General features: G+C 65.0%; 90 protein-coding genes, 1 tRNA gene and 1 pseudogene (2 of these 92 only partly in view). 41 read left to right on the top strand and 51 right to left on the bottom strand.

Annotated elements, in window-relative coordinates:
• Both AC1RRJ_RS13605 and AC1RRJ_RS13600 read left to right on the top strand, forming a co-directional pair.
• On the top strand, window positions 1–147 hold the end of the coding sequence (locus AC1RRJ_RS13605) for a DUF2306 domain-containing protein (RefSeq protein ID WP_493123558.1). 675 nt of this gene lie to the left of the window's left edge; only the last 147 of its 822 coding nucleotides appear in the window; its start codon lies beyond the left edge, outside the window; its stop codon occupies window positions 145–147.
• A 41-nt stretch (window positions 148–188) separates the two neighbouring features.
• The gene (locus tag AC1RRJ_RS13600; RefSeq protein ID WP_493123556.1) at window positions 189–1,733 is read left to right on the top strand and encodes a S1C family serine protease; all 1,545 of its coding nucleotides are present in this window, start codon (window positions 189–191) and stop codon (window positions 1,731–1,733) included.
• On the opposite strand, the gene AC1RRJ_RS13595 is transcribed toward AC1RRJ_RS13600, so the two are convergent.
• A complete protein-coding gene (locus tag AC1RRJ_RS13595; protein ID WP_493123554.1) occupies window positions 1,708–2,235 on the bottom strand; it encodes a P-loop nucleotide/nucleoside kinase family protein in 528 nt (175 codons plus the stop codon). The genes AC1RRJ_RS13600 and AC1RRJ_RS13595 overlap by 26 nt on opposite strands.
• Complete coding sequence (locus AC1RRJ_RS13590; RefSeq protein ID WP_493123552.1) at window positions 2,232–2,909, bottom strand: dienelactone hydrolase family protein; 678 nt, start codon at window positions 2,907–2,909, stop codon at window positions 2,232–2,234. Before AC1RRJ_RS13590 ends, AC1RRJ_RS13595 begins: the two co-directional genes overlap by 4 nt.
• 207 nt (window positions 2,910–3,116) lie before the next feature.
• Here AC1RRJ_RS13590 and AC1RRJ_RS13585 point away from each other — a divergent pair, with 207 nt between their 5' ends.
• The 6 genes from AC1RRJ_RS13585 to AC1RRJ_RS13560 all read left to right on the top strand — a co-directional run bounded on the left by AC1RRJ_RS13585 (window position 3,117) and on the right by AC1RRJ_RS13560 (window position 9,689).
• Window positions 3,117–3,683, top strand: a complete 567-nt coding sequence (locus AC1RRJ_RS13585; RefSeq protein WP_493123550.1) for a F0F1 ATP synthase subunit delta — start codon at window positions 3,117–3,119, stop codon at window positions 3,681–3,683.
• Window positions 3,684–3,686: 3 nt separating this feature from the next.
• Entirely contained in the window at window positions 3,687–5,216 is a 1,530-nt protein-coding gene (atpA, locus tag AC1RRJ_RS13580; protein ID WP_493123548.1) for a F0F1 ATP synthase subunit alpha, read from the top strand.
• Window positions 5,217–5,287: 71 nt separating this feature from the next.
• Window positions 5,288–6,163 (top strand): F0F1 ATP synthase subunit gamma, encoded by an 876-nt coding sequence (locus AC1RRJ_RS13575; RefSeq protein WP_493123546.1) that lies wholly within the window; start codon window positions 5,288–5,290, stop codon window positions 6,161–6,163.
• A 24-nt stretch (window positions 6,164–6,187) separates the two neighbouring features.
• Window positions 6,188–7,711, top strand: a complete 1,524-nt coding sequence (atpD, locus tag AC1RRJ_RS13570) for a F0F1 ATP synthase subunit beta (protein WP_493123544.1) — start codon at window positions 6,188–6,190, stop codon at window positions 7,709–7,711.
• A gap of 47 nt (window positions 7,712–7,758) precedes the next feature.
• Window positions 7,759–8,016: an ATP synthase F1 subunit epsilon gene (locus AC1RRJ_RS13565; protein ID WP_493123542.1), complete on the top strand. Its 258-nt coding sequence runs from the start codon at window positions 7,759–7,761 to the stop codon at window positions 8,014–8,016.
• Between the two features lie 182 nt (window positions 8,017–8,198).
• Window positions 8,199–9,689 carry a TadA family conjugal transfer-associated ATPase gene (locus AC1RRJ_RS13560; protein ID WP_493123540.1) on the top strand — a complete coding sequence of 497 codons (1,491 nt, stop codon included), beginning with the start codon at window positions 8,199–8,201 and terminating at the stop codon, window positions 9,687–9,689.
• Between the two features lie 12 nt (window positions 9,690–9,701).
• Here AC1RRJ_RS13560 and AC1RRJ_RS13555 read toward each other — a convergent pair whose 3' ends face one another.
• Entirely contained in the window at window positions 9,702–9,890 is a 189-nt protein-coding gene (locus AC1RRJ_RS13555; RefSeq protein ID WP_493123538.1) for a hypothetical protein, read from the bottom strand.
• Between the two features lie 61 nt (window positions 9,891–9,951).
• On the opposite strand from AC1RRJ_RS13555, the gene AC1RRJ_RS13550 reads away from it, so the two are divergent.
• Both AC1RRJ_RS13550 and aat read left to right on the top strand, forming a co-directional pair.
• Window positions 9,952–10,782, top strand: a complete 831-nt coding sequence (locus AC1RRJ_RS13550) for a class I SAM-dependent methyltransferase (protein WP_493123537.1) — start codon at window positions 9,952–9,954, stop codon at window positions 10,780–10,782.
• Window positions 10,779–11,561: a leucyl/phenylalanyl-tRNA--protein transferase gene (aat, locus tag AC1RRJ_RS13545; RefSeq protein WP_493124137.1), complete on the top strand. Its 783-nt coding sequence runs from the start codon at window positions 10,779–10,781 to the stop codon at window positions 11,559–11,561. Before AC1RRJ_RS13550 ends, aat begins: the two co-directional genes overlap by 4 nt.
• 35 nt (window positions 11,562–11,596) lie before the next feature.
• Here the strand turns inward: aat and AC1RRJ_RS13540 are convergent.
• From AC1RRJ_RS13540 to AC1RRJ_RS13525, 4 genes and pseudogenes are all read right to left on the bottom strand, one after another.
• Window positions 11,597–11,767: pseudogene (locus AC1RRJ_RS13540) on the bottom strand (DUF2155 domain-containing protein); the annotation flags it as partial.
• Between the two features lie 239 nt (window positions 11,768–12,006).
• Window positions 12,007–12,393 (bottom strand): NADH:ubiquinone oxidoreductase subunit NDUFA12, encoded by a 387-nt coding sequence (locus AC1RRJ_RS13535; RefSeq protein ID WP_493123535.1) that lies wholly within the window; start codon window positions 12,391–12,393, stop codon window positions 12,007–12,009.
• Window positions 12,394–12,468: 75 nt separating this feature from the next.
• Window positions 12,469–12,912 carry a DUF192 domain-containing protein gene (locus tag AC1RRJ_RS13530; protein WP_493123533.1) on the bottom strand — a complete coding sequence of 148 codons (444 nt, stop codon included), beginning with the start codon at window positions 12,910–12,912 and terminating at the stop codon, window positions 12,469–12,471.
• Window positions 12,913–12,945: 33 nt separating this feature from the next.
• Window positions 12,946–13,518, bottom strand: a complete 573-nt coding sequence (locus AC1RRJ_RS13525; RefSeq protein WP_493123531.1) for a regulatory protein RecX — start codon at window positions 13,516–13,518, stop codon at window positions 12,946–12,948.
• Window positions 13,519–13,699: 181 nt separating this feature from the next.
• On the opposite strand from AC1RRJ_RS13525, the gene AC1RRJ_RS13520 reads away from it, so the two are divergent.
• From AC1RRJ_RS13520 to AC1RRJ_RS13510, 3 genes are all read left to right on the top strand, one after another.
• Window positions 13,700–15,448 (top strand): fatty acyl-AMP ligase, encoded by a 1,749-nt coding sequence (locus AC1RRJ_RS13520; RefSeq protein WP_493123529.1) that lies wholly within the window; start codon window positions 13,700–13,702, stop codon window positions 15,446–15,448.
• A 94-nt stretch (window positions 15,449–15,542) separates the two neighbouring features.
• A complete protein-coding gene (locus AC1RRJ_RS13515; RefSeq protein WP_493123527.1) occupies window positions 15,543–17,894 on the top strand; it encodes a putative bifunctional diguanylate cyclase/phosphodiesterase in 2,352 nt (783 codons plus the stop codon).
• A 175-nt stretch (window positions 17,895–18,069) separates the two neighbouring features.
• Window positions 18,070–18,657 (top strand): CHAP domain-containing protein, encoded by a 588-nt coding sequence (locus AC1RRJ_RS13510; protein WP_493123525.1) that lies wholly within the window; start codon window positions 18,070–18,072, stop codon window positions 18,655–18,657.
• Window positions 18,658–18,919: 262 nt separating this feature from the next.
• Here the strand turns inward: AC1RRJ_RS13510 and AC1RRJ_RS13505 are convergent, their stop codons facing one another.
• Window positions 18,920–19,198 carry a DUF3297 family protein gene (locus AC1RRJ_RS13505; protein WP_493123523.1) on the bottom strand — a complete coding sequence of 93 codons (279 nt, stop codon included), beginning with the start codon at window positions 19,196–19,198 and terminating at the stop codon, window positions 18,920–18,922.
• Between the two features lie 378 nt (window positions 19,199–19,576).
• On the opposite strand from AC1RRJ_RS13505, the gene AC1RRJ_RS13500 reads away from it, so the two are divergent.
• Together AC1RRJ_RS13500 and AC1RRJ_RS13495 are read left to right on the top strand one after the other, a co-directional pair.
• Window positions 19,577–20,662 (top strand): hypothetical protein, encoded by a 1,086-nt coding sequence (locus tag AC1RRJ_RS13500; protein WP_493123521.1) that lies wholly within the window; start codon window positions 19,577–19,579, stop codon window positions 20,660–20,662.
• Between the two features lie 53 nt (window positions 20,663–20,715).
• Complete coding sequence (locus AC1RRJ_RS13495; RefSeq protein ID WP_493123519.1) at window positions 20,716–22,308, top strand: ShlB/FhaC/HecB family hemolysin secretion/activation protein; 1,593 nt, start codon at window positions 20,716–20,718, stop codon at window positions 22,306–22,308.
• On the opposite strand, the gene AC1RRJ_RS13490 is transcribed toward AC1RRJ_RS13495, so the two are convergent.
• Genes AC1RRJ_RS13490 through AC1RRJ_RS13480 form a run of 3 tightly spaced genes read right to left on the bottom strand, consistent with a single transcriptional unit; the run spans window position 22,260 to window position 24,915 of the window.
• Entirely contained in the window at window positions 22,260–22,742 is a 483-nt protein-coding gene (locus tag AC1RRJ_RS13490) for a hemerythrin domain-containing protein (RefSeq protein ID WP_493123517.1), read from the bottom strand. The two genes, AC1RRJ_RS13495 and AC1RRJ_RS13490, sit on opposite strands and share 49 nt — an antisense overlap.
• 50 nt (window positions 22,743–22,792) lie before the next feature.
• The gene (locus AC1RRJ_RS13485) at window positions 22,793–24,169 is read right to left on the bottom strand and encodes an ATP-binding protein (RefSeq protein WP_493123515.1); all 1,377 of its coding nucleotides are present in this window, start codon (window positions 24,167–24,169) and stop codon (window positions 22,793–22,795) included.
• A 2-nt stretch (window positions 24,170–24,171) separates the two neighbouring features.
• Window positions 24,172–24,915, bottom strand: a complete 744-nt coding sequence (locus AC1RRJ_RS13480; protein ID WP_493124136.1) for a response regulator — start codon at window positions 24,913–24,915, stop codon at window positions 24,172–24,174.
• Window positions 24,916–25,057: 142 nt separating this feature from the next.
• Between AC1RRJ_RS13480 and AC1RRJ_RS13475 the strand changes: the two genes are divergently transcribed.
• Window positions 25,058–27,418 carry a TonB-dependent receptor domain-containing protein gene (locus AC1RRJ_RS13475; protein WP_493123513.1) on the top strand — a complete coding sequence of 787 codons (2,361 nt, stop codon included), beginning with the start codon at window positions 25,058–25,060 and terminating at the stop codon, window positions 27,416–27,418.
• Between the two features lie 20 nt (window positions 27,419–27,438).
• On the opposite strand, the gene AC1RRJ_RS13470 is transcribed toward AC1RRJ_RS13475, so the two are convergent.
• From AC1RRJ_RS13470 to AC1RRJ_RS13460, 3 genes are all read right to left on the bottom strand, one after another.
• A complete protein-coding gene (locus tag AC1RRJ_RS13470; RefSeq protein ID WP_493123511.1) occupies window positions 27,439–28,500 on the bottom strand; it encodes a hypothetical protein in 1,062 nt (353 codons plus the stop codon).
• Window positions 28,501–28,632: 132 nt separating this feature from the next.
• Complete coding sequence (locus AC1RRJ_RS13465; protein WP_493123509.1) at window positions 28,633–28,998, bottom strand: hypothetical protein; 366 nt, start codon at window positions 28,996–28,998, stop codon at window positions 28,633–28,635.
• Window positions 28,999–29,022: 24 nt separating this feature from the next.
• Complete coding sequence (locus tag AC1RRJ_RS13460; protein ID WP_493123507.1) at window positions 29,023–29,967, bottom strand: HNH endonuclease; 945 nt, start codon at window positions 29,965–29,967, stop codon at window positions 29,023–29,025.
• A gap of 170 nt (window positions 29,968–30,137) precedes the next feature.
• On the opposite strand from AC1RRJ_RS13460, the gene AC1RRJ_RS13455 reads away from it, so the two are divergent.
• On the top strand, window positions 30,138–31,064 hold the full coding sequence (locus tag AC1RRJ_RS13455) for a type II restriction endonuclease (protein WP_493123506.1): 927 nt from the start codon (window positions 30,138–30,140) through the stop codon (window positions 31,062–31,064).
• A 71-nt stretch (window positions 31,065–31,135) separates the two neighbouring features.
• On the opposite strand, the gene AC1RRJ_RS13450 is transcribed toward AC1RRJ_RS13455, so the two are convergent.
• From AC1RRJ_RS13450 to typA, 3 genes are all read right to left on the bottom strand, one after another.
• Complete coding sequence (locus AC1RRJ_RS13450) at window positions 31,136–31,558, bottom strand: MaoC family dehydratase (RefSeq protein ID WP_493123504.1); 423 nt, start codon at window positions 31,556–31,558, stop codon at window positions 31,136–31,138.
• Window positions 31,555–32,049: a hemerythrin domain-containing protein gene (locus AC1RRJ_RS13445; protein WP_493123502.1), complete on the bottom strand. Its 495-nt coding sequence runs from the start codon at window positions 32,047–32,049 to the stop codon at window positions 31,555–31,557. The genes AC1RRJ_RS13450 and AC1RRJ_RS13445 overlap by 4 nt, the downstream gene beginning before the upstream one ends.
• A gap of 125 nt (window positions 32,050–32,174) precedes the next feature.
• A complete protein-coding gene (typA, locus tag AC1RRJ_RS13440) occupies window positions 32,175–34,004 on the bottom strand; it encodes a translational GTPase TypA (RefSeq protein ID WP_493123500.1) in 1,830 nt (609 codons plus the stop codon).
• A 195-nt stretch (window positions 34,005–34,199) separates the two neighbouring features.
• On the opposite strand from typA, the gene AC1RRJ_RS13435 reads away from it, so the two are divergent.
• From AC1RRJ_RS13435 to AC1RRJ_RS13425, 3 genes are read left to right on the top strand one after another with little or no spacing between them, the layout of a single operon-like run.
• Window positions 34,200–34,832 carry a GbsR/MarR family transcriptional regulator gene (locus AC1RRJ_RS13435; protein ID WP_493123498.1) on the top strand — a complete coding sequence of 211 codons (633 nt, stop codon included), beginning with the start codon at window positions 34,200–34,202 and terminating at the stop codon, window positions 34,830–34,832.
• Between the two features lie 2 nt (window positions 34,833–34,834).
• A complete protein-coding gene (locus AC1RRJ_RS13430) occupies window positions 34,835–36,220 on the top strand; it encodes a cytochrome ubiquinol oxidase subunit I (protein WP_493123496.1) in 1,386 nt (461 codons plus the stop codon).
• Window positions 36,217–37,224 carry a cytochrome d ubiquinol oxidase subunit II gene (locus AC1RRJ_RS13425; protein ID WP_493123494.1) on the top strand — a complete coding sequence of 336 codons (1,008 nt, stop codon included), beginning with the start codon at window positions 36,217–36,219 and terminating at the stop codon, window positions 37,222–37,224. The genes AC1RRJ_RS13430 and AC1RRJ_RS13425 overlap by 4 nt, the downstream gene beginning before the upstream one ends.
• A 124-nt stretch (window positions 37,225–37,348) precedes the next feature.
• Here AC1RRJ_RS13425 and AC1RRJ_RS13420 read toward each other — a convergent pair whose 3' ends face one another.
• Entirely contained in the window at window positions 37,349–38,002 is a 654-nt protein-coding gene (locus AC1RRJ_RS13420; protein ID WP_493123492.1) for a 5'-methylthioadenosine/S-adenosylhomocysteine nucleosidase family protein, read from the bottom strand.
• A 108-nt stretch (window positions 38,003–38,110) separates the two neighbouring features.
• Here AC1RRJ_RS13420 and AC1RRJ_RS13415 point away from each other — a divergent pair, with 108 nt between their 5' ends.
• From AC1RRJ_RS13415 to AC1RRJ_RS13405, 3 genes are all read left to right on the top strand, one after another.
• A complete protein-coding gene (locus AC1RRJ_RS13415) occupies window positions 38,111–39,070 on the top strand; it encodes a bile acid:sodium symporter family protein (RefSeq protein ID WP_493123490.1) in 960 nt (319 codons plus the stop codon).
• 62 nt (window positions 39,071–39,132) lie between these two features.
• Window positions 39,133–40,344, top strand: a complete 1,212-nt coding sequence (locus AC1RRJ_RS13410; RefSeq protein WP_493123488.1) for a toxic anion resistance protein — start codon at window positions 39,133–39,135, stop codon at window positions 40,342–40,344.
• A 13-nt stretch (window positions 40,345–40,357) separates the two neighbouring features.
• Window positions 40,358–41,080, top strand: a complete 723-nt coding sequence (locus AC1RRJ_RS13405; RefSeq protein WP_493123486.1) for a hypothetical protein — start codon at window positions 40,358–40,360, stop codon at window positions 41,078–41,080.
• Here the strand turns inward: AC1RRJ_RS13405 and AC1RRJ_RS13400 are convergent.
• Both AC1RRJ_RS13400 and AC1RRJ_RS13395 read right to left on the bottom strand, forming a co-directional pair.
• A complete protein-coding gene (locus AC1RRJ_RS13400; RefSeq protein ID WP_493123484.1) occupies window positions 41,077–42,438 on the bottom strand; it encodes an FAD/NAD(P)-binding protein in 1,362 nt (453 codons plus the stop codon). The genes AC1RRJ_RS13405 and AC1RRJ_RS13400 overlap by 4 nt on opposite strands.
• A 38-nt stretch (window positions 42,439–42,476) precedes the next feature.
• Window positions 42,477–43,370 carry a TauD/TfdA dioxygenase family protein gene (locus AC1RRJ_RS13395; protein WP_493123482.1) on the bottom strand — a complete coding sequence of 298 codons (894 nt, stop codon included), beginning with the start codon at window positions 43,368–43,370 and terminating at the stop codon, window positions 42,477–42,479.
• Window positions 43,371–43,649: 279 nt separating this feature from the next.
• Here AC1RRJ_RS13395 and AC1RRJ_RS13390 point away from each other — a divergent pair, with 279 nt between their 5' ends.
• Entirely contained in the window at window positions 43,650–45,224 is a 1,575-nt protein-coding gene (locus AC1RRJ_RS13390; RefSeq protein ID WP_493123480.1) for an EAL domain-containing protein, read from the top strand.
• 36 nt (window positions 45,225–45,260) lie between these two features.
• Here AC1RRJ_RS13390 and AC1RRJ_RS13385 read toward each other — a convergent pair whose 3' ends face one another.
• The 17 genes from AC1RRJ_RS13385 to AC1RRJ_RS13305 form a co-directional block, all read right to left on the bottom strand.
• Window positions 45,261–60,743 (bottom strand): autotransporter-associated beta strand repeat-containing protein, encoded by a 15,483-nt coding sequence (locus AC1RRJ_RS13385; RefSeq protein WP_493123478.1) that lies wholly within the window; start codon window positions 60,741–60,743, stop codon window positions 45,261–45,263.
• A gap of 436 nt (window positions 60,744–61,179) precedes the next feature.
• A complete protein-coding gene (locus AC1RRJ_RS13380) occupies window positions 61,180–61,692 on the bottom strand; it encodes an Mpo1 family 2-hydroxy fatty acid dioxygenase (protein WP_493123476.1) in 513 nt (170 codons plus the stop codon).
• A gap of 620 nt (window positions 61,693–62,312) precedes the next feature.
• Window positions 62,313–62,921: an OmpH family outer membrane protein gene (locus AC1RRJ_RS13375; protein ID WP_493123474.1), complete on the bottom strand. Its 609-nt coding sequence runs from the start codon at window positions 62,919–62,921 to the stop codon at window positions 62,313–62,315.
• Window position 62,922: 1 nt separating this feature from the next.
• Window positions 62,923–63,681: a SapC family protein gene (locus AC1RRJ_RS13370; protein WP_493123472.1), complete on the bottom strand. Its 759-nt coding sequence runs from the start codon at window positions 63,679–63,681 to the stop codon at window positions 62,923–62,925.
• Between the two features lie 112 nt (window positions 63,682–63,793).
• The gene (locus AC1RRJ_RS13365; RefSeq protein WP_493123470.1) at window positions 63,794–75,985 is read right to left on the bottom strand and encodes a filamentous hemagglutinin family protein; all 12,192 of its coding nucleotides are present in this window, start codon (window positions 75,983–75,985) and stop codon (window positions 63,794–63,796) included.
• A 49-nt stretch (window positions 75,986–76,034) separates the two neighbouring features.
• Window positions 76,035–76,511, bottom strand: coding sequence for a hypothetical protein (locus AC1RRJ_RS13360; protein WP_493123468.1), 477 nt, complete (start codon window positions 76,509–76,511; stop codon window positions 76,035–76,037).
• A gap of 11 nt (window positions 76,512–76,522) precedes the next feature.
• Complete coding sequence (locus AC1RRJ_RS13355; RefSeq protein ID WP_493123466.1) at window positions 76,523–78,112, bottom strand: putative porin; 1,590 nt, start codon at window positions 78,110–78,112, stop codon at window positions 76,523–76,525.
• Between the two features lie 32 nt (window positions 78,113–78,144).
• Window positions 78,145–78,840, bottom strand: coding sequence for a hypothetical protein (locus AC1RRJ_RS13350; RefSeq protein WP_493123464.1), 696 nt, complete (start codon window positions 78,838–78,840; stop codon window positions 78,145–78,147).
• A gap of 19 nt (window positions 78,841–78,859) precedes the next feature.
• Window positions 78,860–79,267 carry an ExbD/TolR family protein gene (locus tag AC1RRJ_RS13345; protein ID WP_493123462.1) on the bottom strand — a complete coding sequence of 136 codons (408 nt, stop codon included), beginning with the start codon at window positions 79,265–79,267 and terminating at the stop codon, window positions 78,860–78,862.
• Window positions 79,268–79,279: 12 nt separating this feature from the next.
• The gene (locus tag AC1RRJ_RS13340) at window positions 79,280–80,977 is read right to left on the bottom strand and encodes a DUF2341 domain-containing protein (RefSeq protein ID WP_493123460.1); all 1,698 of its coding nucleotides are present in this window, start codon (window positions 80,975–80,977) and stop codon (window positions 79,280–79,282) included.
• 10 nt (window positions 80,978–80,987) lie between these two features.
• Window positions 80,988–82,652, bottom strand: coding sequence for a ShlB/FhaC/HecB family hemolysin secretion/activation protein (locus tag AC1RRJ_RS13335; protein WP_493123458.1), 1,665 nt, complete (start codon window positions 82,650–82,652; stop codon window positions 80,988–80,990).
• 255 nt (window positions 82,653–82,907) lie between these two features.
• Window positions 82,908–83,708: a helix-turn-helix transcriptional regulator gene (locus AC1RRJ_RS13330; protein WP_493123456.1), complete on the bottom strand. Its 801-nt coding sequence runs from the start codon at window positions 83,706–83,708 to the stop codon at window positions 82,908–82,910.
• Window positions 83,709–83,784: 76 nt separating this feature from the next.
• The gene (locus tag AC1RRJ_RS13325; protein ID WP_493123454.1) at window positions 83,785–84,684 is read right to left on the bottom strand and encodes a FecR family protein; all 900 of its coding nucleotides are present in this window, start codon (window positions 84,682–84,684) and stop codon (window positions 83,785–83,787) included.
• A gap of 65 nt (window positions 84,685–84,749) precedes the next feature.
• Window positions 84,750–85,292, bottom strand: coding sequence for an RNA polymerase sigma factor (locus AC1RRJ_RS13320; protein WP_493123452.1), 543 nt, complete (start codon window positions 85,290–85,292; stop codon window positions 84,750–84,752).
• A gap of 36 nt (window positions 85,293–85,328) precedes the next feature.
• Entirely contained in the window at window positions 85,329–85,904 is a 576-nt protein-coding gene (locus AC1RRJ_RS13315) for an energy transducer TonB family protein (RefSeq protein WP_493123450.1), read from the bottom strand.
• Between the two features lie 92 nt (window positions 85,905–85,996).
• A complete protein-coding gene (locus AC1RRJ_RS13310) occupies window positions 85,997–86,674 on the bottom strand; it encodes an STN domain-containing protein (protein WP_493123448.1) in 678 nt (225 codons plus the stop codon).
• Window positions 86,675–87,012: 338 nt separating this feature from the next.
• Window positions 87,013–87,086 (bottom strand) — tRNA-Gln (locus AC1RRJ_RS13305).
• A 171-nt stretch (window positions 87,087–87,257) separates the two neighbouring features.
• Here AC1RRJ_RS13305 and AC1RRJ_RS13300 point away from each other — a divergent pair.
• Together AC1RRJ_RS13300 and AC1RRJ_RS13295 are read left to right on the top strand one after the other, a co-directional pair.
• Window positions 87,258–88,556, top strand: a complete 1,299-nt coding sequence (locus tag AC1RRJ_RS13300) for an FAD-dependent oxidoreductase (protein ID WP_493123446.1) — start codon at window positions 87,258–87,260, stop codon at window positions 88,554–88,556.
• Window positions 88,553–88,978 carry a DoxX family protein gene (locus tag AC1RRJ_RS13295; RefSeq protein WP_493123444.1) on the top strand — a complete coding sequence of 142 codons (426 nt, stop codon included), beginning with the start codon at window positions 88,553–88,555 and terminating at the stop codon, window positions 88,976–88,978. The genes AC1RRJ_RS13300 and AC1RRJ_RS13295 overlap by 4 nt, the downstream gene beginning before the upstream one ends.
• 85 nt (window positions 88,979–89,063) lie before the next feature.
• Here AC1RRJ_RS13295 and AC1RRJ_RS13290 read toward each other — a convergent pair whose 3' ends face one another.
• Window positions 89,064–90,335 carry a dipeptidase gene (locus tag AC1RRJ_RS13290; protein WP_493123442.1) on the bottom strand — a complete coding sequence of 424 codons (1,272 nt, stop codon included), beginning with the start codon at window positions 90,333–90,335 and terminating at the stop codon, window positions 89,064–89,066.
• 79 nt (window positions 90,336–90,414) lie between these two features.
• Between AC1RRJ_RS13290 and AC1RRJ_RS13285 the strand changes: the two genes are divergently transcribed.
• From AC1RRJ_RS13285 to AC1RRJ_RS13275, 3 genes are read left to right on the top strand one after another with little or no spacing between them, the layout of a single operon-like run.
• Entirely contained in the window at window positions 90,415–91,593 is a 1,179-nt protein-coding gene (locus AC1RRJ_RS13285) for an acyl-CoA dehydrogenase family protein (RefSeq protein ID WP_493123440.1), read from the top strand.
• Window positions 91,590–92,795, top strand: a complete 1,206-nt coding sequence (locus AC1RRJ_RS13280; protein ID WP_493123438.1) for a M20 metallopeptidase family protein — start codon at window positions 91,590–91,592, stop codon at window positions 92,793–92,795. Before AC1RRJ_RS13285 ends, AC1RRJ_RS13280 begins: the two co-directional genes overlap by 4 nt.
• Complete coding sequence (locus AC1RRJ_RS13275; RefSeq protein WP_493123436.1) at window positions 92,792–93,037, top strand: GlsB/YeaQ/YmgE family stress response membrane protein; 246 nt, start codon at window positions 92,792–92,794, stop codon at window positions 93,035–93,037. Before AC1RRJ_RS13280 ends, AC1RRJ_RS13275 begins: the two co-directional genes overlap by 4 nt.
• A gap of 3 nt (window positions 93,038–93,040) precedes the next feature.
• Here the strand turns inward: AC1RRJ_RS13275 and AC1RRJ_RS13270 are convergent, their stop codons facing one another.
• The 3 genes from AC1RRJ_RS13270 to AC1RRJ_RS13260 all read right to left on the bottom strand — a co-directional run bounded on the left by AC1RRJ_RS13270 (window position 93,041) and on the right by AC1RRJ_RS13260 (window position 96,465).
• On the bottom strand, window positions 93,041–93,766 hold the full coding sequence (locus AC1RRJ_RS13270; RefSeq protein WP_493123434.1) for an AAA family ATPase: 726 nt from the start codon (window positions 93,764–93,766) through the stop codon (window positions 93,041–93,043).
• A 60-nt stretch (window positions 93,767–93,826) separates the two neighbouring features.
• On the bottom strand, window positions 93,827–95,416 hold the full coding sequence (gene nadB / locus AC1RRJ_RS13265; RefSeq protein ID WP_493123432.1) for an L-aspartate oxidase: 1,590 nt from the start codon (window positions 95,414–95,416) through the stop codon (window positions 93,827–93,829).
• A gap of 125 nt (window positions 95,417–95,541) precedes the next feature.
• Window positions 95,542–96,465: an ABC transporter ATP-binding protein gene (locus AC1RRJ_RS13260; RefSeq protein WP_493123430.1), complete on the bottom strand. Its 924-nt coding sequence runs from the start codon at window positions 96,463–96,465 to the stop codon at window positions 95,542–95,544.
• Between the two features lie 112 nt (window positions 96,466–96,577).
• Between AC1RRJ_RS13260 and AC1RRJ_RS13255 the strand changes: the two genes are divergently transcribed.
• The 11 genes from AC1RRJ_RS13255 (at window position 96,578) to AC1RRJ_RS13205 (ending at window position 104,998) form a co-directional block, all read left to right on the top strand.
• Complete coding sequence (locus tag AC1RRJ_RS13255) at window positions 96,578–97,138, top strand: DUF4402 domain-containing protein (RefSeq protein WP_493123428.1); 561 nt, start codon at window positions 96,578–96,580, stop codon at window positions 97,136–97,138.
• Window positions 97,139–97,284: 146 nt separating this feature from the next.
• Window positions 97,285–97,482, top strand: a complete 198-nt coding sequence (locus AC1RRJ_RS13250) for a zinc-finger domain-containing protein (RefSeq protein ID WP_493123426.1) — start codon at window positions 97,285–97,287, stop codon at window positions 97,480–97,482.
• A 94-nt stretch (window positions 97,483–97,576) separates the two neighbouring features.
• Window positions 97,577–99,019 (top strand): metalloprotease TldD, encoded by a 1,443-nt coding sequence (tldD, locus tag AC1RRJ_RS13245; RefSeq protein WP_493123424.1) that lies wholly within the window; start codon window positions 97,577–97,579, stop codon window positions 99,017–99,019.
• Window positions 99,020–99,227: 208 nt separating this feature from the next.
• Window positions 99,228–100,442: a hypothetical protein gene (locus tag AC1RRJ_RS13240; RefSeq protein WP_493123422.1), complete on the top strand. Its 1,215-nt coding sequence runs from the start codon at window positions 99,228–99,230 to the stop codon at window positions 100,440–100,442.
• A gap of 89 nt (window positions 100,443–100,531) precedes the next feature.
• Window positions 100,532–100,936, top strand: a complete 405-nt coding sequence (locus tag AC1RRJ_RS13235; RefSeq protein WP_493123420.1) for a hypothetical protein — start codon at window positions 100,532–100,534, stop codon at window positions 100,934–100,936.
• Between the two features lie 3 nt (window positions 100,937–100,939).
• A complete protein-coding gene (locus AC1RRJ_RS13230; RefSeq protein WP_493123418.1) occupies window positions 100,940–101,518 on the top strand; it encodes a DUF924 family protein in 579 nt (192 codons plus the stop codon).
• A gap of 35 nt (window positions 101,519–101,553) precedes the next feature.
• On the top strand, window positions 101,554–102,117 hold the full coding sequence (locus AC1RRJ_RS13225) for a pyridoxamine 5'-phosphate oxidase family protein (protein ID WP_493123416.1): 564 nt from the start codon (window positions 101,554–101,556) through the stop codon (window positions 102,115–102,117).
• Window positions 102,117–102,362: a putative signal transducing protein gene (locus AC1RRJ_RS13220; protein ID WP_493123414.1), complete on the top strand. Its 246-nt coding sequence runs from the start codon at window positions 102,117–102,119 to the stop codon at window positions 102,360–102,362. The genes AC1RRJ_RS13225 and AC1RRJ_RS13220 overlap by 1 nt, the downstream gene beginning before the upstream one ends.
• Window positions 102,363–102,366: 4 nt before the next feature.
• Window positions 102,367–103,068 carry an endonuclease/exonuclease/phosphatase family protein gene (locus AC1RRJ_RS13215; protein ID WP_493124134.1) on the top strand — a complete coding sequence of 234 codons (702 nt, stop codon included), beginning with the start codon at window positions 102,367–102,369 and terminating at the stop codon, window positions 103,066–103,068.
• A 200-nt stretch (window positions 103,069–103,268) separates the two neighbouring features.
• Complete coding sequence (locus AC1RRJ_RS13210; protein ID WP_088472450.1) at window positions 103,269–103,607, top strand: P-II family nitrogen regulator; 339 nt, start codon at window positions 103,269–103,271, stop codon at window positions 103,605–103,607.
• 17 nt (window positions 103,608–103,624) lie between these two features.
• Window positions 103,625–104,998 (top strand): ammonium transporter, encoded by a 1,374-nt coding sequence (locus AC1RRJ_RS13205; protein WP_493123412.1) that lies wholly within the window; start codon window positions 103,625–103,627, stop codon window positions 104,996–104,998.
• A 322-nt stretch (window positions 104,999–105,320) separates the two neighbouring features.
• On the opposite strand, the gene AC1RRJ_RS13200 is transcribed toward AC1RRJ_RS13205, so the two are convergent.
• Window positions 105,321–105,827 carry a hypothetical protein gene (locus AC1RRJ_RS13200; protein WP_493123410.1) on the bottom strand — a complete coding sequence of 169 codons (507 nt, stop codon included), beginning with the start codon at window positions 105,825–105,827 and terminating at the stop codon, window positions 105,321–105,323.
• The gene (locus tag AC1RRJ_RS13195; protein ID WP_493123408.1) at window positions 105,827–106,201 is read right to left on the bottom strand and encodes a VOC family protein; all 375 of its coding nucleotides are present in this window, start codon (window positions 106,199–106,201) and stop codon (window positions 105,827–105,829) included. The genes AC1RRJ_RS13200 and AC1RRJ_RS13195 overlap by 1 nt, the downstream gene beginning before the upstream one ends.
• A gap of 77 nt (window positions 106,202–106,278) precedes the next feature.
• Here AC1RRJ_RS13195 and AC1RRJ_RS13190 point away from each other — a divergent pair, with 77 nt between their 5' ends.
• Window positions 106,279–106,818, top strand: coding sequence for a winged helix-turn-helix transcriptional regulator (locus AC1RRJ_RS13190; protein WP_493123406.1), 540 nt, complete (start codon window positions 106,279–106,281; stop codon window positions 106,816–106,818).
• A gap of 28 nt (window positions 106,819–106,846) precedes the next feature.
• On the opposite strand, the gene AC1RRJ_RS13185 is transcribed toward AC1RRJ_RS13190, so the two are convergent.
• The 8 genes from AC1RRJ_RS13185 to AC1RRJ_RS13150 all read right to left on the bottom strand — a co-directional run.
• Window positions 106,847–108,433 (bottom strand): GMC family oxidoreductase, encoded by a 1,587-nt coding sequence (locus AC1RRJ_RS13185; protein ID WP_493123404.1) that lies wholly within the window; start codon window positions 108,431–108,433, stop codon window positions 106,847–106,849.
• Window positions 108,434–108,842: 409 nt separating this feature from the next.
• On the bottom strand, window positions 108,843–109,757 hold the full coding sequence (locus AC1RRJ_RS13180; protein WP_493123402.1) for a sterol desaturase family protein: 915 nt from the start codon (window positions 109,755–109,757) through the stop codon (window positions 108,843–108,845).
• Window positions 109,750–110,157, bottom strand: coding sequence for a hypothetical protein (locus AC1RRJ_RS13175; RefSeq protein WP_493123400.1), 408 nt, complete (start codon window positions 110,155–110,157; stop codon window positions 109,750–109,752). Before AC1RRJ_RS13175 ends, AC1RRJ_RS13180 begins: the two co-directional genes overlap by 8 nt.
• Entirely contained in the window at window positions 110,154–110,588 is a 435-nt protein-coding gene (locus AC1RRJ_RS13170; protein WP_493123398.1) for a protein tyrosine phosphatase family protein, read from the bottom strand. Before AC1RRJ_RS13170 ends, AC1RRJ_RS13175 begins: the two co-directional genes overlap by 4 nt.
• Window positions 110,589–110,632: 44 nt before the next feature.
• Window positions 110,633–111,469, bottom strand: a complete 837-nt coding sequence (locus tag AC1RRJ_RS13165) for a sterol desaturase family protein (RefSeq protein WP_493123396.1) — start codon at window positions 111,467–111,469, stop codon at window positions 110,633–110,635.
• Window positions 111,470–111,565: 96 nt separating this feature from the next.
• The gene (locus tag AC1RRJ_RS13160; protein WP_493123394.1) at window positions 111,566–112,627 is read right to left on the bottom strand and encodes an AraC family transcriptional regulator; all 1,062 of its coding nucleotides are present in this window, start codon (window positions 112,625–112,627) and stop codon (window positions 111,566–111,568) included.
• An 89-nt stretch (window positions 112,628–112,716) separates the two neighbouring features.
• A complete protein-coding gene (gene recQ, locus AC1RRJ_RS13155) occupies window positions 112,717–114,492 on the bottom strand; it encodes a DNA helicase RecQ (protein ID WP_493123392.1) in 1,776 nt (591 codons plus the stop codon).
• An 82-nt stretch (window positions 114,493–114,574) separates the two neighbouring features.
• Window positions 114,575–115,343, bottom strand: partial view of a cation:proton antiporter domain-containing protein gene (locus tag AC1RRJ_RS13150; RefSeq protein WP_493123390.1) — the 3' end only. Its footprint extends 878 nt past the window's final position; only the last 769 of its 1,647 coding nucleotides appear in the window; the start codon falls outside the window, past its right edge — the gene reads right to left on this strand; it ends in the stop codon at window positions 114,575–114,577.

Raw genomic sequence — 115,343 nt, 5'->3', positions numbered from 1 at the left:
GCGGTCGCCGAAATCTATCTGCGCACGGGAGCGCGGGGAACACCCGCGGCGAGGAACGGCGTCGCAGCGCTTCTCGTCCTCAGCGGCCTCGTCATCCTCGCCGGCAGCGCCGGGGCGTGGATGGTGATGTGGGGCCCCTATATCTAGCGCGGCTTGCCTTCGCGCGGCGCGAGTCTAGGGTGCCCCCCATGACCCGCATCCTCCTCTTCCTCGCCGCCCTCTTCACCCTCGCCCAGCCGGCACGCGCTGCCGACGATATCAGCGCGGTGTCGCGCAGCGTCGTTCGCGTCGTCACCGTCGCGATGGTCGATGGCGAGGTGGTAGGCTTCGGCCATGGCAGCGGGATCGCGATTTCGCCGACGCGGATCGTCACCAACGCGCATGTCGTCGAATCGGCGGTCAAATATCCCGGCAATGTCGCGCTGGGAGTCGTCCCGTCGGAAGGTCAGAAAAGCTTTGCGGCCAAGCTGATCGCGATTGACGTCGCGCGCGACCTCGCGCTGATCGAGATCAGCGGCGCGCGGCTTCCCGCAGCGACCGTCTATACCGGCCCGCTCGAATCGGGCACTGACGTCGTCGCGCTCGGATATCCGGGCAATGTCGATCTTGCGACCGCGCGCAGCGCCAACGACTATATCACCCCGCGCAGCCCGGTGCGCAGCGAGGGCAATTTGTCGAACACGCAAGCCGTCGACGGCGTCGCAATGCTCGTCCACACCGCGAAAATCTCGCGCGGCAATTCGGGCGGCCCGCTCGTCGACCAATGCGGCCGCATCGTCGGCATCAACTCGGCGATCACCCGCGCCGACGACGGCGATTCGCCCTTCGCCTTCGCCATTTCGACGCGCGAGCTCGCGCGCTTCCTCGCCGACGCCGGGCAGGAATATGCCAGCATCGGCACCGCATGCCTGTCGCTGGCGGAAGCCGACGCGCGCGACCGCGCCGTGCTCGACGCCGCCGCGCGCGCCGAGGCCGAGGCCAATAATGCCAAGGCGGCGGCGACCAGGCTCGACCATGAACTCAAGCAGGCGCGCGCCGCGAAAGAAGCGCTCGCCGCGCGCGAAAATCGCATCGCCCTCGCCGGCGTGCTGTTCGTCATCGGCGCGCTCGCTGCAGGCGCGGGCCTGCTCTTCTACAGCCAGAAGAATATCCGCAATGCGAAGATCGCGGGCGGCGCGGGGACGGTGCTGATGCTCGCCGCCGCGATCCTCTTCATCACCCGCCCCGATGTCCTCGCCGCGACGACCGACGAGCCCGCGGCGCCCGGCACCGCCACGGCGCCGAAACTCGCCGAGGGCCGCTTCCTCTGCACCATCCGCCCCGACCGCAGCCGGATCACCGTGTCGGCGACCACCGACGTTCCGGTGACGATCAGCGGCGGCGGCTGCGTCAACGACCGCACCCAATATGCGCAGGGGTCCGACGGCCGCTGGCAACGCATCCTCGTGCCCAATGACGAAGCCACCGTCACCATCGCCTCGATCGACCAGGCGGCCGAGGAATATCGCGTCGACCGCTATCTGCTCGACGCCGACACGATGACGAAGGCGCGCGAAATTCGCGCCGGCGTGACGCTGAAAAGCTGCACCGCCAATGCGGACGAACTCGCCGGGCTGGCAACCCAGCAGGACGCGATCCGCAGCGCGCTTCCCGCGGCGCCGAACGAGCGGCTGGTCTATCGCTGCCAGCCGATAGCGAAGGGCGCGGCTAGCGCAGGCCCAGCGACTCGCTGATGCGCGCAGCCGCTTCGCCGGGGTTCATCGCCCCGGTATCAATGGTGATCGCGGCCGGCAGCGGGGGATAGGCAAAGGCCCCCCGCGCTTCGAGCTCGCGAAGCAACGCCACCGAGGATAATTTGCCGCTCGCCTGCCGCGCCGCCGCCTCGATTCGCGCCTCGACCAGTCCGGGCGCACAGGCCAGCGCGACGAAATCGACTCGCCCGCCCGCTTCCTCGACAGCGGCGACAGCACGGTCGGGAAAATCGGGGGCGACACTCGCCTCGGGGTGAAAGGTGAAGACCAGCGAGCGACCCTCGGACGCCGCCGCCCGAAACACGTCGAGCCACATCGCCTCGCGCAGCGCGACGAACGCCGGGCTACCGAACGGGAACACCGCCAGCAGCGCATCGACGACCAGATGATTGTGGAACAGCGACAGGCCGGTCAGGCCGGTGAGTTCGCGCGCGACGGTCAGCTTCCCGCTCGCCGCGGGGCCGTGAATGAAGACCAGCCTCATCCCCCGCACGCCTTGAACAGCATCAGCGTGCGTTCGCGGGCGAGCGATTCGCTCGGTTCGTGATAATCCTTGCGCCGGTCGCTGTTGAAACCATGCCCCGCTTCATAGACGAAAATCTGCGCCGTCGGGTGGTCGCGGGCAATCAGCGCCTCGACGCCCTCCATCGGGATGCCGCCGTCGAATCGCCCGAAATGGGCGATCGCCGCGCATTGCGGCGCCTGATCGGCGAACTGCGTCGGCACCAGACTGCCATAATAGGATGACGCCGCCGCCAGATCGGGGCTGATCTGCGCCATCCGCCACGCGACCGATCCACCATAGCAATAGCCGGTGATGAACACCGGCCCTTTCGCCTTCAGCGCGTCGATGCACGTCTGCGCATCCTTCAGACTCTGCTCGAACGGATGCAGCTCGCGCGCCAGCTGCACCGCGCGCTCGAACTGCGGCCCCGAATAATCGCTTTCGAATCCGGGATGCTCGCGGTCGAACAATGCGGGCGACAGCACTTCATAACCGTCAGCGGCATATTCGTCGCACAGCTCGCGAATGTGGCCGGTGACCCCGAAAATCTCCTGCACCAGCACCAGCCCGCCACGGCGCTCGCCGTCGGGTCGGGCGTGATAGACCGCGACCTCGGCGCCGTCGTTCATCATCATCCGGATCATCTCGCCCATCGCTCACCCTCTGTCGTTTGCGTTCACATTTTTTGCCCGGACCGTCCCTATCGTACGAAGACCCAAAAGCAATCGCCGCCCCGCCTTGCATTGCAGCAAAATCGTTGCTAGGCGCGCCGCGACTTCGCTGCGGGGGATATTTCCGAATATCCGCATAAACCCGCGCGGCCCATCCCCCTCGGGATCGTAGCAAAAGGACTTTCACGCGTGGAGAATTCCGGCGGCATTCAGGGCAACATCACGGCGGGCCTCGCGGGCCGTTATGCGGTCGCTTTGTTCGATCTGGCTCGCGAATCGAACGCGATCGACGCGGCGGCCAAAAGCCTCGCGACGCTCCGTGCCGGTCTCGCCGAATCGGCTGATCTTTCGGCGCTGGTCGCCAGCCCGGTCGTCAGCCGCGGCGACGCCGCAAACGCCATCGGCGCCGTCGCCAAGGCGATGAAGCTCGATTCGCTGACCGCGAAATTCCTCGGCGTCCTCGCCGAGAATCGCCGCCTCGCCGATCTGCCCAGGATGATCGACGCATTCGATGCGATCGTGGCAGACCATCGCGGCGAAGTGACCGCCAAGGTCACCAGCGCGCATCCGCTTTCGGCCGCCCAGCTCAAAGAGCTGACGGCCAACCTCAAGACCCGTGTCGGCCGCGATGTCAGCATCGCCACGACCGTCGACCCCGCCATCCTCGGCGGCCTCGTCGTCCAGCTGGGCAGCCAGCTGATCGACGGCAGCATCCGTACCCGTCTCAATAGCTTCGCACAGGCGATGAAAGGCTAAACCATGGAAATCCGCGCCGCTGAAATCAGCAAGGTCATTAAGGACCAGATCGCCAATTTCGGGACCGATGCAACGGTCAGCGAAATCGGTCAGGTTCTGTCGGTCGGCGACGGCATCGCCCGCGTCCACGGCCTCGACAATGTTCAGGCCGGTGAAATGGTCGAATTCGCCAACGGCGTACAGGGCATGGCCCTGAACCTCGAAGCCGACAACGTCGGCGTCGTGATCTTCGGCTCGGACGCCGAGATCAAGGAAGGCGACACCGTCAAGCGCACCGGCACGATCGTTGACGTTCCCGTCGGCAAGGGCCTGCTCGGCCGCGTCGTCGACGGCCTCGGCAACCCGATCGATGGCAAGGGCCCGATCAAGGCCGACAAGCGCATGCGCGTCGAAGTCAAGGCGCCGGGCATCATCCCGCGCACCTCGGTTCACGAACCCGTCCAGACCGGCCTCAAGGCACTCGACGCGCTCGTCCCCGTCGGCCGCGGCCAGCGCGAACTGATCATCGGCGATCGCCAGACCGGCAAGACCGCCGTCGCGATCGACACCTTCATCAACCAGAAGGCCGCCAACGCAGGCGACGACGAATCGAAGAAGCTGTATTGCATCTACGTCGCCGTCGGCCAGAAGCGCTCGACCGTCGCGCAGATCGTCCGCCAGCTCGAAGAAAATGGCGCGATGGAATATTCGATCGTCGTCGCCGCGACCGCGTCGGAGCCCGCTCCGCTGCAGTTCCTTGCACCCTACACCGGCTGCACGATGGGCGAATTCTTCCGCGACAACGGCATGCACGCCGTGATCGTGTATGACGATCTCTCGAAACAGGCCGTCGCTTACCGTCAGATGTCGCTGCTGTTGCGCCGTCCGCCGGGCCGCGAAGCCTATCCGGGCGACGTTTTCTATCTCCACAGCCGCCTGCTCGAGCGTTCGGCCAAGATGAACGCCGACAATGGTTCGGGCTCGCTCACCGCGCTGCCGATCATCGAAACCCAGGCCGGCGACGTTTCGGCGTACATCCCGACCAACGTGATTTCGATCACCGACGGCCAGATCTTCCTTGAAACCAACCTGTTCAACGCGGGCATCCGTCCGGCGATCAACGTCGGCCTGTCGGTGAGCCGCGTTGGCTCGGCCGCGCAGACCAAGGCGATGAAGAAGGTGTCGGGCTCGATCAAGCTCGAGCTCGCGCAGTATCGCGAAATGGAAGCCTTCGCGCAGTTCGGTTCGGATCTTGATGCGTCGACGCAGAAGCTGCTCAACCGTGGTGCGCGCCTGACCCAGCTGCTGAAGCAGGCGCAGTTCCAGCCGATGCCGTTCGAAGAGCAGACTGCGTCGATCTTCGCTGGTACCAACGGCTATCTCGACAATGTCGCAACGACCGACGTGAACCGCTACGAACAGGCGATGCTCGCCTATCTGCGCAGCGATCATGCCGATGTGCTGAAGGCGATCCGCGACACCAAGGATCTTGGCGACGACGCCAAGAAGGGCCTTGTTGCCGCGCTCACCGCTTTCGCCAAGATTTTCGCGTAAAACTGGCCCCCGGCGCAAGCCGGGGTCCACCAAGATCCCGGCCTCGCGCCGGGATACAAGGATAGGGCTTCATGGCCAATCTGAAGGAACTTAAAGGCCGGATCGGCTCGGTCAAATCGACCCAGAAGATCACCAAGGCCAAGAAAATGGTTGCGGCGGCGAAACTGCGCAAGGCGCAGGCGGCTGCCGAAGCCGCGCGCCCTTATGCGACGCGTCTCGAAGGCGTGGTCGCCAGCCTGGCGTCGAAGGTCGGCGGGTCGGACAGCGCGCCGAAGCTGCTCGCCGGCACCGGCAAGAGCGACACGCATCTGCTCGTCGTGCTCAACAGCGACCGCGGCCTCGCCGGCGCGTTCAACTCGAACATCGTCAAGGCGGCGCGCGACAAGGCGCTCGAACTGCAGGCACAGGGCAAGAAGGTTCTCTTCTTCCTCGTCGGCCGCAAGGGTCGCCCGGTCATCGCGCGCCTGTTCGCTGGCCAGATCACCGAGCATTATGAAACCACCGGCATCCGCGACATCGGCTTCGACCAGGCGCACGATATCTCGACGCAGGTGATGGACCTGTATGAAGCCGGCGCGTTCGATGTCGCGCATCTCTTCTATTCGAAGTTCCGCTCGGCGCTGCTTCAGGAAGCGACCGGCCAGCAGCTGATCCCGGTTCCCGCACCCGTCGATGTTCCGGCATCGAGCGGCGCGGCGGTCGAATATGAACCCGACGAGGAAGCGATCCTTGCCGATCTGCTTCCGCGCAACATCACCATCCAGATCTTCAAGGGCATCCTTGAAAACGCCGCGTCCGAACAGGGCGCGTCGATGACTGCGATGGACAATGCGACGCGCAACGCGGGCGATCTGATCAACAAGCTGACCATCATCTACAACCGCACCCGTCAGGCGGCGATCACCACCGAACTCATCGAAATCATCGCGGGCGCCGAAGCGCTCTAACTGATCAACCCAAGGAAGAAGCTCATGGCAACCGCACCCGCCCCTGAAAAGAAGGCTCCCGCCAAGAAAGCAGCTGCGCCCAAGAAGGACGCAGCGCCCAAGGCCGCCAGCACCGGCACCGCAACGGGCCGCATCGCGCAGGTCATCGGCGCCGTCGTCGACGTCCAGTTCACCGGCACCCTGCCCGCGATTCTGAACGCGCTGGAAACCAGCAACAACGGCAACCGCCTCGTTCTCGAAGTCGCGCAGCACCTCGGCGAAAACACCGTCCGCACGATCGCTATGGACGCGACCGACGGCCTGACCCGTGGCCAGCCCGTGACCGACACCGGCGCGCAGATTTCGGTGCCCGTCGGCCCGCAGACGCTCGGCCGCATTCTCAACGTCATCGGCGAGCCGATCGACGAACGTGGTCCGGTCAATGCTGCCAGCCGCGCACCGATTCACGCCAAGGCTCCTGAATTCGTCGACCAGTCGACCGAAAGCAGCATCCTCGTCACCGGCATCAAGGTCATCGATCTGATCGCGCCTTACGCAAAGGGCGGCAAGATTGGCCTGTTCGGCGGCGCCGGCGTTGGCAAGACGGTTCTTATTCAGGAACTGATCAACAACATCGCGAAGGGCCATGGCGGCACCTCGGTTTTCGCAGGCGTCGGTGAACGCACCCGCGAAGGCAACGATCTCTACCACGAGTTCCTCGACGCCGGCGTTATCGCCAAGGACGCCGACGGCAACCCGACCCCCGAAGGTTCGAAGGTTGCGCTCGTATTCGGCCAGATGAACGAACCCCCGGGCGCGCGCGCTCGCGTCGCCCTCTCGGGTCTGACGATCGCCGAATATTTCCGCGATGTCGAAGGCCAGGACGTGCTCTTCTTCGTCGACAACATCTTCCGCTTCACCCAGGCGGGTTCGGAAGTGTCGGCACTGCTCGGCCGTATTCCGTCGGCCGTGGGCTATCAGCCGACCCTGTCGACCGACATGGGCGCGCTGCAGGAACGCATCACCTCGACCAACAAGGGTTCGATTACGTCGGTTCAGGCCATCTACGTTCCCGCAGATGACCTTACCGATCCGGCGCCTGCTACGTCGTTCGCCCACCTTGATGCGACCACCACGCTCAACCGTGCGATTTCGGAACTCGGCATCTATCCGGCGGTCGATCCGCTCGATTCGACCAGCCGCGTTCTGACCGCCGCGATCGTCGGCCAGGAGCATTATGAAACGGCTCGCCGCGTTCAGGAAACGCTGCAGAAGTACAAGTCGCTTCAGGACATCATCGCCATTCTCGGCATGGACGAGCTTTCGGAAGAAGATAAGCTGGTCGTGGCCCGCGCGCGCAAGATCCAGAAGTTCCTGTCGCAGCCGTTCCACGTCGCCGAAGTCTTCACCAACATCCCCGGCAAGTTCGTCGCGGTCGAAGACACGGTGAAGTCGTTCAAGGCCGTGGTCGATGGCGAATATGACCATCTTCCCGAAGCGGCCTTCTACATGGTCGGCGGCATCGACGAAGCGATCGCCAAGGCTGCGAAGCTCGCCGAAGACGCATAAACCTACCGAACCCCTCCCTTTCGGGGGAGGGGGTTGAGGACAAGAAAATGGCTCTGAAGTTCGAACTCGTCACCCCTGCCCGCCTCGAGCGGACCGCCGACGTCCATATGGTCACCGTGCCGGGGGCCGAAGGCGACTTCTCGGTGCTCGAAGGCCATGCGCCCTTCATGGCGACGCTGCGCAACGGCCCGCTGACGATTTACGCCACCGCGGGCGCCGCGCCCGAGGTGATCGAAGTCGAAGGCGGCTTTGCCGAAGTCAACGAGAGCGGCCTGACCGTTCTCGCCGAGCATATCGCCGGCTGACGGCTTTCCGTCCCGGAACTCAAAAAAGCCCGCGTCCAGCCGGACGCGGGCTTTTTTGTGTGCGCCGCAATTGCCGCCCGCCATTAGGACAATATCAAAGTTTCCCATTTATTCACCCTGTCGGATGGGGGTGCGGCAGCCGTGGTTGCCGGATGCCCCCGAGTCGAAAGCAGGATGAGATAATGAGCGCATTCGGACGTCGCCCCGGCACCGCTGGCCGCCCCGCCTTTGGCGTCGCGAAGCCTATGCAGTCGGGGCCCGGCGTGCCCGGCGGCACCCAGTTTCCCGCGATCGACACACCGCCCGCGCCCGAAGCCTATTCGGGGCCTATGACCCCCGAAATGGAGGCGATGGAGCGGCTGAACCAGCGCTCGACCGCCGAGGCGATGGAACCCGAAAAGGCGCAAGGTTTCGAAGCGAGCGTCCACAAGATCAAGGAACAGGTGCTGCCGCGCCTGCTCGAACGCGTCGATCCGGAGGCCGCAGCGACGCTGAGCAAGGACGAATTGACCGAGGAATTTCGCCCGATCATCCTCGAAGTGCTCGCCGAACTGCGCATCACGCTCAACCGCCGCGAGCAGTTCGCGCTCGAAAAGGTGCTCGTCGACGAATTGCTCGGCTTCGGTCCGCTCGAGGAACTGCTCCAGGACCCCGACATCACCGACATCATGGTCAACGGCCCGTACCAGACCTATGTCGAGCGCAAGGGCCAGCTGGTCATCGCGCCGATCCAGTTCCGCGACGAACAGCATCTGTTCCAGATCGCCCAGCGCATCTGCAACATGGTCGGCCGCCGCGTCGATCAGACCACCCCGCTCGCCGACGCCCGCCTCAAGGACGGCAGCCGCGTCAACGTCATCGTCCCGCCGCTGAGCCTGCGCGGCACCGCCATCTCGATTCGAAAATTCTCCGCCAAGCCGATCACACTCGACATGCTGTTCCAGTGGGGCGCGATGAGCCAGAAAATGTGCACCGCGCTGAAGATCGCGGGCGCCAGCCGCTTCAACATCGTCATCTCGGGCGGTACGGGTTCGGGCAAGACGACGATGCTCAACGCCTTGTCGAAGATGATCGACCCCGGCGAGCGCGTGCTGACCATCGAAGACGCCGCCGAACTGCGTCTGCAACAGCCACACTGGCTGCCGCTCGAAACGCGCCCCGCAAACCTCGAGGGAAATGGCGCGATCCACATGGGCGATCTCGTCAAGAACGCGCTGCGTATGCGCCCCGACCGCATCATCATGGGCGAGGTCCGCGGCAGCGAGTGTTTCGACCTTCTCGCCGCGATGAACACCGGTCACGACGGGTCGATGTGCACGCTTCACAGCAACTCGCCCCGCGAATGCCTCGGCCGTATGGAAAATATGGTCCTGATGGGCGACATCAAGATTCCGAAGGAAGCGATCTCCAAGCAGATCGCCGATTCGGTCGACATGATCATCCAGATCAAACGCCTGCGCGATGGTTCGCGCCGCGTCACCAACGTGACCGAAGTGATCGGGATGGAAGGCGACGTCATCGTCACCCAGGAACTCTTCAAGTTCGAATATCTGGACGAGGACAAGGACGGCAAGATCGTCGGCGAATATCGCGCGATGGGCCTGCGCCCCTATACGCTCGAAAAGGCGCGCCAGTACGGCTTCGACCAACCCTATCTCGAGGCGTGCCTCTAAGCCTTTCGCGCGTCAGCGACCACTCAGCCAGAACGCTGCCGCGAACAGCGCGATGGCGGCCGATGCCAGTGCCACCTCGCGCCACGGCATGAAACCGACCTTGTCGACATCGCGGCGATGGCGGCGGCGCCAGTCCGCAAACTCGGCAACCCCGAACAGCACGGCAGCGCCGATACTCACCGACAGCATGGATACTTGCATTGACGCGCATCCCTACGCAAACAGGGGCTCTTCCGAGATCAGAAAAGAGAGAGGTGCCCATATGCGTCCCCTGTTGCTAGTTGCAAGTGCCGCCATCGCCATCGCGGCACCCGCCGCCGCGATGGGCGATGACAGCCACGCCGGCCATCATGCCCCCAAAGAACATGATGCGATCGCCGCCGCGGTCGCCGCACCGACCCGCACCCCCGCCAATCTCGCCCGCGACACCTGGCGACACCCTGCCCAGACCCTCGCCTTTTTCGGCGTAAAGCCCGGCAACACCGTCGTCGAACTCTGGCCCGGCGGCGGCTGGTACACCGAAATCCTTGCCCCGCTGACAAAGGCCGGCGGCGGCACCCTCTATGCCGCGGCACCATGGGAACGCGGCCTGAATCGCGTCAAGGAATGGCAGGGCGCCAAACCCGACGTCTATGGCGCGGTCAAGCTCGCCGAATTTCCGAATGCCGGCGCCAATCTCAAAGTCCCCGACGGCAGCGCCGATGTCGTGCTGACCTTCCGCAACGTCCACAACTGGCGTTTCGGCGGCAGCGACAACACCGCCAACGCCTTCAAGCAGATCTTTGCGATGCTGAAACCCGGCGGTACGCTCGGCGTCGTCGAACATCGGCTGAACGAAGGTGACGATGCGGCCAAGGAAGAAAAATCGGGCTATATGAAGGAAAGCTCGATCATCGCCTTTGCCGAGGCGGCGGGTTTCAAGCTCGCCGGGCGCAGTGAAATCAACGCCAACCCCCGCGACACCAAGGATTATGAAAAGGGCGTGTGGACGCTACCCCCCTCGCTGACCGAAGGCGACAAGGACCGTGCAAAATATGTGGCCATCGGCGAATCGGACCGCATGACGCTGAAATTCGTAAAGCCCGCCAGCTGAAACCGTTTGAAGCCATAGACCCTGCGCTGCTGCTCAGCGCCTATGCGCAGGGGCTGTTTCCGATGGCCGACGGGGCGGATGACCCGTCGGTCCATTGGGTCGAACCGCGGCTGCGCGCGATCCTGCCGCTCGACGGCTTTCGCCTGTCGCGCAGCCTGAAGAAAGTCATCGTCTCGGATCGCTTTCGCGTCACCACCGACACCGTCTTTGCCGAGATGGTCGCGCTCTGCGCCGAACCCGCCGATGACCGGCCGACGACGTGGATCAACCCCGTCATCAAGGCGAGCTACGACCGGCTGTTCCGCCTCGGCCACGCGCACAGCATCGAATGCTGGCACGGCGACGATCTGGTCGGCGGGCTCTACGGCGTGTCACTCGGGCGCGCCTTTTTCGGTGAATCGATGGTCAGCCGGGCACGCGATGCGTCGAAGGTTGCGCTCGCGCATCTTGTCGCACGGTTGCGCGCAGGCGGGTGGCAGCTGCTCGATTGCCAGTTCATCACGCCGCATCTCGCCAGCCTGGGGGCGATCGAAATCCCCCAGCGCGACTATCTGAAACGGCTTTATTCGGTGCTGTCGGGCACCGATGGCGCGGGTGCGGCGCTCGGCGCGGGCACCGGCGGCGGCGCAGCGGCCGGGGTCCCTTCGCCGCCGTTCGTCGCGGGCGACTGGGGTGCACTTGACGTCTTGGGCGCCGACGATGCCGCCTTGGGCGTGGAGCGCGCAACGGGATCGCCGCCCGGATATGTCATCGCACAGCTTTTGACGAACACGTCATAGATCGGGTGCTCGATCACATTGCGTTCGGGGCGCTCCTTGAACAGCCAGCCCGAAAAGACGCGATACCATTTGTCGTCGCGCTGATCCTGGACGGTCAACTGAATGAAGGCGCCGGTTTCGGGCGGATCTTCCCACGGTGCGGTCTGTTCGCACGCGCGCAGCCGGACGATCACGCGATCGACGCGCGCCGATTCGCCGGGCTTCATCTCGAGGTCGCGGACCAGTCCGTTGCGCTTGTTCAGCAGGCCCAGCACCGCGACGCGCTCGGTCATCGGGGTCGCCCCCTCGATCCCGCCGACTTCCTGCGGGACATTTCGGGATTTCGCGATCTGCGGCGTCTTGTCGCTGCCACCCGATTTCGCTGCAGGCGAACGGTCGCAGGCTGCCAGCGTCGCGGCCGCCAGAACGGCCAATCCGACGGTCGCGGTCAGCCTCGACACGGCGCTCACTCGGCGCCGGGCCGCCAGGCCTCATAATCGCCGGTCGCCGCGGCGCGGCGGCCGCCACGCTCGAGCGCGCCCGCGGGACGATAGGCGCCCGTGCTGCCGGTCAGATTCGGGGTCGGTGCCTGCTCCCACGCGCGCGGCGCGGGCAGCATGTCGGACGGCAGTTCGTCGAACGTGCGATGCAGCCAGCCGTGCCATTCGGGGGGAACGCGGCTCGCGTCGTTCGCTCCGTTGTAGATCACCCAGCGGCGGTCGCCCTTGCGCGCGCGAAAATAGCGGTTGCCGAGGCCATCCTCGCCCACTTTTTCGCCGGTGCGCCAGCTGTTCAACAATGTGCCGACGGTCGCGCCGTCCCACCAGGTGAAAATCTTGCCCAAAATGCTCATGGCCGTGGCGTTTACAGGCAAGCCACCACGCTTCGCAAGCGCCAAACCACGTGCGCGCGCTGTTTCACGCGCGCTTCAACGCGCTTTCCACGTCACGACAGCATCCTCATCAATGCCAAGCCGCGCGGCAGTGCCTCCAGCGAGCTCCAGCACCGCCCCCACCTCGCCGCCGCTGGCGACCGGTTCGAGCGATTCGGGGATGGTATTTTCTGCGATACGATCGATGCTGCCATCGGCGCGGACGAAGATCATATCGAGGGGAATCAGCGTGTTCTTCATCCAGAAGCTCGCGAATCGCGGCTTGGCGAAAGGAAAGATCATGCCGCCGTCGGCGGGCAGGGTGGTGCGGAACATCAATCCCCGCTGCTGCTCGGCTTCGGTGCGCGCGACCTCGACGTTGAATATATGAACGGCATCGCCGTCACGGATCGTCAGCGCGACCGTCGAGGGCCCTTCGGCCTCCTGGCTGCACGCCGCCAGCGTAATCACTGCGGCCAGCGCCACCATCATCGCACGCATCGGCACTCCTTCCGCCCGACTGGAAAAGCCCGCCTAATCGAACGCCCCGCCATCGTCCAGCGCCGCCAGCGCGTCATCATCTCCCGGCGCAATCGCGAGGATACGCCGCGCAAGGGCCAGCGAATGGCCGGCGCGGGCAAATGCCGCGACCTGCCGCTCATGCTGCGCCGGATCGTCGATTGCGCGGACGCCAAAAGGACCGAATCGCCGCCGCCGGGCAAAGCCGATCGCGGCGCCCGTCGCGGCGCCTTCCGCCGTTTCGACGGCCTCACCCGAATCCTCGGCCGCGATGCCGTCGACCCACAGTTGCGCCTTCACCCGCCGTACCCCCAAACCGCGCCGCGTCATCGCGGCGCCGCGCATGGCGGCATATTGGCGGTCATTCAGGAACCCCAGCCCCTCCATCCGCAGCGTCACCGCCTCGGCCACGATAAACGGATCATTTTCGCCAACCCATTCCGATTCGCGGATTTTCCGGGTCAGATAGCGCGCCAATTTGGCTTTCGACGTCGCGAATCGCGCGACATAGGCAAGCGCCAGTTCGTCGAGCCGCGCTGCGTCGAGTGACCTCCTGGACCGGTCGGATGGAGCGTGGCGGTTGGCCATATGCCATGTTTATGCCATAGTCAGGCCCGATTGAGAACGATCAGCGCCGCCATATCGGGTCATTAGAGCCCGAAAAAAGGCGATTTTGTTCCAACAACCGGGGATCGCGCAAACAAACATGACGCAGAAAGATGACATGCTTGTTGCTGTGCGCCCCGCTTTCCGGGACCGAGCACCCAATATGACCGATAACATCACCATGGCCGAGGAGCTTGCCCCGACGCCGACCCTTTGCGCACAGCCGCGCCGCTTTTCCGATTTCGCCACCGTGGGCGAAGCACTCGACTACGCCGCCAATGGTACGCGCGGGCTCAATTTCCACGACCCGCGCGGGAAACTGGTACGCCCCTATCCGTACAGCGAACTCAAGGCCGATGCGCTCGAAGCCGCATGGCGCCTGATCGCCGCCGGGGTGAAGCCCGGCGACCGCATCGCGCTGATCGCCGAAACCGGCGCCGAATTCGCCGCGCTCTTTTTCGGCACCATCTATGCCGGCGCGTGGCCGGTGCCGCTGCCGCTGCCGACCAGCTTTGGCGGGCGCGACTCCTATGTCGGGCAATTGGTCGTCCAGCTGTCCAGCTGCGATCCCACGATGCTCTTCTTCCCGCCCGAAATCGCCGCGATGGCAGTCGAGGCGGCAGAGAAGGAAGGCGTCGCTCCAATGGACTGGAGCGAATTTTCCGCCCGTCCCGCGCCGGTCGCAGAGCTTCCCGCGCAGCAGTCGAATGAGACCTGCTATCTTCAGTACAGCAGCGGCTCGACCCGCTTCCCGCACGGTGTCGCCGTCACCCACGCCGCACTGCTCAACAATCTCGCCGCGCACAGCCATGGGATGGAAGTGCGCGACAGCGACCGCTGCATTTCATGGCTGCCATGGTATCACGACATGGGCCTCGTCGGCTGCCTGCTCTCGCCGGTCGCCAACCAGGTGTCGGTCGATTATCTGAAGACCGAGGATTTCGCCCGTCGCCCGCTCGCCTGGCTCGACCTCATCAGCCGCAATCAGGGCACGACGCTCAGCTATTCGCCGACCTTCGGCTATGATATTTGCGCGCGCCGCGTGTCGAGCCAGACGCATGTCGCCGACCGTTTCGACCTGTCGCGCTGGCGCGTCGCCGGCAATGGCGCCGACATGATCCGCCCCGACGTGATGCAAAGCTTCGTCGACGCCTTCGCCGACGCCGGCTTCTGTGCCAGCGCCTTCCTGCCGAGCTATGGCCTTGCCGAAGCGACCCTCGCGGTCAGCATCATGCCCCCGGGCGAAGGCATTGTCGTCGAACTGGTCGAGGAAACCGAGCTGTCGGGCGCCGCCAACGACGCCGATCGCCCCACCCGCTATCGCGCCATCGTCAATTGCGGCCGCGCCGCGCGCGACATGGTGATCGAAGTGCGCGACGAAGCCGGCAATGCGCTGCCCGACCAGACCGTCGGCAAAGTGTGGTGCACCGGCCCGTCGCTGATGACCGGCTATTTTCGTGACCCCGAATCGACCGCCGCCTGCCTGATCGACGGCTGGCTGGATACCGGCGATATGGGGTATTTGTCGGATGGTTACATCTATATCGTCGGCCGCGCCAAAGACATGATCATCATCAACGGCAAGAATCACTGGCCGCAGGATATCGAATGGGCGGTCGAACAATTGCCCGGCTTCAAGTCGGGCGACATCGCGGCCTTTGCGATCACCGCGCCGGGGGGTGAGGAAACCCCCGCGGTGCTCGTCCAGTGCCGGACCAGCGACGATGCCGAACGCGCCGCGCTGCGCGAGACGATTCGCGATCGCGTCCGCGCGATCACGGGCATGAACTGCCTGATCGAACTGATTCCGCCGCGCACCCTGCCGCGTACCAGTTCCGGCAAGCTCAGCCGGTCGAAAGCGCGCGCGCAATATCTCGCCGGGGAAATCCAGCCCTTCGCCATCGCAGCCTGAAAGGGCGGATTTTGTCCCGTTGAGGGACAAAGAAACTGCACCGGGCCCATGCCGTGGTTACTTTCAGGTAACCCACCCCCGCTAAGCTGGCGTGGTGAAAAGCCTGACTGACCAATTGGCTGCCGACGAGATTCCCGCGCGGACCCTGCTGGGGCTGGGCCCACGCGGCGAGGATCTCGGCAAACTCCGCCAGCTTCAACTCGCGCCGCTTCGCGACAAGGGAAAGTTGCGCGTGTCTATGGGCATCGCGCTGGCGCTGGTCGCCGGCTGCACGATGGCGGTTCGCCTGCCCCTGACCATCGCCGGCGGCTGGGCCGCGATGGCGATGCTCTTCGCGCTTTGGTCGCATATCCGCTTCCGTACGCTGCCGTTCGGCGATCCCAAGCTGGCGGGCGTCGCCGAACTTCGGCAGTGCAATCGCCACGCGCTTTATGGCGCGGCCCTGTGGAGCGTGACCTTCTGGCTGCCCGGGCTCGCGCCGCCGCTCGACCATGTCCTGTCGATGTGGACGATCGCGCTGCTCGTGATGCTGATGCTCGCCATGGTGGCGCACAGCATCCCGCTGACCTGCAGCCTGTTCATCGCGCCGGTCAGCCTGTCGGCCGCCATCGCACTGGTGCGCGCAGGCGCACCGCAGCTGGCGGGGATCGCGCTGATCGCCGGACTGCTGCTCTGCGCCTTTTGCGTCCGCTTTGCCCAGACCCATATCCGGTTCCGCCGCGCCGAGGAAACGCTGCACGAAAAGACCGAAACGGTCAGCCTGCTGCTCCGCGAGTTCGAAGAAACCTCGGCCGACTGGCTGTGGCAGACCGACAACGCCCGCCGCCTCGTCCATGTGTCACCGCGCCTCGCTTTTGCGCTGGGCGCGAGCGCCGAAGCGCTGGAGGGCACCCCGCTGCTTCAGGCATTGTCGGGGGACGCATGGGAAAGCGGCAATTTCCCCAAGGCGCTGCACGCGATGGCCGAGCGGATGAAGCGCCGCGAAAGCTTCTCCAACCTGACCGTCCCGGTGACGATCGGCGGCAAGCCCCGCTGGTGGGAATTGTCGGCCTCGCCGCGCCTCGACGAAGACGGCAAGTTCCTCGGCTTTCGCGGCGTCGGCTCGGACGTCACCGAACAACATGCGACCGCCGAACAAATCGCCCGCATGGCGCGCTTCGACAATCTCACCGGCCTGCCCAATCGCCTCAGCCTGAACGAGGATCTCGCCCGCGCGCTGACCCATGCGCTCGAGGCCAAATCGCGCTGCGCGATGCTGATGATCGATCTCGACCGGTTCAAGGCGGTCAATGATACACTGGGGCACCCCGTCGGCGACAAATTGCTCGCGCAGGTCGCGGCGCGGCTCAAGGGCATACTGGACCGCGGCATGACCTGCGGCCGGCTCGGCGGCGACGAATTCGCAGTCATCCTCCACAATGTTCCGTCGGCCACTGCCGCCGAGGATCTCGCCAAACGGATCATCGCCACGATCAGCCGGCCCTATGTCGTCGACAATCACCAATTGTTCGTCGGCGCCAGCATCGGATATGCGATCGGTCCGCAGGACGGCGCGACGGTCGAAACACTGACCCGCAATGCCGACCTCGCGCTCTACAAATCCAAGGATCGCGGCGGCAATGTCGCCGCCGGCTATGTCGCGTCGCTGCACGCCCAGGCCGAGGAACGGCGGGTGATGGAACAGGAATTGCGCGGCGCGCTCGAACGCGGCGAATTCGAACTTCATTATCAGCCGGTCGTCACCGCCGCCGACGGGACGCTCAACGGCTTCGAGGCGCTGATCCGCTGGCGCAACCAGAAGCTCGGTAATGTGTCGCCGGGCCGCTTCATCCCGCTGGCCGAGGATGCGCGCCTGATCTCGCCGATCGGCGAATGGGTGCTGCGCACCGCCTGTCACGAAGCGATGCGCTGGCCGTCGAACCTCAAGGTCGCGATCAACGTGTCGGCCGACCAGCTCACCGATCCCAATTTCGCCTCGGTCGTCGTGTCGGCGCTGGCGCAAAGCGGACTTCCCCCTCAAAGGCTGGAGATTGAAGTCACCGAAAGCGTCTTCCTTCGCGACGGCGGCGGCGCAGCGCAATTGCTTGACCAGCTGATCGGGCTCGGCATCCGCCTCAGCCTCGACGATTTCGGCACCGGCTATTCGTCGCTCGGCTATCTTCGGAAAACGCAATTTTCGACAATCAAGGTCGATCGCAGCTTCGTCGTCGGCGCGGCAAAGGGCAGCATCGAATCGATCGCGATCATCCGCGCCGTCGTCGCGCTGGCCGACAGCCTCGGCATGTCGACCACGGCGGAGGGTGCCGAAACCGAACTTGAGGTCGACACGATCCGCGCGATGGGGTGCAGCAATATCCAGGGCTATTATTATGGCCGCCCGATGCCCGCCGCCGATGTGCTGACGCTATTCAACCGGCCCGCCTCGCTGGCGATTGCCGCAGCCTGAGGCGACAAGTCGAGCGGCGGACTGAGCGACGGGCGCGACGAACTGAAAAGATTAACAAAAGCTTCCGCCGTCCACCGCAGGATGGATGCAACTCACCGCTAGACGGGTGGTGGAATGGAACCACCGTGGCAAAGACGCTCCAACGCTTGAAGACAAGCCAAAGGGGTCGCAATCCATGTCCAATCGTCGTTTTCTGGGTGCCGCTGTCGCGTCCGTGATGATGCTCGCCGGCATGTTGACCAGCGCCCCTGCCATCGCCCGCGACTATCTGCAGTGCGTTCCCTTTGCCCGCGCCGAATCGGGTGTCGAAATTCAGGGCAATGCAAAGACCTGGTGGCCGCAGGCCGCGGGTACCTACGAACGCGGCGAAGAGCCCCGCCAGGGCGCCGTCATGGCCTTTGCCGGCACGCGCGGCATGCCGTACGGCCATGTCGCCGTGGTCAAGAAAATCGTCAGCGACCGCGAAATCCTGATCGACCATGCCAACTGGTCGCCGATCAACGGCCGCCGCGGCCAGATCGAACGCAATGTCCGCGTCGTCGATGTCAGCGACAATGGCGACTGGAGCATGGTCCGCGTATGGTACGCGCCGATCGGCGACCTTGGCCTGCGCGCCAACCCGGTGCAGGGCTTCATCTACGCTGACGGCGGCCAGCGCGAAACAGCCCCCCAGCGCCGCGCGTTCGAAGAGCCTAATTGGGCGAAGAACAACTGGAAGCCCGGCAACGGCCTCGAAATCGTCGTCGCATCGCTCGGCGGCTAAGCCGAACCCGAGACCCCGTCATTGCAGAAGCTGCGCGCCGCTTGCGGCGTGCCGTTGCCTCTTGTGGAGCAAGGCGCCGCCCGGGAAACAGGGCGCGACAAAGACAGGCCGGGACCATCCCCGCCACCCGATCACCGGCAAGAACGAGACGGCGCCCCCTGCCCGGCATGGCCACGGCAAGCGACGCGAAATCGACTTCAACGCGGCAGAATGACAGGAATGTGGCCCACCCCTCCCGCATGCAGGAGGGGCAGGAAGAAGGTCAGACCTCGCCGGTGCCTTCGCTGCCTTCGCCCTCGGCGGCGGCATCTTCGAACCAGGCTTCGACCGGGCCCGACAGCTTGATCGTCATCGGCTGGCCAAAGCGGTCTTTCGACTTGCCCGCAGCGACGCGGATCCAGCCTTCCGAGATCGAATATTCCTCGACGTCGGTGCGTTCCTGACCCTTGAAACGGATGCCGATGCCACGCTGCAGCACATCCATGTTGAAATGGGGCGAACGCGGGTTGGTCGACAGATGGTCGGGAGGGGTGTCGGTCATCTCAAAAAATCTCCAATGGCTGCCGCGCGGCTAGGCGAGCGCCCCCCCGAAATCAAGCGTCACGCGGTCGCGCCCAACCGCTGCGCCGCACCGGAAGATGCCAAAGCCCCGCAAGTGTACCAAATAGAACCAATTTGGCAGTATTTTCACTGTGCCAAAATGGATCAGCAGAGGAGCCTCCAAGTCCAATAAGAAGCACTTCAGAGACAAAATATATCAAATATCGAAATTTTTACTTAGCAAAAATACTAGAGATAATAATGATTTGATGGTTAAATTGCGCGGACTCCGACTGTTAACCACCTAATTAGCGGGAACTTTCATTCGTTTCCGCTATTCTGCGACTCAGGGACCAATTCCCTGCGAAGGAGATGCCTCATGCGTTCGTCACGTCTCGAGTTTCGTCCTGCCCACCTCATCCTCATCCCGGCATGCCTCGCGCTCGCCGCCTGCGAATCGTCAGGCAGCTATCGCGTCGGCAGCGTCGGCACTGGCGGAGCCACTGGCGCTGCCGGCCCGCAGGGCGCGGCTGGCCCGACCGGTCCAGCGGGCCCTGCCGGCGCCACCGGTGCGACCGGCGCCACTGGTGCAACCGGCGCGACCGGGGGTAGCCTGGCCCTCGGCAATGCTGGCGCGCTCGCCGTCGGCGGGCTAGTCGGCCCCGGCGGTGTCGCCGGCACCGGACTGCTCGCCAACACCGGCGACCGGGCTAGCGTCAATCCGGTGATCGGCGGGGTGCTCGTCAAGACGGGCGGCCTCGTCAATGTCGTCGCCGACAAGGGCCTGTTGCTGGCCAACGCCATCGACAGCAAATTGCCCGGCAGCACCAACCTTGTCGGCACCGTCGTCGGCGTTGTCAAAAGCACCGGTGTCGCGCTTGTCCAGACCGGCAATGGCCAGCAATATCTGGTCGATGGCCTTGCCGCTGCACCCGGCCAGCTGATCACCGCAACGATCGGCAAGGCAACCGCGATTGGGTCGCCCGGCGCGTCGCCGTTGATCGGCGCGAGCCTGCTGTCGCCCACACAGACCGGCGGATCGCTACTCACCGTCGGCGTCGGTTCCGGCGGCCAGCTGGTAACCGTGCAACCCGGAAGTGGCGGAAATCTGCTCGGCGCAATCGCGACGCCTGCCGGCGGCGCGACGGGCAATCCGGTCGCGCTGGTCGGATCGACCGTTACTGCGGTGACGGGAACGCTCGCTCAGGTCGCGGGCGGCGCCACCGGCGGCGGAACCGGCGGTAACGCCGTGACCGGCCTCGTCGGGGGTGTCCTCGGAGGCGGCGGCACCGGCGGAACGGGCGGCAATGCCGTCACGGGCCTCGTCACAGGCGTTACCGGCACTGTCGGCGGCGTGCTGGGCGGCGGCGGAACTGACGGCAATGCCCTCACCGGCACCGTTGCAGGCGTTACCGGCACCGTCGGCGGCCTGCTCGGCGGCCTGAAGCCAAAGGGCGGCAACTGAGCCGCTCGCTGCGCAGTCTGCGCAGCGCCTGGACCGCGGCGGCGACAGGAGCCTTGCTCCTTCCCGCCGCGGCCTCGGCAGCGCAGCCGGCCGCCACCCCGCTCGACGGACGGCCGCCGCTTTCACCTTCCGACAACCGCCGCGATCCGCTGCCCGATCCCGAAACCGCGAATCTCTCGCTCGGCAAGGTCGAACTCGGCGCGCGCAGCGATATCATCATCCGCGAGATTCGCTTCGTCGGCGCCGGCGTTCCCGCCAATGTCGCGCGCGCCGCGCAGCGCTTTGTCGGCAAGCCCGCATCATCGGACAATCTGGCCCGCCTCGCCGGCGTAATGACGCGCGCCTACAGCCGGTCGAGCGTCGCGCTCTTCACCCTCGTCATCCCCGAACAGGATTTGTCGGAGGGTGTCGTCACCGTCGCCTCGGCCGAAGGTCATGTCGGCGCGGTCACGCTGAGCGGCGAACGCGACAGCGGCCCGGCGGCGCTGATCGCAAAAATGGCCGGAACATTACCCGGGCAGCGCCCGCTGCCGCGCGCACGCTTCGAACGCGTGCTCGGCAATATCGGCGATATTCCCGGGGTCACCGTCACCCCGACCCTCGCCCTCTCCGGCGAACCCGGCGCGGTCGCGCTCGACCTCGCGGTCGACGCCAAAAAGCCGACCGTGGGCCTGGGTTTCACCACCCGAACCAGCCGTTTCGTCAATGACGGAATTGTCGAGGCGAACGCCCGCGGTTCCAGCTTGCTGCGCAGCGGCGACGAAACGCGGCTGACCGGCGCCGCGGCGCTCAACTTCAAATCCCTGCTCTATCTCGCAGCCAGTCATTCGACCCCGATAGGGATCGGCGGGACCCGTGCGGAAATTTCCGGCGCGGCACTGCGGACCCGCCCGGCGGGGCTCGCCGTCAACGGCGAGGCATGGAGCGGAGGCGTCGGCATCACCCATCCGGTCATCCGCGCGACGCGTCGCAACCTGACCTTCGCGGCGCGGCTCGATTATCTCGATTCGCGCAACGCGCTGTTCGGATCGACGATCGCCGCCGAAAAAACCTGGACCGCCAGCAGCAGCCTCGCCTTCCGGTTCAGCGAGGACCGCACCGTGCTGGGCGCGCGCATCAGCGCGTCCCAGGGCCTCGGTTTCGCGGGGGCGCGGGTCGATCCCGACGTCGGCGAGGAAGATTTTCTCTATGCCGATGGAGGGCTCGAGGCGAACCAGGCCGTCGGCAAGGTCGCGGTCATCCGCGTCGCCGCGACCGGGCGATGGACGCGCGATCGCGTTCCGGCAGCGCAGCGTTTCAGCGTCGGCGGCGCCACCTTCGGTCGCGCCTTCGACGACGGGCTCGTCAACGGCGACCGCGGCGTCGCAGGCTTCACCGAACTCGCACTGCGCCCCTTGCGCAACGGCAAGCTCGCAAAAAGCGAAATCTATGGCTTCGCCGACTATGCCGATGTGACGCTGCTCGCGCGTCCGGGGGCGCCGCAAACCGGCTTTCAGCTCGGCAGCTGGGGTGGCGGCGTACGCCTCGCCTATGCCGAATATGCCAATATCGGGGTCGAGGTCGCCGACGCGTGGAAACAGCCGGTGCCGGGTTTCGATCAGGGCTGGCGGGTGGCGCTCAGCTGGAAATTGTCGCTCCGGCCCTGACCGTTCGCGGCGACCAGCGCGGCTTCGGCGACCCCGAGGCGCTCGACCGCGGGATAAAGATCCTCATTCTCGCGCTCGATCCGTATCGCAAGCAGGTCGAGCACGAGGCGGGTCTCGCGGCAAAAGCCTGGCCAATCGGCAGCGACCATATCCTCGGTCCATTTGCCGTCATAAACCTCGAAATCCCCGGCAATATCACCCACTTCCGCGACGAATTCGCATGCCATCCGGATCAGCGCCGCGTCGCCGCTCGCCTTCAGCCGCGGATAGAGCACCCAATCCTCGCATTTCAGGTGGCGCACCAGCGTATCGCGCAGCATCCCGCGTACCGAACAAAGCTCGGTCGGTCGCGGCGGGAGCGGCTGATCGATCAGGTCCATCAATATGCGGGACAAGGTGGCCAGTGCATCATGTTCGGCACGCAGCCGACGCATTTCATGTCCGATAGACATAGAGGTCCCCCGCTTCGAGTGGCCCCCGGATATTAGGTTAGTGGCGGATGATGAAAAGAGGGTAAAATCGCGGTCGTCGCCGGATTGGCAGCAATCGTGCGCGGCAGGATCAGCCGGACCGCGAGGCCGCCCAGACGGCTATCCGCCAGCACCAGATCGCCGCCCATCGCACGGGCTGTCTTGTGCGCTGTCGCCAGCCCCAATCCCGCGCCACCTGCGCAGCTTCCCCGCGCGCTATCAAGGCGGCGGAACGGCAACAGGGCCTCGATCCGCCGGCCGGGGGCAATACCGGGCCCGTCATCCTCGACCGTCACGACAATATGATCCGCCCCAGCGTCGCCGAGCGTCAGTTCGATATGTCCGGCATGGCGGCGCGCATTGTCGATCAGATTGCCAAGGATCCGCTTGATCGCCAGCGGCCGCGCGGTAACGAGACACGCGTCGGGACCATGGCAGACGATGTCGTCGCCCATATCGGCGGCGCTGTCGGCGAGGGTCGCGACGAGCGCGGCGATGTCGATCAACCGCGCCTGTTCATCCTCGCCGCTGCGCACATAGTCGAGCGTCGCCTCGATGAAATGCTCCATCTCGCTCAGGTCGGCGGCGATCGCATCCTGCGTTTCGCGGTCCGCGATCATCGAGGCACGCAGGCGCAGGCGCTGGATCGGCGTGCGCAAATCATGCGAGACTGCGACCAGCGCCTGCGTCTGATCCTCCAGCGCCTGGAATAGCCGCGCCTGCATCGCGGCAAAGGCGGTGGCGACGCGTTGCACTTCGGGCGGACCTTCGGCCTTGAATGCCCCGACCACGCGCATCCCCGTGGCGTCGGCCGCCGCGGCGAGCGTGCGCAGCGGGCGCACCAGCCGGTGGATCATCCACAAGGCGACGCCGAGCACCCCTGCCATCAACAGCATATGGAGAAGCGCAACCATCGCCGGACGCGGCGGCGCGCCCAGATAGGGGCTGACACGAAAGCTGATATACGACCCGTCGGCCAGCCGCAGCGCGCCGACAAGATCGCGCGCACCCGCCTCCGCCGACGGCATCAGCGTCAGCCGCAATTCGCGCGTCGCCAGCGCCGGTTTCGCATCGACCAGTCGCGCGCGCATCGCCGCGAGCTGGTCGAACGCCCGGCTGAAATCGGTAATCACCGTCCGCGGCACCCAGTTGAGCGCGACGCCGTCACCCGCCAGATCGTGCATCAGCCGTTCGCGGTCCCTGGGCGGGTTCGCGAGCGCCACGCGCTCCCCCTCGACCAGCCGCGCGGCGATCCGCTCGACCTGCCCGGCCGGGACCAGCTCGCGCTCCTGCCAGCGGTGCAGCGCGACATTGCCCAGAAATTCCAGCGCAACGGCGCAGACCAGCACCAGCGCGATCCGCCCGACCATACCCAGCCGAAGCATTTTCATGCTCAGGCGACGGTCACATCGGCAGCGAACATATAGCCGACCCCGCGCACGGTGCGGATCAGCGGGCGCGACTTGCGGCCGTCGCCCAGCTTGCGGCGCAGGCGGCTGATCAGCACGTCGACGCTGCGGTCGGTCGCCGACCCGACGCGGCTGCGCGCCAGTTCGAGCAGGCGGTCGCGCCCGATCATCCGCTGTGGATAGCGCAGCAAGGCGAGCAGCAATTCATGCTCGGCGGCGGTCAGATCGACCTCGGCTCCCGACGGCGCGATCAGTTCGCGACGCCGCGCATGATAATTCCAGCCCGCGAAATCGAAACGTTCGGGCGCCGGAATGTCGAGCGGGACATGGACGTCATGCGCCCGCCGCAGCACCGCGCGCACCCGCGCCAGCACTTCGGACCGCCCGAACGGCTTGGCGATATAGTCGTCCGCCCCCAGATCGAGCCCCGCGACCCGGTCGCTTTCCTGCCCGCGCGCGCTGATCATGATGATCGGCACGCGGCTGCGCGCCCGGATCGTCCGGCACAGGTCGAGCCCGTTCTCGCCAGGCAGCATGATGTCGAGCAGGATCAGGTCGATCTTTCGCTCGCCCAGCGTGGCGGCGAGTTCGGCGCCGTCGGCCGCCCCCGTCACGTCATAACCGCATTCGCGCAGGATGCGCGCGAGCAAGGTCCGCACCCCGGCATCGTCGTCGACCACGACGATATGATGCGGGATCGCCGGCGCGCGCAGCACCTCCCCCGACATCGTCCGATCGATAACCGCCGTTTGTAACAAAGCATTGCTCCTCGCGGCGCACGCCGCATTCGCCGTTGACCCGGCCCGCCATAGCCAGCAGGCGCGCTTCCGAAACTGAGCTGCTAATTATTCTCAATATCGGAGAAATTCAATGGTCCCCTCATTCGCCCGCCCGGCGCGCTTCGGATACGCCGTCTGCGCCCTCGCGATCGCCACCGCGCTCGCCGCGCCCGCATCGGCCGACGAAGCCGCTGCACCCGGCAGCGACATCGTGGTCACCGCCGCGGGCTATGAGCAGAAGATTACCGACGCGCCCGCCAGCATCACCGTGGTCACCGCCGAGGAGTTGCGCCAGCGCCCCTATATCACGCTGATCGACGCGGTTCGCGACATCGAGGGTGTCGACGTCGGCGAGACCTCCGACAAGACGGGACAGCGGACGATCAGCATCCGCGGCATGGGGTCCGACTATACGCTCATCATGATCGACGGCCGGCGCCAGAACAACCATGGCGACATCTATCCGAACAGCTTCGGCGGCAACCAGTTCAACCACATTCCGCCGCTCGACACGATCGAGCGTATCGAGGTCATTCGCGGCCCCGCCTCGACCCTCTATGGCGCCGACGCGCTGGGCGGCGTGATCAACATCATCACCAAAAAGATACTCGATCGCTGGACCGGGTCGGCAACCTTCGGCCGCAGCATCCAGGAAGATTCCGACTTCGGCGACGACATGACCTTCGACGCCGCCGTCAGCGGCCCCGTGGTGCCGGGACTCATCGGCGTCAAACTGCGTGGGTCCTATTACAAGCGCTACCCGTCGGAACCCGATTTCGCGCCGGTCGTCGATCCCGCCGGCGTCTCGCACGTCCGCGGCCTCGGCTTTGGCGGCGGCGGCAAGACCGTGCAGAATACCAACCGCAGCTATGGCGGCTCGATCATTTTCACGCCCTCGCCCGACCACAGCTTCACCTTCGACATCGATTATTCGAAGCAGGTTTATGACAACACCCCGATCGTCGATCCCGCCACCGGCGTGATCACCTATCCGCTCGGCACGCTCGACGGCATCGAAAGCATCTGGCGCGCGAGCGGCGGCGTGGTGCAGCCGCGCGTCGGCTATACCGAAAATCAGGTCTTCGACCGGCTGAGCTGGGCCGCGACCCACCACGGCGACTGGGGCTTTGCGCGCAGCTTCCTGTCGTTTGCCTATATCGAGACGAACAACAAGGGCCGCACCATGCCCTTCTCGGTCGCCGAACGACAGCTCCTGCAACAGATGTTCAGCGGAACGGGCGCCTATGCCGGCATGCCGGCCGCCGCACGCCGCGCGCTCGCCGCACAGACTTTCCTGCCGCGCCCGCTCCGCAAACTCGAAAGCGCGCAATATACGCTCGACGGCCGCATCGACATTCCGGTCGAAGATCTCGCCGGCCGCCACAATTTCGTGATCGGCGGCCAGTATATCGATGGCACGCTCGACGACGGCGTGTTCGGGCTCGAAGCCGCGGTCGGCGGCATCAAGGCGGTGCAGGACCACAAGATCTGGTCGCTGTTCGCCGAGGACAACTGGACGCCGTTCGAGGGCTTTTCGATCACCGGCGGCGTCCGTTACGACGATCACAACCTGTTCGGCGGCCACTTCAGCCCGCGCCTTTACGCCAATTACAGCATCACCCCGACCCTGACGGTCAAGGGCGGCGTCAGCACGGGATACAAGACCCCCAAGACCACCGATCTTTACGACGGCATTCGCGGCTTCGGCGGGCAGGGCACCAGCCCCTTCATCGGCAACCCCGACCTGAAGCCCGAGACCAGCGTCAACAGCGAGGTCGCGCTCTACTGGAACCCGACCGCCGCCAGCGGCATCAACGTCACCCTGTTCCACAACAAGTTCAAGGACAAGATCGACACGACGCTCGTCCGGCCGTGCGCCGTCACCAACTTCGTGCGGCCCTGCGCCAATCTTGGCGATTACTGGACGGTCCTCGGGCTCGGCAGCTCGATCAGCATCCCGTTCAACATCGACAAGGCGCGGATCAAGGGCGCCGAAGTCGCCGGCCGCTACGAATTTTTCGACGGCCTCTCGATCCGCGCCAACTATACCTACACCGACAGCAAGCAGTTGACCGGCACGTCGAAGGGCCAGCCGCTTACCCAGTCGGCAAAGCATATGGCCAATGCGACCATCGACTGGGAACCGCTCGACGGCCTGACGGCGCAGCTTTCGGCCGAGCATCGCTCGCGGCGCTATCGCGGCGTCGCGACCGGCGGCGACCATCTCTATTACAAGAGCTACACCGTGGTGAACTTCGGCGCGCAATATCGCCTCAACGACCATCTGACGCTCAGCGGCCGGGTCAACAATCTGCTCGATCAGGATTTCCGCGCCTATGACGTCGACTTCGGCGATCCGGTGAACGGCGCCTACACCCCGACCTACATCGATCATTACAACAACAAGGACAAGGCGCGCAGCTATTGGGTCAGCGTCAACGCACGCTTCTGATCCGGTCAGGGGCCGGGGCTTTACGCTCCGGCCCCCTGGTCGTCCTTCGCGGCGCGCCGGCGCGGCGGCCGCTTCTTCACTTCCGCTATGGCATCGGGCGCCCCGCCACGGGACGCCATAACGCCCGCCGGCACCGCCGGCACCGCCTCGCCGCGCGCCTCGGCCGCCTCGATCCATTCGCGCCAGACTTCGGGAATCTCGGCCCCCGCCTGCAACCAGCCCGCCTCGCCCGCGATCCGAAGCCCCGGCACGTCATCGGCCGGCCCCTCGCCGAGTTGCAGCGGCCCAAGATAGGGCGAATCCGTCTCGCCTAGCCGCACCAGCGGCGCCGCGACGTCGTCGACCTGCGCCGCGATGCCCGCACCCCCGCCCGCCTCGACCGCCGCGTCGATCTCGCGCTGCCGCGCCGCGAGCGCCAGCAGAGCCGCGTCGATCTCTGCCGTCGCTTGTGCGTCGAGCGCCACCCCGTTGAACCCCTCCAGCACCCCCGCCGCGCCGTCCTGCCGCGCGCCCGGACCCGCGCCGCCCGTTCCGCCGTCGCCCATGCCGCCATCGCCATGGATCACCGTCCGCACCGTCGTCGTCGATGCCTCGGCCGCCGCCGCCGCGCCACCCTCTCCGCCGCCGCTCACCGCCCCCGCGCGGGTCGAGAAATAGTTGATCGTCGTGCGTTTGCCGCTCGCATCCTGCCCGTAGTGGCGCAGGCAGAACATCAGCAGCGCATCATTGTGCCGCCGCCGGAACCCCATCAGCTTGCCCGCGACGAACACCGGCTCCAGATAGCCGTCGATCGCGCGTTCGAACGCCACATCCTTCAACCGCGCCAGCCCGAAATCGAGCGCCGCCTCCCACGCCCGCCGGAAGCTCTCCGCGCCGGGCGCGCGCCGCAGCGTATAGCAGTTCGTCTGCGCCATATTGACCATCGCGGCGGCGCGGCTGACCGACCCCGTATCGGCGAGCGCAGCGATAAACGCCCGCTGCCGCTCGGGCGTCCACCCGTCGTGCCGGAACTTGCGCGGCACCGGCTCGAATTCGGGAAGCGGCGCCCGCCCCTCCGGCGCCACGGGTATCCGGTTCTGCATATCCTGCCTTCCTGCCAGTCTCGAGCGAAGTCGAGAGCCCAAACCGGGCAGGATATGTCAGACGGGAATTTTGTAGGAAAGCACTTTGTTCATGCTTTGTTTCAAATACAGCACCCGCCTAGCTGCAGGTCATCACGCGACATTTGGCGAAAGCCCAATGTTCCACGTTTCCACCGCCAAAAGACGTTGCATAAATGCCTCGGCGGTTCCCAATTTCAAAATGCTGCGCGGAAGATCACTTTCGCCCACGACCGCATGCGAAACATACTCGTGCCAGCAATGGTCGGCATCGGTTGGAACGCCTGCACTCCACCGATACAGTTTATCGTAGAGTGGCGGCAGTCCGATCTGCTCAGCAATAAAATACGTGCCCTCTTCCAGCTTCCTAAGCGCCGGAACCCAACGCTCCGCGCCTGCTGAACCTTCGAGAGCAACGCTTCCAAATGATTTGTAGTTGTCAGCATCTCGATAGAGATACTCGAACACCGTCCAAGCCATCGACCGCCCCAATTCTCGGCCAGTTCAGCCTTTAAAACAGGTTCGCCGATGATAGTCTAAAAACTGAGGGTGCGGCCAAAGATCAGTCCGTTTCGGAAGCAGTATTTTCCGATCAGCAGGGAACAGACGCAAAGCGGATTCTGGAACCCGCCCCTTCGCGATCAGGAGTCCATAGTTATCATCGATGGCCAAAAGCCCTTTGTCGAACATCCAATGGACCGTGCCCGACAAAGCAATGCCGTTCCGTACACTATCTGAACCATTGTCAGTGACAGGGCGTATGTGCGCGGCCTGCACCTCGGAACGACCACCATCGATAATAATCTTAATCCCCGTCGCGGCGCAGGTATCGGCATATGCGGATTTGACAGCCGCAGAAAACGCTCGATCCCGAAACGGACGGGAGACTAGCTGCTCCACGATCCGGCGCTCGACTTCCATCGGCTCATCATCAAAGGCCGGCAGAGAGTTAGCATCTGCTCCTATCAGCATCGGCTCCTCTTCGATGTCAGGTGCGGAGCGAACACGTGGTTCAAGCCCAATCACATGACCAAAGGCAGATCGCCAGATCAGGTCATACTCGGAATCCGGAAGTACTCGGACAGCTCGGCCGAATGCCCCCTTGTTGGTCGATCCATCCTCTTTGCGCAGTGCCGCTTCATAGTATTGACCGTTTTCACGAAAGGGAACCGGACGGGCAAATGGCAGATACCCTGAGACTTCGGCGTAAAAATGGTCGGCCAGTTCGGGATCAGGAATAATGCGGTCAACACGGGCTGTTGCAAAATACGCCTGTCGTCCGCCACGGCTAGACTCATCACCCGTCGATCGACGCGGCTCATAATACACAATCCAATCACCGACAGCTTGCTCGGCTTGAGCGAGATATGTCCGGGGGAAGTGATAACGCACCTCCGGGCTGTCTTTATAGGTCGGTGAAACCTTGGTGATGAAAATCGCTTTGCCCATACTATTGAGGCGAGCCTAATTCGCTCCGAGTTGAGGAACAAGCCGCAAATATTTTTATAGCGCAAGCGGTCGAAGCCGAAGGCTTCATAAGCTGGTATGATGCCCGCCGAAAGCATCCGACGCGGTCGGAGTATCGGCTCTATTACCCGGGCAATGACGTCACGGCCAAAATGGAAGAAGGCGACGCCCTTTTCCTTGCCCGACGCGAGGGCGGGGATTGCCTGGTCATCGCCACGCCCGGCGACAGCACGATGTACAACCAGCTGCTCTGGCTGTTCGGGATCGACATCCAGTCCGGGTTCCGGTTCAGCTTTCAGCCCGTCGGCGGCGCTGCCGATGCCGAACTGGACCTTGCCGCGCGCTTCATTCTGGAAACGCTCGACATCGACCCCGGCGATCCCGACAGGGCGACGATCGATGATCTGATCGAGCCGTTCGGCCTGACGATGCCCAAGACCAGAATCCTTTCCGAACTTGCCCGCCACTCGCTGGGCCTCGTCGACGTGCGGGACGCGCCCGATGCCGCCTTGATGGCGTGGATGGAACGCGAGGATCAGCTGTTCCGGCGGCTGGAGCGAAAGATTGTGGCCGAACGTCTTCGCGCCGGTTTTCAGACGCCCGATGGCGAACAGGATGTCGACGGCTTCATCGGTTTTTCGCTGGGCGTCCAGAACCGGCGCAAATCGCGCGCGGGGCTGGCGCTCGAAAGCCATATCGAGGCGCTGCTGATCGCGTTCGGGATCGCATATGATCGCGGCGCGGTGACCGAGAACGGAAACAAGCCCGACTTCCTGTTTCCCGGCGCCGCCGCCTATCGCGACCCCGATTTTCCCGCTTCGGGGCTTACGATGCTCGGGGCCAAATCGACTTTGAAAGAACGCTGGCGGCAGGTTCTGTCGGAAGCCGAACGCATCGGGACCAAGCATCTGCTGACGCTGGAGCCCGGCATTTCCGAAAAGCAGACCGCCGAAATGCAGGCAAAACATCTGCAACTGGTCATTCCGGCCGGACTGCACGCGACCTACAGGCCACAGCAACGCGCGTGGCTCATGGACGTGTCGGGTCTGATCGGGCTGGTTCAGGCGCGGCGGCGCTAGGCCTTACGCCGCTTCCAGTCGCAACAGATAGACATGCTCGCCGTCGAGCACCGTATCGCCATGCTGGTTGGTCACGCTCGCACGCATCGTGACGAGGCCGGTCGTGCGCTGCGGCTGAGCCCGGTGATTTCGAGGAGCGGGTAAAGCGTATCGCCGGGAAAGACGCTTTTCAGGATACGCGCACGGACCTCGATCATGCCGATCAGCGCGGTGCCGATCTCGTGCGGAAAGGTACCCGCACCGGCGGCGGTGAAGCAGAGGGTCTGCAAGCCATGCGCCAGCGGCCCCGGAAGCCCGAGCGTGCGGCAATATTCGGCGTCGTAATGGATCGGATGATTGTCGAGGCTCACCGCCTGAAAGGCCGCGAAATTCGCGTCGCCGATCGTCCGCGACGGAAGCGGATACAGGTCGCCGACGCACAGGTCGGCGAAGCCCTTGGCAGGCACCAGCCGGTGCCGCGCGTAAATATCCGGCAGCTTGGGCGTAGCGGTCACGGCGGCGGCGCGGCGGCGGAAACGGGCGCCGGCACCATGCCAAGCGCGGCGGAATCGATCGCCTCGACGGTCGAGGCCAGCGGATAAAGCTCGCCATCCTCGCGCTCGATCCGCTCGGCCAGCGCGCCCAAAATGCCCCTGGTCGCGGCGCAATAGCCCGGCCAGTCGGCGGCGATCGCATCGGGCAGCCATTGGCGGCTATAGGCGCTGAACGCTTCGGAAATATGGCCCATTTCGTCGGCGAAATTCTGCGCCGTGGCGGCCAGTTGCCGATCGTCGCTGGCGAGCATCGAGGGGTATAAAACCCAATCCTCGCGCTTCAGATGGGCGATCAGCTGGTTGCGCAACCGGGTGCGTGCGCCGTGAAAATCGTCGAGCGCCGCGCGATCGGTCGGAAAAGCGCCGTTCAGATAGCCTCCAAGCGTCGTTGCCAGGGCCAGCAGCCGGCTATGCTCGGTCGTCAGTCGTTCGATTTCCGCACGCATCGTCATCGCCGCACCCTCCATCGCTGATGAGTATCGGCGTATCGCAGTCATGTGAAGAAAAGTTGAATTTCGCGGGCAGACAGAACCGCGCATTAAAAAGGCGCCAGGGTCGAAACCCTGGCGCCTTTTGTTTAGGCCGCTTTCTTCCGCGACGCTTTCTTGCGCTCGTTCGGGTCGAGGATCGCCTTACGAATGCGGATATTCTTCGGGGTCACTTCGACCATTTCATCATCGTCGATATAGGCGATCGCCTGTTCCAGCGTCATGCGGCGCGGCGGGGTGAGGCGGATCGCGTCATCCTTGCCGGTCGAGCGGAAGTTGGTGAGCTGCTTCGACTTCATCGGGTTGACTTCGAGGTCGTCGGGCTTCGCATTCTCGCCAATGATCATCCCTTCGTACAGCGCCTCACCGGGCGAGACGAACAGGATACCGCGCTCTTCGAGCGGGCCGAGGGCATAAGCGACGGCTTCGCCATTGCCGTTCGAGATCAGGACGCCGTTCTTGCGGCCTTCGATCGGACCTTTGTGCGGGCCGTACTTCTCGAACAGGCGGTTCATGATCCCGGTGCCGCGCGTGTCGGACAGGAATTCGCCATGATAGCCGATCAGGCCGCGCGACGGACCGCTGAAGGTGATGCGGGTCTTGCCGCCGCCCGACGGACGCATGTCGGTCAGGTCGGCCTTGCGGATCTGCATCTTCTCGACAACCGTGCCGCTATGTTCGTCGTCGACGTCGATGACGACGGTTTCATACGGCTCGGTGCGCTTGCCATTTTCGTCTTCGCCGAACAGCACGCGCGGGCGGCTGATCCCGAGTTCAAAGCCTTCGCGGCGCATCGTTTCGATGAGCACGCCGAGCTGAAGCTCGCCGCGGCCCGCGACATCGAAGCTGTCCTTGTCGGCGCTTTCGGTGATGCGGATCGCAACATTGGTTTCGGCTTCGCGCATCAGGCGGTCGCGGATCATGCGGCTCGTGACCTTGCTGCCCTCGCGGCCCGCCATCGGCGAATCGTTCACGGCAAAACGCATCGACAGCGTCGGCGGATCGATCGGCTGCGCGGCGATCGGTTCGCTGACGGTCGTGTCAGCGATGGTGTTCGCAACGGTCGCCTGCGCGAGGCCCGCGATCGCGACGATGTCGCCCGCGCGGGCTTCTTCGACGGGAACGCGCTCGAGCCCACGGAATGCCAGCAGCTTCGACGCGCGGCCGGTTTCGATAATCTTGCCATCCATGTCGATCGCATGGATCGGCTGGTTGACCTTGATCGAACCCGACTGGACACGGCCGGTCAGGATACGCCCGATGAAATTGTCGCGGTCGAGCAACGTCGCAAGGAAGGTGAAGGGACCATCTACATCGAGGCCCGGCGTCGGGACGTGGCTGACGATCGTCTTGAACAGCGGCTCAAGCGTGCCTTCGCGCGCGTCGGGGCTGTCCGAGGCGTAGCCGCCGCGACCCGAGGCATAAAGGATCGGGAAGTCGAGTTGTTCGTCATTAGCTTCGAGCGCAAGGAAAAGCTCAAACACTTCGTCGAGCACTTCAGCGGCGCGCGCGTCGCTGCGATCGATCTTGTTGACGACGACGATCGGCTTGAGGCCAAGCGCCAGCGCCTTGCCGGTCACGAACTTGGTCTGCGGCATCGGGCCTTCGGCCGAATCGACGAGCAGGATAACGCCGTCGACCATCGACAGGATGCGTTCGACTTCGCCGCCGAAATCGGCGTGACCCGGGGTGTCGACGATGTTGATGCGGGTGGTGTTTTCACCCTCGCCCCATTCGACGCTGGTGCATTTCGCGAGGATGGTGATCCCGCGTTCTTTTTCCAGATCGCCCGAATCCATCGAGCGTTCTTCGACGCGCTGGTTGTCGCGGAAGGTGCCCGACTGGCGGAAAAGCTGATCGACGAGGGTGGTCTTGCCATGATCGACGTGCGCGATGATGGCGATATTGCGCAAAGACATGCGGATGTGGCCTTGATGAAGGGGGCAGCACGCAGGGCGCCGCGAAACGCCGCGCCCCTAACAGAAGCGGTGCTGCGCCGCAACAAAATTGCCGGGCTCGCACAATTTGTCAACTTTGCGCACATCGCTTAAGGCAACCCATCACAAATTTCAATAATTATTGAAACTTTAGAAATGAAGGCGTATCCATGCGCCATGGATATTTCCCCTGATTCCCCAGCGCCCTCCCTATCTGCGCCGTTCCGGCTCTCCCCGCTTGCGCAGGCGTTTGTCCTGCATTTCGGCGAGATGGGGAGCCGCTGGGGGATCAACCGCACCGTCGGACAGATTTACGCGATGCTCTTCCTCGCCGAAGCGCCGCGCCACGCCGAGGAAATCAGCGAGGCCCTCACCCTCTCGCGCGGCAGCGTGTCGATGGGGCTGAAGGAACTCGCCAGCTGGAACCTCGTCCAGCTGCGCCACCTGCCCGGCGACCGGCGCGACTATTATGAGACCCCGCGCGACGTGTGGGCGATCTTCCGTACGCTGGTCGAAGAACGCAAGAAGCGCGAAATCGACCCGACGTTGTCGATGCTGCGCGGGCTGCTGATCGAACCCGCGCACGACGCCGCCGACCAACATGCGCAAGAACGCATCGCGGCGATGCACGAACAGATCGAATTGCTGACCGACTGGTACGCCGAAATGCGGCGGCTCGACAATGAACGGCTGCTCCAGCTTTTGCGTTTGGGATCGCATGTGGTAAAGGCATTGGAGTTCAAGGACCGCATACTTGGGCGTGGCGGTGCCCAGGGAGACAGCGACTTGCTGTCGGACAGGGGACGGTAGAAATGGACGCGATTGATCCGTTGATGCTCGCGCGCATTCAGTTTGCGGCCAATATCAGTTTTCATATTTTGTTTCCGACGATCACCATCGCGCTCGGCTGGGCGTTGCTGGGGTTCAAGCTCGCCTATAATCGCACTGGCAACGACGCCTGGATGGACGCCTATCGCCTGTGGGTGAAGATTTTCGCGCTCAGCTTTGCAATGGGCGTCGTCTCGGGCATCACGATGAGCTTCCAGTTCGGCACCAATTGGCCGGGCTATATGGAACGCGTGGGCAATGTTGCGGGGCCGCTGCTTGCCTATGAGGTACTGACCGCCTTCTTCCTCGAAGCCGTCTTCCTCGGCATCATGCTCTTCGGTTTTCGCCGCGTCCCCAATTGGGTCCACACCATGGCGACCTGCCTCGTCGCGGGCGGCACGACCTTGTCGGCCTTCTGGATCATCGCGCTCAACAGCTGGATGCAGACCCCCGCGGGTTTCGAGCTGCGCGACGGTATCGTCCATGCGACCGACTGGTGGGCAATCATCTTCAACCCGTCGATGCCGTACCGGCTGATGCACATGCTTCTCGCCTCGGCGCTCACCGTCTCCTTCCTGATCGCCGGGATGAGTGCCTGGCGCTGGCTCAAGGACGGCGGCGGCGAAGGCGTGCGCCGCACCTTGAAGGCCGCCGTCTATGCCGCGGCGCTGCTGATCCCGGTGCAGATTTTCGTCGGCGACATGCACGGGCTGAACACCCTCGAGCATCAGCCGCAGAAGGTTGCGGCGATGGAGGCGAACTGGGAAACGCGCAGCCATGTCCCGCTCGTCCTCTTCGCAATCCCCGACGAAAAAGCGCGCACCAACCATCTGGAAATCGCCGTCCCCTCGGGCGCCAGCCTGATCCTGAAGCATGAGGCGGCGGGGGTCGTCCCCGGACTCAATGACTATGTCGGCAATCATCCGCCGGTCGGGCCGCTGTTCTGGGGTTTCCGCATTATGGTCGGGATCGGGATGCTGATGCTGCTGACATCATGGGCCGCAAGCTGGACGATCGGGCGACGCGGGGTCGACGCGCTGCCGCGCTGGCTCGCCCGCGCGCTGGTCGCGATGACCTTCTCGGGCTGGCTCGCAACGCTCGCGGGCTGGTATGTCACTGAAATCGGCCGCCAGCCGTGGCTCGTCACCGGCGTCCTCAAGACCGCCGATGCGGTCGGGCCGATCGGCGCGGGAATGGTCGCCAGCTCGCTCGCGCTCTACCTCACCGTCTACGCCATACTGCTCGCCGCCTATATCGCGGTGCTGTACCGCCTCGCCAGGCTCGGCAAGGCGGCCCCTGAGGTCAAGCCGATGTTCCCGCTGCCCGGCGGCGGCGAAGGCCCGGCCGAAGCGCTGGAGGTAAAGTCATGACCCCCTTCTTCGACGCCTGGTGGCTGCCCGTGATCTTTGCCGGGCTGATGGGCCTGTCGATCCTGCTCTATGTCATCCTCGACGGCTATGATCTGGGCGTCGGGATGCTGACGCGGCTGGAGAAGGACGAGAATCGCGACCTGATGGTCGCCTCGATCGGTCCCTTTTGGGATGCCAATGAAACCTGGCTGGTACTCGGCATCGGCTTGCTGCTCGTCGCCTTTCCGGTCGCGCACGGGCTGATCCTGACCCAGCTTTACCTGCCCGTCGTGCTGATGCTCGTCGCGCTGATCCTGCGCGGCGTATCCTTCGAATTCCGTGCCAAGGCGCCCCCCGAGCAGAAGCATCGCTGGGACAGCGCCTTTTTCTATGGCTCGCTGATCACCGCGCTCTGTCAGGGCTATATGCTCGGTGCCTATGTTCTGGGGTTCGACCAGAGCCTCGCCTCGGTGCTCTTCTGCCTGCTCGCCGCACTTGGCCTTGTCGCGGGCTATCTCTTCGTCGGCGCGTGCTGGCTGATCTACAAGGTCGAGGGCGAGCTGCAAAAGCGCGCGGTGCGCTGGGCCGAGGTCACGCTCTGGCTGACCGCGCTCGCGATGGCGATCATCTCGATCGCGACCCCGCTCTTGTCGGAGCGCATCTTCGAGCGCTGGTTCCGCCTGCCCGAGATTATCGCGCTGCTGCCGATCCCGATCGCCGCCGCGACCCTGTTCATCGGCCTCGCCATCTTCCTGCGCCGCCCGCTGCGCGCGAAGGACGAGCTATCATGGGTCCCGCTCGCGACCGCGGGCGTGCTGTTCGCGCTGGGTTTCGTGGGCATCGCATACAGCTTTTACCCCTATCTGATCGCTGATCGGCTCGACATCTGGCAGGCGGCGGCGAGCCCGGAATCGCTGATGATCATTTTGGCGGGCGCGGTGTTCGTGTTGCCCGTGATTCTGGGTTATTCGATCCTCGCGCACTGGATCTTCCGGGGGAAGGCGACGCATCTCAGCTATGATTGACGTGGATTACGGGTGATGGCCCGTATGTCCGTTCCCCGGCGAAAGCCGGGGCCCATGATGTCACAAAACGGACGTCGCTTGGTGGCGCTTTTGCCTCCTGCCCCTCGTCAGCAAGCGAACTGGGTCACAGCATCGCGACCAGCCGCTCGACCTCCGCCGCCGCCAGCCGCGCCGCGCGTACCAGATTGGCGTGGAAATCATCGCCGCTGTCGCCGTTTGCTTCGTCGGTCACCGCCTTGATCGCGGCCCAGGGCTTGCCCAGCCGCGCCGCGACCTGCGCGACCGCGCCGACCTCCATGTCGACCAGCGTCGCGCCGAGATGATTCGCGAGATCGGCGGCGGCATCGGGGCAGGCGACGAAGCTGTCGCCGCTCGCGATGCGCGCGTGCGATAGGCCAAGGCCGGGGTCGGGCATGGCGGTGAAATGCGCCTCGCCCGGCTCACCGATCGGCCATTCGCCAGCGCGATAGCGGCGGAACAGGCCGGGTTGAACTGCGCCATAGTCATGCTGCACCGCCTCGGCGATCCAGTATGCTCCCGGCGCGGCGCCAAGTGCGCCGCAGGTACCGGTCATCAGCAACATGTCGGCGTCGGCGCCCAGCATGCCTGCGCATAAGGCGGCGTTGACCTTGCCGAGGCCGCAGGTGGCGATGGTGAGATTGTGGCTGTGGATGGCGATACGGCGGGCCGCGCAGCGGTCGGCGTCGGACACGCCGGTGCCGGGGAACAGGGCGCCGGATTCTTCGGGGAGCGCGGCGAGGATAAGGATATTGGCCATGGTGGCGGTTTACCCGACTTGGCGGATTAGCCAATCCTCCCCATCGCTGCGCGACAGGGAGGATCGATGCGCTTGCCAACCGCCCCGCATCCCGTCATCGCTCTCCCAATGCTGTCCCGTATCTTCCCCGACCGTTTCGTCCCCGTGCTGCTCGCGACGATCCTGCTCGCAAGCTTGCTCCCGGTGCGCGGCGCCGCGGTACCGATCGCGCAGGGGCTGTCGACCGCGGCGATCGTCTTTCTCTTTTTTCTCAATGGTGTGCGCCTGCCGCGCGACGAAGTACTGCATGGCATTCGCAACTGGAAATTGCAGGGCGGCGCGCTGACCTTTTGCTTCGGCGCGATGGCGCTGCTTGGGCTGGCGGCACAGGCGGCGACCGCTCCGCTGCTCCCCGCGACGCTCGCGCTCGGCTTTCTCTTTCTCGGTATTCTTCCCTCGACCGTCCAGTCGGCGACCGCCGCGAGCAGCCTTGCCGGCGGCAATGTGGCGGCCAGCGTCGTCGCGGCGGCGCTGCTCAATCTCAGCGGGGTGATCGTCTCCCCGCTGCTCTTCGCCGCGCTCGCGGGCAGCGCGGGCGAGATCAGCGGCGCGGGCGCGCTGCGCATCGTCGCGATCCTGCTGCTACCCTTCATCGTCGGCCAGCTGGTGCAGCGCTGGCTGCGGCCGTGGGTGCTCGCGCATCGCGGGCTCGCGACCTTCATGGATCGCAGCGCGATCGCGATCGCGGTCTATGTCGCCTTTTCGGCGGCAGTGGTCGCGGGAATATGGGATTTGCTCGACGGGCGCGAGATTGGCATCGTCATTGGCGTCGTCGCGATTTTGCTCGCGCTGTCCTTTGGTGGAGCATGGCTTTTCGGGGCGCTGCTGCGCCTCCAGCGCCCCGACCGCATCACCCTGCTATTTTCGGGCGCGCAGAAAAGCATCGCGGTCGGCGCTCCGCTCGCCGCGACGCTGTTTCCGCCCGCGGTTGCCGGCATGGTGCTGGTCCCGATCCTCGTCTATCATATGGCGCAATTGATCCTGTCGGCATGGATCGCACCAGTGTTGAATCGTACAACGCGGGTGTAGTGGTTGAATAACACAGGGCCGCATGCCATATAGGGTGCGGCATCGGGGTGGAAGGAAGACGAATGAGCGAAGCAACTGCAACCGCAACGGTGACCGACGAGCTGAAGCTGACCCCGCCCGATCCGGTGCCGGCGGTCTCGCCCGAAAAGGCCGCCGGGCTTGTCCCGCTGTCGGGCGAGCAGAAATCGAAGCTCGAAGAACGCGTCGACGGCTTCATCGACGATCTGGTCGCGCAGGACGTCAACTCCCCCGCCTTCGGCCAGAAGGTCGACCAGATCACCAATATGGGCCGCAAGGAAATGCTGGAGGCGGCGAACCAGTCGAACCGTTTCCTCGACCGTCCGATCAAGGCGATGGACCGCGACACCGACATTGGCCAGAATCTGATTGAACTGCGCAACACCGTCGAGCGGCTCGATCCGTCGGCGAATGGCAAATTCCTCACCAAGCGCGGCTTTTTCGACAAGATCCTCGGCAACAAGGTCGGCAATTATTTCGCGCAGTACCGCAGCGCGCAGACGCATATCGGCGGCATCCTGACCGCGCTTGCCAATGGCAAGGACGAGCTGTTGATGGACAATGCCGCCATCGACGTCGAACGCCGCAAGCTGTGGGAAGCGATGGGCAAGCTGGAGCAGATGGTCCACATCGCGGGCACGCTCGACGCGAAACTCGAAGCCAAGGCGAACGAACTCGACGGTGTCGACCCGGCGAAGGCGAAAGTGCTGCGCGAAAATGCGCTCTTCTATGCGCGCCAGCGGACGCAGGATCTGCTCACGCAAATGGCGGTGACGGTGCAGGGCTATCTCGCGCTCGACCTCGTCAAAAAGAATAATGTCGAGCTGGTGAAGGGGGTCGAACGCGCCTCGACCACCACCGTCGGCGCGCTGAAGACCGCGATCACCGTCGCGCAGGCAATGACCAATCAAAAGCTGGTGCTCGAACAGATCACGGCGCTCAACACGACGACCGCGAACATCATCGACGGCACGTCGAAGATGCTCAAGGACAACACCGCGCGCATCCACGAGCAGGCCGCATCGAGCACTATCCCGATGGAAACGCTGCAGCGCGCCTTCCAGAATATCTATGACACGATGGACGCGATCGACACCTTCAAGCTGAAGGCGCTCGACAGCATGAAGACCACCGTCAACACGCTCGAGGGCGAAGTCGCGAAGTCGAAGGGCTATATCGCGCGCGCCGAGGGCGCATCACAGGCGCAGGCGAGCGTCGGCGGCGCCGACAGTCCGCTCGCGTCGCTCGAGGGCTAAGGCACACATGACAATGAGCGAAGTCGACAAGATCCGGCTTTCGGCGGCATCGGCGATCGAACGGTCGCGCGAGCGCCGGCGCCCGATCGGGACGAAGAGCGTCGCGCTGCGCCGCCAGCATGTCTTCAGGAAGCTCGGGCGGATGCTTGTCGCGGGGGGCGTGGTGCTCGTCGGGGCCGCGCTGTTCGGGACGCTGATCCAGCCGCTCGGTTTCCTCGGCCTGCTCGCACTGATCGTGCTCTTGATCGGGGTTGGAGTGTTGTTCGGCAAATGGCCGCCCTTCCCCGAGCCGCGCCAGGCAGATCTGCCGAAGGCCGATCTGAAACAGCTCGCGGGGCGCACCGAAATCTGGCTCGAGGCGCAGCGCCCGATGCTTCCTGCACCCGCCAAAACGCTGGTCGACGGCATCGGGGTCCAGCTCGACCTGCTCGCGCCGCAGCTCCAGACGCTCGACGCATCAAGCCCGGCGGCGGCAAATATCCGCAAGCTGGTGGGCGAGGATCTCCCCGAACTGGTTGCGGGCTATCAGCGCATTCCGGCGGGGCTGCGCAAGGAAGCGCATGCCGGGCGCACCCCCGACGAAACGCTCGTCGGCGGGCTGAAGATGCTCGAAAGCGAGATCGGCAATGCCGCGCGCAGCCTCGCCGCGGGCGACCTCGACAAGCTCGCGACGCGCGAACGCTATCTCCAGCTCAAATATCAGGGCATCGACGGCGAGGACACGCCGGGCGCCTAAAGCCCCTCGCCGCCCATCCAGTGGGCATTGACCAGCCGCCGCGCAAGCGCGCTCACCTGGATACGGATGTCGGGGACTGCGACCACTTCCCACAGGTCGCCGCGCGTCATCGGGCCGATGGCAAGGATATGCTCGGACACGCGGCCCTTTGCATCGATGACGTGGCTGTCGCGGTCAATGTCGAGCCCCAGCCGCAACGCGTCGGGGCGAATCCGGCCTGCCGATAGCATGTGGCGAACAAGCGGGTCGGACGAGCGAAGCAAATCGCCCTGCGGCCCGGTGCAATTGATCATCCGCGCCGCGCGCGTCGTTTCCATCCCCTCCTCCCCGCGCGGACGCCATGATATGGCGAGTCCGTCGCGCTCGACGGCCACATCCGCGATCTTGCCCGCGCGAAAGCTCAACTGCCCCGATGCGACAAGCGCGTCGATCCGGTCGGCAACGTCGGGCGCCAACCGGTGGCGATGGACGTCCCAGAAAGGGCGGAGGTGACGCAGGAAGCGGGCGCGCTTTCCGGCATCGGCCGACGCCCACATCATCTGGGTGATCGGGCGGATCGAATCGACGACGAGCCGCCAGTCGCGGTCCCGCGCTTCGCCGCGCGCCCAGCCCACGAGTTCGGACAGTTCGGGCGCGGGCTTCGCGAGCACCGGGCGCGGCGCGGGCAATCCGTCGAGATGGCGATGCGGACGGAGGCCCCGGCGCGACAGCGCGGTGATCGGGCCAGTGAAGCCGCGCGACGCCAGACGCAGGATGACATCGATCGCCGTGAGCCCGGTGCCGACGACCAGCAACGGCGCATCGCGCGGCAGCCCCTCGTCGAAGTCCGCGGCCCACGGATCACCGATATAGCGGTGCGCAGGCAGCCCCGCGCCCGCGATGGCGGGCGGATCGTGCGGCGGCAGATTGCCGATCGCGAGCACCGCGCGGTCGGCCTCGATCAGCCCGCCATTGACGAGCCCCAGCGTGACCTGCCCACGCTTTTCCTCGATATCGAGCACTTCGTCATCGACCAGCTTCAGCCGGCGGCCGTGGCGCTCCATCGCGGCGGCCAGCGTTTCGCGCAAATAGCGGCCATAGGTCGCGCGGGTGACGAAGGCGTTGCCGCACCCCAGCCCGCGCGCCTCCAGCCATTGGCAGAAATGGTCGGGACGGTCAGCAAAGGCGCTCATATTCGCTGCGCGCACATTCAGAAAATGCGCCGAATCCGAGCTGCTATAGGCGACCCCGCCGCCCATGCGATGCCGGTCGCGCTCGATCAGCAGCACTTCGACATCGGCCTGCTCGACAAGGTTGATCGCGAGCAATGTTCCCGAAAAACCCGCGCCGACGATCGCAACGCGGGTCGCGGTGCGCAAGCGTGGGCGGGGGTGGTGCAGTTCGGTCCCGACGAAATTCACCGGCGCACCACATCGCCCGCGACGGTGACGCGTTCGAGCAGGCGGTGCGCGGGCCAATAGTCGCCGACGGCATAATGCTGGGTCGAGCGATTGTCCCAGATGCCGATCGCATTGGGCGTCCAGCGAAAGCGCACTTGATATTCGGGCACCTTGATGCGGTCGAACAGCAGCTTTAGCAGGCTATCGCTTTCATCCTCCTCCAGCCCGATAATGCGGCTGGTGAAGGTGTAATTGACGTAGAGGATCTTTTCGCCCGTTTCGGGATGGGTGCGGACGACCGGATGGCGCACCGGCGGGAAGTCGCGCGCGAGCTGCGCGCGCTTTTCCTCGGTCACGCGGCCGCCGAAGCTGCGCACGATATCATGTTCGGCTTCCAGCCCCTCGATCCGGTCCTTCACCGCTTGCGGCAGGCCGGCATAAGCGGCGGCAGTGTCAGCCCATAATGTGTCGCCGCCCAGCGGCGGCAGCGCGCGCGCGCGCAGGATCGACGCGACCGACGGCCGCTCGCGGAAGGTCACATCGGTGTGCCATTTATTATAGGCTTGGAAGGGCGCGAGCGTTTCGGCGGAAAGCTGGACGCCCTCGACGCCTTCGATCCGCAGCACTTCGGGATAGCCCGGAACATGCGGGATCACCGGATGGCCTTCGATCTCGCCAAAGAATTGCCCGAGCCGGACATGGCTTTCATAGCTGATGTCCTGGTCACGAAAAAAGAGCACCTTGAACTCGAGCCACGCGGCGCGGAGCAGGTCGCCTTCTTCGGACGACAGCGGCCGGTCGAGGTCGAGCCCACCAATTTCGGCGCCAAGCGTCGGGGTCGAAGGCAGAATCGCAATGCCGAGCGAACGGGCGGCGTCGAACAGGTCGGGGATATGGGCCTGGCTGGCCATGGGCACTCTCCTCTTGTCGAAAATGGGACATCGGCCCGGTCGACTCGTGTACGTCCCGATCGCTCGAACAATAACTCAATCAATTTAATTGACAAGAGTGCCGCGCCCAGATGAGCGAAAGCCGCGACTGACCGCACCTGCGCAACGCGGAAAAACCGCAAGGGCGGGACCATTCCCTTGCCCATAGTGATCGGTTAAGCCCTTGCCGATATTCTTGAAACAGCTCCCGCCGCGACGATGCCGCAGGCGGCATCTCGAACAGGTCGGGCGGTGATCGGCATGCAGCGGCGAACCATATTGATCCTGGCCGCATGCCTCGCAATCTGCGCAGGCATCGCGCCGCTCCTTGCCATCGCCTATCTGTCCCAGACGCGCGCAACACAGGCCGAGCAGCAGCACCTGGCCGAATATGCGCAATGGACATTGAGGCGCGCCAACATCACGCTGGCCGAGGCAGAGGATGCCTTGCGGCAGCTGAAGGGCGCGCACGGTTGTACGCCCGCGCATATCGCCCGGATGCGACGGCTGACGATCGATGCCCGTTCGGTCGACGAGATCGGTCATTATCAGGACGGACGATTGGTGTGCACCAGTTGGGGCCCGGTTCAGGGTGTGATTCCCCAGAGCACACCCCATGAGCGGCTGGCCAACGGGCTGGGCCTCTATTTGCACGTCAAGCCCCGGATCACCCGGGGCGGCGAAATGCTGGTGCTGAGCGATGGGACGCATAACACGCTGATCCAGCCGCAGCGCATGGTCGACGTGCTGCTCGACAGCCATATGACCGTCGGTGTCGCGACCGGGCAGGGACGGCTGATCGCGTTGTCGGGCAAGGCCGATCCGCGCCTCGTCGAACAACTGACCCGAACTGCGGAGAGCGGGATGGACGAGCGGCACCTGTTCGCTGCGGCGAAGACGCCTGATTTTATCGCTTTTGCGATCAGCGACCGGGCGGCGATTCAGGACCATCTCGGTCACGAACTGCGGCTGCTCATTCCCATCGGGCTGTTCGTGTCAGCCATTCTGGTTGGGGTGGTTGCCTGGGTTTCGCGTGACCGGCTTTCGCCGCAAAAAGAGCTGGCACGCGCGATCCGGCGGCGCGAGTTCGTGGTGCATTATCAGCCGATCATCGAACTTTCGACCGGGCTATGCGTCGGCGCCGAGGCGCTCATCCGGTGGCGCGGACCCGACGGCAAGTGGATCGCCCCCGAAGATTTTCTGTCGCTCGCCGAAGAAACCGGCCTCATCGCCGGCATCACCGACCTGTTGATCGAACGTGTCGTCGAGGATCTAACGCAAATGCTGACCGCAGAACGATCGGTTCATATCGCGATCAATATTGCAGCCAGCGACATGGAAAGCGGACGCTTCCTGCCGGTTCTGAAAGCCGCGCTGGCGCGATCCGGAGTCGCGCCGCCGCAAATCTGGCTGGAGGCGACCGAGCGGGGTTTCATGGACACCGAAGCGGCGCGCCGGACGATCGAGGCGGCGCGCGCGGAGGGGCATATGGTCGCAGTCGATGATTTCGGGACGGGCTATTCCAGCCTTTCACTGCTCGAAACCCTGCCGCTCGACGCGCTCAAGATCGACCGTAGCTTCGTCGCCGCGATCGGCAAGGATACCGCGACCAGCATCGTGACGCCGCACATCATCGACATGGCGCACAGCCTGCAATTCAACATCGTCGCCGAGGGGGTCGAGACTGCCGAGCAGGAAGAATATCTGCGCAAGGCCGGGGTCGAATTCGTCCAGGGCTGGCTCTACGCCAAGGCGCTGCCAGCGGATGCCTTCGTCGCCTATTATCGCAAGCGCAACGGCGGGAGAGTCTCGCCCTTTCTGAAGTTCCAGCAATAGTGCGAGCGGGGCATGGCCCCGCTCGCACCGTGCCGGTCAGAAGCGCATGCGGAGGCCTGCGGTGCCCTTGAGGTTATAGCCCGCGCCAAAGTCGGCGAGCGCGGTGTCGCCGGCGACCTCGGTGTAGAGGGTGAAACGACCGCCGCCCCAGCTGTAGCTACCGCCGAGGCCGAGTTCGCCCGACAGGCGCTGAACGCGGTTGTCGATGGCGGTGTCCGACACAAGGACGCGAGCGCCGTCCAGCCATTCATAGGCGAGGTTGATCGTCGCATAGACATGGGTGCTCCGCCCCTCACCAGTCGCGCCCCAGCTTTGCTGATGGTCGAGCGACAGGCCCCAGCGCGTCTTCAGGCTGTCACCCTTGTCCGCCGACACCGCCGCAGCAGCCGGATCGGCGAAGCTGTCGAAGCCGACATGTGCGTAGGTCATCTGGACCTGCGGCGTGACGGTCAGGTTGCCGCCGATTTGCGAGCGCTTGCCCAGTTCGACGCTGAACGCGTGGCCCTTGCCCTTGTTGCCTTCGACCAGCGCGCCGAGGATGTCGGATTGGAGGTCGCTGTCGAACCAGCTGAGCTTCGCCTGACCATCGACGTAGAAGCCCTGCGGCCCGTACCAGCTCAGCGTCGCGCCGATGCCATAGCCCTTGGTGTCGATCGACCCCTTGCCGAAGATCGAGGCGACCGCAGTGTCGGCGGTGCCATAATGGGCATTGATCCCGCCGACGAGTGCCGCGCCGTCGCCGCGCTCGGCGAGGGTCATATCGGCGCCCATCTGCGCCTGCCAGCCGTCGGTCTTCCGATCGGCGCCGCTGGTCGAGAAGGCAGCTTCGGGACGCAAGCGCTGCGATTCGAAGCGGCCCCAGATGCCCGAGCCATCCGTGCCCGGCGACCCCGCCCATGAGCGATTGCCGACACGCTGTTGCAGCGTCGGCAGGCCGTTCAGCGCCTGCAGGGCGCCGACATAGGCTTCATAGACCGGAACGCCGGGCTGATAGAGCGGCACCTCGGGATCGATCGGGTTGAGCAACGCCGAACGCAGATACCAGTCGCCGTCCTGCGGGGTGGCGACGCCGTTCTTGTAGAGGCGATAGCCATAGGCGCCAACGACCACCGCCTGTTCGCCGTCGAACAGATAGTCGCCGTCGAGCGCGAAGCTGCCGTTCGACGCGCCCGCGACATCGACGATCTTGATGCCCTCGACGGTCTGTGCACCCGCGCCGCCGCGGTTGGTCACACGAACGATGGTGCTGCCCGAGGTCGCACCGCCGACGACGAGGCGGTCGGACGCCGAGCGATCGCCGCCGAGCTCGACCTCGATCTCCAGCACCCCGCCGCGGCCTTCATAATCGCCGGTGACGGTGAGCGTACCGATGCTGCTGCCCGGCGCGACGACGCCGCTGTTGACGAGGCTGCCGACCCGGCCGCCGCCCTCGAGCCGCGCACCCGAGGCGACGCTTACCGCGCCGCCGAGGCTGCCCTGCACCGCGAGTGTCCCCGCCGCGACATGGGTCGCACCGCCGAAGCCGTCGTTGTTGCCGGTGACGAGCAGGCTGCCCGCCCCCGCCTTGGTGAGCGTCCCCGCGCCGGCGAACTGGCCACCGAAAGTGAAGCGCGTGTCGGCCGCGACCGCGATCGTGCCGGGGCCCGCGACCGCGATCTCGCGGTTGCTCGTCAGGTCGGCGCTCGTCCCCAGCGTGCCGCCGTCGAGCGTCACCTTGCCCGCCGCGGCGCCAAGACCCGCATCGCTGGCGATCTGGACCGTGCCGCCGGTGATCCGCGTACCGCCGGTGTAGCTGTTTGTGCCACCGAGGATCAGCGTCCCTGCGTCAGTCTTCCCCAGCTCGGCCGAACCACCGAGCGCCGCGTTGATCGTCGCCTTGAAGCCCGCGCCGAGGGCGCTGCCGTCGCCGACACGGATCACCGCCTGCGGCACACCCAGCGCGATGGCGTCGCCGGTGATGACATAGCCGTCCGCCGCGAACTGCATCCCCGCGACCGACACCGCGCCGAGCGCGTTGTCGACGGTGACCGTCCCCGCCGTGCCGCCGAACACCGCAAAGGCGCCGTCCGAATAGGCCGCGTTCACCGCCCCCGAAGCTTCGGTCCAATGGTCGTTGCCGGCGCTGTTCTGCCAGACGCCGTCGCCACCATTCACCGCGCCATTGTTCTTCGGACCCGCCGCGCCGTCCCAGAAGCTCAGCGTCAGCCCCGCCGAATTGACGAGATTGACCTGGCCGCCGATCGACGTCTGGACATCGACATTGGCGCCCGCAGGCAGCGTGCCGAGTTCGAGACCATTGTTGGTCAGCGCGCCGCCATAGTTGAACAGGCGATAGACACCGACGTCGAACGCGCCGCCCGCCGGCACCGCAACATCGATCGTGCCGTCGAGGACGAGGTTGCCGCCGACATGGATCAGATCGTTGAGCGCGCCGCCCGCGACCCCGGCTTCGCCGAGCTCGAAGGCGAGACGCGAGCCGCCCGCGAGCGACAGATGGCCGCCGATCGTCAGCGTGCCCACGCTGCCAGCGCCGGGCGCCAGCGTCGCGCCACTGCCAATCGTGACATTGCCGCCGATGATACCCGTCCCGCCCAGCGTCGCGCCCGAGGCGACGTTCGTCGCGCCCGTCGCGCCGGCATAGTCGCCATTGACGAAGAGCGTCCCCGCCGCGACCGTCGTGCCGCCGGAATGGCTTCCCGTCCCGCCGAGGATCAGCGTCCCCGCCCCGGCCTTGGTGAGAGCGCCGGCACCACCAAGCGATCCGGTGAGGCTCAGCGTCGCACCCGCATCGGTGATGAAGCTGCCGCCGCCGGTCAGGTCGACCTGACGCGCCGAAACGAAGCTCGCCGTCGTGTGGAGCGTGCCGCCGTCAAAGCCGAGCCCACCGTTCGCATCGCCGAGATTGGCGTCGCTCGCGATGCGCAAGGTGCCGCCGTCAATCCGCGTGCCGCCGGTATAGCTGTTGGTGCCGGTGAGGACGAGCGTTCCGGCGTCGCTCTTCACCAGCTTCGCCGAACCCGCAATCCCGGCGCCGATCGTCGCGATATAGGCTGCGCCGCCCGCGGTACCGTCGCCGACGCGCACCACCGCCTCCGGACCGCTGAGGCTCAGTGCTCCGCCTATAATCCGGTAGCCGTCGGCCGCGAACTGGAGCCCCGAAGCGCCGATCGTGCCAAGGCTGTTGTCGATCGTGACGGTTCCTGCGGTGCCCGAGAAGATGGCGAAGCTGCCATCGTCATAGCCCGCGTTCACCGCGCCGGTCGCATCGGCCCAATTGTCGTTGCCGCTGCTGTTCTGCCAGACGCCGTCGCCACCGTTGACCGCGCCGTTATGCTTGGGTCCGGCAGCCCCGTCCCAATAGCTCAGCACCGCACCGCCGGTGTTGATCAGATTGACCTGGCCTGCGACCGAGGTCTGCACGAACGCATCGGCGCTCGACGGCTGACCACCGATGGTGAGCCCGTTGTCGGTGAGTGTCCCGCCATAATTGGCGACGCGATAGAGGCCGATGCCGAAGCTGCCGCCCGGGGTAACCGCAATGTCGATCGTGCCGTCGAGCACAAGGTCGCCGCCGACATTGACCAGATCGTTGAGCGGGCTGCCGACATTGTTCGCTGCGCCGAAATCATAGGCAAGCTTCGCGGTCGATCCGAGCGCGAGGTTGCCGTTGATCGTCAGCACGCCTGCACCGCCCGCACCCGCAGCCAGCGTCGCACCGTTGGCGACGACAACACTGCCGCCGATGGTACCGGTTCCGCCGAGCGTCGCGCCCGACGCAACGCTGGTGAGCCCTGTCGCGCCCAACTGGTCGCCGTTGACCAGCAAACTGCCCGCCGCAACGTTGGTCGCGCCGGTATAGCTGTTGCCGCCGGTGAGAATCAGGGTACCCGTGCCGGTCTGATTAACCGCGCCGCTGCCGCTGATCGTCCCCGCGAAGGTCAGATCATTTGAGCGGTTGAACGTCAGCGTTCCGTTATTGACGACATTGCCAGTGATTCCGCCGGTCGTACCGCCATCGCCCAACTGCAACGTGCCGCCGGCAATCGTCGTGCCGCCGCCATAGCTGTTGTTCGCGGTCAATATGGTCGTGCCGGTGCCGATCTGCTGAACCGCACCGCTGCCGCTGATCATGCCCGCGAAGCTCACTCCATTCGAGCGGTTGAACGCCAGCGTCCCGTTATTGACGACGTCGCCGGTGCTCTCGCCGGTGGAGCCGCCATTGCCGAGCTGAAGCAGGCCGGCATCGATGATGGTGCCGCCCGCATAGAGATTGTCGCCCGTCAGGATGAGCGAACCCGCACCATTTTTGGTCAGCGGGCCGGTGCCGGAGATGACCCCGCCGAGGGTCAGCGTCGTACCGCCATCGGTGCGGAAAGCGCTCGCCACGGCGATGGTGATCGCGCGGTTCGAGGCCATATCCGCCGTCGTGTGGAGCGTGCCTCCGTCGAGGCTCAGGCGGCCCGCCACGGCACCCAGATTGGCGTCGCGCGCGATGCGCAGCGTGCCGCCATTGACCGCCGTGCCGCCGGCATAGCTGTTGGTCCCGGTAAGGATCAGCGTCCCGCTGTCGGTCTTCACCAGCCCTGCCGAGCCCGCAAGCACCGCATCGATCGTCGCATTATAGCCCACGCCCGCTGCGCTGCTGTCACCGACCTGCACGATCGCGCTGGTTCCGGTCAGCGTCAGCATGTCGCCGGCGATGACATAGCCGTCGCTCGCGAATTGCATGCCCGAAGCAAGGACATTGCCCGCGCTATTGTCGACCGTGACCGTCCCGGCAGCCGCCGAGAAAATCGCGAAGCTGTCCTGCGCATAATCGGCGTTGATCGTGCCGCCGGCGTCGGTCCAGTTGTTCGCACCGCCCGCAATGCGCCACACGCCGTCGCCGCCATTGACCGCACCATTGTTCTTGGGACCGGTCGTACCGTCCCAGAAGCTGAGCGCGAAACCAAGGCTGTTGACCAGATTGACCTGTCCCGCGATCGCCGTCTGCACCGCTACCTGGCTACCCGCCGGCATCGTCCCGAGGGCGAGCCCGTTGTCGGTGAGCGACCCGCCATAGTTGAATATGCGGTAGATGCCGGGACCGAAGCTGCCCCCCGCCGGGACGGTCACATTGATCGTCCCGTCGAGCACGAGGTCGCCGCCGACATTGACGAGGTCGTTGAGCGCCCCGCCCGCGACATGGGCCTGCCCGAACGCGTAATCGAGGATCGTGCCGCCCGCGAGCGACAGATTGCCATTGATCGTCAGCGTGCCGACGCTCTCGCCGGGCGCAAGGATGGCGCCGCCCTGCATCGCGACGCTGCCGCCGATGATTCCGGTGCCGCCGAGTGTGGCGCCCGAAAACACCGTCGTCAGGCCCGTCGCGGCCGACTGGTCACCGTTGACGATCAGAGTGCCGGCATTCACCAGCGTCGCGCCGGCGTAGCTGTTCGCACCCGTCAGCTTCAGCGTGCCCTGCCCCGTCTTGGTCAAGCCGCCCAGCCCGGCGAAACGCGGCGCGATGCCGATATCATGGCCGTCGGTGTCGATGACGCCGCCGTTCAAAGCCAGCGTCAGGTCACGCGCGCCGAAACCGACGAAGAAATTGTCGTTGTCGGCGGTGGCCCGCAGCAGGCCGCCGTCCATCAAGAAGTTCACCGTTCCGTCGCCCGCGCCGATCTGGCTCGTTTCGAGGATACCGCGGCTGCCCGGCGTGCCAAGCAGGGTCACGCTTGCACTCGACCCTGCGGCAGCGCCAAGCGAGAAACCGTCCCCGGCTCGCACGCGCCCGCCGTCGTCGATCGTCAGCGACCCCGAACCGACGTTGCCGACGGTCATGGTGAAATCCGTCACCAGCCAGTTGGAACCGGTGCCGGTCACGGTGACACTACCGGTGCCGTTGGCGCCAATATAGCCCTGATTGCTGGTGACGCTGGCGCCATTTTCGATTCGCATCGTCCCGGTGCCGAAGCTGCCGACAGTCAGTTGCTGGGTGTTGACCCATGACGAGCCCGGGCCCGTGACGACGACGTCGCCCAGCGCAGAACCACCGACGAGCCCGTCGTTGCTCGCGACCATCGCGCCATCTTCGATCCGCAGCGTCCCGCTGCCGGACCCGCCGATGTTGATCCGCCCGCTGTTTTCCCACGAGGAGCCCGCGCCAGTCACCAGCACCTGACCCACGCCAGCGGCATCGAGACCGACAGTGCCCGAGCCGCTGACAACCTTGCCGCCATCGGCGATGTTCAGCGTGCCCGATCCGTTGTAAGCGACGATCAGATCGGCGTTGTTCGTCCAGGTTGAAGCGGCGCCATTGGCGCCACGGCCAGACACGGTGACGATACCCTGCGCACCGATATTCGAGCCGATATAGCCTGATTCATTGCGAACCTGCCCGCCGGCCGTGATGTTCAGCGCGCCGGTACCGAATTCGCCGACCGAAATGTCTCGCGCACCGGTCAAGGTCGAGCCATTGCCATTGGCATCCTGTCCCGAGACCGTAACAGTGCCCTGGCTGTCCACGTCGTCACCAACATAGATGAAGTCGTCGGCGCGTACCTTGCCGCCATCGAGGATGTTCAGCCTGCCGGCCCCGCGTTCGCCGACACGAAGGTTGCCGGTGCTGGTCCAGGTCGAGGCATTGCCGCCGCCATCGGTGCCGATGACGGTGACAATGGCCTGTTCGTCGCTCTCGCGGCCGATCACCCCTTCGGCATTGCTCAGCGTGCCGCCGTCGGCTAGCCGCAGCTCCCCGCCCCGGACATAGGTTTCGCCAACGAAACTGCTCGCCCCGGTCAGCACCAGCGTGCCGAGATCGGATTTGATCAGGCTGCCGACGCCGGTCAGGTTCGAGGCGATCGTCGCGGTATAGGCCGCGCCGCCCGCGGTCCCGTCGCCGACGCGGATGATCGATTCCGGCGCGACAAGCGCCAGGTCGGCACCCGAAATGATATAGCCGTCGCTCGCGAACTGCATGCCCGAAGCGGTGACCGCACCGAGCGAGTTGTCGACCGTGACCGTGCCCCCGAGACCGGAGAAGACCGCGAAGGCATCGTCGGTAAACGGCGCGTTGGCGGAACCGTCATATTCGGTCCAGTTGTCGTTGCCGACGATGTTCTGCCACAGGCCGTCGCCGCCGGTGATCGCCCCGTCGTTCTTCGCCCCGTTGACGCCATCCCAGAAGCGCATGGTGAGCCCGGTCGTGTTGACCAGATTGACCTGGTTCGCGACCGAGGTCTGGACATAATAGGCGGGGTCGACGTTGAGCCCGTTGTTGGTCAGCGACCCCGCATAGTTGATGACGCGATAGACACCCGGATCGAAGCTGCCCCCCGGGCTCACCGTCACGTTGAGCGTGCCGTCGAGGGTCAGATTGCCGCCGACATTGATCAGATCATTATACGCGCCGCCGACGACATTGGCCTGCCCGAAGCTATAATCGAGATTGGCGTTGAAAGAGGTGAAGAGATCTCCGTTGATCGTCAGCGTTCCCGGCGCCTCGCCGAGATCGCCGGGCGCGATACGCCCGAAGACCTCCACGGCGCCGCCGATCACACCGCGACCGCCCAGCGCGCCGCCCGCCATGACGCTGATCCGCCCGGTCGCCGCCGACTGGTTGCCGTTGACGATAATCATGCCGCCATTGATATGGGTCTGGCCCGAATGGGCATTGTCGGCGGTCAGGATCGTCGTGCCTCGGCTGGAATAGACCTCGCCCGCGCCCGACATCCGCGTCGAAAAGACATAATCACTGTCGATATGATTGAAATTGACCGCATTGGTGGCCGCCGCGAAGCTGAGTTCCGCTGCGTCCAGAACACCTGCGCGCTTACCGACCGGAAGCGATTGGAAGTCACCGATATAGAGCACGGCATTGCCGGGCCCCATCGCCAGCGTCCCGCCGCCGACCCGGACCACGCCGCCATCGCCGATGGTGATCGTGCCCCGGCTGTTTCCTGCAGTGGAGTTTGTGATGGCGAGCGCCCCGCTCGTTTCAAAACGCGATCCCGCGCCCGTGACGAGCAGGTCCATCGAGGGATTGGTCAAGCCGATACCGGCGTCAAAACCGATCACCCCCGAAGCCGCGGTCACGACCCCGCCATCGGCGATCGTGACCATGCCCCGGCGGGCGTTGAATGCGCCGGTGACATTCCATTCGGATCCGGGACCCGAAACCGTGACAATCGCCCGGCTGTTCGTCGCCAACTGGCCGCCGACCAGCGCGCTGGCGGACGTTGTCATCTTGCCACCGCCCAAGATGTTGACCATCGCGGTGCCGATCCGCCCGAGCGTCCCGTTTCCGCCCACGGTTACCGTCGAGCCCGCACCGAGGATATTGAGCGTTCCGGTGCCATTATTCCCGCTCGCCATGTCCAGATTGGCGAAGGATGCCGACCCGCCGTTGCGTACGGTCAGCATGCCGCTGCTGTTCGCGGTAGACCCGATGACGGAAGCAAGCGGTCCGGTGACCAGCCGCGAGTCCGTCCCGTCGATGATCATCTCGCCGCCGCCGCCAACGCTCAGGTTCGACGTCGCGTTGATCTGACCGCCCGATTGCAACAACAACCTGCCAGCATTGACGTTGGTCGCGCCCGTGTAGCTGCTGATGCCGGTCATCGCCAGCGTCCCCGCGCCGACCTGCGTCAGCTGTCCGCTACCCGAAATCGCCCCGCCATATGCGATATCGTTCGAACGGTAGAAGACCAGCGCAGCATTGTTCACGATATCGCCGACGATGCTGCCGGTCGTGGTCGACGCCCCGATCTGGAGCGTGCCCGCGCTGATCGTTGTGCCGCCGGTATAGCTGTTGTCGCCGGTCAATATGACCAGCCCGCCCGCCTTGGTCAGGCTTCCGGCGCCGTCGATGACGCCGCTCATGACCAGTCCGAAGCCGGGCTGGACCGATAGCGTCGCCGCACCGGTCAGCGTGACCGCGCGGTTGCTGTTGACCCCCGCCGCGGCGTGCAGCGTGCCGTTCTTGATTATGATCCCGCCCGCCGCATCGCCCAGATTGAGGTCGCTCGAGATGCTGAGCGTGCCTTCGTCGATCAGCGTACCGCCGGTATAGCTGTTGATGCCGTTCAGCACGAGCGTGCCGCGATCGGTTTTGGCGAGTTGGCTCGCACCCGTGAGGCTGCTGTCGATCGTCGCGGTGAATCCTGCGCCCAGCGCGGTGCCGTCGCCGACGCGGATCACCGACTGCGGGCCAACGAAGGTCAGCGGATCGCCGTTGATCCGATAGCCATTGCTCGCGAACTGCATCCCCAGCGCGCTGACTGCGCCCAGGCTGTTATCGACCGTGACAGTGCCCATGGCACCCGAGAAGATCGCATAGGTGCCGTTGGCATAGGCCGCATTGACCCCGCCCGCCGCGTCGGTCCAGTTGTTGTCGACGCCGCCAACGTGCCAGCTGCCGCTGCCGCCATCGACCTGGCCGTTGAGCTTTGGCCCGGCGCTGCCGTCCCAGAAGCTGAGCGCGAGACCGGTGGAATTGACGAGATTGACCTGTCCCGCGACCGACGTCTGGACCGCGACGTCGCTTCCCGCCGGCATCGCGCCGAGCGTCAGGCCATTGTCGATCAGGCTGCCGCCATAGCTGAACACGCGATAGACGCCGGCATCAAAGGCACCCGCCGTCGGCACGGTCACGTTGATCGTCCCGTCGAGGACCAGATTGCCGCCGACTTCGATCAAATCGTTCAACGGCCCGCCGACGACATTGGCCTGGCCGAATTCATAATTGAGGATCGAACCACCCGACAGCGCGAGATTGCCCGCGATCGTCAGCGTGCCGGGGCTGTTGCCCGGATTGAGGTTGCCGCCATTGGCGACGAAGACATCGCCGCCGATCGTCCCGCTGCCGCCCAGCGTCGCGCCATTGTTGACGGTCGTCAGGCCGGTGGCCGCCGATTGATTCCCGTTGATCAGCAGCGTCCCCGCCTCGACCGTCGTCGCGCCGCCATAGCTGTTGTCAGCGGTCAGCGTCAGCGTCCCCGCGCCCAGCTTGCGCAGCGCGCCGGTGCCCGAAATCATGCCGTCGAAGCCCAGCGCGTTCGACCGGTTGAACGCGAGCGTGCCATTGTTGGCGACGTCGCCGAGGATGCTGCCCACCGCGCCGCTATTGCCGATCTGCAGCGTCCCCGCGCTGATCCTCGTGCCGCCGGTATAGCTGTGGTCGGCGGTCAGGGTGGTCGTCCCGCCGCCGATCTGCCGCACTTCGCCGGTGCCCGAGATCTGCCCGGCGAAGACATAGGCGTTGTTGCGGTTGAAGGTGAAGATACCGTCGTTGGCGACATCGCCGACGAGGCTGCCCGTCGCCCCGCCATTGCCCAGTTGCAACGTCCCCGCCGAAACCGTCGTGCCGCCGGTATAGAGGTTGGTGCCGGTCAGGATCGTCGTGCCGCTGCCCGCCTGACGGACCGATCCGGTGCCGACGATCGCGCCGGCATAGGCCCAGCTGTCGCTGCGGTTGAAACCGAGCGCGCCGAAATTGTTGATCGTCGCGCTGGCGACCGAACCCGTCGTGCCGCCGTTGCCGATGAACAGCGTACCGGCGTTGATGTTGGTCGCCCCGCTATAGCTGTTGTTGCCGGTGAGCACCCAGGTGCCGCTGTCATTCTTGGCCAAAATGGTGACGCCGGTCCCGGCGTTACCGATCGATCCCGCCAGCGTGTTGTTGTCGGCGTTGGTGCCGCCGAGTGCGATCGTGCGCGCGAGGTTGTTGCCCTGCAGCGTCACCGCCCCGGTGTCGGTGAAGACGGCCGCGCCGGTCCCCGACGATTCGATGAAGGTCACCCCCGACGACAGGGTGAACAGGCGGTTGGTGGTGTCGCCGGCGCCGGTATAGCGCAGCGTCGATCCGTTGCCGATGATCAGGTTGGACGCCGCGGCCGACGATGCGCCGATGCTGCTGGCGAGTCCGCCATTGGCGAGCTTGTCGACGCCCAGCACGCCGCCACTGATTGTGGTCGCCCCGGTATAATTGCTGTTCGGATTGGTCAATATCCACGTACCGACGCCGGTCTTGACGAGCGAAGTCAGCCCGCTGCCATTGTTGGTGAGTCCGGCCGCGAGAATATTGTTGCCGATGTTCGTCCCGGTCAGCGTCAGCGTCTGTGCGGTATTGGGGCTGGTAAAGGTCAGCGGACCACTGGCGGTGAAATTGATCGCGCCGGTGCCCGAGGCGTCGAGACCGTTACCGCCCGACGCCCCCAGCATGAACTGCCGGTTCGTGCTGTCACCCGTGCCCGCATAGCGCAGCGTGCCTCCGTTCAGAACGAGATTGCTGGCGGCCGCACTCGATGTTCCCATCGAGCTGGCCAGCCCGCCATCGACAAGGCAGCTGACAGCAAGAATACCGCCGTTGATCGTGGTGGTGCCGCTATAGTCGCTGTCGCAACCCGTCAGCTTCTGCGTCCCGGTGCCATTTTTGATCAGGTTGCCCGCGCCGCTGATGAAGCCGCCGAAATAGGAGGTCGCCGAATTGTTGCCGGCCGTGATCGTCAGCGTGGCGCCGTTCAGATTGACGGTGCCGCCGACAGGACCACCCAGTTCCAGATAGCTGACGCTGGTATTATAACCGGCAAGATCGAGGACCGCACCCGCGACATTGCTCAGGAGCATCGGCCCCGCAGCCCCGAAGGCCTGCGCGGAGCCCGCCCTCAACGTGCCGCTGCCGACCCGCGTCGGACCGGTATAGGTGTTGGTACCGGAAAGGACCAGCGTGCCCGCGCCATCCTTGAGCAGCGCCCCGCCGCCGCCGATCGCGCCCTGAAACTCGAGCGTGGTCGCTGCACTGGAGACATTGAGGGTACCATTGCCGGTCAGCGTGAAACCGCGGTTGGTTGTTGCGCTTGCCCCCGAATAGGTAAGGGAGCCGCCGCCAAAAACCAGATTGGCCGAAGCCGCGCCCGATGCACCAATGCTGCTCGCGACCCCGCCATTGGCGATACAATCGATAGCCAGCGGCCCCAGGATCGTCGTTACACCGGTGTAATCGCTGGTGCAGCCGAGCAATGACTGCGTGGGGCCACCTCCACCCGAGACGGCGCCGCGCGTGAACCCGCCCGTGCCGGTGATCCGTCCGGAGAAGACGCCCGAGCCGCCCGTGGTGGTCAGCGTGTTCGATCCCAGCCTGACGACGCCCGCGCTGACGAGCATCCCGGCGGTGATGTTGAACCCGCCCAGCTCGACCGTTCCGGCCGAATTGACCGCCAATTGGCTGGATGCCGCGCCAAAGGCGGTGGCGGATCCCGCGCGCAGTGTGCCGCGACTGACGGTGGTGCCGCCGGAATAGGTGTTGGCACCGCTCAGCACCAATATGCCGTCGCCTTCCTTGCCGAAGATTCCCGCGCCTATGACGTTGCCGCCGATGGTCAGCGTTGTGCCGGCCTGCGAGACATCAATCGAGCCGGACGAGTTCGCGAGCGTGAAGCCGCGATCGATGGCGACCGTGCCGCCCGTATATTGCAGGCGGCCGCCATTGCGCAGGATCAGATTGGCCGAATCGGCGCTCGCTGCGCCGATTCCGCTCGCGACGCCACCATTGGCCAATGCGCTGACCGACAGCCTGCCGTTCGCCACGTCGGTCACCCCGACATAATTGTTCGCAGCGTTCGCGAGGGTCAGCGTGCCGATCCCGGTCTTGATGAAGCCCGCCTGATCGGAACTCGTCACCAGACCGGTGAAGGTCAGGTTCGCCGCGCCCTGCGTGACGTCGATCGTCCGCGACGCGCCGCCGTCAACGAGCGTAAGGCCACGATCGGTGGTGCCGGTGGTGCCGGTATATTGCAGAGTGCCCGCCTCGATCACGAGGTTCGACGCATTGGCCGTCGAGGCGCCGATGCCGCTCGCGATGCCGCCATTGGCGATGCTGTTAAAGCGCAGCGTCCCCCCGGCGAGGGTCGTCGCGCCGGTGTAGCTGTTCGCCCCGCTCAGCGCCAAAATGCCCGCGCCGCCCTTTGAGAGCGCGGTGCCCACGCCATTGTCGACGATCGACGATGCGATGGTGAAAACCCCGCCGCCATTGTGCTGAACACCGAGAGTTCCGCCATTGGCGCCGCCGGTCAGCGAACCGCCGGTGATGGTCTGGTTGCTGGTCCCCGTGCTCGGCGCGATGATGATCGTGCCATCGACGCCCAATATATTCCCCGCACCGACGTTCACCGTCGAACCGGCGTTGGCGGAATAGCGAAGCCCACCGAGCTGGACGTCACCGCCAAGCGTGCCGAAAAAGGGCGTGTTCGCCGCATTCCCGCTGTCGCTGATGATATCGTTGTTCGCCCAGGTGCCGGCGTCGTCCTTGTTGCTGTAATCGGTATCGTCGAACGCCATGATCACGCCGCCGGTGACCTTGGCATAGTCGGACCCGTTGATCGTGGCCCATCCACCGAGCAGGCCGTCGGCATTGGCCGTGGTGATCGCGCCGCCGCCCGGCAGGATGAAATTGACGAGTCCGCCGCTGCGGCTGATCGCGCCGAGGTTGAGGTTGACGGTGCCGCCCACGCCATTGGTCGCGCGGATGATGTTGCTGCCCGCGCCCACCGTCACGCCGCTGAAGCTCTGGCTGTTCGTCTCGCCCGCTGCGCCGATCACATCGAGCGTGCCGCCCGTCAGGATCAGCGGCGACGATGCCGCGATGATATCATTGATCGGGCCGCCGGCGCCCGAGAAGTCGAGCGCGAGCTTGCCGCCGCCGATTGTCGTAGCGCCCGCATAGACGCTTGCCCCGGTCAGCGTCAGCGTCCCGGCGCCCGCCTTGCGCAGCCCGCCGTTGCCGGTGATGCTGCCGGCATAGCTTTGGCTGCCCACCCCGTCGACCGTCAGCGTCGCGCCGCCCAGGGCTACCGCGCCGCCGGTTCCAGTGAGCGACGGCGCGGTCAGATCATATCCCGCGAGGTCGAGCGTGCCGCCGTTGACGATCAGGCCCTTGGTGGCACCGAAGGCCGAGGCATGGCCGGCACGCAGCACGCCCGCATCGACGATGACATTGCCCGTGAAGCTGTTGGCGCCGCTGAGCACCCAGGTGCCGCTGCCGTTTCCGGCCACATTGCCCGCGCCGGCGATCACACCGGAGAAGATATTCGTGCCCACAAAAAAGCTGCCGCCGAGTGTCAGCGTATCGATCGCACCGCCGGGAGCAAAGACAACTGCGCCACTCAGATCGAGCGCGCCGACACCATCGTTGCGGATGTTCGCAATGCCGTTGATCGCCCAGTCGCGGTTGGTCCCGCCGCCGCTGCCGCGATAGCTGAGGACACCGCCAGCGGCCATCGAGATGGCTCCCGTCCCCGCGCCCAGCGAGCTGACCATGCCCTTGTCGGCGAGAACCATGGCAACGACCGTGACCTCGCTGATCCCGGCAGCGCCGGTGAAGCTGTTGGCGTGGCCAAGCATGATCGTCCGGGCAGCATCGCCGCTGAATCCATAATAACCACCGCTGAGCGTGCCCAGCAATTCGATGTCGGCCGTTTCCGCAAAGAAAGTGGCGCCACCCGACACATCGCCGGTGATCGAAAGCGTTCCCGTGCCGCGGTTGCGGATATTCGCGGTCGTTCCGATGATCCGCCAATTGCGGTTGGAACTGTCGCCGTCGCCCAGATAGATGACATTGTCCGAATATTGGCTGCTCTGGTCGAAGATGATCGTGCCATCGAGGACCGTGACGGGAGCGCCGAGCGAACTCGCCTCGCCGAGATTGCCGATCGAGGTGAAATAGCTGTTGGCGATACCGTTGATGCCGTTGAAGGTCGTGCTGCCGGTATAGGTGCTGTCGTCATTGCTCATCACGACGCCGTTACCCACCGACACCCGGCCGTTGCCCGTGACAAGCGCCGAGCCGGCCCCGCTGCCCTCGAGGATCAATCTGCCGCCGTCGCCAATCTGCACCGCGCGGCTTGTGCTCGCGCCCGCGATTGACAACCGGGCCGTTGAGCCCGCCGCCGTGAAGATATTGTTGCCGGCGCCCCCCAGAGCGGCATCACTGCTGGCGTAAATGCTGCCGCCGGTGATGTTGATATCGCCGGTGAAGACGTTCGCTGCGGTGAGCACCAGATGCCCGGCGCCGGTCTTGGTCAGCCCGGACGAACCGGCGATCACCGAATGGATCGTGTTATTTCCGCTGTGGTTCGTCGCAATGGTCGATGCCGCCCCGCCAAGCGTCAGCTGCTGCCCCGAGAGGATATAACCCGCGCTGCTGAAAGTGATATTGCCGACCGTGATCGGTACCCCCAATGTCACGGTGCCGGCGGTGCCGCCGAAGATCGCATTGTCGAGCGCGCCATTGTCCCAGGGACGATCATAGGGTCCGCTGACCCCGTCGGTGCCGGGGCTCCAGGTGAGACTTTCGAGGTTCCAGGTCCCGGTACCGCCCGATCCGACCGCTGTGACATTGGCATCCCAGTTGCGATCTTCGGCATGGGCCGCCGACGAAAAGCCGCAGACCAGAACCGCCGCAAGAGATGCCCCCGAAAGCAGGCGGCTCGAAAGCCCCTGCGTGCCGCGATTGCCTTGGGCGAGCTTCATCGAATTGGTCATGATATGTCTTTCAGGCGCAAGGGGGCGCAAATCCGCGCGCGCGGATGAGGCAGATCGAGGGAATTTCGTTAAGGTCGCGGCGGCGCGATTTTAATCGCGACGGCGATCGGGAAGCCGGACCCGGTTCGCATGGCCGCCATGGTGCCATCGTCGATACCAGCTCATTCGACCTCCCCTAGGCTGCCCCGCAAAGCCTCCGGCAGGAAGCTGGAGACCTTGATCCGGTCGCCGCCGACGACGACTACCCCGGAAATATGCAGCGGCTCCGCCAACGCGGCTGCGCGTGCGGACGGAATATGTCCTATGTATTATCAATTAGTTACGCGGGGGAAGTGAAATCATCGCATGTCACGGTGTCAACCGCACGCAACCTTGGGGTAACAAGCCCCGAAGCCTTGGACAGGGAAACGCGTGGAGCGCGGCGCCCCACGCCATTTCAGCGCGCGGTCACGCGCACCGGGCCCGAACGCTCTTCGACGACGCGGCGCACATCGTCGCGCAACCCCAGCCAAAAGGCAACTTCCGCGACGATGAACAGCGGCCCGACTGCAAGCCCCATCACATCATCGACGAACGCCGGTTTGCGCCCCTCATAATAATGGCCGACGAACTGAATGATCCATCCAGCCAGGAACAACCCGAGCCCCCATCCCAGCCACACGGTCGTCGATTCTGCCGCAAGCGCCTGCCCAACAAGCGCGCTGAGCGCGAGCAGCGCAGTCATCACGGCGCCGAAACGCAAGTCGAGCCGCAAATAGAAAAGAGCACCTGCAATCGCGACCAGAACTGCCGGCGATAATGGCCAGTCGAACAGGATCAAAGACGGACGCGACAATAATATCGCGACCGCGACGACGATCATGGGAATCCCGATCACATGGGTAACAATATTGCGCGAATCGCGGTGATAAGCGGCATATTGGGCAAGATGGTCCACGAGCGATTTCATCGATACTCTCCTCATCCTGCCGTTCATATCATCGCCATCGTATCTGAACAGATTGTTTTTCAATCGGCGTCGAGGCGATCATTTCGGCGAGGCGGAAGATTACTTATGCTGTCACACGAAGCAACATTGCACGGGATGCGCGCGGGACACGAATGACTGAAATTCGCGAGCAGCGCATGATCGATCATCGGTTGGGGATGGCTGGATGCCCCCGATCGACATTTCACGATTAGGCGCCGGACAGCGACCGGATATTCCCCGGCCCGGTCGCTGAAGCGGCACTCTCACACACAGTGCCCGATGCGGTTGCCAAAGCCTGTAAACAGACCAAGCTCCTCGATATGCGGCGAGTGCTGCCTGATCATTGGAGTGATTTCCTATTGGAGCCTCCACGACCTCCGGCTGGTCAATATTTGGAAGTCGGCCCATCTGCGATGGCCGCATCTGTGGCCGGACCTGGCCGATTGCGGTCAGGCCGCTTTTGGTTGACGGCGGCTAAAAGCCGTCGCTGTTTGCTTCAGAAAGAGGCAACAGGTCAGTGCCCCCAACGCGGAATGCGTTCCCCTCAAGCATGCGTTCGGGGCTGACCGGCATCAGCTACCTGGCTATTCCCGAGTGCCTCAGGAGGGCGTGCCTTTCGGGACCTCTGGAAGTTGTTCACGCTCCAGTTTCATGGTCCTGGTCTTCGCATCGAGGGCAGCGACCACGTCGGCGGTCAGGTCGTTCGCAAAATTCCCGCCGAGGACAGCCCCGCGATCGAACAGCAGCCCGCATTTATGCTCGGCATAGACTTTTGCGATCAGCGGCTGTGCTTCGTCGGCGACGCGCACCAGCGCCTTGGCGCGGGTCGCCTCGATCTCGCGACTGCCATGCGCCGCCTGACGCTGAAGCTCCTGCCAGCGTGTCGCCAGAGCATCGCGCCGTTGCTGCGTCTTCGCATCCTGAGCCAGCCCTGCGAGCGCCTTGGCTTCGGCTTCGATCGGCACGCGCTGCTGATCCACATCGGCTTGGGCGGCGCGCGTCATTTCCGCAATTTGCGCCGACACGGACTTGCCCACCGCCGCATTGGCGAACACCGCCTCTCGCGACAGCAGGCAGACGCCTGCAATCGCCGGGCCGCCAAACGCCGGCGCAGGAACGGCCTGCTGCGCAGCCACGGGCGCGGACGCGGAGGAGGACAACGCCATCAGGGCGATCATCGCAGCATGCATCATATTTTTCCGGGCCATTTCAAGCATCCTCTGTTTCGGCGATGGCTTCCGCCAGGTCCATATTTTCCTCGGCGCGAGCCAGAAGATTTGCGAAGCGATCGAGCGACAGGAAATGGAAATGGATCAGCGCGAGCCAGCCTTTGCGATGCCACTCGAGCACCAGTTCGTCAGAAAGCGCATCGAACTTCGCCCGATCGACGATCCTGAATCCGCGAAGCAACAATGCCCGCCCCGAATTCAGCCGCGCGTCGGCGTGTTGATCGACGAGCAGATCTTGCGCAAGGAGCGCCTCGACGAAGGCGTCGGTCTGAATATGCGCGCCGTGGAAATCGCGGCAGAAGGTCAGGACATTATTGACGAGCCCGGTCGGTTTTCCGTCCAGAAAAAGCGCCTCGCCTTCGTCATTCGAGGCAAAATGCGGCGCGGCCCTGTCGATCGCAAGGACGAAACTGTCCTGCGACCGGTCGACGAAAACAAACGGATAGCGGCGAGCATAGGCCGGCACATAACAGCCCGGCGCCCAGGTATCGCCGTCGACGAAGCTGTTGCTGCGGTCGAGGCCGAGGATCGCAACGGGAAAGCCGTCACCGGCCGCGAAGACGATCGGATAGTGGCACATCGCGGCGCCGAATTCGATGATCGTCAGCGGGACGGCGTTGCTGCTTTGCGCAAAGCCATAGCCTCCGGGGCGAAGCCGCAGGTCGGCATGCTGCGCAGCCGTGAGCAACTCGGGCTGCCGGTAAAAGAGCGGAAATCGGGTTTCATTATTCTCGGTCATGTCGAAGCTGTCCGTCAGGAAAGGAGAGAGGAGGAGAAGAGAAGCAGACTTGGCAGGCTTGTGTCCGCTATCGGCCGGGAAGGGCGCCCCCTCCCTCCCGGCCCGCCGCCGATCAGTTGCGGTCGACCGGGCAGCGATTGGTTGCGGTTTCGACGCAGTCGTCGGTGCCGAAGCTGACAACCGATCCCGTCAGGATCGTCTGGCGAACCGTGCGCAGCTTTTCGACTTCGGCCGCCATGTCGAAGGCCTTGTCGAGCGCCTCATCCTCCGCCGACTGGGCAAAGTTTTCGAGATTGAGCGGGCCGACCGCGCCTTCCTCGGTCGTCAGGTCGACGTTGGTCTCCCCGCCCACGGTGATGTTGTCGAGCCCGCGGATTTCAACCGCCCCGACGAACAGGTCACGCGACGCCCGGATGCCCGCATCGCCGGCGTTGACGATGCCGTTGAAAGCATAGAGATCGACGTCGCCGCCCTGCTTGCCGTCGACCTGGTCGAGCGTGGCGATACCCGCGCCGTTGGGCAGGCCCGAAAGCTGGACCTTGGTCTGCCCCCATGCGTCGATCGGGAAGGCGACCGGCGGAACCGAAAGCGACGTCTTGCGGCCGCGCCCGGCGTCGATATTGCCGTAAGACGACCAGATCAGGATATCGCCATCGTCGGCGGTCATCGTCCGGCTCTGGTTCACGATATAGTCGCCATAGGTGACCACATTGACCCCGCCGCCGCGCTGGGTGACGATCCCCGCCGCACCCGGATTGGTGTTCGAGATCGCAAGGCTCGCGAGCTGGATCGAACCGCCCGGAGTCAGAAGATCGACGTCCCCACCGCCCTCACCGCGGATCTGGCTGACCATCATCTCGATATTGCCGGTCCAGCGATGTTCGCCTGCGGCCAGCGCCTCGCCCGGCTTGCGCTGCGCGCCCGGGAAGAGGCGGCCGACAGCATCATAACCGCGCGTCGGGTCGCCCTGACGGGCATAGCGGCCGTCGGTTTCGGGCGAGCGGCCCACAGCCTCACGCCCGGCGGTTTTGAGCTCCGCGTTGAGGATGCGAACCGCGAGCGGCTTCTGGAGGACGGGGTCAAGCGCCTTGAAGGCCGCAAGCGCCTTGGCATATTCGGCCGGGTCGATCGCTGCGACCAGCTTGCCGCGCGTGATCGGCCGGCTACCGCTGACCTTGTCGAACGCTTCGACCGGGATCAATTCTTTCCCCGCCAGCTGGCGCATATAGTTGACAAGTTCGATCGCATAGACGGTCGTCCGCGTCTTGCCGTCGGCGAGGACGACGTCGGTCGAGACCGTCAGCCCCGCGCGGTCGCCCTCGACGAAATATTGGCGAAGCCAGACAGGCGCGTCGCCCACATTCTTCGGGTCGAGATAATAGTCGAAGAAGGCCTGATATTCGGGTTCCTGGTCGATCCCGGCCAGTACGCTGATGCTGCCTCCGCTGAGCGGCGCTGCGGTCGGGATGCTGCTATACGCCTCCCGCGCGCGAATGCCCGCCCCTTCGGTGCGTCCCATCCAGATTTCGTCGCCGGCCTGTACCCACAGGCGCCCCGGACCATAAAGCACGGCATCGGGCAGATAGATGGAACCGCCCGCCTCGATCACCGGAACGTCGCTGCCGTCGTGTGTGATGAAGGTGATATCGCCCATGCGGATGTCACCGCCCGCCTTCAGTCGCGTTTCATGCCCGAAGGTGAAGGTGCCGCCATGCATGCCATTGCCCGGCTCATAGTCGTAATTGCCCTCGTTCCAGCCGATCATGTCGCCCTGCGCGGCATAGATGCGGCTGTAGCTGGAGGAGCCGCTATGGACATTCGGGCCATCGATGCCAAAGCCCGGCCCGGCCTGGTTGAACACCCAGTTCCCCGTCAGCGGATCGCGCGTGATGCCCGATTGGAACAGTCCGGCATCGAAGTAGCCGCCGCCCGCGTTGATTGCGCGCGGGACCCAAAGCGGATCGGCATAGCCGATGGTGAAGCCGGCGCCGTCATAGCTGCCCGCAAGGCGGAACTGGACATTTTTCTGGGCAAGGATATCGAGCCGGGTGTCCGGCCACATATCGACCATGACGCGGCTGCCGCCCTTTTCCTTCATCCCGAAGTTGATCGAGCCTGCGGTTGCCACGAACGCCGCCTGACTGGGCAGCACATTCACTCCGCCGTGGGCGCCCGATTGGGTACGATAGTTGATATCGCCGCCCAGCGATGTCACGCGGAGGCTGGTGTCACGGGTATAGCCGAGCCAGCCCGGTTGGGGGCTGCCGCTACCATAGCGTCCTCCCAGCCACATCGGCAGGCGTGTCACGCCGAGCATCGAGGAGACGCCGCGCAGGTTGACGTCGCCGCCCGCCTGCAAGCTGAGCTGCGCATCATCGATGGCGAGTTGCAGATAGGCGGCATTGTCGAATGACAGGCCGATGCCGGTCGTTTGATCGGTGGCGATCACGCTGCCCGCGACGTCGATGGCAGCGCGCCCCTTGCCGACCTGAACAAGGCCGCCCTTCATATTCTGCCCCACGTTCATAACCAGATCACCGCCGCCCGACAGATGGACCGTCTTGGTCGGCATATCCACCGTGCCGCCGGAGACACGCAACCAGGCGGGCAACGCGACGACCAGATTGTCGACATCGCCGCCGCTAGTGATACTGACGTCGCCGCCGCCCAGCGCGCCGATCCCCTGGGTGAAGCGATCCGCGAGAAGCGAAAGCGCCGTCTGCCCGGTCCGATCGGCCTGAAATTGCGCATATTCGGCGTTGAAGAGCGCGTCGGGGTCCTTCCCCGCATATCCGGAACCGAACAGCGAGGTCGCCGGTGTCGCGCCGCTCGCCGCCATCCAGCGGTAATTTTCAAGGATCGTGCCCGCGCCGGTAATTGCGCCGCCAACGTTCACACGGACATCGCCGCCCTTGGTCATATAGGAACGGTGCGCGACGATCCCGGGTGTGTTGTTGCCTTCAAAACCGATATGCGTCTTGTCGGTGAAGTTGGCGAGCGGCGCGTCCTCGATACCAACGGTGTAGATCGCGCCATTCACCATCTCGACCTGCTTCGTGTCGCCGAAGTCGAACGTGCTTTCGTCAGCGATATAGCGCCCGTCGGCAAGGAAAAGAGCGACGTCGCCGGTGCCGCCGACCACAACGCGGACCTCCAGATCGCCGAGGCCGGCGATCGAAACGGGCAGGCGCTGTTGAACCGGCGCGCTCGGGTCGTTCGACTGGTTGGAGGCGACCTCCCAAACAAGGTCGCTGCCGAGATAGGTCTTGCCGGCAATGACGACTTCACCGGGGAAGCTGGTGTCGGCGGTCAGCGTCACGTCGGCGGTCAGCACGGTGTTCGCGGTCAGCACGCTGCCGTCGGGCATTTCGGTTCCCGCGGGCAGTTTCGTCCCCTTGCGCAGCACCGTTCCCGCCGGAAGTTCCGGATAGATGGTACGCTGGGTGCCGTCGCGCGAGGCATAGCGGGTGGGTTTCAGGATCGTGCCGTCGGCGACCGGTGTGCCCGCCGGAACGGTGATCCGGGTCGCGGGATCGGAGTTGTTCCAGCTGCCCTGATATCCGATCAGCGAGGCCTTTTCATAAGTCAGGTCACCGCTGGCCGCGACATTGATGTCGCCCGTGCCGGTGCGCACCAGTCCGCCCACCTCGATCGCGCCGCCGCTGCCGGTCTGCGTCGACAGCACGTTGGTCTGAGCGAAATCGGCGCCTGCGACGAGATTATAGCTCCAACTGTCGTCGTTGGTGAAATCGGACGCCGGGGTAGCGGGCAGCGGCGCCGAACCCGGCGTCCAGCCATAGGGGAGATCGGGCGTGATCGTGTCGGGCGTCGCCCGGCTATCGACGAAACCGTCGGACAGGTTTGCGTTGATCGTCAGATCACCGCCGGCACGCAGGGTCAGCACCCCGCCCTTTCCGTCGAAGCGCGCATTCTTGAAGTTCCAGTTGTGAACGAGGTCCATATCGCCTTCGGAGCGCAGTTCGATACCCGGGACGAGCTGGAACGCCGCATTGCCGGTCTGGCCAAGCCGCGTGCGGATTCCGGTGCCATTGCCATCCATGAAGGCCGTTGCATCGGCGATGACCTGTTGCTGCAGCGCGGTGTCGATCTCGGCCTTGTGGCCGTTCGTCGCATTGCCGTCGGCGTCGCCCAGATCATAGACGCGGAAAGCCTCGAGCTGCGTGTCGCCGCCCGAAACATTGGCCTGCCAGCGCGCGACCGCGACGTCGTTGCCGGTCTGCGCCGCGCGCAGCCGGACCTTGCCGCCCTGCCCGCCGCCCTTGCCAGCCACATTGATCGTGGCGTTGCCCACGTCGATATTGCCGCCGACGGCGACCTGCAGATCGACCGAACCGCCACGCTGGCCAGCGCCCTTGGCGCCGACATCGAGGCGAGCGCCATCGGCGATCGTCAGATCGCCGCCCGAGGCGAGCAGGATCGTCCCGCCCTTTGCGCTGTCGCTGCCTATGATCGCGTCGCCCGCGACCCTGATGTCGCCGTTACCGGTGACGATGCGCAACGCATCGACCCGCGTTGTGCCGTTGAGAAGGACGTCGCCATCGAGAATGGCAAAATCGCGGCTGCGCGAGAAGCCCCAGCCGTTGAGTCGGCCGTTGAGACCCCCGAAATCATCAAGCGTCGACGTGGTCAGCGCAAAGCGGCCGGCGCGATAGCCGCCCGCGACATCGGCCTTCAGCGCACCGCCGAGCACGACGACACCGCGCCCTGCCGACAGCGCGACCGCGCCGGCATCGCCGCCCGCCGAACCGCCCGACACGTTCAGGAGCGAGCCCGCTTCCACCAGCGTATCGCCCTTAACCGATGTCAGCTGGATGCTGCCGCCGGGCAGGAAACCCTGGACTTCGAAGAAGGAGACGTCGGCCCCGCCGACGTCGATCCGGGCGCCCGATGCCAGCCGGACATCGCCCTCGCTCGCGGTCGCCCGCACCGTGCCCGAGCCTGCCCGGATCGCGGCATCGACCAATATGTCGGTCCCGCGGAAATCGAGGAGCGCGCCCGCCGAGGCGAAAGCGGGAAGCGCTGCCGTGCTGCCGTTTCCGCGCAACTCGACCGCTTTCGCTGCGGTGACCACATGCCCCGCGCCGCTCTCGCCCGTAATCTCGGCGGCGCGGACTGTGAGTGCACCGTCGAAACGGCTTTCGCCGAGGCCGGCGAAGATCATCCGCTGTTTGGCATCCATCGTGACGGCGTCGAACGCGAAGTCGATCTTGCCTTCGCCCATCACGATGTTGGTGCCGCCAAGCGCCAGCGTACCGCCGTTGCCAGTGGCATCGATGGCCGCGGCGTCGCTGTTGCGAAGTTCGAGCATACCGGCGGTGATGTTCACCTTGCCCGGGGTTTCGCCGCGAGCGACGAAGGCCGCACCGTCGAGCACTGCGGAACCCTTCAGATTGAGCGCGACATCGCCATAGAAATCGATGCTCGAATAGCTTTTGAGCGTCAGCTTGTCAGCCATGGTGAGCCCCGCCAGCGTCGCGCCCGTAAAGACCAGACCGTCGGTACCCTGCGGCACCGCACCGAGACTGACGAGCCCCGCCGCGGCGGTGATCGCGTTCGCCTTGATGACCGCGCCGTTGCCGACAATCGTATTTTCGGTCGAATCGAGCAGGACCGAATCCGTCGCCTCCAGCACCGCCCCGGCTTCGACGATCATGTCGCCTGCCACGCTCTGCACATTCTGGCGCGAAACGGTGATGTCGCCGAGGTTCGAGACGCGCAGGAAGGCGCCGCCGCGATCTTCCGCCCCAGCAACCAGTTTGCCCTGTTGATCGAACATCGCCGGCATGCTCGGCGCGATCGCGATATTCGCTGCATCGGCACCGTCGCCCTGCGCGCGGACCACTGCACCGCCTTCGACGCGCACGCTCTGGTTCGCGGCGAACAGCAGTTCGGTGCCAGTCAAGGCGTTGGCCGCGTTCGTGCGGATCACGACATTTTCAGCGCCAACGCTCTTTTCCGCCGATCGAACCTCATCGGCAGATTCGCGTATGGTCTGGCCGGTGACGATTTCGAGGCCGCCCTGTCCCTGACGGCGGATGCCGCCGATCAGGAGGCTTTCGGCGATATTCGAAATCTTGTTCGGATCGAGCACCAGATAGCCGGCGAGGTCGCTGACGTCGGTGCCCGGTGCGGCGATAACGATATTGTCCGAGGTAATGTCGACGACCCCGCCGCGCGCACCCTTCACGCCCTTGGCGCCGCCCGCGAGGATGGTGCCGTCGAGTTCAAGCTTGCTGTTGGCGGCGAGCGTCAGGAAGCCGCCATCGACCGGCAGGCGCGGATCGGCGTTATAGGGATTGCCCGACCGCAGCAGCCCTTCGAGGAAGCGCTCGCTGGAGAAGAAGCTGTTGCCATAGGTTTCGAAAAATTCGGACCGTTTGCGAACATCGCTGCCGCTGGTCAGACGCCAGGTCGACAGTGTCTGGTCGGTGATGCCCGTCCCCGCCACGCCGCGGCGCCCGAGCACGAGGAAACTGTCGTCGGCCGCCTTGCGCGCTCCGGTCGTCGCCGGCGAAGCGCCCGCGACCGAGATCAGATAGCCGCCGGGGGTCAGCGCATATTCGGCCGGCAGCAGCGTGTACCAACCCGCCGGATTGCCGTCGAAGGCGGCGAGCCATACCGACGAACCGAGCGGCAGATTGCCCGGCGTACCGCCAGCATCGACGATGTCGCTCGACATGCCCGGATTGTAGAGCGGATCGATCGGCGCGATGATGTCGTTCCCGTAAGCCGGGACGATCGCATAATTGCCCGGCGCGTCGAGGATATTCGTCTGGCCCATTGGCCCCGCCACGAATTCGAGGCCCAGCACGTCGCCGCTGCCCGACACGTCGATCGTCGCGCCTTCCTGCACGTCGATGACGTCGCCGCTCAGCGACACGCGCTTTTCGGGCGGCGTCGACAATTCGGTGGGGCCATTGGCCTCTGCCGACGTCGGGGCATACCAGCTCTGGCCGTCATAGGTGTAGCCGTAGAGGATGGTGCGGCCATCTGCGGCGGTCGAGGTGACGCTGCCCGGAAGCAGCGCGACGCTGCCCGGGACGAAGCTTTCGGCGCCCGTCTCGTCGGTCACCTTATAGCCCGCTGCCGTCAGGCGGATTTCGCCAAACGGCGCGCGCAATGTGCCCGCCTGCTCGATCTTTGGCGCTTCGAGCACCAGCAAACCGCCGGCCGACAGCGGCGCCGCGCGCCGGCCAGCCTGCTCGACGCGAATGCTCTGGCCGGCCTCGAAGCGGAGGACGCCGTCGGTGGTCGGATAGATCTGCGCCGCGCGCAGGACGAGGTCGCCCGTCGTATAGACGCCCGGCGTCGTCGCGCCATCCTCCGGGACCGGCTGTCCGGCCAAGAGCCCGTAGCCGCCGCGCATGTCGCCCTTGGCTGCGATGACGACCTTATCGAACCCGCCGACTTCGAACTTGCCGGCGATCTCCACCGTCTCGCCCGAGATGGTCAGCGTCCCGGCGCCGGCCTCCTTCGGCGTAAAGCCCAAGGCGCCGCCAGCCGTCAGATAGACGTTGCGGCTGCTGAACGACATGTTCTGCGCGCCGTTGAACCCGCCCGCGACCGTCAGCACGCGCTGGCTCGAAATATCGACCGCCTGGTTCGATTCCAGCTTGCCGGCGATCGACAGTGTATCGAAGCGCTTCATGTCGCGCATGATGTTCGCGCCGACCGTAGCGCGCGAGCCGCGGACGAGTTCGGCCGGACGCTGGACGTTGCCGATCGCGGTGAGCAGGAAGGTCATCGCGCGGTCGAACCCGGCCATGTCGGCCGGCTCGTATCCCGCGGGAAATTCGTAGCGGCTGGGAGGTGGAACATTGGGGGCGACGGTCAGGTCGGGATCGAGCACGAGCGCTCCGTCGATGTCCGACGGATCATTCATGACAAGCGGGCTGAGAACCGTACGCACGAATTCGGTGAATTCGGCGACGCTGGTAATCTGGACATCCTCGATGTCGCCGGGCCCGAAGCCGAGCTGGGTTTCAAGCCAGCTGTAGTTGTTCGCGAAAAGGTCGCGCAGGCTGACCGGATTCTCCGGCGTCGGTTGGAGAGAAATGGACCATTGCAGGTTGTCGAGGATCGTTTGCAGACCCGTCTTTCCGGTCGACCAGTCGGTTTGTCCGGGCAGCAGCAAATTGCCATCGCGGCCTCCGCCGATGCTGAGCTTGCCGCCATAATTATACGCACTGCCCGCTTCGCCGCGCAGGTTGCCGAGCAGATAGCCACCATCAGCGACCAGATCGATCGCGCCGGCATCGCTGCCGATCACCTCGTTCACCTTGACCACGGCATAGCGGCCCGGCTGAAGGATCGAGAGCATCCCGTTGCTGCCCGACACGTCGATCGTCGCACCGGCGTCCATGACCACATGGGCGCCGCGCACCGAGACCGCACCGCCATCGACGATCCGCCCGTCGTACCAGAAGCCGCGGCCGTCGGCGCCGCCCGGCACCTTCACCGTCTGCGCGATGCCGGTGGCATCGAGCAGCGAGCCGTTGCCCAGGTGGATCTTCGATGCGGCTGTACCGCCAACCGAGATCGAACCGCCGTGGGCGCGAAGCGTGCCGTCGATCCGGATCTGTGCTGAATCGATCAAAATCTTGCCGAGCGGGTCGACTTCAACCAGTGCGCCCGCCTTGATCGTCACGGCATTGCCCAGCAGCTGCAATGTCCCGCCCTGACGAAGGTGCGGCGGCAGGAGCGCAAGGTCGGTCACATCACGAAGGTCGGTGCCGGTCGCAACATCATAGGCCCGGCCGCGGAATTGCATGTTGCGCGTCTGGAACAACAGGTTGGCGCCCGACGCGATCGTCAGCGTATCGGCGCCAAGCATCAGGCTGCCGACCCCCATGTCGCGGAACAGCGTCTCGTCAATATATTCGGCGTCGCCGGCTGAACCGCCGACAGGCCCGACGACCACGTCGCCCGAGGCGAGCAGCGCCAGCTTGCCGCCGCCGCCAAGCCCGCCGAGGTCGATGTCGGCAAAATCGAGGGTCTGGCCGACGGTCTGACCACCGCCGCCAAGCTCGATCGTGCCGCCCTTGCCTTCGACAAGGCGGAAATCGCCTTCCTTGAAGCGGGTAACATTCCCCTGACCCTGGCCATATTGTCCGGGCGCCACACGCTGATACCAACCGCCGCCGCCCGCATCGAGCGTGATGTCACCGGTCAGCTTCGCGCCAAGCAGGCTGATCGTCCCACCGTTGACATAACCCCGAACCGCATTGGCGGGCGCGTCGACATCGTTGATCCACGGCGCCGCGACCGAGAGCAGGACATCACTGCCGATCGTCATTCCATTGCCCGCGCCAAGCGCAATCTTGCCCGACGGCGTGATGATCGAGACATTGTCGCCAACGCGGCCGACGCCGTTTTCGCTGCTGGTCGAGAAACTGCCGCCAGGAGCGAGACGGATCGAGACCCCCGGGTTGATCGTCTGTGTCTGATGGCCGCTGCCATAGCCAAACACGACATCGCCCATGCCCGAGAAGAAATCATCCTCGACATAAGAAACCCAGCGCGGCTGGCCATTTTCATAGATGCCCTTGGACATCCAGAGCGGCTGGCTTTCGTCATAGCTTTGATCGCCATAGCGGGTACCGACCGCGAACGGATCGAGCAGCATCGGATCGCTCTCGAGGAACGGGCCGTTGGTCTCGGTCTCCGTCCACAGCGTGCCGGTGAACGCCTTTTCGTCCGCGACGATGAAGCTGTAGGTCGATGACCAGGGCCCATATTCGGGCCCGCCGCGGTGGAGGGCCGCCGAACCCGCCTTGGGCATGCCAATTGTGCGAATGAGGTTTGCACCGACGGCACCGGCGGGAACGCGCGGTGCGCGGATCTGGCCCAGTGCCGCCATCAACTGGCGGTCGCCCGCGACGACGTCGCCGCGCAGCTTGCCGAACAGGCGCGAACTGCCCGACAGCAACTCGACCGAGCCCGCATCGGCGCCCTCGACATAGCCCTTCTCGAGCCGCGTCGCCTTGCTCAGCCCGACGTAACGAAGATTGGGGTCGGCATCGGCGATATTGTGAAAGCGGCCGAAACTGTCCTGCAGGCGCGTGACCGTCACTTCGGCATCGGTATATTTGGTACTGCCGCCCGACATGTCGATTACTGCGCCATTTTCGACGATGGCGAATTCGGATGCGCGGATGCGCACGCTTCCGCCCCCGACAGACATTTGTTCGGCGGTACGCTGTTCACCGGCCAGGGCGCCGGTCCAGTCGACGATCGCCGCGCCGGTGCGGCGATCGACATAGACGGTCTCACCGACCAAAATGCCGTCGCGCTGCTTGGGCGATGCCGACACTTCGTTCGACCGGACATCAACCGCGAAGATATTGTCGGCGACGCTGCGCTCGACATCGCGAAGCCCGGACACGTCGATGCGCGCGCCCGATTTCATGACGAAGCTGCCTTTGTCCCCGCGGCCCTCCATCATAGAGCCGTCGGTGGATCCGGGGCTGCTGCCGCCGCGTTCGCCAACACCGCTGGGGCTGGCGTGGATCACGACCTCGCCGCTGCGCGAGATCACGCTGGAATTTTCCTCCAGCACGATATCCTGGCCCGCGATCAGGACGCGCCCCTTGGCGAAGCTGTCGGCGGCAAGCCCTGTGATGCTGGAGCGATCGGGGGTGATGCTGGTGATGCTGTCTTTGCCCAGCGTTACCTTGCCCGCAAAATAGTTGCCGCCGACAGAATAGTCGCTGAGCATGAAGCCGTGGCTGGCCTGCAGCACGATCGTGCCGTTGCGCTGGCGGACGCCGTTGGTGACGCGGATCGCGCCCGATTGATCGACGTTGGCGCCGACCATCGTCACCGCGCCGCGATCGGCCAGGATTTCACCCCTGTTCGCGGCGGTCATGCCGACCTCGCCCGCGCGTTGCAGATAGTCCGCCTCCCACAGCAGCCGCGCTTCGGGGCGGCAGCAAGGGATGCCGGGATAGCTGCCGTAGGAATCGATGATCGGCGTCGCCATCACGTTGACGGCAAGGCCACCGCGCGCCGAGTTGGTGAATCCCTGTCCGGCGCTGAGCTTGACCTGCTCGCCCGCGGCCATCAGCACCTGCCCGTCATGCGCCGTCAGCTTGCCGGCATTGGAAACATTGGGGCCGAACAGCATGATCTTGCCAGGGCTGGCGCTATCGGATGAGCTTGCCGTCAGCGTTGCGCCGCGTTCAACCGTGATGCGCGAATTGGCGATATAATTGGTGTAGTTCTGCTGCGTCGTCGCGAGGCGCGCGCTGTACTGATCGACGAACTGCGTCTTGATCTGCGCAGCGACCTCGTCGCGCAGACTCTGCGGGATCGTTTTCGAGCCGGCGGGAATCCCCTGCCAGCTTACCCCGTTCCAGAACTGGTTGATGTTGGTGAATTTCGAATAATCATATTCGCCCATCTTCGACACATCGATGGTGGCGATGATGCTTTCCAGTACCGCACCCAACCCGACTTTCGCAAAGTCAGGATCGATGAAAAAGACATTCTTGCCCTTCGCAGCGTCGTAATAGACCAGCGTTTCGAGGCCGTAGCCTGTATTATACTGATCGACGCCCTCCATGCCGTTCTTGCGCAAGATCGCGATGCGGATCGCGGCGCGCGCCAGGAAATCCATGATGTTCGTCCGCTCTCCCGCGACCGGCGCCGGAGCCTGTCCGAGCAGACTGTTCGGGTCCAGCCCGACCGGCGGACGCGGCACCATGCCGATATTCTGAGAGGGAAAAAGCGGATTGGCGGTCTCGCCGCGGATGACGCCATTGCCCGAAAGCAGCCCGTTATAGAGCTGGTTCTCGGTGATCGGCAGCGCGGTCGCGAGAATGCTGTGCGCGTTGATCTGCGCCCCGTCCTTGAAGATGATGCCGTTGCTGTTCTGCAACCACACCTGGCCCCGGGCGGTGATCTTGCCGGCGATCTCGCTGGGCTTGCTGTCGAAAATGCGGTTGAGTGCGATCCAGTCGGTGCCCTGCTGCTGGAAGCGTACCTCTTCATTCTTGCCCACGTCGAAGCGCGACCAGTCGAGCAGCGCGCGTTTCTGCTCCTGCTCGATCGTCATGATGAGGCCCGTATTTCCCTGCGCCACCGTCGGCAGCTTTGCGCCCGTCCAGCGGCCGCCCTGCAGGATTTGCGTCCCCGGCAGGGTGCCGGCTTCCTGCGCCGCGGCAGGCTGCGACGCCATGACCAGCAGCGAAGTGATGCTGACCGACGCCGCCAGCGCGGCGCGGCTCAGGGGATTGAAACGCTTGCGGGCAATATGGGCGGTGGTGCGATTAGGGGTCAGCATGACGATTCCTCGGGATCAATATGGATAGAGAGAGCGCGGGCGTGTGCGGTCAGGGGTTCGCCGGCGCCGGTGCGGCGTCGGGCACCGCATCGCGTTCGGGATAGAAGCCGAGCGCAGCGACCTGATCGCTGAACTCCTGCAGCTTGTTCTCCAGCCGCACGCGATAGAGTCCGGTCAGCGGTTCGGTCGCGGCCATCCTTTTGCCGAGGCCCATTTTTTCATAATCGGCGATGATCGCGTCGCCGAGTTCGCGCAGTTCGCGGTTCTTTTCCGCCGCGATCGAGATCGCCCTGCGGCTCGCCTCGATCTGGCCGGTGGAGCTGCGCGCGGCGGCAACCTCGGCCTCCATCGCGCGCATCTTTTCGGACATCTCGCGCAGCTGCTCGTTGCGCTGCTTGAGCGTCGTGATCAGCTGTTCGGCCTGCGCGGGCGCGATGCAACCGGCAGGAACCGAACTTTCCTGCGCGTGCGTGGCGGGTGCGATAGCGAGCGCCAGAAGCGGCAGGGCCATGAAGTGATTTTTCATCACGATATTCCTCAAAATTTCGCGTTCAGGTCGAGCATGAAGACATCGGTATCGATCGGCGGGGCCGCGATGCCGGTGGCGGGATCGACAAGGTCAATGGTGCGCGCCGAGAGCCACGAACCGGTGAGCCAGAAATTCTTGGCGAGGCCCCAGCTTCCGCGCACGACGAAGCCCTTCTGGTCGGTGCCGCCGAGGCCAAAATCGGAGTCGGTGAACAGGTCGAGCGTCGCATCGGCCTCGATCCGCCGGTAGCCGGCGCTGAGGCTCCACGCATTGGCCTCGGCGATCTCGCGGTGGCCGATCGACAGCTGCGCATTCCACGCCATGTCGCCGCTCGACGCGGGGACGCGCCGGTCGTCGAGATCGTCGCGGTCGAAGGCGAAGTTCTTGAGCACTTCGAAATCAAGCGTCCCCATCAGGGTGGGATTGATATCGAACTCGGCGCGCGCGGTGGCCGCGCCGACGCGGTATTTCGATGCGAGGCCGAATTTGACGGTGTTCACGACGCCGCCGTCCTGGCGCAGGTTGAAGACCGAGTTGCCGAACTGGACGCGGTCGGGCGCCGTATAGTCGTTGTCGCGCAGGCCCTGCGTATTATACTGGCCCTGGACGTTCGCGAATTCGTAGAGCGAGACCCCCGCCTTGAAGCGCAGCCCTTTGGCCGGCGTGGTCTTCACGCCAAGCTGGCCTGCGAAGAGGAATTTGTCGTTGCCGGTGAAATCCCATTCCTCGAGCGGGAAGGCGCCGCCGGTCAGGAAGACGCTGGGCGCCGCGTCGTCGTCGCCGAGGCGGGTTTCGAGCGTGGCCGCCGCACCTTCGAATTGCAGGTCGCGATCGAACATCAGCTCGGTCGAGAAGAAGGGGTTGTCGAACTTGCCGAGGATGAGGTTGCTGCCAGCGAGGCGACCGTCCTTGTCGAACGGGCGCACGCGGATATAGGCGCGATCGAGCCCGACCATGAACTTGTCGAAATTGCCGGTCAGCGACTCGTTCGTCGAGACAGGGTCGCTCGGGTTGCCGGTGACGAAGCGCAGACCCACATCGACCTTGTCGGACACCTTCGCATCGATACCGAAGCGGGCGCGGACACGAGCGCGCTGGCGATTTTCGGTCGTTGCGCGCAGCGGCAGCACATCATCGACGAAATAGCCGCCGTCGGCGTTGATCGTATTGATGTCATAGATCAGCGGCGTGTTGCTCTGACCGAAGCCGACATGCTCGCCACGCACCCGCACATCGCCCGAGAAGCGGAAGCGGTCGAGCCACTCGGGAAGCGCGCCGGGCTGGGCCCAGCCTTCCTGCTTGGCGGTCGCGACGACCTCCTTCTTCACTTCATCGCGGATCTGGTTGCGCACCGCCTCGGGCACATAGGGGACGCGGACGACACCGCTGTTCGCCTCGGCGCGCTTGCGGGCTTCCGAAAGCACCGAATTGGCATCATCGCGCGACAGGACGCCCTTTTCGACGAGCACGTCGAGAATATCGAGTGTCGACGGATCGGTGGGGCGGTCCTGTGCGGCGGCGCCTTGCGGAATCGCGGCCAGCGCGGCCAGCGCAGCGGTTGCGGCCAGGAGAGTCGATTTATGGTTATGGCTACGCATCGTTGATGTTCCCTGTTCGTTGGTCATGGGTTTCATGCCTGATTGAGTTGAAGAGTGATCTGGTTGGGGACGCCCGCCGGCGGCGGGGTTTCGATCCGGTTCAGGCCACGCAGCGCCTGCATCAGTTCGGCCTCGAGATCGGCCGGACGGACGCCCGAGAGCCCCAGGATTTCGAGCTGCCCCGACCCCGACACACGAACGCGGACGCGGAACTGGAAGCTCGCTTGGGCGAGGTTCGGCCGCTTGCGCAATTGCCGCATCAACGCGCGCTGGACGAGTTCGGCATAGGCGCGCGACGCGCCGGCGCCGCCCTTGCCGGTGCCGCCGATCATCGGGCCCGTGCCAGTGCCGCCCTGCCCGCGCGCGCCGCCGGTGAAGGCGCCGCTGTCGCTGGTCGGATCCTGCAGCAGACTCGACAGATCGCCGGCCGGCGGGTTGGTGCTCGCCGGTTGCGGCTGCGAGGGCGGGTCGGGCTGGACCGCCTGCGCGGTCTCGGCGACCTTCTCCACCTCCTCGGGCGGCTGTTCGGCAAGCTCGGGCGGCGACGGAGGTGGTGGCGGCGGGACGGCGAGATCGAACATCTCGACCTCTTCGTCACGGACGCGTTCCTCGACCTTGTCGAGACCGGCGAGCCACCAGGCGGCGAGGAGCAGCGCCAGTATCAGCGCGGCCGGTCCGGCCGCCTGTCGCATGTCGGGCATCTTTCGGAGCGATGGGAGAGCGGTCATGGCCGGTCCGATACCCCGCTCAGCCCGCGGGCTTTTCGGCGGGCAAGCCGATCTTGGTGATACCGACGCCCTTCAGTACGTCGAGAACCTCGACCACCTTGCCGTAAGCCGCCTGCGTGTCGCCGCGAATGACCACCGGAACCTCGGGGTCCTCGGCGAAGCGCTGTTGCATCTCCGCCTCCAGCTCCGCCGTCGTCGTCGGCGCGCCGTTGAGATAGAGGTCGCCGGTCGATGCCACGCTGATCGCCTGCGTCTGCGAGGCTTCCAGCGTCTGGCGGTTCGACGCCTGCGGCAGGTCAAGTTCGATGCCTGCCACTTGAGCGGTCGCCATCAGGATGAAGATGACGATCAGCACATAGGCCAGGTCGAGCATCGGAACGACGTTGATCTCGTCGTAAATGGCGTCTTCGTCTTGAACTTTAGCCATGAGCCCGGCTCCTTAAGCGCCATATTCTTCGGCAATCCGCGCGACGAGAGCGTCGGCGAACGAGCGATTGGCGGCGTTGATGCGCTTGATCCGGGTGACGATCAGATTGTATCCGAACAGCGCCGGGATCGCGACGGCGAGGCCGGCGGCGGTGGCGAGCAGCGCCGCGGCGACGCCCGGTGCGATCGCGTTCACATTGACGTTCCCCTGCGCCGCTATTGCCGCGAAGGTGATCATCACGCCGACCACGGTGCCGAGCAGGCCGAGGAACGGGCCGCCCGCGATCGACAGCGTCAGGATGACGAGCTTGTCGGAGAGGCTGTAAGCCTGGTTCGACGACACGGCGTCGATGCGGGCCTTCAGCGCCTCGATCGCCGGACCGGTGAAGCGTGCACGTCCGGCCTGCGAGCGGTTGGCGACTTCCAGCAGACCCGCCTGATAGAGCTGCGACAGCGTTGAACTGGGGGTCTTTTCGGCATGCTGGCCAAGCGCGGCGCCGTCGATTTGCGCTTCCGTGGCATAGGCCTTTTCGAACTGGCCGTTTTCGGTTTCGATCCGCTTCAGCAGGCGGAATTTCTGGATCATGACGCGGATCGCGAGCACCAGCAGGATGCCGCACAGCGCGATGACGAGCCAGCCTTCGATCGTCACACTCTTAACGACGGTGACGAAATAGCCGACCTCGAAATGCCCGCTGCGTTCCTGTTCGGCGCCGAAGGTGACGAGGCCGCGGCCGTTATCCGAGCGGGCGACCGCCTGAACATAGCCCACGCTGCGGTCGGCGGCGGCGAAGCGCAGATTGTCGATCTGGCCGGCGAAGCCCTGGCCAACGACGATGTCGCCCTGCTGCGCGGGAAGCGCGGCGCTGCCGGCACCCGCCGGAGTCCCGTTGACGAAAAGTTCGGCGCGGCCATCGCTGCGCACGACGAGTGCGACATGGTTCCAGGCGCCCGGCTTCAAGGCGGCCGTCGACGGGATTTGCGCGCCGCCGACGGTCGCGACAGGCGTCAGTCCGGCGAGCGCGATCGAGAAGGAGCCGGCGCGGTCGACAAGGCTGCCATTGCCCGCGGCGCCCGGCTTGACCCACAGCATGAAGGTGAACGGACGGCCGCCGATGTTCAGACTGCTCGACCCCGCAACACGCAGCACCTCCTTGCCGCTGAACGCCGCCGACTGACCGGCGAAGCCCGCCGCGGTCGGGACGGTCGAGACGCTGTTATTGTTGCGCGTGCGATCCTTGACCGGCGAGCCCGAGAAATCGAGCGCGAGGATTTCCGACGCGTCAAACACGCCCGCCGGATTGGCAGTCGAGGCGACGTCGCCGCCATAATAGAGGTGATAGGTCTGGCTCGATGCGGGATCGAGGCCGACGCCCTTCACCCACACCGTCGCGAGCCCCGCCTTGGGGTCGAAATTCTCGACATAATGGTCGACGCGTTCGCCCTTGGGGCCTGCGACACGCAGGTCTGAGCCGTCGGGCTTCACGTCATCGAACGCAAAGGTCTGGGTCGAGAGCCGGAGAACGAAAGGAAAGGTCGCGGTCTTGGCGTCGAGGCCGGCGCCATCGGCGCCCGGCTTGACGACAATCTCCTTGCGCACCGACAGATTGTCGTCGAGCCACGCGGCCTCTTGTGTCTGCGCCGATGCCGTTCCCGACATGGAAAACAGGCCGATCGCAGCCGCGACCGCACCGAAAATCAGTTTCTTCATGGGTATTTCCTCAGTATTTCAGGCCGACTTTGAAGTGCGCGCGCAGGCCGCCAAGATCGTCTTGGACAGGCTGCCCCGACTTCGTCGGATCCGATCGAAATTGATAAGCAAGGTCGAGTTGACCGTAGAAAATCTTGTAGACATCGAACCGGGTCGTCAGGCCGGCGCTGCCAAGCCAGAAGGACGATTTTTCTTCGGGAAGCGGGCTTTCGATCCAGGCGTGGCCGCCCTCCAGAAAGGCCGCGACGCGCAAGTCGACCTTGCCGTCCGAATTGGTCGGGACCTTGTATCCCAGCTCGAGCGAGAGGCGCGCGCCGCTGTCGCCCAGCACTTCGGCTTCGCGATAGCCGCGGATGCTGCCGACCCCGCCGAGCACGAACTGCTCGTTCGAAATCAGCGGCGCGGGAGCCAGTTGCCAGTCGAGCGCCGCGCGCAGGTCGACATCCTTGGCCAGCTGGCGATTATAAACACCGCTACCATAGAAATAGATGAAGCTGGCCTCCGCGCCCGCGCGCTTGCCGACCGATTCCTCGTTGACGTTCGGGGTCAGAGGATTGTCGGGAACATAGCCGAATTCGCGCTGGCGGCCGACCAGCCCGTCGAAGCCGAAGGTCGCGCCGATGCTGAATTCGCCGTTCGATTTCGTGTTGCCACCCAGCCAGCGATATTGCGCAGTGAAGGGCAAGTAAGCGACCGGCGTGTCGAAGGTCAGCGTTTTGCCGGTCTCCGGGTCAACGAGCCCGATCTGGTCGAGATAATCCTTGTAATCGACGCCGAACAAAAGCGACTGGACCGTGCCCTGCGGCGAATTGCCAAGGGTCCGCATGAAGCGCGCGCCGACGGTCAAGCCGTTACCGAGCACAGTCAGCCCGCCGACAGTCGCGACATCGGTGTTCGAATTAACGATATAGCCGAGCAGGCTCGACCGGCTGTAGCCGAGCGGCGCGTAATAGGAGGCCGACACGACCTGGACCTGATTGAAATCCTCGGGCGCCGTCTGGAAGAAGATGTTGGCGCTGTGCCCCGCCTGCCAGAGATTGTCGTAGTTGGCCGACAGGTTGAGGCGAAAGCGCTCGGTTGACCGGTTATACTGGTCGTTGACCTCGACCGACGCGCCCCACGGCTTTTTGTCCTCGATCGCCAGATCGACGTCGACCGTGCCCGGAGCAGCCCCCGCCTTGAACTCGGGCGTGATCGTCCGCGTCGTGCGCGCGTTCGCGGACGAAAGCTCTTCCTGCAGCGCCGGTACATTGGGAACGGTTCCGGGTTTGAGGCTGGGCACCGCGCCGCGAACCTCGCTCGGCAGCACGAAATCGGCGCCCGTCACACGAACGCGCCCAACCTTCCCCTCGGTCACTGTCAGCTCAAGGATACCCGAGCTGACGTCCTGCTGCGGGATTTCGACAACCACGGTCGCATAGCCGCGGTCGCGATAGACTTTTTCCAGCGCCACCCGGGCGACCTCGACGTCAGGAACGCTTTTGCCATAGCCCGCGTGCGGCATCAGCACGGTCTGGATGTCGGCAGCCGTCAGCACCGAATTGCCGCGCACGACATATTCCATGACATCGAAACGGAATTCCTCCGCCCCCGGCTGCGCGGCGTCGCCGGCAACCTCGTCCTGCGCCGCCGCCGAATTGGCGGCACAGAGCGCCAGGATACTCGCCGCCGCCATCCATCCGCGTGAGCGACGAAAAACGCCCCGCTCTTCCGTAAACATTTTTCTAGCCATCGCAGTGCAGCGCCCCCGGGTAAGCCGAATCAGTCAGCCCGATTCTCTCTCGATGAACGCTCCGCTAAGGAGTGACTGTTACACTGAAAATACTAACCTTTTTAAGTAGATAGTTGTGGAAACACACAGCACAAAAGGCCCGGATCAATATTGATCCGAGCCAGTTTGTGGACGCATATTATTCAGTGTATCTGTTTTCTATATTCTATCGGGTCGACGCGAGCGGCTTTCTGAAGCCTGGTCACGGCCACCCGACCAAGACGCATCCAGAACCGCGAAACGCATGATCGCGTCCGCCCGGCTGCGGACGTTCAGCTTCTCTCTTATCCCCCGGAAGTGGAATTTCACCGTCTCCTCGACGATGTCCAGCAGCGCACCGATGGCACTGTTCGTCAGCCCCTGTGCGGCAAGCTCGAGGATTTCAATCTCCCGCCGCGTCAACGGCGTGCTGCCGCGAATGAGCGAAAGCCGTTCGATCGTGCGCACGGTCAGCACGGTGGCCGCGAAAAACAGATCGAGAAAAGACGGTGGCAAGCTTTCGAATACCGACGGTGGCGCAATGACATCCGCGATGGCAACGCGTCCGCCGCGCCCCCATACGGCCACACTCGCCCCCGCTTCGATCCCCGCCTTGCGCAAATGAGCCATCATGTCCCTTGCGACCGACGATCTTTCGCCGCGCCATTCGGAACTGTCCCAGACAAAGGGTTCGATCGATCGCCGCGCGAACCGCCGGATCGGATCGCGCCCGTCAAAGCCGATGTCGCGCAGACGATCGGACGTTTCGCTCGCCAGCGTCGACCATTGAACCGCCTGATTGGCAAGGTCGCCCGGCGGAATGAACGTCAGGATCAGATCGGACAGGCCATGTTCCCGAAGGAAGCCGGCGAGCAGGTCGAACGCTTCCTTGCGCGTACACACCTGCCCCAGCCGCCCCGACAGCGCGGGAAGCCCGGCGTCGAGCCTTTTCAGCGGTTCCAAGGCAAGACATGCACTCATTTCGTCCCCTTCGTTCCAATGACGTTCGGGAATGGGGAAATGCGAAATCTTTTTTTTGCGCGCTCGAACGGCCGCATCAATTTCGCAGGATCGCGATCCCTCCGGGAAGCCGCGTCACTTTCATGCCAAGCGACCGGGCAATATGATCGACGGCAAAATCCGCACGCTCCAAATGGATGACCCCGCTGATCCGGACGTCGTTCCGGCTTCCCAGAAGATAGACCCGGCCCGGCCGATAGCGATTGAGCTCGGCGACCACTTCGCCCGCCGGACGATCCTTGAACAGGAACAGGTCGCGTTGCCAGGCGGCGGCGCTCTCGGCGACATCCCGCGGCGTCGGCTGCACAGCGCCCCCCCGGAAATCGAAGCTGGCCCCGGCGTCGATCGTCGCACGGCCTTCGGAAGAGACCACCTCAATCTGCCCCTCAAGGCATGCGACGCGCATCAGGCCGTCATCCATCCGCATCGAAAAGCGCGCAACCTGCGCCCGGACTTCAACATCCTTCGCCGTCGCGATCAGCTGTCGGCCAGGGTCGCACATCGCCGCAATCAGCGCCTCGCCGCGCGAAAGCTCGACCCGCGGCGCGGCTACGTCTGCCCAAAAAAGCAGCCGCGAATCGGTGTTCAGCTCGGCGCTGACTTCGGGCTCGAGCCGAAGGAGCCGGCGCTCGCCCTTGCCCGTTCGATATTCCCGTGCACCCGCCGGAACGGGAGTCGCCAAAGGCACGAGCCCCACCGCCACGACCGCAGCCATGGCGACTCCGCCGCCAAGGAACCAGCGGCGCGACAGGCCTTGATGCGCCACCGGCAAAGCGGTGCCGCCCGCCAGCGCCGGCCCCAGCTGTTCCCACATGCGGACCGCCTGACGGAACGCGCCTTCATTTTCTTCATTCTTTGCACGCCACGACCGCAGCATATCGACGTCGCTCTGCGTCGCCTCACCCGACTTCAGGCGCACGACCCAGCTACGCGCCATCGCGTCCCGGTCAGGCCATCTCCCCAGTTCATTGTCATCAGGCGTCGTCAAAGCGAATTGGTCCTTCAATGACGAGACGGTTTCTGCTGGCCATAAGCGAAATCCTCTCGTTCACTCTTCTTCAGATATTCGGCGCAATGGTCGAGCGCACATCGCAGTTCCATCTCGATGGTGCGCGTCGTCACGCCCATCTCCGCAGCGATTTCGCGGCACGACCGCTCGTGCATGCGGACCGCGATCAGCACCATGCGCCGTCGTTCGGTCAGGGCGGCGATCGCGGCTTCGAGCTGCCCGATCGCTTCACGATCTTCCGCCGTACGCGCAGCCGACGGCGCCGGATCGGGAATGTCGAGCGCCGCTTCGACCTGCTCCGCCAGCGAATGCCGGCTTGCCGAGCGCCGAAGGTCCGAAGCGGCGTTCAGCGTGAGGCGGAATAAATAAGCGGGCGCGTTGCGGACCAGATAGCTTTTTTCGGTTGTGCGCAGTTTGACATAAACTTCATTGAGCGCCTCGTCGGCAAGATCGGCAGAGCCGAGACGGCGCCGCAACCGCTCCCGGAAATCGGGATAGAGTTGCATGAAGCGCTGCAAAAGAGCGGGCGTATCCATGGGCTAGCGGGGCGGCGGGGATGGGCGCACCGGCACTCAGCCCTGAACCTGGAAGTCGATCGGCACATCGACCTCGATCGGCGCGACCAGTTCACCCGGCACCTGCGGCAAGGGCTCCGACCGCCACAGCGCCGCGAGCGCCTTTTCACCGATCAGGCTGTTCGGCGAGCGCAGCACGCGCGCATCGACGACGCGCCCATCGCGCGCAACCCTGAACCGCAGCACGACCAGCCCGGCGTCGTTCCGGCCTATGCGATCGCCGCGGCGCCGGCTGTGCGCCGCAATATGCTTGCGCAAAATGGTGCCATAGGCGGACTTGCCTGCCCCGGTAAGCGGATCATCCGCAAGCAAACTCGCCAGTTCGGCGTCGAATTCCGCATTCCCTGCGGCAGGAGCGTTGCCGGCCCCCTTCGTCCGGATCGCCAGATCGCTTTCCTCCTGCGTGAAGGGCAGTTCGCGGACCTCGGGAACCCCGCCACCCGCGCGCGAAGTGCCCGCCGCGGTTTCGGGTGCCAGAAGTTCGACCGTCAGCGGCTCTCCGTTCTCCACTTCCCGCGATCCGGCCGCGCCATTACCGATATGGGCGAGACTGAAGAAAATAATCCCCGCCACGTGAAGACATATGGAAAGCGCAATTGCGGGGCCATACCCGCGGCCGTCCGACACGCTCCGCCCACCACATGCATCGATCTCGAACACCCCGATCATTGCGCGACGATCCGCAGCCCGACTGGCTGGGGCATATTCGCGGGCGGCGGCGAGCCAACCACCATACCGTCGAGGAGCCTGCGCGCCGTGCCGAGCGCCTCCTCGTTGCTCCCTGCGCCAAAGCCGTCGAGACCGACGATGCGCCCGTCCGCCGACAGCCAGACATAGAGCGTGAAATCATAGGATCGCGCACCCAATTCACTGGATCGGCGCAACAGCGCGAGGCTCGCTCCCAACAGCTTTTCGCCATACCAGCGATATTCGTCGCTATTGGCACGAAAAGCGGAGGTCAGGACGTCAATCTCGTCGAGCGACATGTCAGGGGGCGCCTGGTGCGCAACCGACTCGAGGATAAGAGCATCGGGACGCGTGAACCGCGGCACCAGCCCACTCCCCTCCAGCATCTGCATCAACGCCTCATACGCCGTCCGCGCCTCGTGGACGGCGCCCGTCCGCTTCCCTTCGACCAGCTCTTCGGCAACGATGACATCATAGCCGTTGCGCTTGCCGAACTGGCGCAGCGCATCGGCCAAGGGCTGCCCGGCGGCGACGCCCCAGTCATCCTGTTTCCCGCGCGCGGCCGCAGGCTCCACCGCCAGCGCCTGCGACAGCAAGGCCAGTGACAGAATGAAGGCGCGCAGCACCCCGTCGCCGAAATATCTCGTCTGCCCCATTTGGCTTGATCGACCCCGCGCAGTGACCGTCGCGATTTGGGGGCAGTTGGCCCGCCAGCATTGCAGTTTGGTGACGATCGCGCATGCTCACGCCAAAACGACCGCTATTGTGCAGAAGCCGTCGTGGCGAAAAGGATGGTGAAAAGGTCGAAATTTCCACCTCAAGAGCGCCCATGCCCCCGGTTGGGGCAAGCCGATGCCGCACGGCACTGGCCACCATCAATGCCGCGCGCGCGGACACACGACCGCTCGAGAGATGGAACTTCTGACAAATGTGGGAGCAGGAGGAGGCGGTTCTTCTAGAAAAGCATTTATTTCAATGTTTTAGAAGAAAATTCTGGATGCCCCGCGAGGATTCGAACCTCGATAGGCGGTATCAGAAACCGCAGTCTTACCATTAGACGACAGGGCACCAGAGGCGGGCCCAATATGATTGCACGGGTCCGCTGTCAAGGCCGCTGAGACGAGATCCGGCTCTGGCCGCATCAGCGGCCTTGCCCTCGCCCATTTCGCCGCTAGCATCGCGGACAATGACAAAGGGGGACTGCGCGCCGCGCAGGACACCCCGCAAGGAGGTGGGTTGATGCGTCATGTCGCCATCGTCGGGTCCGGCCCGGCGGGATATTATACCGCCGAAACATTGCAAAAGGCGGATGATATCGCCGTCGACGTCATCGACCGCCTGCCCGTTCCCTATGGCCTGATTCGCACCGGGGTCGCCCCCGATCACCAATCGATCAAGGCGGTGTCGCGCCGCTACGAGGGTGTCGCGCTGACCGACAATGTCCGCTTCGTCGGCCATGTCTCGGTCGGCACCGACGTGACGATCGACGAGCTGGTCGATCTTTACGACGCAGTGATTCTCGCGACCGGCGCGCCGAACGACCGGCCTCTGGACATCCCCGGCGCCACCCTTCCGGGCGTGATCGGGAGCGCCGCCTTCGTCGGCTGGTATAATGGCCACCCCGATTTCGCCGACCTCAACCCGCCACTCGATGCTGCGGGGGTCGCAGTGATTGGCAATGGCAATGTCGCCCTCGATGTCGCGCGCATCCTCGCCAAAACCCCCGCCGAATTCGCCGGCAGCGACATCGTCGCCCACGCCCGCGATGCCTTGTCGCAAAGCGCGGTGCGCCATATCCACATCCTCGGCCGCCGCGGCCCGCACCAGATTGCGATGACACCGAAGGAGCTGGGCGAGTTGGGTCATCTCGAACGCGCGAGCCCCCGCGTCGACCCCGCCGACCTGCCCCCCGAGGGCGACGACGCGCTGCTCGAACCCGGGATGCGCAAGTCGGTCAGCCATTTACGCAGCTTTTCGGCGAATCCCGTCGCCAGACCGGTAACGATCGATTTCGACTTCTTCGCCATGCCGATCTCGATCGAAGGCGCCGAAGAAGGCCGTGTCCAGCGCATCATCGTCGAGAAGACCGCACTCGACGCCGAGCTGCGCTCGATCCCGACCGGTGAGACCTATGCGATCGAGGCCGGGCTGGTGATCAGCTGCATCGGCTATCAGACCCCGCCGATCCCCGGCGTACCGTATGAGCATGGCCGCGGGCGGTTCGCCAACACCGACGGGCGCATCCTGCCCGGACTCTATTGCGTCGGCTGGGCACGACGCGGACCTTCGGGAACGATCGGGACGAACAAGCCCGACGGCGCGCGGGTCGGCGAAATGGTCATCGAAGACATCGGCCGCGGCGCGGGCAAGGCGGGACGTCCGGGGCTCGACGCGCTGCTCGCGAGCCGCAACATCACCCCGGTGACCTTCCGCGACTGGCGCCGGATCGAAGAAGCCGAAATCGCCGCCGCGGTCGACGGCAATCCGCGCGAGAAATTCGTGACCATCGAGGCGATGCTCGAAGCCATCGGACGGTGAATCCCGGCATCTGGCGCACCGGCCTGCGCTGGTTGCTCGCCGTCGCCTATGGCTATGCCGGCTACCGCCATCTCGCGACGCCCGCGCCCTTCGTCGCGATCACTCCGCCGTGGGTTCCGATGCCCGCAAGCGTCGTCGCGGCAACCGGCATCGCCGAGATCGCCGGCGCGATCGGGCTGACAGTCCCGCATACGCGCAAGGCGGCAGGCTGGGGCCTCGCGCTCTATGCGCTCTGCGTCTGGCCTGCCAATTTCCACCATGCGTTCGCAGGGGTCGCGATTGGCGGTCAGACGCTCGGCTGGTGGTATCATGGCCCGCGCCTTGCCGCGCAGCCGCTGATCATCTGGTGGGCGCTCTGGGCGAGCGGCGCTGCGAAATGGCCGTTCGGAAACAGGGACACACCCAACGTCCGTTCGTCCTGAGCTTGTCGAAGGACGGTCCTTCACCCACCCCACAGAAAAATACGGTGCTTCGACAAGCTCGGCACAAACGGAAACAGGGAAAGCGCTATTTCACCACCGGCGTCTCGATCGGCGGCGTCCCCTTCTGGCTCGCCGAAACGGCCTCGACCGCTTTCAGCACGCGCAACATATTGCCGCTCGCAATCTTCTCCAGCTCGGCCTGAGTATAACCGCGCCGCGCGAGTTCGACGAACAGCGCCGGATAGCCCGTGACATCCTCCATTCCGACCGGCCCCGAATCCATGCCGTCATAATCGCCGCCGAGCCCGATATGGTCGACCCCGATCGTCTTGCGGATATGGTCAATATGGTCGGCGAGCTTGCCGACGCCTGCTTTGGGCGCCGGGTTCGCCGACTCCCATGCCTTGAGCTTCGCGTCCACGGCCGCGGGATCGCCCGGATAGAGCGCCTTCAGCCGCGCCTGCTCGCCCGTCCGCGCGGCGCCGCGCGCCATCACATCGGCGTCGAGGAACGCAGGAAGGAAAACGACCATGATGACACCGCCATTGGCCTTGACCAGCGGCAGCACGCTGTCGGGAACATTGCGCGCAAAATCATTGATCGCGCGCACCCCAGAATGGCTGAACATCACCGGCGCCTTCGACGTTTCCAGCGCGTCCTTCATCGTCGCTTCGCTGACGTGGCTCAAGTCGACGATCATCCCGATGCGGTTCATCTCGCGCACCACCTGACGTCCGAAATCGGTCAGGCCATCGTGCGCGGGCGCGTCGGTCGCCGAATCCGCCCAGGGCGTATTCTTGCCGTGGGTCAGCGTCATGTAGCGCACGCCCAGTTCGTGCATCTCGCGCAAGACCGCGAGGCTCGATCCGATCGACTGGCCGCCCTCGATCCCCAGCATCCCGGCGACCTTGCCCGCCTTCATTTGCGCCTGAAGCTCGGTAGAGTTGCGCGCCAGCGTCAGGTCGGCGGGGTAACGCGCGATCAGCCGCTTCGCGACGTCGATCTGCTCGAGCGTCTGCTGGATCGCCTGCGGTTCGTTGCTGTTCGACGGCACATAGACCGACCAGAATTGCGCCCCGACGCGCCCCTTGCGCAGCCGGTTGAGGTCGGTGTGCATCGCGATCTCGGGCGGCGATGCGTCGGGCTTGGCGGTGTCGGTCGTATCCTGGAAATCGAAATCATTGATGACATTGCCGACATGGTCGCGCAGCGCCCACGGCACGTCATTATGCCCGTCAAACACCGGCGCGCGCTTGAGCGCCGCTTCGGCGACCGCCTCGGGCGATTTTTGCGCGGTGGCGGGGGTGGCGACGAGGGCGAAGGCGGCAATGCCGGCGAGCAGGTGCGACGTTTTCATGGGAGCAGAACCTAACCGCTTGATAGAAGCGCGCAAGCCCTGCTTGACGGATCGGCCCGCGACACGCAGCATCGGGCCCATGACAGCATTTGACGACTGGCGCGCGCGCTCTCCCTTCTACGATGAAACCCACGAAGCGCTGGCGCAAAGCGTCCGCCGTTTCGTCGCACGCGAGATCGCGCCGCATATCGACCGCTGGGAGGCCGAGGGCGAACTGCCGCGCGACCTGCACAAAAAGGCCGCCGAAGCGGGCATCTTGGGGTTGCGCTATCCCGAAGAATATGGCGGGCATTCCGAAGGCTTCGACAATTTTCACGGGCTGGTGTTGACCGAGGAACTGGCGGCGGTCGGTGCGGGCGGACTCGGCGCGTCGCTGATGACCCACGGCATCGGCCTGCCCCCGGTGCTCGCGCTCGGCTCCGACGAACTGAAACAGCGTATCGCCCCGCCCGTCCTCGCAGGCGACAGGATCATCGCGCTCGGCATCACCGAGGCCGGTGGCGGCAGCGACGTCGCCAACCTCAAGACCACCGCGATCAAGGACGGCGACGATTATGTCGTCAACGGCGGCAAGATGTTCATCACGTCGGGGATGCGCGCCGACTGGCTGACCTGCGCGGTGCGCACCGGCGGGCCGGGCGCGGCGGGGATCTCGCTGCTGCTGATCGACATGGACAGCCCCGGGGTCGAACGCACGCGGCTCGACAAAATGGGCTGGCGGTGCAGCGACACCGCCGCGATTCACTTCGGCGATGTCCGCGTCCCCGCCGAAAATCTGATCGGCCCCGAAAATGGCGGCTTCATCGGCATCATGCGCAATTTCAACAGCGAACGGCTCGGCATGGCGATGGGTTGCTGCGCTTATGCCCGCGTTGCAATGGCCGAAGCAGCCGAATGGGCGCAGAACCGCGAGACCTTCGGCAAACCGCTCGTCGGCCACCAGTCGATCCGCATCAAGCTCGCCGACATGGAGCGCCAGATCGAGGCGACGCAGGCATGGGTCGACCTCGCCGCATGGCAGGTCAAAACCGGATGCGCCCGCCCCGCCGACTTCGCGATGCTGAAGGTGCAGGCGACGCGGATGCTCGAGGCCGTCGCACGCGAGGCGGCGCAGGTGCTGGGCGGCGCGTCCTATATCACCGGCAGCAAGGTCGAGCGCATCTACCGCGAAGTCCGCGTCAACGCGATAGGTGGCGGCAGCGAGGAAATCATGCTCGATCTGGCCGGACGGCAGTTGTTCGGAGGCGGAAAGAAATGACCGAGATCACCCACAGTTGGCCCGCTGAGGCCGAACCCCTCCTCCCCGACCTCGTCGAGCTGCGCCGCGCGATTCACCGCGAGCCCGAGCTGGGGCTGCAAAACCCCAAGACGCTCGCGAAGATCAAGGAGGCCCTCGCCGGGCTGCCGCTCGAGTTTCGCGAGGGGCCGTCGACCACCGGGCTCGTCGCAGTCCTGCGCGGGCCCGCGAACGGACGCACCGTCTTGCTGCGCGGCGACATGGATGCGCTGCCTTTGCTCGAAGACACCGGGCTCGACTTCAGCTCCGAAACCACCGGCGCGATGCACGCGTGCGGGCATGACACCCATGTCGCGATGCTCGTCGGTGCGGCGAAATTGCTGTGCGCGGCGCAGGACCGCCTGCCCGGCACGGTGATGTTCATGTTCCAGCCGGGCGAGGAGGGACATCATGGCGCGCGCTTCATGCTCGATGACGGCCTCCTCGATCCGCTGCCCGACGCGGCCTTCGCGCTCCACATCATGCCCAATGCACCGCACGGTATTTTCGCGGGGCGCGCCGGGGCGCTGCTGGCGTCGTCCGATGTGCTGAGCGTGACGGTCAAGGGCGCGGGCGGCCACGCCTCGATGCCGCAGGACAGCATCGACCCGATCCCCGTCGCGTGCGAAATCGTCGGCGCGATCCAGACGATGATCACCCGCAAGATTTCGGTGTTCGATCCCGCCGTGGTGACGATCGCGAAGATCGCGGCCGGGACGACGAACAATATCATCCCCGAGATCGCCGAAATGCAGGGCACGATCCGCACCCTCAGCGCCAACCAGCGCGCGAAGGTCGCGCGCGAATTGAAGCGCCTGATCCCCGCGATCGCCGAAGCCCATGGCTGCACCGCCGAGGTGGTGATCACCGAGGGCTTTCCGGTCACGGTGTGCGACAGCCGCGCGGTCGCCTTCGGTCAGGGCGTCGTCGAGGACCAGTTCGGCGAGGATGCCTGGCTGTCGATGGAGCATCCGGTGATGGGAGCGGAGGATTTCGCCTATGTGCTGGAGAAGGTCCCCGGCGCGATGTTCTGGCTTGGCGCGAGCGAGCAAGGCAGCGACTGGCGGACATGCTGCGGCCTGCACTCGAACCATATGGTTCTCGACGAAAAGGTCATGGCGCGCGGCGCCGCGCTGCACGCCGCACTGGCCGAACGGTTTTTGAACGAAGGATTCCACGCATGATCAACATCATCGGCGCCATTATCTCGGGCCTGATCATCGGCGCGCTGGCGCGCTTTTTCTACCCCGGCGCGGTCGACATGGGGTGGATCGCGACGATATTGCTCGGCGTCGGCGGATCCTTGCTCGCGGGTTTCGTTGTCTCGCGCGGTCAGGGCGACTTCAACCGCGCGGGGTGCCTTGCATCGGTGATCGGTGCGATCGTGCTGATTCTGGTTGGGCGGCTTCTTGGTATCGGCGGCTGACGCCTATTCGATCATCGCCTCGACCGTCTCGTGCGGATATTGAATGAACTCGCGGTAGAGGCGGTAATGCGCCGTGTCTTCGAGACAGGTTGGCGCGATACCCTGAGGCGTGATCTGCCAAAGGTCGGCATCGGGCAGCGCCATCAGGATCGGCGAGTGCGTCGCCATGATGATCTGACTGTTGTTCGCCCGCTGGATACGCCGAAGCAGCTTGAGGAAGTCGAACTGGCGTGACGGCGAGAGCGCCGATTCGGGTTCGTCGAAAATATAGATGCCCTGCCGATCGGCGCGCTCTTCGAAAAAACCCAAAAAGCCTTCGCCGTGCGACCAGGACAGATAGTCGGGAGGACTAAAACCCGCATCAACGGCGGACTGATCGACATAGCGGGCGAGCGAGAAAAAGGTTTCAGCGCGAAAAAAGAAGCCGTTTCCGATCTTGGGCAACCAGGCCGCGCGCAGGGCATTCGCCAGCACGCCGCCATCCCCGCCCGATATGTCCGACCGCTCGACGGCCCGATGACCATAGCCGCCGCCGCCCTCGCTGAACCCCGCCAGCACCGCGATGGCTTCGAGCAGGGTCGATTTGCCCGATCCGTTTTCGCCCACCAATATCGTAGCGGGCCTCTCGAAGCGGATTTCGAAATCCGGATCGCCGAACAGCGGGATATTGAAAGGATAGAGCCCGCGATCAACGGCGGGCCTGTCGCTATCCGCGGTCGGGTCGGGCATCCACACCCGCCGCAAATAGGGCGGCGGAAGCTTCGTCCGCGAACCGCCCCTAGCCATGAATCACGGCACCAGCACCGTATCGACCGCCTGCGGCAGCATGTCGGGATAATCGAGCGTATAGTGCAGCCCGCGACTTTCCTTGCGGTGGAGCGCGCTACGCACGATCAGGTCGGCGCATTGGAGGAGGTTGCGCAGCTCGATGAGGTCGGTGGTGACGCGGAAATGGCCGTAATAATCCTCGACCTCATGCGTCAGCATGTTGATCCGGTGCTGCGCGCGCTCGAGCCGCTTTGTCGTGCGCACGATGCCGACATAATTCCACATGAAGCGGCGAATCTCGGTCCAGTTCTGCTTGATCACCACCTCTTCGTCCGAATCGGTCACGCGGCTCGCGTCCCACGGACGGATCGCCGGGGGGGTGTCGAGCTGGTCCCAACTCTGGATGATATGCTTCGCCGCCGCCTCGCCGAACACGAAGCATTCGAGCAGGCTGTTCGACGCAAGGCGATTGGCGCCGTGGAGCCCGCTCTCGGTGCATTCGCCCGCCGCATAAAGCCCCGGAAGATCGGTCCGTCCGTCAAGGTCGATCAGCACTCCGCCGCACGTATAATGCTGCGCGGGCACGACCGGGATCGGCCCTTTCGTCATGTCGATGCCGAGTGTCAGCAACTTTTCATGGATGTTCGGGAAATGCCCCGCGACGAATGCAGGGTCCTTGTCGCTGATATCGAGGTGGACATAATCGAGCCCCGACCGCTTGATCTGGTCGTCGTTCGCGCGCGCCACGACATCACGCGGGGCGAGTTCGGCGCGCGGGTCGTAGTCGGGCATATAGCGATGCCCGGTGACGGGGTGCTTCAATATCCCGCCCTCGCCGCGCACCGCCTCGGTGATCAGGAAATTCTTGACCTCGAGATTGTACAGGCAGGTCGGGTGGAACTGCATCATTTCCATGTTCGAGACGCGCGCGCCCGCGCGCCACGCCATCGCGATGCCGTCACCCGTCGCGCCCCTGGGGGCGGTCGAGAATTGATACACGCGCCCCGCGCCGCCGCTCGCGAGGATCGTCGCGCGGCCGACATGCGCGCGCACCTTGCCGGTCTTTTCATCGAGCGCATAGACGCCCCACACGCGCCCCGAACCCGAATAACGCTCCTCGTGCCGCCCCGTGATCAGGTCGATGCACGTCTGCCCGGGCAACAGCGTGATATTGGGATGCGCCTCGGCGGTCTTGAGCAGCGCTGCCTGCACCGCCCAGCCGGTCGCATCGTCGACATGGACGATACGGCGGTGCGAATGACCGCCCTCGCGCGTCAGGTGCAGCGCCTCGGCGTCCTTGTTGAACGGCACCCCCATCTCGACGAGACGTTCGATCGCGTGCGGAGCGTTTTCGACGACGAATTCGACCGTCTCGCGCCGGTTCAAACCCGCGCCCGCGACCATCGTGTCATCGATGTGATTTTCGAACGTGTCGCCGGCATCGAGCACCGCGGCGATCCCGCCCTGCGCCCAGGCGGTCGACCCGCCGGTCAGATTGCCCTTGGCGAGCACCAGCACACGGCAATGGTCGGCGAGCGCGATGGCGGCGGTGAGGCCCGCAGCGCCCGAGCCGACGATGACGACGTCGTGCTGGCTAGTCGGTTCGGCCATGGCCCTTCCCTCTCATCCATTCGTCCCGACCTTGTCGAAGGACCGTTGTTTTTGACCGCTAAAGAAAGGACAGGGCTTCGACAATCCCGGATCGGGTCCGGGACCGAGCGGCACATAGCTATGCGCTAGCCATTCACCGCCCGCGTCAAATTCAGGAACACATCTTCCAGATCGGCTTCACGCGTCGACACATCGACGATGCCAAGTCCCATCGCATTGACCGCGGCAAGCACTTCGCCCGCGTTCATCCGGTCCTTGTTGTAGCTGATCGCCAGCCCGCGCTCGCCCTCGCGCTCGATCTTGTCGAAGGCGGGATGGTCGGGAAGCGTTACGATGTCGGCATCGAGCGTCACCACGACAACCTTTTCGCGCGCCATGTCGACCAGCTCGCGGGTCGGCTTGTTGGCGATCAGCTTGCCATGATTGATGATCGCGATCCGGTCGCACAGCTGCTCGGCTTCTTCAAGATAATGGGTCGTCAGCACGACAGTGACACCGCGGTCGTTGAGGCGCTGGACATAGTCCCACAATTGCTGGCGCAGTTCGATGTCGACTCCGGCGGTCGGCTCGTCGAGAACGATGATCGGCGGCGAATGGACCATCGCCTTGGCGACGAGCAGGCGGCGCTTCATGCCCCCCGACAGGGTGCGCGCATAGGCGTCGCGCTTGTCCGACAGATGGACCGCCGCGAGCAGTTCGTCCGAAATCCGCTTCGCCTTGGGCACGCCATACAGCCCCGCCTGATTCTCCAGCGTCTCGAAAGGCGTGAAAAAGGGGTCGAAGACGATTTCCTGCGGGACAATGCCGATCGAATATTTGGCGTTGCGCGGATCGGCGTCGATGTCGAAGCCCCAGATGCTCGCGCTGCCGCTGGTCTTGTTGACGAGTCCCGCAAGGATATTGATCAGCGTCGACTTGCCCGCCCCGTTCGGCCCGAGCAGCCCGAAAATCTGTCCGCGCGGCACGTCGAAACTGACATTGTCGAGCGCCTGTTTGCCGCCGGCATAAAGTTTGGAGACGGCGTCGATGCGAATAGCGGCTTCGGTCATGGCGCCCTCCATAGCCGCGCGCCTGCGCCTGCGAAAGACTCCATCTCCGGCATCATTTTTGCCCGGCGGCGCATTAACGCTAAATTGGAAACTTGCCGCTAGGACCAATTTTGTGAGGACCAGCCACATCATTTGCCCGCTGCCTGCGCAGCGCGGCCTCGCCGCCTTTGCGCTTTTGTTCGCGCCCGCCGCCGCTTCGCCGGCGCTGGCCCAGAACAATGCACAAGGCCAAGCCGAAGCCATCGTGCTTCGTCCGCTTTCCTTCTTCAAGGTGGGTGACCTCGATTTCGGCGACATCATCGCGTCGGGAACCGCCGGCACGGTGCGCGTCGCCCCTGATGGCGCGCGCACGCGAACCGGGGGCGCGACACTCGCGGGCAGCGGCGGCGAACCCGCGCGCTTTGCGGGACTCGGCAGCTTCAACCGCCAGGTCAATATATCGCTCGGCGCGAACAGCATCTGGATTACGGGGCCGGGCACAAGGATGCGCGTGCGCGATTTCGAGATTGGCAGCACTCCGAGCGCGATCCTCTCGACCGGACCGACGCGCTTTCGCATCACCTCGTCGCTCGGCAATTATAATTTCCCGATCGGCGCAACGCTGGAGGTCGGCGCCAATCAGGCGCCGGGCGATTACAGCGGCAGTTTCACCGTCACATTGAATTATCTCTGACAAGCAGCTCCGTGGGGGAGGACGGCACCGGGGACCACTTGCGCCTGAAAAGACGCTTGCCGGTGCCGTCATGGCCCCGTAATCTGCACATGGACACGCGCAGACCCGATTGCCGAGCCTTCGCGCGCTTGCTATGGGCGCGGTCGATGACACAGCCCGCTCCCGAAACGATCCGCACGCCCAAGACCCGCATCGCCTGCGACGGCACCGGTGACGGCCTCGCCGACGCCGCGCTCGGCCATCCGCGCGTGTGGCTCGAAATCGACACCGACGAAGGCTTTGCCGACTGCGGCTATTGCGACCGTCGCTTTGTCCTCATCGGCGGGATCGCCGACAAGGCCTGAATTCGGCAAGGCCGCACCGCGCGCGACCTGCCGACCCTCAACTATCTCCGACAGCCCCTTTGCGCGAACGCGCCGCCATGCCTATATCGCGGGTATGACAAGCCCGACCGATCCCCGCCGCTTCCTCTATCGCGCCGACGCGCTCGACCCCGATCTGGCGCAGACGCTGGCCCGCGAAGCGCTGGCCAAGGCCGACGACGGCGAGCTTTACCTGCAATATCGTGCGACCGAGAGCTTCGGCTTCGACGACGGACGGCTCAAGACCGCCGATTATTCGACCGATGCCGGCTTTGGCCTCCGCGCCGTGTCGGGCGAGATGACGGGTTTTGCCCACGCCAGTGACATCAGCGCGGGCGCGATCCGCCGCGCCGCCGAGACGCTCGCGCTGCTCGACCCCGCCAAGAATGCGCACGCCGCGCCGCCGCCGCGCACCAACCGCCACCTCTATGACGAAGCGAATCCGCTCGACCTCATCCCCTTCGCCAAGAAGGTCGCGCTCTGCCAGCAAGTCGACGCCGCCGCGCGCGCGCGCGATCCGCGCGTCGTCCAGGTGTCGGTCAGCCTCGCCGGCAGCTGGTCGGTGGTCGAAATCGTCCGCGCCGACGGCTTCCTCGCGACCGACATCCGCCCGCTCGTCCGCCTCAACGTTTCGATCGTGGTCGAGGAAAATGGCCGCCGCGAAACCGGCTATTTCGGCCTTGGCGGTCGCTATATGTATGATCATCTGTTCGAGGATGCGCAATGGAACCGCGCGATCGACGAAGCGCTGAACCAGGCACTCGTCAATCTGCGCGCCGTCGACGCGCCCGCAGGCGAATTCACTGTATTGCTCGGCCCCGGCTGGCCCGGCGTGCTACTCCACGAAGCCGTCGGCCACGGCCTCGAGGGCGATTTCAACCGCAAGGGCACCAGCGCCTTTTCGGGCCGGATCGGCGAACGCGTTGCCGCGCCCGGCGTCACCGTGGTCGATGACGGAGCGATGGAGAGCCCCGTCGGCGGCGGCCGCCGCGGATCGCTGAGCATCGACGACGAAGGCACGCCCACGGGCGAAACCATCCTGATCGAGGACGGCATCCTCAAAGGCTATATGCAGGACCGCCTCAATGCCCGCCTGATGGGCGTGGAGCCCACCGGCAACGGCCGCCGCGAAAGCTTCGCCCACGCCCCCATGCCGCGGATGACCAACACTTTCATGCGCGGCGGCAACGACGATCCCGCCGAACTGCTCAGCCGCGTCAAGAATGGCATTTTTGCCAAAAGCTTCGGCGGCGGACAGGTCGATATCGTGTCGGGCAAGTTCGTCTTCAGCTGCACCGAAGCCTATAAGATCGAAAATGGCAAAATCGGCGATCCGATCAAGGGTGCGACGCTGATTGGAGACGGCCCGAGCGTGCTCACCAAAGTGATGGGCATCGGCAACGACATGGCGATCGACGAAGGCATCGGCATTTGCGGCAAGGCGGGTCAAAGCGTCCCCGCCGGGGTCGGCCAGCCAACCTTGCTGGTCGGCGGACTGACCGTGGGTGGCACGGCCTAACCCTCAACTTGCGTCATTGCGAGCGCAGCGAAGCAACCCGGGGTATGCGTAAGCCACCCGGGATTGCGTCGCTGCACCGGCAATGGCGAAGGGCTGTGACTCGCCTCACTTGGCGTTCGGCCGCTTCGCGCATATACACCCGCCAAAGATAAGAAAAATTGGGCCGCATCATCCGCCGGGCTTCATCCCCGGCAACAGGGAGGGATTTATGCGCTCGAGTCTGTATTTCGTGTCCGTTGCCGCCGTCGCGGCGGTGCTGGCCGCCGTTCCCGGATCGGCCCAAAAGACCAACGGCCCCAAAGAACGTTATGAAATGGACGTCGCGACCATGTCGGGCTTTGCCGCGATGGCGGGCGGCGGGCGTGGTGGCCTCGGCGGGGCGATGGGCATGATGTTCGGCGGCGATCCTTCGAGCAAGGTCGCGCATAACCTGACCTTGCGCCTCGGCTCCGACCTGCCGCCAACCGCACCACCACCCAAGGGCGACCATTTTTTCGAGGCGCAGGCCAAGCTCGGCAAATCGGTGCCGCTGATCAGCCCCGAGCGCAAGCAGGGCGATTATCAGGGCGAGTTCGAACGACCGAAGGGCCGCCTTTTGCTCTATTGGGGCTGCGGCGCCAAGGCTGGGGCGGGTCAGCCGGTCGTCATCGATTTCGCCAAGGTCGCGGCGGGACAGGTGCCGCCGGGCCTGTTTTCGAGCGCGGCGCCGATCATCCGCACGGTATCGCAGACGAACAGCCGTTCCTATGCCGACTGGCCGAACGGCAAAAATGGCAAGCAGCCCGGATCGGGATCGTCGCTGCTCGGTGCGCACCGCATCGCGAGCAACTATGGCCCCGATATCAATTTCACGCTGGCGCAGGATTATATGCAGGGCCTGTCCGCGTCGAGCGCAGTCCAGGGCGACCAGTCGGTGATGCTCCGCTGGAACCAGCTGCCCAGCGCGACCGGCTATGTCGCCTGGACGATCGGCGGCATGGATCGCGGCGGCGGCGGCGGTGACATGGTGTGGTGGTCGAGCAGCAGCACGCAGCAATTCGGCGGCGGGCTGTGGGACTGGCTGCCCCCCGCGACGGTCGCGAAACTCGTCACCCAGAAAGTCGTGATGCCGCCGAGCCAAACGAGCTGCCAGATCCCCGCCGAGGTCAAGAAAGCATCGGGCGAGATGATGTTCGGCAATCTGAACGCCTTTGGGCCCGAAGCGAACTTCTCCTATCCGCCCAAGCCTGCGGGCAATGCGGTGTGGAATATCGACTGGACCGCAAAGGTCCGCTTCCGCTCGCACACGATGCTGATGATCGGTGCGGATTTCGGCGGCATGAGCGGCAGCAGCGCCGACTCGGGCGAGAGCGCGCCGGCTCCGGCCCGGAAAAAGAAGTGCAAGGGGCCACTCGGCATCCCGCTGCCCGAAGGCGCCTGCTGACTGGACGGGCCCCGAGTCAGCCGCGGTTCACACGTGCAGATGTAAGGCGGGATCAGGGATAGGGCATTGAGAAGCCAGGAGTTAAGACCATGCGTTCGTTGATCGCCGCAACCCTCACCGCTGCCGCGCTGATCGCGGCCCCGTCCGCGAGCGCCCGCGAAAAGCTCGCGCCCGAGGCGCAGCTCGAAAAGCTGCTCGAAGGCCGTGTCGCGGGCGAGCCGCAAAAATGCATCCCGCTGTCCGCCACCAACGGATCGCAGATCATCGACAAGACCGCGATCGTCTATCGCTCGGGCAGCACCCTGTGGGTCAACCGTCCGCGCAGCGGCGCCGAATCGCTCGACGATGATGATGTGCTGGTGACCAAATTGACGGGCAACCAGCTGTGCAACATCGACACCGTCGAGCTGCACGACCGGATGAGCCATATGTATTCGGGCTTCGTCTCGCTCGGCGATTTCGTACCGTATCGCCGCGCGCCGAAGGCCGACTGACGCTTGGCGGACGAGTCCGATACCGTAGTCGCTGCGCCGCCCCCCGATTGGGCGGCGCAGCTGCTGGCTTTCTGGTTCGGCGCGCATGGCCAGGACGACTGGTATGGCGGCGGACCCGATTTCGACGAAGCTGTGCGGAGGCTCGCGGGCGACTGGCACGCAGCCTTGCGTGCGCAACCCGCCGACAGCTTCCTGACCGATCCTGACACCGCGCTCGCCGCGACGATCCTGTTCGATCAGGTGCCACGCAACATTTTCCGCGGTCAAGCCGACGCCTTTGCGACCGACAGCCTTGCCCATGCGATCGCGCGCGGCATCGTCAAACAGGGTTGGGACCAGCAATGGCCCGACGAGCGGCGGCAATTCGCCTATCTGCCCTTCGAGCATAGCGAGGATATCGCCGACCAGCGCGAATCGCTGCGCCTCTTCGGTCAGCTAGCCGACCCGATGTTCCGCGATTATGCGCAAAAGCATTTCGCGATCATCGACCGCTTCGGCCGCTTCCCGCACCGCAATGCCGTGCTCGGCCGCGCGACGCGTCCCGACGAGGAAGCCGCGGTGGAGGAAGGAAAAAATTGGTGATAGGAAGCGCCGAAACCCCAGCGGAGCGTTGCTAAATGGCCGAATTCACCGATGCGCTGACCGACAAGCATATCGCCTTCATCGAAAAGCAGCCGGTCTATTTCACCGCGACCGCAGCCCCCGATGCGCGCATCAACCTGTCGCCCAAGGGCTATGCCGACAGTTTCAGGATCCTGTCCAGCAATCAGGTCGCCTATCTCGATCTCGGCGGGTCGGGCAATGAAACCCACGCGCATCTCGCCGCCGATGGCCGGATCACGATCATGTTCTGCGCCTTCGACCGCAGCGCGCTGATCCTGCGCATTTATGGCCGCGGCTGCGCGGTGCTGCCGCAAGATGCCGAATGGGGCGCGCTCGCAGCGCATTTCACCCTGATCCCGGGCACCCGTCAGATTTTTGTGATCGACGTCGACAGCGTGCAGACGAGCTGCGGCTGGGGCGTGCCGATGATGGAGCTGCAGCACGAACGCGACACGCTGCAAAAATATCACCGTCAGGCCGACCGTGATCTGTGGCTCGAAAAATTCCAGGGCCGCACGAAAAGCATCGACGGCCTGCCGACGCGCCCGACCGATCGCTTCATCGGCGGCGACGCCTGATGGCGCTCGTCGAACTGGTCCGCCTGCCCAATGGCGCCGAGGCCGAGTTGCTGCGCGGGCGGATCGAAAGCGCCGGCGTCCACGCCGTCTGCTTCGACGCGGGAATGAACATCGCCGAAAGCGTCGGGTTGATGATTCCGGTGCGCATCATGGTGCTCGACGAGGATCTCGACGAAGCGCGGGCGCTGCTTGCGGAATTTGAGAATCCCGGGAACGACTGGGCAACCGAAGCGCTTGACCGCTGAGGCCATGATCAAAGTCGCCAGTTACAATATGCGCAAGGCCATCGGGCTCGACGGCCGCCGCGACCCCGGCCGCGTGCTGTCGGTGCTCCGCGAGCTCGATGCCGATATCATTGCGTTGCAGGAGGCCGATCGCCGCTTCGGCACCCGCGCAAGCGCGATCCCGCCGCATATGTTCGAAGAGCATAGCGACTATGTCCCGGTCGATCTGCTCGGCGGGCGCCCCTATGCGATCGGCTGGCACGGCAATGCTCTGCTTGTGCGCAAGGGCGCCGAGGTCGAGGAGAGCCATGCGCTCCATCTGCCGACGCTCGAACCGCGCGGCGCGGTCGCGGCGACGGTCCGCATCGGCGACACAAGGCTCCGCGTCGTCGGGATGCATCTCGATATTTCGGGGCTGCGCCGCCGCCAGCAGGCGCGCGCGATCCTCAATCACATCGCCGAGGGCGAGACTCTGCCGACGATTTTGATGGGCGACTGCAACGAATGGCGCAATCGCGGCGGCTGCCTCCATGATTTCGGCGAGCGCCACCACATGGTCGACACCGGCCACAGCTTTCACAGCCGCCGCCCGGTCGCCAGACTCGACCGCATCTTCGCCTCGCCCAACCTTCAGCCGATCGACGCCGGCGTGCACCAAAGCGCACTCGCCGCACGCGCGTCGGACCATCTTCCGATCTGGGCGCGGTTTACCAAACCCGCGGCATAAGCTGAGTCCCCCTCCCGCCTGCGGGAGGGGGACTCATCTGCCCAAATATTAGGCAATCGCCTGCCTCACCTGCCCAGCAGGCGAAGGATCGCAGGCACCACCCCCGCTTCGCCATCGCAAAACCTCGCCTCCCGCCGCCCTCGCGCCATCTGGCACGGCTGTTGCAGTGCAACATCATGCAAGTGGCAAAAGGGGGCATCATGAAGCTGATCCTGGCGATAATTAAACCGTTCAAGCTCGACGAGGTGCGCGAAGCCCTTACCGGGCTGGGCATCACCGGCATGACCGTGACCGAGGTCAAGGGCTTCGGTCGGCAAAAGGGGCAGACCGAAATTTACCGCGGCGCCGAATATGCCACCAACATGGTGCCGAAGGTGAAGATCGAGCTCGTCTGCGACGACGGCCTGACGCCGCGTGTCGTCGAAACACTCCAGCAAAGCGCCGGCACCGGGGCGATCGGGGACGGCAAGATTTTCGTCCTCGACGTCGAACAGGCTGTGCGCATCCGCACCGGCGAGACCGGCGAGGCGGCACTCTGATGACGAAGGGGGAACATATGACGTTCGCAGATAAATTTGCGGCGACCGCCGGGGCCACGGGCCTTGCGCTGTTCGCGGCGCTGCCCGCCTGGGCACAGGAAGCGGCGCCCGCCGCGGCCGAAGCAGCAGCCAAGGGGGCTCCGGCCGTCCCCAATCCGGGCAACAATGCCTGGATGATGACCTCGACGGTGCTCGTCCTGCTGATGATCCTGCCGGGGCTCGCGCTCTTCTACGGCGGCCTGACACGCACCAAGAATATGCTGTCGACGATGACGCAGGTCGGCGCCGCCGCCTGCCTCGCGATGCTCGTCTGGGTCATGTGGGGCTATTCGATGGCCTTTGGGCCCGACACCACGATCGAGCCGCTCAAGCCCTATGTCGCCGGATTCGGCAAACTGTTCCTCGCCGGGGTCGGCGTCGACTCGACCGCCGCCACCTTCACCGACCAGGTGATCAGCGAATATGTGTTCATCTCCTTCCAGATGACCTTTGCCGCCATCACGCTGGCGCTCGTGCTGGGATCGGTGGTCGAACGGATGAAATTCTCGGCCGTTCTGGTCTTTGGCGTCATCTGGCTGACCATCGTCTATTTCCCGATCGCGCACATGGTCTGGGCAGCCGGCGGCAAATTTTTCGAAATGGGCGCGCTCGACTTCGCGGGCGGCACCGTCGTCCACATCAACGCCGGCGTCTCCGCTCTCGTCGCCTGCCTGATCCTCGGCAAGCGCATCGGCTTTCAAAAGGAAATCATGGCGCCGCATTCGCTGACCATGACGATGATCGGCACCGGGCTGCTCTGGGTGGGCTGGTTCGGCTTCAACGCCGGCTCGGCGCTCGAAGCCAATGGCTCGGCGGGTCTGGCCATGATCAACACGATGGTCGCGACCGCATCGGGTGCGCTGGCCTGGATGCTCGCGGAAAAGCTCAGCGGTCACAAGGCATCGGCCCTTGGCTTCTGCTCGGGTGTCATCGCGGGGCTGGTCGCAATCACCCCGGCGGCGGGTAACAGCGGCCCCTTCGGCGCAATCCTGCTCGGCGCGCTGGCCTCGGTCATCTGCTTCTTCGCGGTCACCAAGCTCAAGGCCAAGCTCGGCTATGACGACTCGCTCGATGCGTTCGGGATCCACGGCATCGGCGGCATGGTCGGCGCGGTCGGCACCGCCGTCACCATGCTCGCCGCGATCGGTGGCCCCGCAGGCGCCGACTATGATCTGGGCAGCCAGCTGGTGACGCAGATTCTGGCGGTCGGCACGACGATCATCTGGGCGACCATCGGTACGGCCATTGCCATCTATGCCGCCAAAGCGGTCACCGGGCTGCGCGTCTCGGCAGAGGTGGAGCGCGAAGGCCTCGACCTCGGCGAGCATGGCGAGCGTGCCTATAATTATTGACGAGACAGGATACCCGTCGCCGCACGCTCTCTCTCCTTTCAAACGGCGGCGGCGGGGTCCTACCGGGGTTCCTCCTGCGAACCACTTGGGTCGGAACGCACCATGTTCCGGCCCATTTTTTTTGCGCTTTCATGCTGCAAAAATGCTGCGCACAACCGGAACGCCAAAATCGTGAATTTAGGCCTTTTCATCAGCACATTAATATGGCATTCAGTCTGTCAAGAGTTTCAGGAGGGGAGAGCCTGAAAGGCTGGGCCGGGACGCAAGTCCCGGCCCTCTTTTTTTGCCCGTCGCGCAGCGGTTGGCAAGAAATGGCAGAAATTCAGGATTTCCGGTGGTAGCGCAGCGTCGCAAAGACCCGCCAGCTTCCGTCAGGCTGCAACACCGAATCGCGGATAGTCAGCCTGTCGTCGGCCTCCAGACTATAGGTCGACCGGCCGATTTCGCTGTCGGCGCTGCCCCAGTGAACCGCCCATATATCGGCGCCGATTTGCCCCGCCACCGGGCGGTTCTGACCATGGCTGTCGGACCAGCTTCCCGTGATCCGCCCCTTCGCATCGACGCGGTAAATCCCCTGCGCAGAATAGCGCATCGGCGCGGCGCCCTCGACGACAAGATGATAGTCCAGTCGCGTCGCGCCGCCACCCGGCGCCGGCCCCAGTTCAAGCGTCGCGGTCGCCTTTTGCCCGAACGCCGTGCCTTCGCCGATCCAGCTGCCATGCCACGCCGACAGCGACGCCGCGGGAGCCGCCGCAACCTCGGCGACGGGTGCGCTCACGGCCGCCGGTCCGGACAGGACCAGCAGCGCGGCGAGCGACCAGCCTGCCATCACCCCGCTGCTTCCGAGCGCGAGAACATGAAGGCATTGCCGTCGGGATCGTAGAAAGTGATCAGCTTCACCAGCCCCGGGACATGCTGGATCTCGCCGTCCTGCCGCACGCCTTCCGCATCCAGATGCGCCTTGGCTTCGTCGATGTCGGCGACCTCGAACACATTGGTCGCGCCGCCGCCCTGCACCACCGATTCGACCTGGCTGAGGCCGATATTGACCCCCGTCATCGGGGTCGCGAGCTCGCACCAGCCGATCTCGTCGGCACGGTAGAGCAATTTGCACTGCATCACCCGCTCGTACCAGCCGATCGCCGCGGTCATGTCGGTCACCCCCATCGAACAGGTGAGTTCGGATCCGATCGTCAATGCCATGTCCTGTCTCCCGTTGCGCAGGATCGGTTCTCCGATCGCGCTTGCCTCTAAGGTCTGGTTTGTATAGTTACTTGCAAATGCCGTCAAGCAAGCCCGATCCGCTGCTCATTGCGCTCGGCAGCCATCGCTGGCTGGTGCCGCTGCTCGCCGATCTTGCTGCGCACAAGGGCGCGCGCTTCGTCGAACTGGTCCACCGGCTCGGGCTCTCGCGCGACAGCTGCACGCGTACGCTGGAGGCCGCGGCGCGGATCGGCTGGGTGCAGCGCAACCCCGGCCACGGCCATCCGCTGCGCCCCGAATATATCCTCACCGAAGCCGGCGCGGCAGCGGCGGCGCGCGCCGCGACCATCGCCGAGGCGCAGGCGGCGATCGGCCTGCCGCCGGGGTCCTCGACGCGCTGGGGCCTGCCGCTGGTGGCGGGGATCGGTGCGGGGCACGATCGTTTCAACGCGCTGTCGAGGCTGCTCACCCCCGCCACCCCGCGCGCGCTCTCGCAGGGGCTGACGGCGCTGGGGAGCCATGGACTGGTGCGGCGCGAGGTGATCGACACCCGGCCGCCCGCGAGCCGCTATGATTTGACGGCAAGCGGGCGGTTGCTGGCGGACGCCTGCCTTTAGTCCTCCCCGGCTTTCGCCGGGGAACAGCCTAGTTCAAAGCCGCCTTCACGAAATCGGCCGCACGCTCACCGATCATGATGCTCGGCGCATTGGTGTTGCCCGAAACCAGCCGCGGCATGATGCTCGCATCGGCGACCCACAGGCCATCGATGCCGTTCAGCTTCAGCGTCGGATCGACCACCGCGCCCGCATCGCTGCCCATCCGGCACGTTCCCACCGGGTGATAGACGGTGTCGGCACGCGCACGGATCAGCGCGTCGAGCGCGGCATCGTCGGCGAGGTCGACCGGATGCCGGTCGGTCCCGGCATAGTCCGACAATGGCGGCGCTTCGCAGATGCGGTGCATCATCCGTACCCCCGCCCGCAGCGTCGCCATGTCGCGGTCGTCGGTCAGGAAGCCGGGGTCGATCAGCGGCGCCGCAGTGGCATCGGCAGACGCCAGCGTCACGCTCCCGCGGCTTTCGGGGCGCAGCACACAGGCATGGCACGAAAAGCCATGCCCCTTCACCTTGGTCCGGCCGTGATCCTCGAGCAGCGCGGGGACGAAATGATACTGGATGTCGGGCGCGGGAAGATCGGGCGAAGATTTCCAGAAGCCCCCCGCCTCGGCGAAGCAGGTCGTCATGATCCCGGTGCGCTTGCGACGATGTTCGATAACCGCCTTCACCATCCGCCATGTGCCGCCCGGGCTGTTGCCGAAGGGTTCGGCCGATTTGGTCTCCCAACCCGATACATAGTCGATATGGTCCTGCAGATCGGCGCCAACGCCCGCGCGATCGGCAACGACGTTCAGCCCCATATCCTTCAGATGCGCGCCCGGCCCGATCCCCGAGAGCATCAATATCTGGGGCGATCCGAACGCCCCGGCCGCCAGGACCACCCCGCCCCGCGCGCGCAGCGTCTCGCGCTGGCCGCCGCGGCGGATCACGACCCCGGTCGCGCGGCCGTCCTCGACCAATATCTTCTCGACCAGCGCATCGGTGCGGATGTCGAGATTGGCGCGGCCGCGCAGCGGCTCGACATAGGCGCGCGCCGCCGACCAGCGCTCGCCGTCCTTTTGCGTCACCTGATACAGGCCGAAGCCTTCGTTGCTCGGCGCATTGAAATCGGCGGTGCGCGGAAGCTGCAGCACCGCCGCGCTCTCGACAAAGCGGCGGCTCGTCACATTGGGCCAGCGCTGGTCCATGACGTTGAGCGGGCCGTCGGCTCCGTGAAACGCATCGCCGCCGCGCTCGTTGCCCTCGCTGCGCTTGAAGTAAGGCAGCACATCGGCATAGCTCCACCCCGTCGCGCCGAGCGACGCCCACTGGTCATAGTCAAAGGCGACCCCGCGAATATAGATCATCGCGTTGATCGCGCTCGACCCGCCCAGCCCGCGGCCGCGCGGCTGGTAACCGATGCGGCCGTTCAGCCCCTTTTGCGGTACGGTTTCATAACGATAGTTCGAGGCGTCGCGAATGAAGGGCATGAAGCCCGGCGTCTTGACCAGCATATTGTCGTTGCGCCCGCCCGCTTCGATCAGACAGACCGTCCGCGACGCATCCCCGGCAAGCCTTCCCGCCGCCGCGCTCCCCCCACTGCCGCCGCCGACGACGATAATGTCGAACTGATCCACGCAAATCTCTCCCGCTGCCACCCGACCGGTAGTCATTGGAGACTTACATGTATGTCATTAGCTTGCGAAGCAAGGGGGAGGTTTCCACCTCACACGCGTGCCTCAAATACAATTGCCCGAAAAACATGCTGCGATCAGCGACAGGGATGGCGCGGCGCCAAGAGCCAACAGAAAACCCCCGCCAAGGATCAATCGCCTGTCGCCCGATCGCCATCCTGCGACTGCACTTGCCCCAAAAATTCCAAGACAAAACAGCGAAGTCAACCAGAGCAGTGTCCCGGCCGACCCCACAAAAACCATCTTCCCGCCATGGCGAAGTCCGAACAGACTGGCGAAGAGCGTGAGGAAGACGGGCGTCGTCCCGGCGGTCAGCGCCAGTGCGTCCCAATATTTCCAGCGCACCAAAGCGCTACTCCGCCGCCTCTTCGACCGGCTGCCCCGCTTGCCATTTCGCGCGGATCATGTCGCTCGTCTGCCGGCTGCCATCGTGGCTCCAGCCGGGCTCGCGCCACATATAGGACAGCTTGTGCCGCCAGGGCGCGTGCCAGACGTCCTTGGCGATGCCGACCCACTCGTGGACTGCAGCCCAGAGGATGTTGAAGCTCCCGAGCTGTTTGACGATGCCGTAGCGCACCGGCTCATCGTCGCGCTCGGGGACGAAGCTGCCGAACATCTTGTCCCAGATGATGAAGACCCCGGCATAGTTGGAATCGAGATAGCGCGGGTTGACGCCGTGATGGACGCGGTGGTGCGACGGGGTGTTCATCACCGCCTCGAACCATTTCGGCATCCGCCCGATCGCCTCGGTATGGATCCAGAATTGATAGATCAGGTTGAGCGCGGCGCAGAAGAACACCATCGCCGGCGGAAAACCGATCAGCAGCAGCGGCAGGCGGAAGATGAAGGCGAGGCTGATGAAACCGGTCCACGTCTGCCGCAGCGCGGTCGACAGATTATAATGCTGGCTCGAATGGTGGATGACATGGCTCGCCCAGAACCAGCGGACGCGGTGGGCGCTGCGGTGAAAGGCATAATAAGCGAGGTCATCGAGGAAGAAGCAGAGAATCCACGCCCACCACCAGGTGCGAAATTCGATCCCGATGTCGAACAGGTGGAACTGATACACCCACACCGACGCCGCAACGACCGCCGCGCCGACCAGCGCCCCCGCGACCTGACTGCCCGTGCCGAGCATCAGCGAGGTCAGCGTATCGCGCGCTTCATAGCGGCTCTTGTCCTTGCGCAGCGAGAAGAGCATTTCGGCGATCAGCAGCAGGATGAAGGCGGGGACGGCGTAAACGACGGGATCGGGCAGCTCAGGCACGCGCGATCTCCCGCATCCGGCTCGCCCACATTCCCGCTTCCTTCCCCAATTGCAGCGTCACCGATCCGAATGTCCGATCCGGGGTCGTCAGGATCAGGAAATTCTTGTCGAGCCGCGCGGCGACGCTGGCATCGACGGGGCGCGCCGCAAAATGATTGCCATGCGCACGCACCAGCAACAGCCGCCCTTCGCCGTTGCGGACGAGCGCCGCAAAACCCGCACGGTCGCGCGCCACCTCGACCCCGCCAAAACCCGCCTCGGCCTCTTCAGCAAGGCGGATCGCATGATCGGCGTCGGCGATGCGCGGGTCGGCACCGAGGCCCATCGCCTTGACCAGCCACGCGACGAACAACACTGCGACAAGCGATACGCCAGTCTGAATCAGCTCCGCTGCCGTCACTTTTCGCCCGCCAGCGCGTCCATCATCGGCCGCAGCCCCGAAAGATCATAGCCCGCACCCGCCGCCGCTTCGCACAGCGCACCGACATCGTCGCCGGCGCGCGCGCGGGTCAGCGCCCACAAATGGGTCGAGCGCGTCCCCGACCGGCAATAGGCCAGCACCGGCCCGGTCGCCCCCGCCAGAAGCGCATCGAGCGCGTCGAGCTGCGGATGGCTGAAGCCCGCATGGCCAACCGGGATCGCGGCATAAGCAAGCCCTTCGGCAGCGGCAGCATTCGCAATCTCGTCGCTCTGCGGCGCCGACGGCTCCTCGCCGTCGGGCCGGTTGTTGACGATCATCGCAAAACCCGCGGACTTGGCCGCGGCCACATCCTCAACGGAAATCTGCGGGGCGACGCTATAGTCGGCGGACAGGGGACGAAAATCGCTCATGCCGCGATCTATAGGCCGCACGCTTTGGCTGACAAGCGTGAAAGCTAGGCAGGGAGCCCCACCTTGCCCCCCTCGGGTGCCGCCGCCGCCGGGGCAGGGGAACTACTCCGGTCGGCGACGACTTCGGCAAAACGTTCGGCATAGCGCGGATGCTCGGTTCCCATCAGCCTGTCCCACCAGGTGAAATAGAGCCCGTAATTGGTGTTGAAGCCGCCGCTATGGTGCAGGTCGTGGTGCGTCGTGGTGTTGATCCAGCGCGTCAGCGGCGACGACAGCCACCAGCGCGGGTGAAGTTCGAAACCAGCGTGGCCCATCGCGTTGCGGATCAACTGGAAGTTGGCCCATGTGAACATCACCCAGATCGGCGCCGGGACGAGGATCAGCCACAGCGGCACGAAAGCGAACATCACGACCGCCTCGGGAATCGCGAAGCTGTAGATCGCCCATGCGGTCGGCGTCACCGAACGGTGATGCGCGCGATGGAAAAATTTGAACAGCTTCGGATGGTGCATCGTGCGGTGCGCCCAGTAAAAATAGGTGTCGTGCGCGACGATCGTCGCCGCGACCAATGCCAGATCGATGGCGATGCCATGGCTGCCCCCGAACTGGTAAACCCCCAAGCTCCCGAAGCCCCACAACAGGAGCAGCCCGAGAACAATATAGACGCTGATCGAGCGCATCGACTGGAAGAATTCGCGGCGCATATCGGCCGAGGTCGCCTCGCGCGGCTGGATCTTGCGCGTGGACAGACGGGTGCGGCGCAATCCCCAGACGATCGCACTCGTAATGGCTGCAACGACAATATAACGGCCAAAGTCGACGGCGAACATCGCCGGCCCCTTGTCGATCAGCGTGGCGAATGTGGGGAATTCTTGAATCATGCGGGCACCCTCCTGAGCTGGAAGGCCGCGTCGGAGCAGTTTTGCGCCCGCCCCGCTCCGCAATGTCGAAATTCGGCTAGCCGATTTCGGAATCGATCAGTCGCGCATTCCCAGCCGCGCGGCGCGATACTCGCTCGGCGTCATCCCCTCGGCGTCGCGAAAGGCGCGGTTGAAGGGGCCGAGCGACCCGAAACCCGCGTCGATCGCGATGGTCAGGATCGGCACGCTCTGCTGCGCGGGATCGGCGAGCGCGGCGCAGACTTCGTCGAGGCGAAAGCTGTTCAGAAAGGCGGTGAAGTTGCGAAACCCCATCTCGCCGTTGATGGCACGGCGCACCCGATATTCGGGCTCGCCGAGCTGCGCCGCAAGCGCCGCGATCGAAAACCCCTCGGCGCGATAGGCGCGCTCCTCGGCCATCACCGCCTGCAACCGCCGCGCGAGCCCCGACGGCGCGGCGGGTTGCGCCTCCACCTGCGGCGGCGGCGCATCGGGGGCGGCGAACAGCTCGGCCGAGCGGAAGCGATAGAGGCCGACCGAGACGATGAAGGTCGCAATCACAATCGCGGGCAGCGTCACCATCTGCCGCAGGTCGTGGTTCATATCGCGGCTCGGGAACATTTCGAGGAAGATGATCCACATGATGAAACCGCCGATCGCGCCCACCACCGCGAGGCGAAAGCTGCGGCGCTCCTCGATCAGGTCGGCCGCGCGCCCGCGCCAGGCGATCCAGATCCCGCCAAACGCGAAACCGATCATGCCGATGCGCACCATCAGCATGATCTCCCAGCTGAACCACCCCGTCGTCACGATCGCCGCGACCTGCGCGAGCAACAGCACGGCAAAACCGAGCATCAGCAACCCGTCGCGCCAGTCGATCCGCTGCCGGTCGTCGAACCACAGCCGGGCAAAGAGCCAGAAGAGCGCCGGCACCGCGAGCGACAAGGCGTCGAAGGCGACAAAGGGGAAGCTCAGCGGATAGTCGGGGCGAAAAGCCGGCGCGAGCAAATAGGAAATGATCGCGAAGTTCATCGCGATCGCGACGCGCGCTGACAATATATTGCGATAGTCGCGCCACAATATTGCGATCCACAGACCGAACAGCGCCGTCGCGGCGCCGCGAATCATCAGGTCAAGGATATCCTGCACGGGCATCCGCATCTGCTACCGCATCAAACGCACTGATGCGAGTGCAACTACAATCTGTTTTCGTTGAGTAAATTGGTTCCGGCGCGCGACCGCCGCCGACACTAATATTGGTCGATCACCGCCAGAAACGCATCGCCCCATGCGTCGAGCTTCTTCGCGCCGACCCCGGGAATCGCCGACAGCGCAGTGCGGTTCGACGGCCGCTCGTTCGCCATCGCGCGCAGCACCGCGTCGTGGAAGATCACATAGGGCGGCACCCCGGCTTCCTGCGCCAGTTCGCGCCGCGTCGCGCGCAGCGCGTCGAACAGCGGGTCGCCAACAGGGTTCGCCGCCGCACCCGCCCCGCGCGGATCGCGCTTCGTCCGCTTCAGCGGCGGTTCGGCCATCAGAACCGGCGCCTCGCCCTTCAGCACCGGCTTCGCCGCCGGACCGAGCATCAGCCCGCCATGTTCGGTCGTCGACAGCGCCTCGCGCGCCATCAGGCTGCGCACCAGCGGCTTGATCAGCCGTGCTTCCTCGCCCTCGACGATCCCGAACACCGACAGCTTGTCATGGCCGCGGCCGACGATCCGCTCGTCGCTGCGCCCGGTCAGCACCGCCTCGATATGCCCGGCGCCATAGCTTTGCCCGGTGCGATAGACCGCGCTCAGCAATTTCTGCGCGAGCACCGTCGCATCGACCTGCGCCGCGGGATCGAGGCAATTGTCGCAATTGCCGCAGCGCATCGGCGGATTCTCGCCGAAATGGCGGAGCAGCGCGGCGCGGCGGCACTCGACCGTCTCGACCAGCACTGCGAGCGCGTTCAGCCGCGCCCGCTCGCCCGCGACGCGCGCCTCGGGCAGTTCGGCGAGGCGCACCCGCGCGGTCGCAAAATCATTGGCACCCCACAGCATCAGCGTCTCGGCGGGGTCGCCGTCGCGCCCGCCGCGCCCGGTTTCCTGATAATAGCTTTCGATCGACTTGGGCAGCGCGGCGTGGGCGACGAAGCGCACGTCGGGCTTGTCGATCCCCATGCCGAAGGCGACCGTCGCGGTGACGATGCCGTCCTCGCTGGCGACGAAATCATGCTGCACCCGCGCGCGGATTTCGGAGTCGAGCCCGGCATGATAGGCCGCGACGCGGCGCCCCGTCGCGGTCGCGAGCTGTTCGGCGAGCCGCTCGGTGCCGCTGCGCGTCGGCGCATAGACGATCCCCGGCCCCGGATTGGCGGCGATGAAATCGAGCAATTGCCGCGCCGGGCTGATCCGCGGGCGGATCGCATAGCGGATATTCGGCCGGTCGAAGCCTGCAAGGATCAGCCCGTCGTCGGGAATGCCGAGCTGGACGAGAATATCCTCGCGCGTGTGCTTGTCCGCGGTCGCGGTGAGCGCGAGGCGCGGCACCTGCGGAAAGGCGTCGAGCAACGGACGAAGCAGGCGGTAATCGGGGCGGAAATCATGCCCCCATTCCGAAACACAATGCGCTTCATCGATCGCGAACAGCGCCGGCATGCGCGCCTCGAGCAGCGCTCGAAATCCCTCGCCCGTCGCACGTTCGGGGGCGACATAGAGCAGGTCGAGATTGCCGTCGCGATACGCCTGCCGCGTCTCGGCGCCATCCATATCGACGCTGGTCAGGCTCGCGGCGCGAATCCCCGCCGCACGCGCGCCGCGCAGCTGGTCGTGCATCAACGCGATCAGCGGCGACACGACGACGACGCAACCATCGAGCGCGACCGCGGGCAGCTGATAGGTCAGCGACTTGCCCGCGCCGGTCGGCATCACCGCCAGCGTCCGCTCGCGCGCCATCACCCGGTCGACGACCTCGGCCTGCCGGCCACGAAAATGGTCGAAGCCGAAAGTCGATTTCAGCAGGGGGAGAAGCGCGGCGGCGGACATATCGGGGCCGCGATAGGGGGGATAGCGCGGCGGGGGAAGCCCCCATCCGTCGCCCCGCGAAGGCGGGGGACGACGCACAAGCCTATTTGCGCATCGTGAGCGCGCGTTCCGCCATCCGCGAGGCGGTTTCGCGTTCGGCCATCACGACATGATCGGCACCGCGCCGCGTCAGATCGTCGACCTCTTCGTCCGAATGGGCGCGCGCGACGATCGTCAGCGCGGGGTTGATCGCGCGCGCGCGGCGCACAATCACGCCCGCCTCGACGCCTTCGGGAATCGCGATCAAAAGGGTGGTCGCACTTTCGATCTGCGCCTGGCGCAGCACGCTTTCCTTCGCGGCATTGCCGATGATCACCGTCGCGCCGGCCTTTTCTGCGGCCGCCGCCATATCGCCCTGATCCTCGATCACCGTCAGCCGCTCGCCGCGTCCGCATACGAGGCTGCCGATATGGCTGCCTACGCGGCCAAAGCCGATCAGCACGGTGCGCACGGGCTCGGGCGGCGGCCGCGCCGCCTCGACCGCCGCCGCGACTTCGGCGTCGCGCTCATCGTCGGCGCGCATCCGCCGCACCGCGAGCGTGAAGAGCAAGGGGTTGAACAGGATCGACAGGATCGACCCGGCAAGGATCAGGTCGCGCGCGGTGTCGGGCATGACCTTGAGCCCGACCCCCAGCCCCGCGAGGATGAAGGAAAATTCGCCGATCTGCGCGAGGCTGACGGACACCGTCGTCGCGGTCCGTCCCGAATGGCCAAAGGCGCGAACGATCGCAAAGGCCGCGAGCGACTTGCCCAGCACGATGATCGCCACCGTCGCGAGTACCGGCCCTGGCTGTTCGACCAGCACCATCGGG

The organism is Sphingopyxis sp. GW821-FHT12C06, assembly GCF_058807415.1.
This window is presented reverse-complemented; position numbering and strand designations above follow the sequence as displayed.

What these genes read in the sequence shown, in the direction of transcription:
- AC1RRJ_RS13600 (WP_493123556.1), top strand. Translation starts at nt 189, where the DNA reads ATGACCCGCATCCTCCTCTTCCTCGCCGCCCTCTTCACCCTCGCCCAG.
- AC1RRJ_RS13595 (WP_493123554.1), bottom strand. Translation starts at nt 2,235, where the DNA reads ATGAGGCTGGTCTTCATTCACGGCCCCGCGGCGAGCGGGAAGCTGACC.
- AC1RRJ_RS13590 (WP_493123552.1), bottom strand. Translation starts at nt 2,909, where the DNA reads ATGGGCGAGATGATCCGGATGATGATGAACGACGGCGCCGAGGTCGCG.
- atpA (WP_493123548.1), top strand. Translation starts at nt 3,687, where the DNA reads ATGGAAATCCGCGCCGCTGAAATCAGCAAGGTCATTAAGGACCAGATC.
- AC1RRJ_RS13575 (WP_493123546.1), top strand. Translation starts at nt 5,288, where the DNA reads ATGGCCAATCTGAAGGAACTTAAAGGCCGGATCGGCTCGGTCAAATCG.
- atpD (WP_493123544.1), top strand. Translation starts at nt 6,188, where the DNA reads ATGGCAACCGCACCCGCCCCTGAAAAGAAGGCTCCCGCCAAGAAAGCA.
- AC1RRJ_RS13565 (WP_493123542.1), top strand. Translation starts at nt 7,759, where the DNA reads ATGGCTCTGAAGTTCGAACTCGTCACCCCTGCCCGCCTCGAGCGGACC.
- AC1RRJ_RS13560 (WP_493123540.1), top strand. Translation starts at nt 8,199, where the DNA reads ATGAGCGCATTCGGACGTCGCCCCGGCACCGCTGGCCGCCCCGCCTTT.
- AC1RRJ_RS13555 (WP_493123538.1), bottom strand. Translation starts at nt 9,890, where the DNA reads ATGCAAGTATCCATGCTGTCGGTGAGTATCGGCGCTGCCGTGCTGTTC.
- AC1RRJ_RS13550 (WP_493123537.1), top strand. Translation starts at nt 9,952, where the DNA reads ATGCGTCCCCTGTTGCTAGTTGCAAGTGCCGCCATCGCCATCGCGGCA.
- AC1RRJ_RS13535 (WP_493123535.1), bottom strand. Translation starts at nt 12,393, where the DNA reads ATGAGCATTTTGGGCAAGATTTTCACCTGGTGGGACGGCGCGACCGTC.
- AC1RRJ_RS13530 (WP_493123533.1), bottom strand. Translation starts at nt 12,912, where the DNA reads ATGCGTGCGATGATGGTGGCGCTGGCCGCAGTGATTACGCTGGCGGCG.
- AC1RRJ_RS13525 (WP_493123531.1), bottom strand. Translation starts at nt 13,518, where the DNA reads ATGGCCAACCGCCACGCTCCATCCGACCGGTCCAGGAGGTCACTCGAC.
- AC1RRJ_RS13520 (WP_493123529.1), top strand. Translation starts at nt 13,700, where the DNA reads ATGACCGATAACATCACCATGGCCGAGGAGCTTGCCCCGACGCCGACC.
- AC1RRJ_RS13510 (WP_493123525.1), top strand. Translation starts at nt 18,070, where the DNA reads ATGTCCAATCGTCGTTTTCTGGGTGCCGCTGTCGCGTCCGTGATGATG.
- AC1RRJ_RS13505 (WP_493123523.1), bottom strand. Translation starts at nt 19,198, where the DNA reads ATGACCGACACCCCTCCCGACCATCTGTCGACCAACCCGCGTTCGCCC.
- AC1RRJ_RS13500 (WP_493123521.1), top strand. Translation starts at nt 19,577, where the DNA reads ATGCGTTCGTCACGTCTCGAGTTTCGTCCTGCCCACCTCATCCTCATC.
- AC1RRJ_RS13490 (WP_493123517.1), bottom strand. Translation starts at nt 22,742, where the DNA reads ATGCGTCGGCTGCGTGCCGAACATGATGCACTGGCCACCTTGTCCCGC.
- AC1RRJ_RS13485 (WP_493123515.1), bottom strand. Translation starts at nt 24,169, where the DNA reads ATGAAAATGCTTCGGCTGGGTATGGTCGGGCGGATCGCGCTGGTGCTG.
- AC1RRJ_RS13480 (WP_493124136.1), bottom strand. Translation starts at nt 24,915, where the DNA reads ATGTCGGGGGAGGTGCTGCGCGCGCCGGCGATCCCGCATCATATCGTC.
- AC1RRJ_RS13475 (WP_493123513.1), top strand. Translation starts at nt 25,058, where the DNA reads ATGGTCCCCTCATTCGCCCGCCCGGCGCGCTTCGGATACGCCGTCTGC.
- AC1RRJ_RS13470 (WP_493123511.1), bottom strand. Translation starts at nt 28,500, where the DNA reads ATGCAGAACCGGATACCCGTGGCGCCGGAGGGGCGGGCGCCGCTTCCC.
- AC1RRJ_RS13465 (WP_493123509.1), bottom strand. Translation starts at nt 28,998, where the DNA reads ATGGCTTGGACGGTGTTCGAGTATCTCTATCGAGATGCTGACAACTAC.
- AC1RRJ_RS13460 (WP_493123507.1), bottom strand. Translation starts at nt 29,967, where the DNA reads ATGGGCAAAGCGATTTTCATCACCAAGGTTTCACCGACCTATAAAGAC.
- AC1RRJ_RS13455 (WP_493123506.1), top strand. Translation starts at nt 30,138, where the DNA reads ATGGAAGAAGGCGACGCCCTTTTCCTTGCCCGACGCGAGGGCGGGGAT.
- AC1RRJ_RS13445 (WP_493123502.1), bottom strand. Translation starts at nt 32,049, where the DNA reads ATGACGATGCGTGCGGAAATCGAACGACTGACGACCGAGCATAGCCGG.
- typA (WP_493123500.1), bottom strand. Translation starts at nt 34,004, where the DNA reads ATGTCTTTGCGCAATATCGCCATCATCGCGCACGTCGATCATGGCAAG.
- AC1RRJ_RS13435 (WP_493123498.1), top strand. Translation starts at nt 34,200, where the DNA reads ATGGATATTTCCCCTGATTCCCCAGCGCCCTCCCTATCTGCGCCGTTC.
- AC1RRJ_RS13430 (WP_493123496.1), top strand. Translation starts at nt 34,835, where the DNA reads ATGGACGCGATTGATCCGTTGATGCTCGCGCGCATTCAGTTTGCGGCC.
- AC1RRJ_RS13425 (WP_493123494.1), top strand. Translation starts at nt 36,217, where the DNA reads ATGACCCCCTTCTTCGACGCCTGGTGGCTGCCCGTGATCTTTGCCGGG.
- AC1RRJ_RS13420 (WP_493123492.1), bottom strand. Translation starts at nt 38,002, where the DNA reads ATGGCCAATATCCTTATCCTCGCCGCGCTCCCCGAAGAATCCGGCGCC.
- AC1RRJ_RS13415 (WP_493123490.1), top strand. Translation starts at nt 38,111, where the DNA reads ATGCTGTCCCGTATCTTCCCCGACCGTTTCGTCCCCGTGCTGCTCGCG.
- AC1RRJ_RS13410 (WP_493123488.1), top strand. Translation starts at nt 39,133, where the DNA reads ATGAGCGAAGCAACTGCAACCGCAACGGTGACCGACGAGCTGAAGCTG.
- AC1RRJ_RS13405 (WP_493123486.1), top strand. Translation starts at nt 40,358, where the DNA reads ATGAGCGAAGTCGACAAGATCCGGCTTTCGGCGGCATCGGCGATCGAA.
- AC1RRJ_RS13395 (WP_493123482.1), bottom strand. Translation starts at nt 43,370, where the DNA reads ATGGCCAGCCAGGCCCATATCCCCGACCTGTTCGACGCCGCCCGTTCG.
- AC1RRJ_RS13390 (WP_493123480.1), top strand. Translation starts at nt 43,650, where the DNA reads ATGCAGCGGCGAACCATATTGATCCTGGCCGCATGCCTCGCAATCTGC.
- AC1RRJ_RS13385 (WP_493123478.1), bottom strand. Translation starts at nt 60,743, where the DNA reads ATGACCAATTCGATGAAGCTCGCCCAAGGCAATCGCGGCACGCAGGGG.
- AC1RRJ_RS13380 (WP_493123476.1), bottom strand. Translation starts at nt 61,692, where the DNA reads ATGAAATCGCTCGTGGACCATCTTGCCCAATATGCCGCTTATCACCGC.
- AC1RRJ_RS13375 (WP_493123474.1), bottom strand. Translation starts at nt 62,921, where the DNA reads ATGGCCCGGAAAAATATGATGCATGCTGCGATGATCGCCCTGATGGCG.
- AC1RRJ_RS13370 (WP_493123472.1), bottom strand. Translation starts at nt 63,681, where the DNA reads ATGACCGAGAATAATGAAACCCGATTTCCGCTCTTTTACCGGCAGCCC.
- AC1RRJ_RS13365 (WP_493123470.1), bottom strand. Translation starts at nt 75,985, where the DNA reads ATGCTGACCCCTAATCGCACCACCGCCCATATTGCCCGCAAGCGTTTC.
- AC1RRJ_RS13360 (WP_493123468.1), bottom strand. Translation starts at nt 76,511, where the DNA reads ATGAAAAATCACTTCATGGCCCTGCCGCTTCTGGCGCTCGCTATCGCA.
- AC1RRJ_RS13355 (WP_493123466.1), bottom strand. Translation starts at nt 78,112, where the DNA reads ATGCGTAGCCATAACCATAAATCGACTCTCCTGGCCGCAACCGCTGCG.
- AC1RRJ_RS13350 (WP_493123464.1), bottom strand. Translation starts at nt 78,840, where the DNA reads ATGACCGCTCTCCCATCGCTCCGAAAGATGCCCGACATGCGACAGGCG.
- AC1RRJ_RS13345 (WP_493123462.1), bottom strand. Translation starts at nt 79,267, where the DNA reads ATGGCTAAAGTTCAAGACGAAGACGCCATTTACGACGAGATCAACGTC.
- AC1RRJ_RS13340 (WP_493123460.1), bottom strand. Translation starts at nt 80,977, where the DNA reads ATGAAGAAACTGATTTTCGGTGCGGTCGCGGCTGCGATCGGCCTGTTT.
- AC1RRJ_RS13335 (WP_493123458.1), bottom strand. Translation starts at nt 82,652, where the DNA reads ATGGCGGCGGCGAGTATCCTGGCGCTCTGTGCCGCCAATTCGGCGGCG.
- AC1RRJ_RS13330 (WP_493123456.1), bottom strand. Translation starts at nt 83,708, where the DNA reads ATGAGTGCATGTCTTGCCTTGGAACCGCTGAAAAGGCTCGACGCCGGG.
- AC1RRJ_RS13325 (WP_493123454.1), bottom strand. Translation starts at nt 84,684, where the DNA reads ATGGCGCGTAGCTGGGTCGTGCGCCTGAAGTCGGGTGAGGCGACGCAG.
- AC1RRJ_RS13320 (WP_493123452.1), bottom strand. Translation starts at nt 85,292, where the DNA reads ATGGATACGCCCGCTCTTTTGCAGCGCTTCATGCAACTCTATCCCGAT.
- AC1RRJ_RS13310 (WP_493123448.1), bottom strand. Translation starts at nt 86,674, where the DNA reads ATGGGGCAGACGAGATATTTCGGCGACGGGGTGCTGCGCGCCTTCATT.
- AC1RRJ_RS13300 (WP_493123446.1), top strand. Translation starts at nt 87,258, where the DNA reads ATGCGTCATGTCGCCATCGTCGGGTCCGGCCCGGCGGGATATTATACC.
- AC1RRJ_RS13290 (WP_493123442.1), bottom strand. Translation starts at nt 90,335, where the DNA reads ATGAAAACGTCGCACCTGCTCGCCGGCATTGCCGCCTTCGCCCTCGTC.
- AC1RRJ_RS13285 (WP_493123440.1), top strand. Translation starts at nt 90,415, where the DNA reads ATGACAGCATTTGACGACTGGCGCGCGCGCTCTCCCTTCTACGATGAA.
- AC1RRJ_RS13280 (WP_493123438.1), top strand. Translation starts at nt 91,590, where the DNA reads ATGACCGAGATCACCCACAGTTGGCCCGCTGAGGCCGAACCCCTCCTC.
- AC1RRJ_RS13275 (WP_493123436.1), top strand. Translation starts at nt 92,792, where the DNA reads ATGATCAACATCATCGGCGCCATTATCTCGGGCCTGATCATCGGCGCG.
- AC1RRJ_RS13270 (WP_493123434.1), bottom strand. Translation starts at nt 93,766, where the DNA reads ATGCCCGACCCGACCGCGGATAGCGACAGGCCCGCCGTTGATCGCGGG.
- nadB (WP_493123432.1), bottom strand. Translation starts at nt 95,416, where the DNA reads ATGGCCGAACCGACTAGCCAGCACGACGTCGTCATCGTCGGCTCGGGC.
- AC1RRJ_RS13260 (WP_493123430.1), bottom strand. Translation starts at nt 96,465, where the DNA reads ATGACCGAAGCCGCTATTCGCATCGACGCCGTCTCCAAACTTTATGCC.
- AC1RRJ_RS13250 (WP_493123426.1), top strand. Translation starts at nt 97,285, where the DNA reads ATGACACAGCCCGCTCCCGAAACGATCCGCACGCCCAAGACCCGCATC.
- tldD (WP_493123424.1), top strand. Translation starts at nt 97,577, where the DNA reads ATGACAAGCCCGACCGATCCCCGCCGCTTCCTCTATCGCGCCGACGCG.
- AC1RRJ_RS13240 (WP_493123422.1), top strand. Translation starts at nt 99,228, where the DNA reads ATGCGCTCGAGTCTGTATTTCGTGTCCGTTGCCGCCGTCGCGGCGGTG.
- AC1RRJ_RS13235 (WP_493123420.1), top strand. Translation starts at nt 100,532, where the DNA reads ATGCGTTCGTTGATCGCCGCAACCCTCACCGCTGCCGCGCTGATCGCG.
- AC1RRJ_RS13225 (WP_493123416.1), top strand. Translation starts at nt 101,554, where the DNA reads ATGGCCGAATTCACCGATGCGCTGACCGACAAGCATATCGCCTTCATC.
- AC1RRJ_RS13220 (WP_493123414.1), top strand. Translation starts at nt 102,117, where the DNA reads ATGGCGCTCGTCGAACTGGTCCGCCTGCCCAATGGCGCCGAGGCCGAG.
- AC1RRJ_RS13215 (WP_493124134.1), top strand. Translation starts at nt 102,367, where the DNA reads ATGATCAAAGTCGCCAGTTACAATATGCGCAAGGCCATCGGGCTCGAC.
- AC1RRJ_RS13210 (WP_088472450.1), top strand. Translation starts at nt 103,269, where the DNA reads ATGAAGCTGATCCTGGCGATAATTAAACCGTTCAAGCTCGACGAGGTG.
- AC1RRJ_RS13205 (WP_493123412.1), top strand. Translation starts at nt 103,625, where the DNA reads ATGACGTTCGCAGATAAATTTGCGGCGACCGCCGGGGCCACGGGCCTT.
- AC1RRJ_RS13200 (WP_493123410.1), bottom strand. Translation starts at nt 105,827, where the DNA reads ATGGCAGGCTGGTCGCTCGCCGCGCTGCTGGTCCTGTCCGGACCGGCG.
- AC1RRJ_RS13195 (WP_493123408.1), bottom strand. Translation starts at nt 106,201, where the DNA reads ATGGCATTGACGATCGGATCCGAACTCACCTGTTCGATGGGGGTGACC.
- AC1RRJ_RS13190 (WP_493123406.1), top strand. Translation starts at nt 106,279, where the DNA reads ATGCCGTCAAGCAAGCCCGATCCGCTGCTCATTGCGCTCGGCAGCCAT.
- AC1RRJ_RS13170 (WP_493123398.1), bottom strand. Translation starts at nt 110,588, where the DNA reads ATGAGCGATTTTCGTCCCCTGTCCGCCGACTATAGCGTCGCCCCGCAG.
- AC1RRJ_RS13165 (WP_493123396.1), bottom strand. Translation starts at nt 111,469, where the DNA reads ATGATTCAAGAATTCCCCACATTCGCCACGCTGATCGACAAGGGGCCG.
- AC1RRJ_RS13160 (WP_493123394.1), bottom strand. Translation starts at nt 112,627, where the DNA reads ATGCGGATGCCCGTGCAGGATATCCTTGACCTGATGATTCGCGGCGCC.
- recQ (WP_493123392.1), bottom strand. Translation starts at nt 114,492, where the DNA reads ATGTCCGCCGCCGCGCTTCTCCCCCTGCTGAAATCGACTTTCGGCTTC.